Origin of the sequence: Mesorhizobium sp. B264B1B, from assembly GCF_020165765.1 — a bacterium.
In the GTDB taxonomy this organism is placed as follows: Bacteria; Pseudomonadota; Alphaproteobacteria; order Rhizobiales; family Rhizobiaceae; genus Mesorhizobium.
The window spans coordinates 57672-149031 of record NZ_JAIUIS010000017.1 but is presented as its reverse complement, the minus strand read 5'-3'; the positions used below and the strand labels follow the sequence as shown (position 1 = coordinate 149031).

General features: G+C 61.6%; 74 protein-coding genes, 1 tRNA gene and 2 pseudogenes (1 of these 77 running past the window's edge). 44 read left to right on the top strand and 33 right to left on the bottom strand.

Annotation, left to right across the window (positions count from 1 at the left end):
• Nucleotides 1-28: 28 nt before the first annotated feature.
• Nucleotides 29-397: a four helix bundle protein gene (locus LB547_RS27520; protein WP_140561378.1), complete on the bottom strand. Its 369-nt coding sequence runs from the start codon at nucleotides 395-397 to the stop codon at nucleotides 29-31.
• A 30-nt stretch (nucleotides 398-427) separates the two neighbouring features.
• Nucleotides 428-1864 carry a glutamine synthetase family protein gene (locus LB547_RS27515; protein WP_181168616.1) on the bottom strand — a complete coding sequence of 479 codons (1437 nt, stop codon included), beginning with the start codon at nucleotides 1862-1864 and terminating at the stop codon, nucleotides 428-430.
• A gap of 140 nt (nucleotides 1865-2004) precedes the next feature.
• Here LB547_RS27515 and LB547_RS27510 point away from each other — a divergent pair, with 140 nt between their 5' ends.
• The gene (locus LB547_RS27510; protein ID WP_140498531.1) at nucleotides 2005-2715 is read left to right on the top strand and encodes an HAD family hydrolase; all 711 of its coding nucleotides are present in this window, start codon (nucleotides 2005-2007) and stop codon (nucleotides 2713-2715) included.
• Between the two features lie 15 nt (nucleotides 2716-2730).
• On the opposite strand, the gene LB547_RS27505 is transcribed toward LB547_RS27510, so the two are convergent.
• The 3 genes from LB547_RS27505 to aceA all read right to left on the bottom strand — a co-directional run bounded on the left by LB547_RS27505 (nucleotide 2731) and on the right by aceA (nucleotide 4998).
• Complete coding sequence (locus LB547_RS27505; protein WP_140498530.1) at nucleotides 2731-3174, bottom strand: response regulator; 444 nt, start codon at nucleotides 3172-3174, stop codon at nucleotides 2731-2733.
• Nucleotides 3175-3413: 239 nt separating this feature from the next.
• A complete protein-coding gene (locus tag LB547_RS27500; protein WP_140498529.1) occupies nucleotides 3414-3656 on the bottom strand; it encodes a hypothetical protein in 243 nt (80 codons plus the stop codon).
• Nucleotides 3657-3708: 52 nt separating this feature from the next.
• Entirely contained in the window at nucleotides 3709-4998 is a 1290-nt protein-coding gene (gene aceA, locus LB547_RS27495) for an isocitrate lyase (protein ID WP_140498528.1), read from the bottom strand.
• A gap of 235 nt (nucleotides 4999-5233) precedes the next feature.
• Here aceA and LB547_RS27490 point away from each other — a divergent pair, with 235 nt between their 5' ends.
• The 6 genes from LB547_RS27490 to LB547_RS27465 all read left to right on the top strand — a co-directional run bounded on the left by LB547_RS27490 (nucleotide 5234) and on the right by LB547_RS27465 (nucleotide 12219).
• Entirely contained in the window at nucleotides 5234-6679 is a 1446-nt protein-coding gene (locus LB547_RS27490) for a helix-turn-helix domain-containing protein (RefSeq protein WP_140763163.1), read from the top strand.
• A gap of 139 nt (nucleotides 6680-6818) precedes the next feature.
• On the top strand, nucleotides 6819-7772 hold the full coding sequence (locus LB547_RS27485) for a DMT family transporter (protein WP_140498526.1): 954 nt from the start codon (nucleotides 6819-6821) through the stop codon (nucleotides 7770-7772).
• Nucleotides 7773-8111: 339 nt separating this feature from the next.
• The gene (locus LB547_RS27480) at nucleotides 8112-9209 is read left to right on the top strand and encodes a polyamine ABC transporter substrate-binding protein (RefSeq protein WP_140513398.1); all 1098 of its coding nucleotides are present in this window, start codon (nucleotides 8112-8114) and stop codon (nucleotides 9207-9209) included.
• Between the two features lie 77 nt (nucleotides 9210-9286).
• On the top strand, nucleotides 9287-10429 hold the full coding sequence (locus LB547_RS27475; RefSeq protein WP_140666582.1) for an ABC transporter ATP-binding protein: 1143 nt from the start codon (nucleotides 9287-9289) through the stop codon (nucleotides 10427-10429).
• Nucleotides 10430-10438: 9 nt separating this feature from the next.
• Nucleotides 10439-11404 (top strand): ABC transporter permease subunit, encoded by a 966-nt coding sequence (locus LB547_RS27470; protein ID WP_140763160.1) that lies wholly within the window; start codon nucleotides 10439-10441, stop codon nucleotides 11402-11404.
• Nucleotides 11401-12219: an ABC transporter permease gene (locus LB547_RS27465; protein WP_140763157.1), complete on the top strand. Its 819-nt coding sequence runs from the start codon at nucleotides 11401-11403 to the stop codon at nucleotides 12217-12219. Before LB547_RS27470 ends, LB547_RS27465 begins: the two co-directional genes overlap by 4 nt.
• A gap of 149 nt (nucleotides 12220-12368) precedes the next feature.
• Here the strand turns inward: LB547_RS27465 and LB547_RS27460 are convergent, their stop codons facing one another.
• The gene (locus tag LB547_RS27460) at nucleotides 12369-14222 is read right to left on the bottom strand and encodes an AsmA-like C-terminal region-containing protein (protein ID WP_140498521.1); all 1854 of its coding nucleotides are present in this window, start codon (nucleotides 14220-14222) and stop codon (nucleotides 12369-12371) included.
• 239 nt (nucleotides 14223-14461) lie between these two features.
• On the opposite strand from LB547_RS27460, the gene LB547_RS27455 reads away from it, so the two are divergent.
• The gene (locus LB547_RS27455; RefSeq protein ID WP_140625421.1) at nucleotides 14462-16432 is read left to right on the top strand and encodes an acetoacetate--CoA ligase; all 1971 of its coding nucleotides are present in this window, start codon (nucleotides 14462-14464) and stop codon (nucleotides 16430-16432) included.
• A gap of 271 nt (nucleotides 16433-16703) precedes the next feature.
• Here LB547_RS27455 and LB547_RS27450 read toward each other — a convergent pair whose 3' ends face one another.
• Nucleotides 16704-20492: a PAS domain S-box protein gene (locus LB547_RS27450; protein WP_140763154.1), complete on the bottom strand. Its 3789-nt coding sequence runs from the start codon at nucleotides 20490-20492 to the stop codon at nucleotides 16704-16706.
• 251 nt (nucleotides 20493-20743) lie between these two features.
• Here LB547_RS27450 and LB547_RS27445 point away from each other — a divergent pair, with 251 nt between their 5' ends.
• Nucleotides 20744-21202: a phasin gene (locus LB547_RS27445; RefSeq protein WP_140498518.1), complete on the top strand. Its 459-nt coding sequence runs from the start codon at nucleotides 20744-20746 to the stop codon at nucleotides 21200-21202.
• 338 nt (nucleotides 21203-21540) lie between these two features.
• Nucleotides 21541-21617, top strand: a tRNA-His gene (locus LB547_RS27440).
• Nucleotides 21618-21707: 90 nt separating this feature from the next.
• Here LB547_RS27440 and LB547_RS27435 read toward each other — a convergent pair.
• From LB547_RS27435 to LB547_RS32760, 3 genes and pseudogenes are all read right to left on the bottom strand, one after another.
• Nucleotides 21708-21878: pseudogene (locus LB547_RS27435) on the bottom strand (MBL fold metallo-hydrolase); the annotation flags it as partial.
• 63 nt (nucleotides 21879-21941) lie between these two features.
• Nucleotides 21942-22586: a redoxin domain-containing protein gene (locus LB547_RS27430; RefSeq protein ID WP_140498517.1), complete on the bottom strand. Its 645-nt coding sequence runs from the start codon at nucleotides 22584-22586 to the stop codon at nucleotides 21942-21944.
• 217 nt (nucleotides 22587-22803) lie between these two features.
• Nucleotides 22804-23181, bottom strand: a complete 378-nt coding sequence (locus LB547_RS32760) for a DUF3182 family protein (RefSeq protein ID WP_140763151.1) — start codon at nucleotides 23179-23181, stop codon at nucleotides 22804-22806.
• A 131-nt stretch (nucleotides 23182-23312) separates the two neighbouring features.
• Between LB547_RS32760 and LB547_RS27420 the strand changes: the two genes are divergently transcribed.
• Nucleotides 23313-25280 carry an AI-2E family transporter gene (locus tag LB547_RS27420; RefSeq protein ID WP_140513410.1) on the top strand — a complete coding sequence of 656 codons (1968 nt, stop codon included), beginning with the start codon at nucleotides 23313-23315 and terminating at the stop codon, nucleotides 25278-25280.
• A 301-nt stretch (nucleotides 25281-25581) separates the two neighbouring features.
• Here the strand turns inward: LB547_RS27420 and LB547_RS27415 are convergent, their stop codons facing one another.
• The 8 genes from LB547_RS27415 to LB547_RS27380 form a co-directional block, all read right to left on the bottom strand.
• On the bottom strand, nucleotides 25582-26262 hold the full coding sequence (locus LB547_RS27415) for an HAD family hydrolase (protein ID WP_140567202.1): 681 nt from the start codon (nucleotides 26260-26262) through the stop codon (nucleotides 25582-25584).
• A 26-nt stretch (nucleotides 26263-26288) separates the two neighbouring features.
• Nucleotides 26289-27074: an inositol monophosphatase family protein gene (locus LB547_RS27410; protein WP_140561359.1), complete on the bottom strand. Its 786-nt coding sequence runs from the start codon at nucleotides 27072-27074 to the stop codon at nucleotides 26289-26291.
• Nucleotides 27071-27904, bottom strand: a complete 834-nt coding sequence (locus LB547_RS27405) for a phosphodiesterase (RefSeq protein ID WP_140558059.1) — start codon at nucleotides 27902-27904, stop codon at nucleotides 27071-27073. The genes LB547_RS27410 and LB547_RS27405 overlap by 4 nt, the downstream gene beginning before the upstream one ends.
• Before the next feature lie 111 nt (nucleotides 27905-28015).
• Nucleotides 28016-29290: an ABC transporter substrate-binding protein gene (locus LB547_RS27400; RefSeq protein WP_140763148.1), complete on the bottom strand. Its 1275-nt coding sequence runs from the start codon at nucleotides 29288-29290 to the stop codon at nucleotides 28016-28018.
• A gap of 120 nt (nucleotides 29291-29410) precedes the next feature.
• Nucleotides 29411-30271, bottom strand: coding sequence for a carbohydrate ABC transporter permease (locus LB547_RS27395; protein ID WP_140525325.1), 861 nt, complete (start codon nucleotides 30269-30271; stop codon nucleotides 29411-29413).
• A 29-nt stretch (nucleotides 30272-30300) separates the two neighbouring features.
• A complete protein-coding gene (locus LB547_RS27390) occupies nucleotides 30301-31215 on the bottom strand; it encodes a carbohydrate ABC transporter permease (RefSeq protein ID WP_411908945.1) in 915 nt (304 codons plus the stop codon).
• A gap of 2 nt (nucleotides 31216-31217) precedes the next feature.
• Nucleotides 31218-32423, bottom strand: a complete 1206-nt coding sequence (locus LB547_RS27385) for an ABC transporter ATP-binding protein (protein WP_140558056.1) — start codon at nucleotides 32421-32423, stop codon at nucleotides 31218-31220.
• Nucleotides 32424-32461: 38 nt separating this feature from the next.
• Entirely contained in the window at nucleotides 32462-33268 is an 807-nt protein-coding gene (locus tag LB547_RS27380) for a metallophosphoesterase family protein (protein ID WP_181174439.1), read from the bottom strand.
• A gap of 358 nt (nucleotides 33269-33626) precedes the next feature.
• Between LB547_RS27380 and LB547_RS27375 the strand changes: the two are divergent.
• Nucleotides 33627-34171 (top strand): annotated as a pseudogene (locus tag LB547_RS27375) (glycerol-3-phosphate dehydrogenase); the annotation flags it as partial.
• Between the two features lie 92 nt (nucleotides 34172-34263).
• Here the strand turns inward: LB547_RS27375 and LB547_RS27370 are convergent.
• The 4 genes from LB547_RS27370 to LB547_RS27355 form a co-directional block, all read right to left on the bottom strand.
• Nucleotides 34264-35094 (bottom strand): alpha/beta fold hydrolase, encoded by an 831-nt coding sequence (locus LB547_RS27370; protein WP_181174440.1) that lies wholly within the window; start codon nucleotides 35092-35094, stop codon nucleotides 34264-34266.
• Between the two features lie 73 nt (nucleotides 35095-35167).
• The gene (locus tag LB547_RS27365) at nucleotides 35168-35848 is read right to left on the bottom strand and encodes a GntR family transcriptional regulator (protein WP_140686355.1); all 681 of its coding nucleotides are present in this window, start codon (nucleotides 35846-35848) and stop codon (nucleotides 35168-35170) included.
• A gap of 81 nt (nucleotides 35849-35929) precedes the next feature.
• Entirely contained in the window at nucleotides 35930-36910 is a 981-nt protein-coding gene (locus tag LB547_RS27360; RefSeq protein WP_140498503.1) for an aldo/keto reductase, read from the bottom strand.
• On the bottom strand, nucleotides 36907-37785 hold the full coding sequence (locus tag LB547_RS27355; protein WP_224647112.1) for a GntR family transcriptional regulator: 879 nt from the start codon (nucleotides 37783-37785) through the stop codon (nucleotides 36907-36909). Before LB547_RS27355 ends, LB547_RS27360 begins: the two co-directional genes overlap by 4 nt.
• On the opposite strand from LB547_RS27355, the gene LB547_RS27350 reads away from it, so the two are divergent.
• From LB547_RS27350 to LB547_RS27280, 15 genes are all read left to right on the top strand, one after another.
• Nucleotides 37778-38557 carry an alpha/beta fold hydrolase gene (locus LB547_RS27350; RefSeq protein WP_181178025.1) on the top strand — a complete coding sequence of 260 codons (780 nt, stop codon included), beginning with the start codon at nucleotides 37778-37780 and terminating at the stop codon, nucleotides 38555-38557. The two genes, LB547_RS27355 and LB547_RS27350, sit on opposite strands and share 8 nt — an antisense overlap.
• Before the next feature lie 17 nt (nucleotides 38558-38574).
• Nucleotides 38575-38967 carry a carboxymuconolactone decarboxylase family protein gene (locus tag LB547_RS27345; RefSeq protein ID WP_140498501.1) on the top strand — a complete coding sequence of 131 codons (393 nt, stop codon included), beginning with the start codon at nucleotides 38575-38577 and terminating at the stop codon, nucleotides 38965-38967.
• Complete coding sequence (locus LB547_RS27340; protein ID WP_140498500.1) at nucleotides 38964-39587, top strand: amino acid synthesis family protein; 624 nt, start codon at nucleotides 38964-38966, stop codon at nucleotides 39585-39587. Before LB547_RS27345 ends, LB547_RS27340 begins: the two co-directional genes overlap by 4 nt.
• 101 nt (nucleotides 39588-39688) lie before the next feature.
• Complete coding sequence (locus tag LB547_RS27335) at nucleotides 39689-41200, top strand: ABC transporter substrate-binding protein (RefSeq protein ID WP_181165368.1); 1512 nt, start codon at nucleotides 39689-39691, stop codon at nucleotides 41198-41200.
• Nucleotides 41201-41390: 190 nt separating this feature from the next.
• The gene (locus LB547_RS27330; protein ID WP_140498498.1) at nucleotides 41391-42332 is read left to right on the top strand and encodes an ABC transporter permease; all 942 of its coding nucleotides are present in this window, start codon (nucleotides 41391-41393) and stop codon (nucleotides 42330-42332) included.
• A 72-nt stretch (nucleotides 42333-42404) separates the two neighbouring features.
• A complete protein-coding gene (locus LB547_RS27325) occupies nucleotides 42405-43145 on the top strand; it encodes an ABC transporter permease (RefSeq protein ID WP_224619722.1) in 741 nt (246 codons plus the stop codon).
• Nucleotides 43146-43158: 13 nt separating this feature from the next.
• The gene (locus tag LB547_RS27320; RefSeq protein WP_140513437.1) at nucleotides 43159-44916 is read left to right on the top strand and encodes a hypothetical protein; all 1758 of its coding nucleotides are present in this window, start codon (nucleotides 43159-43161) and stop codon (nucleotides 44914-44916) included.
• 8 nt (nucleotides 44917-44924) lie between these two features.
• Nucleotides 44925-45683: a hypothetical protein gene (locus LB547_RS27315; protein WP_140513439.1), complete on the top strand. Its 759-nt coding sequence runs from the start codon at nucleotides 44925-44927 to the stop codon at nucleotides 45681-45683.
• A complete protein-coding gene (locus tag LB547_RS27310; RefSeq protein ID WP_140513441.1) occupies nucleotides 45680-47428 on the top strand; it encodes an ABC transporter ATP-binding protein in 1749 nt (582 codons plus the stop codon). Before LB547_RS27315 ends, LB547_RS27310 begins: the two co-directional genes overlap by 4 nt.
• Nucleotides 47429-47509: 81 nt before the next feature.
• Complete coding sequence (locus LB547_RS27305; RefSeq protein ID WP_140567315.1) at nucleotides 47510-49009, top strand: aldehyde dehydrogenase family protein; 1500 nt, start codon at nucleotides 47510-47512, stop codon at nucleotides 49007-49009.
• An 88-nt stretch (nucleotides 49010-49097) separates the two neighbouring features.
• The gene (locus LB547_RS27300; protein ID WP_140498493.1) at nucleotides 49098-50972 is read left to right on the top strand and encodes a helix-turn-helix domain-containing protein; all 1875 of its coding nucleotides are present in this window, start codon (nucleotides 49098-49100) and stop codon (nucleotides 50970-50972) included.
• Between the two features lie 112 nt (nucleotides 50973-51084).
• Nucleotides 51085-52098 (top strand): flavin reductase, encoded by a 1014-nt coding sequence (locus LB547_RS27295; RefSeq protein ID WP_140498492.1) that lies wholly within the window; start codon nucleotides 51085-51087, stop codon nucleotides 52096-52098.
• Between the two features lie 4 nt (nucleotides 52099-52102).
• Nucleotides 52103-53614, top strand: coding sequence for an aldehyde dehydrogenase (locus LB547_RS27290; RefSeq protein WP_140561386.1), 1512 nt, complete (start codon nucleotides 52103-52105; stop codon nucleotides 53612-53614).
• 42 nt (nucleotides 53615-53656) lie between these two features.
• A complete protein-coding gene (locus LB547_RS27285) occupies nucleotides 53657-54739 on the top strand; it encodes an LLM class flavin-dependent oxidoreductase (protein WP_140498491.1) in 1083 nt (360 codons plus the stop codon).
• A gap of 16 nt (nucleotides 54740-54755) precedes the next feature.
• A complete protein-coding gene (locus LB547_RS27280; protein WP_140498490.1) occupies nucleotides 54756-55070 on the top strand; it encodes an NIPSNAP family protein in 315 nt (104 codons plus the stop codon).
• Here the strand turns inward: LB547_RS27280 and LB547_RS27275 are convergent.
• Nucleotides 55056-55718, bottom strand: coding sequence for a cysteine hydrolase family protein (locus tag LB547_RS27275; protein ID WP_140561330.1), 663 nt, complete (start codon nucleotides 55716-55718; stop codon nucleotides 55056-55058). The two genes, LB547_RS27280 and LB547_RS27275, sit on opposite strands and share 15 nt — an antisense overlap.
• A 221-nt stretch (nucleotides 55719-55939) precedes the next feature.
• Here LB547_RS27275 and LB547_RS27270 point away from each other — a divergent pair, with 221 nt between their 5' ends.
• From LB547_RS27270 to proX, 3 genes are read left to right on the top strand one after another with little or no spacing between them, the layout of a single operon-like run.
• A complete protein-coding gene (locus LB547_RS27270; RefSeq protein WP_140561328.1) occupies nucleotides 55940-57133 on the top strand; it encodes a quaternary amine ABC transporter ATP-binding protein in 1194 nt (397 codons plus the stop codon).
• 2 nt (nucleotides 57134-57135) lie between these two features.
• Complete coding sequence (locus LB547_RS27265) at nucleotides 57136-58074, top strand: ABC transporter permease (protein WP_140498487.1); 939 nt, start codon at nucleotides 57136-57138, stop codon at nucleotides 58072-58074.
• Between the two features lie 56 nt (nucleotides 58075-58130).
• A complete protein-coding gene (gene proX / locus LB547_RS27260; protein WP_224519139.1) occupies nucleotides 58131-59183 on the top strand; it encodes a glycine betaine/L-proline ABC transporter substrate-binding protein ProX in 1053 nt (350 codons plus the stop codon).
• 285 nt (nucleotides 59184-59468) lie between these two features.
• Here proX and LB547_RS27255 read toward each other — a convergent pair whose 3' ends face one another.
• Both LB547_RS27255 and LB547_RS27250 read right to left on the bottom strand, forming a co-directional pair.
• Nucleotides 59469-61178, bottom strand: a complete 1710-nt coding sequence (locus LB547_RS27255; protein ID WP_140525292.1) for an alkaline phosphatase D family protein — start codon at nucleotides 61176-61178, stop codon at nucleotides 59469-59471.
• The gene (locus LB547_RS27250) at nucleotides 61175-65314 is read right to left on the bottom strand and encodes a GMC oxidoreductase (protein WP_140763136.1); all 4140 of its coding nucleotides are present in this window, start codon (nucleotides 65312-65314) and stop codon (nucleotides 61175-61177) included. The genes LB547_RS27255 and LB547_RS27250 overlap by 4 nt, the downstream gene beginning before the upstream one ends.
• Before the next feature lie 416 nt (nucleotides 65315-65730).
• Here LB547_RS27250 and LB547_RS27245 point away from each other — a divergent pair, with 416 nt between their 5' ends.
• Together LB547_RS27245 and LB547_RS27240 are read left to right on the top strand one after the other, a co-directional pair.
• On the top strand, nucleotides 65731-69483 hold the full coding sequence (locus LB547_RS27245) for an ATP-binding protein (protein ID WP_181178023.1): 3753 nt from the start codon (nucleotides 65731-65733) through the stop codon (nucleotides 69481-69483).
• Nucleotides 69484-69530: 47 nt separating this feature from the next.
• Entirely contained in the window at nucleotides 69531-70217 is a 687-nt protein-coding gene (locus tag LB547_RS27240) for a Crp/Fnr family transcriptional regulator (protein WP_140763130.1), read from the top strand.
• A gap of 264 nt (nucleotides 70218-70481) precedes the next feature.
• Here LB547_RS27240 and LB547_RS27235 read toward each other — a convergent pair whose 3' ends face one another.
• Both LB547_RS27235 and LB547_RS27230 read right to left on the bottom strand, forming a co-directional pair.
• Complete coding sequence (locus tag LB547_RS27235; protein ID WP_140498482.1) at nucleotides 70482-70754, bottom strand: hypothetical protein; 273 nt, start codon at nucleotides 70752-70754, stop codon at nucleotides 70482-70484.
• A gap of 224 nt (nucleotides 70755-70978) precedes the next feature.
• Nucleotides 70979-71716, bottom strand: coding sequence for a Crp/Fnr family transcriptional regulator (locus tag LB547_RS27230; protein WP_140498481.1), 738 nt, complete (start codon nucleotides 71714-71716; stop codon nucleotides 70979-70981).
• A gap of 223 nt (nucleotides 71717-71939) precedes the next feature.
• On the opposite strand from LB547_RS27230, the gene LB547_RS27225 reads away from it, so the two are divergent.
• The 6 genes from LB547_RS27225 to LB547_RS27200 all read left to right on the top strand — a co-directional run bounded on the left by LB547_RS27225 (nucleotide 71940) and on the right by LB547_RS27200 (nucleotide 77774).
• The gene (locus LB547_RS27225) at nucleotides 71940-73292 is read left to right on the top strand and encodes a substrate-binding protein (protein ID WP_140673400.1); all 1353 of its coding nucleotides are present in this window, start codon (nucleotides 71940-71942) and stop codon (nucleotides 73290-73292) included.
• Nucleotides 73293-73477: 185 nt separating this feature from the next.
• On the top strand, nucleotides 73478-74353 hold the full coding sequence (locus LB547_RS27220) for a branched-chain amino acid ABC transporter permease (protein WP_140561321.1): 876 nt from the start codon (nucleotides 73478-73480) through the stop codon (nucleotides 74351-74353).
• 11 nt (nucleotides 74354-74364) lie between these two features.
• On the top strand, nucleotides 74365-76200 hold the full coding sequence (locus LB547_RS27215) for an ABC transporter permease subunit (protein WP_140763127.1): 1836 nt from the start codon (nucleotides 74365-74367) through the stop codon (nucleotides 76198-76200).
• Complete coding sequence (locus LB547_RS27210; protein ID WP_140513459.1) at nucleotides 76197-76895, top strand: ABC transporter ATP-binding protein; 699 nt, start codon at nucleotides 76197-76199, stop codon at nucleotides 76893-76895. Before LB547_RS27215 ends, LB547_RS27210 begins: the two co-directional genes overlap by 4 nt.
• Before the next feature lie 83 nt (nucleotides 76896-76978).
• On the top strand, nucleotides 76979-77257 hold the full coding sequence (locus tag LB547_RS27205) for a hypothetical protein (RefSeq protein ID WP_140567254.1): 279 nt from the start codon (nucleotides 76979-76981) through the stop codon (nucleotides 77255-77257).
• A gap of 64 nt (nucleotides 77258-77321) precedes the next feature.
• Nucleotides 77322-77774 carry a VOC family protein gene (locus LB547_RS27200; RefSeq protein ID WP_140581319.1) on the top strand — a complete coding sequence of 151 codons (453 nt, stop codon included), beginning with the start codon at nucleotides 77322-77324 and terminating at the stop codon, nucleotides 77772-77774.
• Nucleotides 77775-77976: 202 nt separating this feature from the next.
• On the opposite strand, the gene LB547_RS27195 is transcribed toward LB547_RS27200, so the two are convergent.
• Nucleotides 77977-79218 carry an ROK family transcriptional regulator gene (locus LB547_RS27195; RefSeq protein WP_181165372.1) on the bottom strand — a complete coding sequence of 414 codons (1242 nt, stop codon included), beginning with the start codon at nucleotides 79216-79218 and terminating at the stop codon, nucleotides 77977-77979.
• 111 nt (nucleotides 79219-79329) lie between these two features.
• On the opposite strand from LB547_RS27195, the gene LB547_RS27190 reads away from it, so the two are divergent.
• The 5 genes from LB547_RS27190 to LB547_RS27170 all read left to right on the top strand — a co-directional run bounded on the left by LB547_RS27190 (nucleotide 79330) and on the right by LB547_RS27170 (nucleotide 85021).
• Nucleotides 79330-80382, top strand: coding sequence for an N-acetylglucosamine-6-phosphate deacetylase (locus LB547_RS27190; protein WP_140513463.1), 1053 nt, complete (start codon nucleotides 79330-79332; stop codon nucleotides 80380-80382).
• Nucleotides 80379-81572 (top strand): ABC transporter substrate-binding protein, encoded by a 1194-nt coding sequence (locus tag LB547_RS27185; protein WP_140763124.1) that lies wholly within the window; start codon nucleotides 80379-80381, stop codon nucleotides 81570-81572. Before LB547_RS27190 ends, LB547_RS27185 begins: the two co-directional genes overlap by 4 nt.
• A 221-nt stretch (nucleotides 81573-81793) precedes the next feature.
• The gene (locus tag LB547_RS27180) at nucleotides 81794-82978 is read left to right on the top strand and encodes an ABC transporter substrate-binding protein (RefSeq protein ID WP_140558028.1); all 1185 of its coding nucleotides are present in this window, start codon (nucleotides 81794-81796) and stop codon (nucleotides 82976-82978) included.
• Between the two features lie 7 nt (nucleotides 82979-82985).
• Entirely contained in the window at nucleotides 82986-84008 is a 1023-nt protein-coding gene (locus LB547_RS27175) for a Gfo/Idh/MocA family protein (protein WP_140763121.1), read from the top strand.
• Between the two features lie 17 nt (nucleotides 84009-84025).
• Nucleotides 84026-85021, top strand: coding sequence for a Gfo/Idh/MocA family protein (locus tag LB547_RS27170; protein ID WP_224655976.1), 996 nt, complete (start codon nucleotides 84026-84028; stop codon nucleotides 85019-85021).
• 81 nt (nucleotides 85022-85102) lie between these two features.
• Here LB547_RS27170 and LB547_RS27165 read toward each other — a convergent pair whose 3' ends face one another.
• The 5 genes from LB547_RS27165 to uxaC form a co-directional block, all read right to left on the bottom strand.
• The gene (locus LB547_RS27165; protein ID WP_140513473.1) at nucleotides 85103-85948 is read right to left on the bottom strand and encodes an ABC transporter permease; all 846 of its coding nucleotides are present in this window, start codon (nucleotides 85946-85948) and stop codon (nucleotides 85103-85105) included.
• A 1-nt stretch (nucleotide 85949) separates the two neighbouring features.
• On the bottom strand, nucleotides 85950-86846 hold the full coding sequence (locus LB547_RS27160) for an ABC transporter permease (protein WP_140525304.1): 897 nt from the start codon (nucleotides 86844-86846) through the stop codon (nucleotides 85950-85952).
• A gap of 8 nt (nucleotides 86847-86854) precedes the next feature.
• Nucleotides 86855-87922, bottom strand: a complete 1068-nt coding sequence (locus tag LB547_RS27155) for an ABC transporter ATP-binding protein (protein ID WP_140763115.1) — start codon at nucleotides 87920-87922, stop codon at nucleotides 86855-86857.
• A gap of 77 nt (nucleotides 87923-87999) precedes the next feature.
• On the bottom strand, nucleotides 88000-89175 hold the full coding sequence (locus LB547_RS27150) for an extracellular solute-binding protein (RefSeq protein WP_140658163.1): 1176 nt from the start codon (nucleotides 89173-89175) through the stop codon (nucleotides 88000-88002).
• A 336-nt stretch (nucleotides 89176-89511) separates the two neighbouring features.
• Entirely contained in the window at nucleotides 89512-90912 is a 1401-nt protein-coding gene (uxaC, locus tag LB547_RS27145; RefSeq protein WP_140763112.1) for a glucuronate isomerase, read from the bottom strand.
• Between the two features lie 228 nt (nucleotides 90913-91140).
• Here uxaC and LB547_RS27140 point away from each other — a divergent pair, with 228 nt between their 5' ends.
• A protein-coding gene (locus LB547_RS27140) for a GntR family transcriptional regulator (protein ID WP_140525328.1) crosses the window boundary here: on the top strand, nucleotides 91141-91360 show its 5' end (the start). Its footprint extends 455 nt past the window's final position; the window shows 220 of its 675 coding nt (coding positions 1-220); it begins with the start codon at nucleotides 91141-91143; its stop codon lies beyond the right edge, outside the window.

Below are 91360 nucleotides of genomic sequence, written 5' to 3'. Positions count from 1 at the left end.
GAGTAGGGGAGTAGGGGAGTAGGGGAGGCTATTCCGGGGACAATTTGCGGATCAAAAGCCGCAAGAGCTTCCCCACACTTTCGGTGCTGGCCAACAACGACGCTGTCGCCGCCTGCGAGGCGATGCCAGTCCGCTCAGCGATCAGAAGTTGAGTTTCCAGCTCCTTCAATGATCCCTGGGCGATGCGAAGAAACTGTTGGTAGGATCCTCGAATTTCTCTACCATACCCCTCAGCTATATTTGCCGGCACCGAGCTTGCGGAACGGCGGACTTGGCTGGTCAATCCATAAAGTTCCTCCTTGGGCCATGATTTTGTGGAGCTGTAAACTGCCACAGCAAGATCCATTGCCTGCTGCCAAACAAGCAAGTCCTTGTAAGAGCCTGTCTTTTCGGCCATTCATCCCTACTCCCCTACTCCCCTACTCCCCTATACATTCAGCAACAAATACTCCCTCTCCCAAGGACTGATCACTTCCATGAACGTCTCGAATTCCGCCCGCTTGATCGCCGCATAGGTCGCGGCGAAGGACTTGCCCAAAAGCGCGCAGAGTTCCTCGTCGCCCTCGAACAGGTCGACGGCTTCGAGCAGGCTGCGCGGCAGGTCGATCTCGTCGGCATTGGCGGTGGTCAGCACCGGAGGTTCGGCCTTGATCTTGTTGGTGATGCCGATCAGCCCGCAGGCGAGCGAAGCGGCCATTGCCAGATAGGGATTGGCGTCGGAGGAGGGGATGCGGTTTTCGACGCGGCGCGCCGCCGGATCCGAGCGCGGCACGCGGAATGCCGTTGTGCGATTATCGTAGCCCCATTTGTTGTTGACCGGAGCCGAGGCGGACTGCGTCAGCCGGCGGTAGGAATTGACGTAGGGCGCAAACATGACCAGCGCGTTCGGCACATGCTTCTGCATGCCCCCGATGAAATGGAAGAAGTCCTCGGTTTCCGAGCCGTCCTCGGCCGAGAAGATGTTCTTGCCCGTCTTCTTGTCGATGATCGACTGATGGATGTGCATGGCGGAGCCCGGCTGACCCTGGATCGGCTTGGCCATGAAGGTGGCGTAGATTTCGTGTTTCAGCGCCGCCTCGCGAATAGTGCGCTTGAACATGAACACCTGGTCGGCGAGTTCGACGGGATCGCCGTGGCGCAAATTGATCTCGAGCTGGCCGGCGCCCTCTTCATGGATGAGCGTGTCGATCTCCAGGCCCTGGCTTTCGGAAAAATGATAGATGTCGTCGATCAGCTCGTCGAACTCGTTGACGCCGGCGATCGAATAACCGGCGCCGCCGCCGATCGCCCGCCCCGAACGGCCGACGGGCGGCGTCAGCGGGTAATCCGGATCCGGGTTTTTGCGCACCAGATAGAATTCGATCTCGGGCGCCACCACCGGTTTCAGCCCGCGCCTGTCATAGGCGGCCAGAACACGCTTCAACACGTTGCGCGGCGTGAATTCCACCGAACGGCCGTCCTGGTGGACGAGGTCGCAGATGACGGCCGCCGTCGGGTCTTCCTCCCAAGGCACCACCGTCAGCGTCGACAGGTCCGGCATGAGCTTGAGGTCGCCGTCGTCCTCCGGATAATGGAAGCCGTTGCCGTCTTCGGGATAGCCGCCTGAGATGGTGGTCATGAATACGGCTGAAGGCAGCGCCAGCGAGGTGTTGGAGGTGAATTTCTTCGACGGCATCATCTTGCCGCGGGCAACGCCGGCCTGGTCAGGCGTAATGCATTCGATGTCTTCGATGCCGCGCCATTGCAGCCATTCGCTGACTTCCTTCCAGTTCTTCACACCACGCAGGTTTTTCACGAAGGCAGGCGTGCGGGCGCGCCCTCCGCGGCTCGACGGACGGACTTCCTTTTTTGCAGGCGGCATCATTCACCAGATTGGGTTGCGGATTTAGGAGTATAGCTGTGCCCGGCGACCGAAGGGAAGGGGAGCAGCCGGCATTGGCCGTTGCGGTTGAAAATCGCGGCTGCGAGACTAGGTTCAGCCTCGTTCACATATGAGATGCGTCCATGCAGAAGACCGGCGAACTGACCACCATAGGCTTCGATGCCGACGATACGCTGTGGCAGAACGAACAGTTCTTCCGCATGACCGAGAAGCGCTTTGCCGCCATGCTTGCCGATCACGGCGAAGAGGAACATATCTCGGCACGGCTGCTGGAGGCGGAGAGACGCAATCTTGCCGTCTACGGTTTCGGCATCAAGGGCTTCACGCTGTCGATGATCGAGACGGCGATCGAGGTCACGCAAGCCCGCGTCCCGGCTTCGGTCATATCGGAGATCCTCGGCGCCGGCCGCGAGATGCTGAGCCACCCGATCGAGGTCTTGCCGCATGCGCGCGAGACGGTGGAACGGCTCGCCGGCGCCTATCGCCTCGTGCTGATCACCAAGGGTGATTTGTTCGACCAGGAACGCAAGCTGGCCGGGTCCGGCCTCGGCGATCTGTTCGACGCGATCGAGATCGTCAGCGACAAGAACGCGGCTACTTATGCGCGCGTTTTCAGTCGCCATGGCGACGGCCCGGCCAGGAGCATGATGGTCGGCAATTCGCTGAAGTCCGATGTGGTGCCGGCCATCGAGGCCGGCGGCTGGGGCGTTCATGTGCCGCATGAATTGACCTGGGTGCTTGAACATGTCGAAGCGCCCATTGCCGAACCGCGCTTCCGGCAGATCTCCGATCTCGGACAACTGCCCGAACTGATCGAAAGCCTCGCCGGATAGGCTTGCTTGCCGCCTTCAGCGGTTGACCAGCCGATCAATCACCGGCTGCAAGCGCTCGGGCGTAATCGGTTTGGCCACCACCGCGTCGACGACGTTTGAAAGGCCAAGGCTCTCCGGCGTGCCGTTCTTGGTTGAAAGCAGTACCACGGGCGGGAGCGATTTACCCGAAGCCCGCCGCAACATCTCGATGCCGGGCATCAGAGTGTCGCAGTCCCTGTTATCGGCGCCGCCGTCCAGGACAATCACGGCCAGGACCAGCAAGCGCAAGGTCTTCGCCGCCATGTCGGGTGATTCCGAGATCGGCTTGAGCCCGGACCGCTCGACGATCTTGGAAATCACCACCCGATTGATCGGCGACTTGCCGACAACGAGCACCTGCGAGGTCTGACGGATCGTCTCCGTGGCTGAATCCCGGCTCACCAGATTCGGATGTCTCGCGCTTTCGTCGTCACGCTTCACTGGGCACCCAAGTCAGCCAAGAAACTCGTCCCATTTCAATGCAGAGTTGAAATCAGGCGACAATTGGCGTGAGATCGCGGTCCCTGTCAAGCCGAAATAAAAAGCTGGGGAAAGCATTCCCGCAGCAGTCAATTCAAGCAACAGTACTGTACTGCTCTGTCCATTCCTTGGTTGCATGAAAATAAAATTCACCTGCGCATACACTGCGCAGGTGAGAGGCGGGCCTGCGCGATCTTCGATCAGCCATGGCTTTGCTGCGTGACGATGACCGGGATCAACAGGTCCCCCCAATTGCCGTCGCCGCCATGGTGTCGTGCCGAGCGCACCAGCTCGACCGAGACGCCGGCTTCCACCGCCTTCATCACCGACTGGTTGAGCCGGTGCAGATCGTTGGCCAGCATGCGGATCGTCGCTTGCTGGTCGATGCTCATCGTGGTCGACTGCTCTTCGGCCCGTTCCTTGACGCGGCTTATCGATGCCATTGGTCTTCTCCTTGCTGTATGCCCTTGGGCGTTTGCCGAGATCCCTGGTTTGCTATTCCGCAGCCGGTTTGAACTGGGCGTGCTCGGTCGATTCATGCATGGCCGTGGTCGATGACCGTCCGCCGGTGATCGCCATCGACACGGCATCGAAATAGCCGGTGCCGACCTCGCGTTGGTGCTTGGTCGCGGTGTAGCCGTTGGCCTCCGCCGCGAACTCGGCTTCCTGCAACTCCGAATAGGCTGCCATCTGCCGCTCCTTGTAGCCGCGGGCGAGTTCGAACATGCCGTAATTGAGCTGGTGGAAACCGGCCAGCGTGATGAACTGGAACTTGTAGCCCATGGCGCCGAGCTCTTTCTGGAACCTGGCGATCGTGGCGTCGTCGAGGTTCTTCTTCCAGTTGAACGAAGGCGAGCAATTATAGGCCAGCAGCTTGCCGGGGTGATGCCTGTGCACGCCCTCGGCAAATCTCCTCGCCTGCGCCAGGTCGGGCTTCGAGGTTTCGCACCAGATCAGGTCGGCGTGGGGAGCGTAGGCGACGGCGCGCGCGATGCAGGGCTCGATACCGTTCCTCACCTGGTAGAAGCCTTCCACCGTGCGGCCGGCGTCGTAGTCGACGAAGGGCTGGTCGCGCTCGTCGATGTCGGAGGTGAGCAGCTTCGCCGCTTCCGCGTCCGTGCGCGCCACGACCAGGGTGGGCGTGCCCATCACGTCGGCTGCCAGGCGTGCGGCATTGAGGTTGCGGATGTGGGCCGCGGTAGGGATCAGCACCTTGCCGCCGAGATGGCCGCACTTCTTTTCCGATGCCAATTGATCCTCGTAATGGACGCCGGCGGCACCTGCCTCGATGAACGCCTTCATGATCTCGAAAGCGTTGAGCGGCCCACCGAAGCCGGCTTCGGCATCGGCGACAACAGGTGCGAACCAGGTATCGACCGAAAGCCCCTTGCCTTCGGAGGTCTCGATCTGGTCGGCGCGCTGCAAGGTGCGGTTGATGCGCTTGACGAGTTCGGGGGCAGCGTTGGCCGGGTAGAGCGACTGGTCCGGATACATGGCCGAGGCGGTGTTGGCGTCGGCGGCGACCTGCCAGCCAGACAGGTAGATCGCCTTCAGCCCGGCGCGCACCTGCTGCATGGCCTGGTTGCCGGACATGGCGCCGAGCGCGTTGACGAAGTCCTCCTCGTGAATGAGCTTCCACAGCCGGTTGGCGCCCATTTCCGCCAGGCTCTGGCGGATCTGCACCGAGCCGCGCAGTCGCGTCACATCCTCCGGCGAATAGGGGCGTTCGATGCCATCGAAGCGGCCCTCGGGGGCCGAGGGTACGAGGTTGTAAAAATCAGTCATGCTCTACTCCGGAGGATTGTTTCTTTGCGGCTCGGCGGCATTCCTCGCCGCGTTCGAATGTGACTGAATTTACAGTGCGAGGCGAAAAGAGCCATGCAAATCGAAGAATCAGGCCATCAATAAGGGAAAATCTGTATTGTGTTTGACAGATGGGCGAGGTAAATTTGTAATTATTGTAAAAAATCGCATGGAAGCGTAGCAGCGACGGCAATGTAAATTCCTGTTAAGGAGCCCTATGGCCGACCAGAAGATATTTGCCGGGCCGCGTATCCGCCGCATCCGCAACGCCAAGGGCCTGACCCAGACGGCAATGGCCGAAGGCCTCGGCATCTCGCCATCCTATCTCAACCTGATCGAGCGCAACCAGCGGCCGCTGACGGTGCAGTTGATCCTGAAGCTGGCGTCCGTCTACAAGGTCGATCCGCATGAGCTGCAGGGCGAAGCGGGCGGCTCTGTCGCGGCCTTGAGGGAAGTGTTTGCCGATCCGCTGCTGGCTGGCGAATTGCCGGGAGACCAGGAACTGATCGAGCTTGCCGAAGCCGCGCCCAATGCCTCCGCGGCCGTGATAAAACTGTTCCGTGCCTATCGCGAACAGGCCGAGCGCCTGTCCGATCTCAACGAGCTTCTTGCGCGCGAGGGGCGGGTGACGGCGCTTTCCAGCGCCCGCCTGCCGATCGACGAGGTGCATGAGATTTTCGAGCGTCGGCCGAACCATTTTGCGCATATCGAGGAAGAGGCGGAAGCGTTCACTTCGGTGCTCGATCCCGGCGATGATTTGTCTGCTGCGCTGAAGGGCTGGCTGAAGCGCGAATACGGCATCGTCGTCAAGGTGCTGCCGGTCGCCACCATGCCGAACTGGCGCCGCCGTTACGATCGCCATTCGCAGCGCCTGTTCCTGTCCGAGCGCCTGTCGCCGTTCGACCAGTTACGCGAAATGGCGATGGAGGCATGCCTGATCCGCATGACCGTCGCGATAGCCGGCGAGATCCAGGCGTTGAAACTGTCCACAGATGAGGCCCGCCGCCTCGCCCGGTTCGAACTCGGGCGCTACGCGGCGCATGCGCTGATGATGCCTTACCAGGCTTTCCACGCGGCGGCCGTTCGTGCCCGCTACGATATCGACGTGCTGCGCTCGCGCTTCGGCGCTTCCTTCGAGCAGGCGGCCAACCGGCTGACCACGCTGCAGCGGCAAGGCGCCTCGGCCGTGCCGTTCTTCATGCTGGAGATCGACAATGCCGGCAATCGCTTCCGCAAAGCCGGCAGCCTGGGCTTTCCGCAAAGCCGCTTCGGTGGCGCTTGTCCCAAGCTTCCCGTGCACGTCGCCTTCAGCCAGCCCGGCCAGATTTTTGTCGAAGCGGTGGAAATGCCCGACGGCGCCGAGTTCCTCTGCATCGCCCGCACGCTGGAGGGGCCGCAAGGCGCGTTCTCCGAGCGGCCGCGCCGCACCGCACTGCTGCTGGGGTGCGACATCGGCTTTCGCGACGACATCGTCTATGGTGCGGCACTTCCCGGCCCGACGGCCAGAAAAGGCGGAGCTGGCGCGGTAGCGGCGACGCCGGTCGGGCCCGCCTGCCGGCTTTGCGAGCGCGTCGGCTGCCTGACGCGCGCCGAGCCGCCGGTGACGCGCCCGCTTGGCCTCGACGAGATGGTGACAGGCCTGAGCGCCTTCGATTTCCAGTGACGCTTCGCAAGGCGGACTTGCCACAATCGCCGGCGGTCTCTGGATCACGCCGGGCCCGCGCCTTTGCGTTACGCGAATGAGGTACGTTTTTGTCGTCCCTTGCGCATTGTGCCGTTCTCAAACATCGACAGTCGTACCCATGACCGACACAGCATCATCGCCGATCGCTCGTTCATCGACCGTCCCGCAGCGGGAGGAGCGCATCGGCTTCCTGCTCGTGTTCCTGTCGGCATTGATGTGGAGTTTCGGCGGCACGATCGCCCGCTTCATCACCGCCGGCGACAGCTGGACGGTGGTGTTCTGGCGTTCCGTGTGGGCGGCCGCCTTCCTGCTCTGCTTCATGGTCTGGCGTGACGGCTGGCGCGGGATGCTGAGGTCGTTTCGCGGCATGGGCCTGCCTGGCCTTGCCGTGGGCTTCTGCTTCGCCACCGCGTCGACCTCTTTTGTCGTGGCGCTTGCCTACACCACCGTCGCCAACATCCTGTTGATGCAGGCCGGCGTGCCGCTGCTTGCGGCGCTGTTTGCCTGGGCGCTCTTTCGCGAAAGAGTGGCGGTCGCGACCTGGCTGGCGATTGCCGCCGTCATCGCCGGTGTCGCCATCATGGTGTCGGAATCGCTGGATGGCGCCGTTTCGCCCATGGGCGACGGGCTGGCGCTGCTGATCGCCGTCATGTTCTCGATCGCCACGGTCATCACCCGGCGCTTCTCCAGCGTGCGCATGACGCCGGCGACCTGCCTCGGCACGATCCTGGCGGCAGGCTTTGCCGCCTCGCAGGCTTCGGCCTTCGCCGTATCGGGCATCGACATGGGTTTTCTCTTCGTGTTCGGGGTGGTCAATCTGGGTCTTGGCCTCGCCTTCTTCGCCACCGGCGCGCGGCTGATCCCGGCCGCCGTTGCCGCGCTGCTAGGCACCTTTGAGCCGATCCTCGGGCCGATATGGGTGTGGCTGATCCACTCCGAGGTCCCGTCGGGCCGCACCATCGTCGGCGGCGCGGTGGTGGTCACGGCGCTGCTCGTCCATATCGGACTGGAGTTCAAGCGACAGACGCGGCCAGTCAGGGCAGGGGTCACCGGCGTGCCGTCGCCGAATTGATGCGGCGCCCTAGCTTTGCCATTGACAAGTTCGCTGCCGCGCGGGCAGGCTGGGACCACGGCAACAACAAGACAGGCTTATCTTGCCAAGTCTCCCCGGCGACCCGATCGAGACCGGATCACATCCCAGTATTTCTGCCTGCGCGGCGGCGAAAGCTTCTGACGATGCGGCGACTCCTTCCAGCCCAGGACAGTGGCGCGCGAGCATCGCTTGCGACAGCCGGCGGCGCGGCAATTGGCGCTTGTCGCCTCCTGGAAAGCTCAATAGTCTGAAGCAAATGCCCGGCCGCGCGGATACCGCGACGCGCCGGCGATGGAACACTCACCAAAGGAGAATAGCATGATCCGCAAAGCGCTCTGGCTTTCGGCGACTTCGGCATTTCTGGCGCTCTTTACGCTCGGCGGCCACGCCGAGGACCGCGTCGTCAATGTCTTCAACTGGTCGGACTATATAGACCCCACGGTCATCGACGATTTCACCAAGCAGACCGGCATCAAGGTGGTCTACGACACGTTCGATTCCAATGAGATCCTGGAAACCAAATTGCTTGCCGGCGGCAGCGGCTATGACGTCGTCGTGCCGAGCGGCAATTTTCTTGCCCGCCAGATCCAGGCCGGCGTGTTCCAGAAGCTCGACAAGTCGAAACTGCCGAACCTCTCCAACATGTGGGACACGGTTTCGGAACGGACCGCCAAATACGATCCCGGCAATGAATATTCGATCAATTACATGTGGGGCACGGTCGGCCTCGGCTACAACATCAAGAAGGTGCAGGCAGCGCTCGGCACCGACAAGATCGACAGCTGGGACGTGTTCTTCAATCCGGAAAAGCTGGCCAAGCTGAAGGATTGCGGCGTCTATGTCCTGGATTCGCCGACCGACATCTTCCCGACCGCCTTCAAATATCTCGGCATCAATCCTGAGACCACGTCGCCGGACGATTTTGCCAAGGCCGAGGAATTGATGATGAAGATCAGGCCCTACATCAGGAAGTTCCATTCCTCCGAATACATCAACGCTCTGGCCAATGGCGATATCTGCCTGGCGGTTGGCTGGTCGGGCGACGTGTTCCAGGCGCGCAACCGCGCCGAGGAGGCCAAGCAGGGCGTCGAGATCGGCTACGCCGTGCCGAAGGAAGGCGCCGAAATGTGGTTCGACCAGATGGCAATCCCTGCCGATGCGCCGCATGTCGCCGAGGCACATGAGTTCCTGAACTATATGATGAAGCCGGAGGTGATCGCCAAATCGTCGAACGCCGTGCTCTATGCCAACGGCAACAAGGCTTCCCAGCAATTCGTCGACAAGGCGCTTCTGGAGGATCCCGCTGTCTACCCGGACGCCGCGACCTTGCAGAAGCTCTTTACGATCTCGCCCTACGATCCCAAGACCCAGCGCGTCATCACGCGCACCTGGACCAAAATCGTCACCGGTCAGTAGTCAGTCCGAGGAGGCCCGGCAGTCACCCTGCCGGGTCTCCTTCTTTTCGATGGGGCAAAACAGCAGCGGAGTGGCACATGAAATCGCTTGGCAGCATCCGCAGGGATTTCGCGCCTTGGAACGATCCGAACGCCAAGCCATACATTCAGTTCGACAACGTCTCCAAGAAGTTCGGCGACTTCACCGCCGTCAACAATCTCTCGCTGACCATATTCGAGCGCGAGTTCTTCGCCCTGCTCGGCGCCTCCGGTTGCGGAAAATCGACGCTGCTCAGGATGCTCGCCGGCTTCGAGGAGCCGACGGCCGGCCGCATCCTGCTCGACGGCCAGGATCTGCGCGGCATCCCGCCTTATCGCCGGCCGGTCAACATGATGTTCCAGTCCTATGCCCTGTTTCCGCATATGACTGTGGAGAACAACATCGCCTTCGGCCTCAAGCAGGAAGGGATGGCCAAGCCAGACGTCGAAAAGCGCGTCGCCGAGATGCTCAAGCTGGTCAAGCTCGAGCAGTTCGCCAAGCGCAAGCCGCACCAGCTCTCCGGCGGCCAGCGCCAACGTGTCGCGCTCGCCCGTTCGGTCGCCAAGCGGCCGAAGGTGCTGCTGCTCGACGAGCCGCTCGGCGCGCTCGACAAGAAGCTGCGCGAGGAGACGCAGTTCGAACTGATGGACCTTCAGCAGGAACTCGGCCTCACCTTCGTCGTTGTCACCCACGACCAGGAAGAGGCCATGACCATGGCCGACCGTATCGCCATCATGGACAAGGGCGAGGTCATGCAGGTCGCGACGCCGGCGGAAGTCTACGAGGCCCCGGCGTCGCGCTTCGTCGCGCATTTCGTCGGCAACGTGAACATGTTCGAGGGCAAGGTTGCCGAACGGACGGACAAGACGGCGCGCATCACCGGAGCGACCGGCGCCCAGATCCTCGTCGAGAATGCCGGCAATGCCGCCGCCGCGGGCGCCGATATCGTCTTCGCGATTAGGCCGGAGAAGATCAAGGTGTCGTCCAAGAAGCCGGCCGATGGCGTCAATGCGCTGGAGGGCGAGGTTTACGACATCGCCTATCTCGGCGACATGACCGTCTATCACGTCCGGCTGGACGACGGGCAGCTCGTGCGGGCAAGCGCCTTGAACGCAGCGCGCATCACCGAGGACCAGCTGACCTGGAACGACCGCGCCTGGGTCTCTTTTCGGCCGGATGCCGGCGTCGTGCTGACGCGGTAGGGGGCTGACATGTCCGACATCGCCGCCACCGACGCCGCCCTACCGGCCGCGGCAAAACCATTGCTGGCGCGGCTGGGCGCCGGCTTCGTCAATCGTCTCGTCATCTTCATTCCCTATCTCTGGCTGCTGTTCTTCTTCCTTGTCCCCTTCATCATCGTCTTCAAGATCTCGTTGTCGCAGACGGCGATCGCCATGCCGCCCTATACGCCGGTGCTTGATTTCAGCGAGGGCGTCTCCGGCTTCTTCGCGGGCTTTCGCGACCTCAACTTCGACAACTATGCCTGGCTGACGCAGGACGCGCTTTATTTCAACGCCTATGTCACCAGCCTGATCATCGCGGCGATCTCGACCGTGTTGACGCTGATCGTCGGCTATCCCATAGCCTATGGCATGGCCCGCGCGCCGGCGACGATCCGCCCGACCTTGCTGATGCTGGTCATCCTGCCGTTCTGGACCTCGTTCCTGATCCGGGTCTATGCCTGGATCGGCATCCTGAAGCCCGAGGGGCTGCTCAATCAGTTGCTTCTGTCGCTGCATCTGATCAACCAGCCGCTGGTCATCCTCAACACCTATACGGCGATTTTCATCGGCATCGTCTACTCCTACCTGCCGTTCATGGTGCTGCCGCTCTATTCGTCGCTGGAAAAAATGGATTATTCGCTGATCGAGGCGGCCAAGGACCTTGGTTGTCCGCCGACCAGTGCATTCTGGAAGATCACGTTCCCGCTGTCATTGCCCGGCGTCATCGCCGGCTGCCTGCTGGTGTTCATTCCGGCGGTCGGCGAATTCGTCATTCCCGATCTGCTTGGTGGATCGCAGACGCTGATGATCGGCAAGACGTTGTGGAACGAGTTCTTCGCCAATCGCGACTGGCCGGTCTCTTCAGCTGTCGCCGTCATCCTGCTGCTGTTGCTCACGGTTCCGATCATGATCTTCCAGCAGGCCCAGGCGAAGGCGCAGGAGCAGGACAAATGAACACCACCTGGAGCCGCTTCAACATCACCTCGATCGTGCTCGGTTTCGCCTTCCTCTATCTACCGATCGTGCTGCTCATCGTGTTCTCCTTCAACGAATCCAAGCTGGTCACCGTCTGGGGCGGCTTTTCGACCAAATGGTACGTGTCGCTGTTCCACAATCAGGGCCTCATGGACGCCACCTGGGTGACGGCGCGCGTCGGCGTCATTTCGGCCACGGCGGCGACCGTGCTCGGCACGCTGGCGGCGCTGACGCTGACACGCTACACGCGTTTCCGGGGCAGGGTGCTGTTCTCCGGCATGGTGTTCGCGCCTTTGGTCATGCCCGAAGTCATCACCGGCCTGTCGCTGTTGCTGCTCTTCGTCGCTGTCGGCCTCGACCGGGGCTTCCTCACCGTCACACTCGCACACACCACCTTGACGATGTGCTTCGTCGCCGTCGTCGTGCAGTCGCGCCTCGTATCCTTCGACCGCTCGTTGGAGGAGGCGGCGATGGATCTCGGCGCGCCGCCGGTCAAGACATTCCTCCAGATCACGCTGCCCGTCATCCTGCCCGCGATCGTGTCGGGGTGGATGCTTGCCTTCACGCTCTCGCTCGACGACCTGGTCATCGCCAGCTTCACCTCGGGGCCGGGTGCGACCACGCTGCCGATGAAGATCTACAGCCAGGTTCGTCTCGGCGTGACGCCGGAGATCAACGCCGCCTGCACCATTCTGATCGCGGTCGTCGCGGTCGGCGTCATCGTCGCTTCGCTTGCCAACAAGCGTCGCGAGGTCCAGCGCCAGCGCGACGAACAGGCCGCGCAACGCGGCTGAGCATGATCCCGAAAAGTGGGCACCGGTTTTCGGGCGAGATCATGCCCGAATAGGCTGAGCATGATCCCGAAAAGTGGGCACCGGTTTTCGCGGACAAACGGTTCCGTTTGTCCGGAGATCATGCTTGAACAAAGAGACCAAAAGGCTGCTTATTCGCCCGACACGCCGCGGTTGATCGGCGAAATGAACGGCGTGCTCCATGTCCCGCCAACGAAGAAGGACGATTGCTTGGGGCCTTGCTGGCCGTTTGCCTGCGTGGCGACCTGGTCCGGCTGGATGACACCGCCTGACAGCGCCAGCCCCCGTCCGGCATAGGAGGCGATGCCGGAAAGCCAGATCTTGTATTTCGCCGAATTGGCCTCGGCCTTGTCCAGCCTCGCCACGCCTTTCGAGATGGTGGCCTTCAGTTCGGCGCCATCGATCGGCAGTGTCCCGTCCGAGACGTCGTCAAGTGCGAAGAAGCCGCCCTGTTCGGTATGCTTGAGAAAGGCCGGCAGGTTAAACTTGCTGAGCGCGCCTGGCCCGAAGGTCGCCGAAACCGAGCCGTCGGCGGTTTCGAAGATCGAGTCCCAGGTCCTGCCGGGCCCTTTGAGGATGACGGACACGGTCCCCGTGCCGACCGGCACCAGCCGCGTCATCCCGGCCGCCGTGCCGAAAGCGCCGCCATCGATATCGGAAGCCAGCAGCCGGATCTCGACCTGGCTGCCCTCGGGCTTGCGGTCGAAGCGAAGGCTGCTCTGGATGTTGCCGCCAAAGGCCGAGGCATCGGAAATGTCGAAAACGGACAGGCCATCCTTGACCTGCGCCGTGGCGGCGACGTCGGCAAGCTGGATGGAGCCGGCCGTGGCGTGCGCCGCCGACAGCCTGAGGTCGAGATTGACCCGGTCGGCGAAATTCGTGTCGACTTCGCTCGGACCTGCCCCGCTTGCCGGCCCGAGCGGCGTGAAGGCGGACAGGAACGACCTCAGATCGAGCGTGTCGAAGGCGAGCGTGCCGGAGATCACCGGCTGTGCGTCGCCAAGCGACAGGTCCAGCGCACCCATGCCTGGGTTATTGTCGAGGGAGAGTGCGGTGTTCTCGAATTTGACGCGCCCGGCCGTCGCGGTCACCTTGCTCGAGATGCTGACGGAGCCGATCGCGGCGCCCGGCGCGATATCGGCCTGCGACCATTCAAGCACACGCCGCAGCGAGGGCGCTGAAAACTTGGCCTGGCCGTCGAAATAGGCGTTTTCGGACATGCTGGCCGTGCCGTCGAAGGAGAAGGTGGCGGGCGCCGCCTTGAACGACAGGGTGAGCGGCGCCATGCCGCCGGCAAATAACACCAGCGGCTTCGGCGATGCGGCATCCACGGCGACGCTTTCGCCGCGCCAGATGCCGGTCGCCGAGAGCGTCGCATTGCTGTTCATCGCCGCCCATGTCGCCTGGCCGCTCAGGCTACTCAGCACCTCTTCGTCCTTGCCGTTGACGGACGCCACCATGCGGCCGTCCCTGAACTCCACCGTGCCGAAAGTGTCGGCCGGTAGCTTGTCAAGATCGGGTTTGGCGGGGTCCGCACCGACCACGCCGCGCGCCACGTCGATGGCGCGTGCGATGCGGCCGCCGGTCGGAGCGGTGGGCAGGAACAGGCCGCTCGCCGTGCGCTGGACCCTGATCGTCGGCCGCACCAGCCGCGCCGTGGAAAACACCACGTCGCCGCGCAGCGCCGCCATGGCCGAGAGGTCGACCTCGACCCGTTCGGCCTCGACGACCGGCGGTGCGTCGACGTCGGTCCACTTCGAAAGCGTCACATCCGTCAGGATCGCCCGGAAGTTCGGCCAGACCTCGATGCGCGGCGAGCCTTCGATGGCAACCCGGAAACCGCTCCAGGCACTCAATTCCCAGGCGATACGATCGCGCACGATACGCGTCGAAGCGATCAGCGGCAGGGCGGCGACCACCAGCGCGATGACGATCACGGCAGCGCCGATCGCCCATGTTCCGCGTCGGATCAAAGATGATGGCATATCGCCCCGTATGCTTTCGTTCCGACAAAAATCGTCCGGCGGGTGTAAACCCGGTCGTCACCACGACTTCCAGTCGTCACTACGACTTCTAGTCGTCACTACGACTTAGGGTCGAGGCATTTCAAGTCTTTATGGCCCGGCGATGGCATTTGCGCACATCTGGACGCCTCGGCCGAACAAAATCTTGCTCTGCTGCGGCGCAATATGCATAAGCGGTGGCGATCCTGGGAGGACCCATCATGGCTGCCGAAGTACCACTCTGGACCCCGACGCAGGACCAGATTGACGCTGCGCCGCTGACCGCCTTCATGAAGGCCGCCGCTGCAAAAAGCGGCATATCCGTGACTTCCTATGCCGACCTTCACCGTTGGTCGGTGGCGGACCGCGAAGCGTTCTGGAGCCTGGTCTGGGATTTTTGCGGCATCGTCGGCGACAAGGGCAGCGCCGAAAGCGAGCGTGTGCTCGTCGCTGGCGAGAAGATGCCGGGAGCGGCCTTCTTTCCCGACGCGATGGTGAATTTCGCCGAGAACCTCCTGAAGAAGACCGGAGCAGGAGAGGCGATCGTGTTTCGCGGCGAGGACAAGGTCGAGCGCCGGCTGTCCTGGAACGAACTGCATGCGCTCACCTCGCGCTTCCAGCAACTCTTCTTGTCGCTCAAGGTCAAGAAAGGCGACCGTATCGCTGCGATGATGCCCAACATGCCGGAAACAGTCGCCGCCATGCTCGCGACCGCCTCTATCGGCGCGGTGTGGTCGTCCTGCTCACCGGATTTCGGCGAGCAGGGCGTTCTCGACCGGTTCGGGCAGATCGAACCCGTCGTCTTCATCGTCCCCGATGGTTACTGGTACAACGGCAAGGCGATCGAGGTCGCCGACAAGATCGCCGCGGTGGCCGCAAAGCTGGGCACTGTCCGCAAGGTGGTGGTCGTTGACTATCTCGGCACCTCGGCCGATGTCGCTGATACGATCGAAAAGGCCGTGGCGATGGAAGAGGCGCTGTCGCCCTTCGCGGTCAGGCAGGTCACCTTCGAGCGGCTGCCGTTCGCGCATCCGCTCTACATCCTGTTCTCGTCCGGAACGACCGGTATTCCCAAATGCATTGTCCATTCGGCCGGCGGAACGCTGATCCAGCACCTCAAGGAACATCGCCTGCACGCAGGCCTGCTCGACGGCGACCGCTTCTTCTATTTCACCACCTGCGGCTGGATGATGTGGAACTGGCTGGTGTCGGGCCTCGCTTCGGGCGCGACGCTGCTGCTCTATGACGGCTCGCCCTTCTACCCCAACGGCAATGCGCTGTTCGACTTCGCCGACGCCGAGAAGATGACCTTCTTCGGCACCTCGGCGAAATTCATCGATTCGGTACGCAAGGCCGGCCTCAAGCCGATCCAAAGCCATGATCTGTCAACCGTGCGCGCCATCTCCTCGACGGGCTCGCCGCTGTCGCCCGAGGATTTCCGCTTCGTCTACGACGGGATCAAGAAGAATGTGCATCTGGCATCGGTCTCCGGCGGCACCGACATCGTTTCCTGCTTCGTCCTCGGCGTCCCGACTGAACCGGTATGGACCGGCGAGATCCAGGGACCAGGCCTCGGCCTTGCTGTCGACGTCTGGGACGACGACGGCAAGCCGGTCAGGCAGGAGAAAGGCGAACTGGTCTGCACCAAGGCGTTCCCGGCAATGCCGATCGGCTTCTGGAACGACCCCGAGGGCAAGAAATACCGGGCTGCCTATTTCGAGCGCTTCGACAATGTCTGGTGCCATGGCGACTTCGCCGAGTGGACCGCTCATGGCGGCATGATCATCCATGGCCGCTCCGACGCGACGCTCAATCCGGGTGGTGTGCGCATCGGCACGGCGGAGATCTACAATCAGGTCGAGCAGATGCCGGAAATCCTGGAGGCGCTCTGTATCGGTCAGGATTTCGACAATGACGTGCGCGTGGTGCTGTTCGTGCGGCTGGCCGCCGGCGTTCAGCTCGACGAGGATCTGGAGAAGCGCATCCGGGCGAAAATCCGCGCCGGCGCCAGCCCGCGCCACGTGCCGGCCAGGATCATCGCCGTGTCAGACATTCCTCGCACCAAATCGGGCAAGATCACCGAGCTTGCGGTGCGCGACGTCGTGCATGGCCGCGCCATCAAGAACAAGGAGGCGCTCGCCAATCCCGAGGCGCTCGAGCTGTTCAGAAACCTGCCGCAATTGGCCGAGTGACCGCCCGCCCGGCATGGTTAATCAAATCTGCCGCGCGAATTTACCTAGATTTCACGAGTGGTACACATTCGTAAATTTTTTCGGGACCTGGTAAGGACTTGTTAAGGCCCGGCGTCGATAGTCGCACGTAACTTGAGGGAGAAATCCCGTTCCTCAGCCCCCGGAGGATCTGAATTCGCTCAAGCCCCCGTTGTGACAGCAAATCCCATCTTTCAAGGCGTCCTGTTGGGCGCCTTTTCTTTTCCAGGCGGCTGGATGGACGGGAGCTTGCCTATTCCGCAAGCACGCGCGTCGACGGGAACGCGATCTCGACCAGGGTTCCTTCGCCGGGCGTCGAGGTGATGATAAAACGGGCGCGGTTCGCTTCAACCATCGCCTTGGTCAACGGCAGGCCGAGACCGGTGCCGTCGCCGCGCCCCCGTTTCAATGCATTGATCTGTTTGAACGGCTTCAACGCCTGCTCGATCTCGGCTTGGCTCATACCGATGCCGGTGTCGCGCACGCGCATGACGACATCGCCCGAGGTCTCATAGGCGGTCGAGACGATCACCTGGCCGCCGGCCTGGGTATAACGGATGGCGTTCGACAGGATGTTGAGGGCAATCTGGCGCACGCTGCGCAGGTCCGCCACCACTTCCGGCAGTCGCGACGCGAAGCTGGAGCGGATGATGACGCGCTCGCGGTTGGCCTGCGGCTGCATCATTGCCACAGTCTCGGCCAGCGTGTCGTTGAGCGACACCGCTTCATAAGTCATTTCCTGCTGGCCCGCCTCGATCTTTGAGATGTCGAGAAGGTCGTTGACGAGATCGAGCACATGATTGCCCGATCGGTTGATATCGCGCAGGTAATCGCGGTAGCGGTCATTGGCCACTGGCCCGAATTTCTCGTCCACCATCAGTTCGGAAAAGCCGATGATGGCATTGAGCGGCGTACGGATCTCGTGGCTGATGCGGGCGAGGAAATCCGTCTTCTGCGAGGAGGCGCGCTCGGCCACCGCACGCGCCTGGGTCAGGTCCTCTTCGGCCCTCTTCCACTGCGTGATGTCGCGCACCACCGCACAAAAGCCGCTGTCGTTGGGCAGCCGGCCGATGGTCATGAACAGGGGAATGAAGCGGCCCTGCGCCTCGCGGCCGATGACTTCGCGGCCGTCGTTCAGGACGCTCGCCACGCCGGGCTCGGACAGGCCGTCGAGATAATCGCGCGCCGCGCGCTGGCTTTCGATAGCAAACAGCGAGGCGAACGGCTTGCCGGTCACGTCGTCGCTGTCGAAGCCGAACAGCGCCTCGGCTGGACGGCTTATGGAACGAATCGCGCCGTCACGGCCGATCAGCACGACGCCGTCGGTGGCGGTATCGATGATGGTGCGCATCTCGGCGATGCGCGCCTTGAGCTCGGAAATATCGGGCTGCGTCTGCTCGTCGCCAGCCGCATGCAGTGCCGCCGGTGCCTCATCCTCGCCCGAACGGCGCACCACCAGCATCAGCGCCTTGCCGTCGCGCCACGGAACCGAGCGCAGGATAGCCTCGATTGGAAATTCCTGCCCGCCATGCGTCTTCAGCCGCAACGCCCGGTCGGCGCCCTCGGTGACGCCGTCATGGCCATAGGGATCGGCAAACAGCGTGCCCAGCCCGCCGGCGTCCGCCAGTTCATCGAGCGTTTCATAGCCTGTCAGGACGAGAAATTCCTCGTTGGCGTAATGAAGTTCATCCCCGGAATGGATGAGCAGCGGCACGGGCAGCTTGCTCAGGAGCGAGGTGTCGGGAGCCTTGCTCTCGTCCCCGACCGCAAAGGCCGACGGCACGAACCCTTCGAGCTTGAGCGGAGGCACTTTGAGGCGTGGCCGCTCGACCGGAGCCTCCACCGCGTCGCTGGTGCCGGCGGCCCCCTCGGCGGTTGCGGCCTGCTCATCGGATGCGGACGCTTCCTCGTCCTCGACCCAGTCCTCACTGTCCTCGGCATCGCGAAAATCGGCCGATGTCATGCTCTCGTCGTCGGCAATGTCATCGTTGGCGCCGGCGACGGTCGGTTCGCCTGCCGCCGCGACGGGCTCTTCGCTCTCCCGTTCCGTCTGCGCCGCCGCCGGTTCGGAAGCCGGGGTCTCGTCATTGTTGTCGGCGATCGGCGCTGGTTCCTCGCTCCGCTCGGCATAGTCGAGCAGCGAACCCGTCACTCCGGCCACCGTGTCGGCGGGCTCCTCATCAGCCGTTTTGTCCGGCCGTTCGCCATCAAGCCGGGCGAGATCCTCTGCATCCTCGGCATCGACATCGGTTTCGGACGGCTCAGCCGGTGCGGCTTCGCCCTTTGGCGCAAGGTTTTTGCGGGCGTCCGCTGGTTTCTCGGACGGCCCCGCCGGCGTTGCCGCCTCCGGTTGCCCGGCATCGTCCGGACCCGGTCTTTCGGCCTCCGGCTCGGCCGGGCTGCTTTCCTTCTTCAGCCGCTCGCCGATCTCGCGGAAGGCGCTGCGTTCCAGGGTCGACAGACCCTTGTCGTTAGCCGGCTGGCGATGTTCGGCCAGACGGATCACCTTGTCGGCAAAGCGGCGTTCAGGCTTCGGCACGATGGTCAGCGCCGGCACCTCGCCCCGGAACGGGTCCGATGGCTTCAACTCCTCGGTCTTCGGTTCCTCGGGTGCGGGTTCGACCGGTTCCGACGCCGGGGGTGCCTCGCTGTTGGGCACCAGCGCCATGCCGATCGCTTCAGGATCGACAACGGCGTCGCCGGCGCGGGCGACGCCGAAACCGCGGAAACCCTCGAAGGCACGGCTGCGGCCATAGACGGGCAGGGCCGCTAGGTCGACGGGGATCTTCAGGTCCGTGCCGACGACCGGCCACAACACGGAACGGCCGGACCAGGTGTCGCGCCGCTCCAGGAGACCGGCGATCTCGCCGGACGCATCCAGCCCGAAGGCCGCCGCGACCTCCCTGAAGCGCCTGCCGATGACGTCCGCGGCCGGTTTGCCGACGACGTCGGCGAATTCCGGCGACAGCGCGCTGAACCTGCCCTCGGCGTCGGTTCGCCAGACGAAACGCAGCGGCGCCGCCGTGCGGTCCACGGTCCTGGCGGCCGGGGCTGCCGGAACAACTGGAGCCTGGGCATCGTGCTTCGCGTCCTCGGCTGGACCTTCGGCGGCAGCCGGCGAAAGTGCAGCTTCGGCGTCCGGCGCGGCTGGGCCGCGCGCATGCCTCCCGTCCTCGCCGGCATTGAAATACCAATGGTCGTGCTGTGCCCGCGTACCGTTTGCCGCCGGTTGTCCGGGTTCTGCCGCCGCCGGTTCCTGCACGGCCGCTTCGGCAGCGGCTTGTGCCTTCGGTTCCGAGATATCCTTGGCGACGGCCTGTGAGCGGTTACGTCCTTCCGAACGCTCGGCCGCTGGAGTCCCCTCCGCCAGCGCACGGTCGTCGAGCCTGTTTTCGTCGATCACCACCAGCAAATGTCGCTCAGGCGTCAGTCGGGCGAGGCCCGCCGGATAGGATGTGCCGCCGCCCGGAACCAGGCGCTTGACGATGCGGTCGCTCTCATTCGCGACGTCGGCCACCAGCGCGGCCAGCGTCGCGGGCTCGATGCCGAGCTGCGAAAAGCTCTCCGATGCCGCTTCGACATTGCCGCTGGCGTCGATGAAGGCGATGAAATGACCATCTTCCGTGAAGCCGCTGATGGCCCTGCCGGCGATTTCGGCCGCACTGCGCGAGCCGGTCTGGGCCGCCGGCACCGCCAGCATGATGGCGTTCTCGCCGTCGGGCAGCGTCACAGCGCTTGCAAGGAAGCCGATGGCGCGGCTGGTCATGCCGGTCGCCAGCCTGACCGTGATGCTTCGGTCGCTGCCGATGTCGGGAAATCCACTAGTTGCCATGATCTGGCGGCGGGCGATCAGCGGCAGCCGTGCCTCGGCGCCGATGATGCTTTCGATGTCGGGATAGCCGAACACTGCGGCACCCGGTCCATTGGCCCAGATCACTTGCTCCAGATTCGCCGACAGGATCGCGATCGCGTCGCCGGCGGCGAAGCGCTGGCGGACCGCGTCGAGCACGGCGACGTCAAGAAAGGAATATTCGGACGGCATGCGCTGGCGAAATCCTCATGCAGCGGGCATTTTTGCAGTTAACGCTTTGTTAATAAAAGCCGGCGGCGCGAAGGTCCACAAGCCAGAACGTGCATAGGCCTGAATTTCGGCTCTTGGTTAACGGCCGAGACGGGAATCTATGGTGCAGTGCAACAAAGATATTGCAATGCACAAAAATTGCCTTTATATTGCCATCATACATGAACGAGACGGCTTTCCGTCAAAGCCGCTACCGCTGAAAAGGATGGAAAATGTCCAGGACCAAGACTGCCGAGACCATCGAAAACGTTGAATTCCCGAGCTTTGACGCTTCCAAAGCCACCGACCAGATCCGCGCTTTCGCCGAGAAGGGCGTTGAGCAGTCGAAGGAGGCTTACGCCAAGCTCAAGACTGGCGCCGAGGAGACCCAGAAGGCCCTGGAATCCACATACGAGTCCGCCAAGACCGTTTCCAGCGACCTGTCGCTCAAGACCGTTGCCGCACTGCGCGCCAATGCCGAAGCGGGCTTTTCGCATCTCGAGGCGCTGATCGGCGCCAAATCGCTGTCGGAAGTCGTGGAGCTGCAGACCGCGTTCCTGCGCAAGCGCGTCGAAATGACCGTCGAGCAAGCCAAGGAGTTCCAGACCGTCGCCTCCAAGGCGGCCGAGGATGTCTCCAAGCCGATCAAGACCGTTTTCGAGAAGGCGATGAAGGACATCAAGGCCGCCTAATATTTGCGCATGATCAGAAGATGTAACAAAAGGTCGCATTTTCTTCGAAATGATCGTGTGTATGATGGCAGCCATCAACGAATACCCGGTCGGCGGAACCTCCTCCCTCCGCCTCCGGGGTGACCAGCCAGCACCTCCTCCCGCTGGCTCGTAACAGGAAAAGGCCGGCACCTCCTCCCGCCGGCCTTTTTCTTGTCGGCAGATCCGCTTCCATGTGGGCAAGTGACCTTTGCTTTGCAAAAGCCTTGAATTAAAATCCATAAGCCCGTAAGGACGCATCGCCGAACGACAGAGCACTCGAGGGGACTACGTTCCGCCGATCCCGCTCAGGCAAACGTGCCGTTGTAGCTCAGCTGGTTAGAGCGCCGGATTGTGGATCCGGAGGTCGCTGGTTCGATCCCAGCCAACGGTACCATCGGCTTTCCTCTAAACAACTGGTTTGCTCAATAAAATTTTGACCGTGGACTTCCGGGCTTGCTCTGTAAAGCGACAGCCTGCTCAGGCTGTCGAAACCGCCGAAGTGATCCATGTGCATATGCGTCACGAAGACGTGCGAGATTCGCAGGATTTCGCGCAGCGAAAGCGTCGAAAGCTCTCCGAGATAGAAAAGGATGGCCCTGTTGCGGAAGCGGAAATCCAGTAGCAGGCCCGGATCGGAAAAAGGTTCGTTTACCAAGCGCGGCTGGACAAAAAGCGTGACTGGGAGAAGACCGCCGCGAGCGATGCTGGCTTCCTCCGTTCAGCTTCTCTTTGCCCGACCGGCATATTGGTCGACCGCGCCGGCCATCTGGAGCATGAGTGTGTCCATGGAGATGGAATTCCCGCCATAGGGGTAGAAGTCGGATTTATCGCCTTTCTTCCATTTCTCCCGCAGCTCGGGTTCGGTGATGTCCCAGTCGCGATAGGTCCTTTGCGCCAGTTCGCGCAGTTCTGCGTGCAATTCGGCGGTGGAGGGGCGGCCCCAGTAATAGTAACCGTTGTAGACCTTGAAGACTTCGAGGTCCCGCCCGAGCACGATCGTGTGCGGGATCATCACGTCGTGCGTGGTGTCGGTGTATTCCTTGATGTCCAGGTCCTTCTGCACGAGCCGTTCCTCGTCATAAAGAAAGGGCCAGGGCGCGGAGGTCTGCTGGCGGTAATTGTTGGTCGTATGCCAATCATCCGTGGTGATCGTGACGAGCTGTGTGTAGCCGACGACCAATTGCGAGTGAAACCGCACCAGTTCGAGCATTTGCTGCCGGTCTTTCGGACAGAAGAACCCACGCGTCAGCATCACGATCATCAGCTGGTCGCCCTGCAGGTCCGACAGCCGCCGTGGTGTCTTGGTGTGGTCGGGAAGAACGTAGTCGGGGAACTTCGCGCCAGCCACAATGTCTTGTCTCATTTTCAGTCGCTCCCATCGATCCGGTTCTGTAACTCCCGAACAAAAGACTCCCCCCCATGTTCCTTTATTCCAGGCAAGCCGATATGACGGCCGTCTGCCGTCGAACCGGCGACCCCATCGAGAGCGCATCCAAGTCGAGTTCGCCATCGACGATCGGCTTGCCGCCCTTTTCCAAACTCGAGCTTCGACCGGTTTTCGGTGCCTGCTTTTGAGTTCGTCAATCACTCCCTTGATCATCGCTAAACGGATTTCCGCGTAACCGCCGTGTAGTGCGTGATGGCACCCTCGTCGGGATCCTGAAAATGCACGGTAGCGTCGGCTGCGCCCGAGAATCCGCCGCTTTCAAAGTGTCGGCTCGGGAGAACGTGTTGTAGCCCGGCAAAACCGCAGCGCTGATCCGTTCAGCGAATTCCGCTGGCCAGTCACCTGGCCGAAATACGGACGCGCCGGTCACGCCATGCGTGATGACCTTGGTCATTGCCAGCCGGGTAGGAAGCACGCCGCCAAAGAAATCTTTTGGGCCTGCGAGGGACGCTGCGGATGTTCCGATGATCCACACCTTTGGGCTACATGCCCTGCAAAAGTTCGAGATCATCACACATGCGGTGTAACGAACCAGGTCATTGGCCAGAAGCTGAGGAGGTGCCAGTATATGGACCAGCGCACGCTTTGCGCGGTTAGGCCATGGCCGTCCTCTAAATCGCGAGATTGCAGATAGGTCCCATCATGCCCCCTGCTTTTATGACATCGAAGTTGGCAACCGTCGTGGCGATGATTGCTACCGTCGCCATTCTTTACGTCGCCAAGGAGGTCCTGCTGCCATTGGCAATAGCGGTCCTTCTCACATTTGCGTTGGCGCCGATTGTTTCTTTGCTCCGAAAGTTGAAGCTGCCGCGAATGATCGCTGTGCTTGGCGCGGTTGCATCGGCCTTCGTCCTCGTGTCGCTGTTCAGCCTGATCGTTGCCACGCAGGTGAGCCAGGTCGCGCAGGACATTCCGACATACCAATCCAACATCCTCGAGAAGATTCGGACTTTGAAAGAAACAGGATCCGAAGACGGCCTTATCAGCCGGCTCGGCAAGGTGTTCGAGCGCGTCAACACTGAGATAAACAAATCCCAATCCAGCGGGCAGGCAGATGTGGAGCAAACCACGAAGCAGCAGGATCCGCTTCTGGTTCAGATATTCTCGCCCCAGCGTCCGATAGAGACGCTGAGGAACATCATCGAGCCGCTGATCGGACCACTCGCCACGACCGGCCTTGTCATCATCGTGGTGATTTTCATGCTGCTCGAGCGTGAAGAATTGCGGGATCGATTCATCCGCCTTGTGGGCTACAGCGATCTCCATCGCACGACCCAGGCATTGCAGGATGCAGGCAGTCGCGTCGGACAATATCTGCTCATGCAATTGGTCGTGAACATCGTCTACGGCGTGCCCCTTGCGATAGGTCTTTGGTTTCTTGGCATTCCCAATGCCCTGCTATGGGGCATGTTGGCCGTTGTCTTGCGTTTCGTGCCCTTTATCGGTCCGGTTATCGCGGCGGTGATACCTTTGTTTCTTGCCTTCGCAGTGGCTCCCGGCTGGAGCTTACTGGTATGGACTGGCGCTCTCTTCATCTTGGCAGAGCTCGTAATCAGCAACATCGTCGAGCCCTGGCTTTACGGCTCGCACACGGGCCTCTCGCCGCTGGCGATCATCGTAGCCGCCGTTTTCTGGGCTTGGCTATGGGGCCCGGTCGGCTTGGTGCTGTCGACGCCGTTGACCGTCTGCCTTGTCGTGCTTGGACGGCACGTGCCCCAGTTCGAATTCCTGCAGATCCTGTTTGGCGATGAGCCGGTGCTTGACCCGAAGGAGCGTCTGTACCAGCGGCTTCTTGCCGACGATATCGACGAAGCCACCGACAACGCGGAAGAAATGCTCGAGGAGAAATACCTGATCGAGTTCCACAGCACGGTTGCGATTCCGGCGTTGCTGCTTGGTGAACAGGACCGGGCTCGGGGCGCACTGACGGCAAGTCAGTTGGCGAACCTTGCCGAAAACGCCCGCACCCTGGTGGCCAACCTCAACGAGATCGCCGCGGAGGAAGAAGAAGAGGAAGAAGACGAGCACGCGGAAAAAGAAGGCGCGAGCGCGGATCCGGGCGAAGAGGATGAGGATCAAGCCGAGTTTGCGCCTGATCTCCCGGATGGTGCTGGGAAGTCAGTGCTGTGTATCGGCGGGCGCGGAGACCTCGACGATGTGGCCGCTGCGATGCTCGCGCAGGTCATTTCGATCGAGGGTGCGGATTGCGTGGCCGCGAGCCACCGTGACCTCCTCCCCGCGCGGATCCGGAAACTTCCGCTTGAAGCTCGCGACGCAGTCGTCGTGGGCTTCCTCAACCGCGATTCGTTCAAACACGCGGTGTTCGTCGTGAGGCGCTTGAGGCGACTCGCACCGCGTGCACGCATCGGAATCGCGCTCTGGCACGACACCCATGACAAGCCCAGGGAGGATGCGGCGGGCCTCGCCGAGCAATTGGAAGCGGACTTTGTTGCGTTCAACGTGGTCGACTGCGTGACGGGTGCGCTTTCAAACGAAGAACCGCGTCAAGTGAAAAAGAGAAAGCAAAGAAATCTAAGGCGGCCTCGCGCTCGTCAGGGCGTGGCGGCGACGGTGCAATTGGACGATTCGTTGGCTCAGCCGGTGCGGTGATCGTCAACGGCACGGCCCCTTTTGGACCAACTTCGGCTACCTGATAATGATCATGTGAGCGGTACCTCTGGCACCGGCAGGTAGTTTCGAAAGTTCGCTGGCAATCGCGCATCCACAGCGAACATCCGGGTGTTCGCTCTCCGTTCGACCTTAAGCAGATTCTGAAACAGCTCTTGTTCCGGCCCCAATTACGGAATCCTACCTATCTGTTACATTCGGCGACGCGGCGCTTTCGACGGTGTTTGAGCAGGAAAGGGCGGTGCCGGATTATCTGCTGCCCGGCTTTCGCTGGGCCTGAAATCTACACGGAGACGGGTGCGATCAACTCCAGAGAAACGAGTTCGCGCGCGACTTCGTCCCAGTCGGCGCAGATGGTTCGGGCGCCGGCCACGCGTAGTTTCTCGGCATGCCCCGGATAGGTGTGGCCGCCGCCGATGAAGCCGATCGCCGTCATGCCGGCGGCGACTGCGCCCTGCACGCCGAAAGGCGAGTCCTCGACAACCGCGCAGTGCTTCGGTTCGATGCTCATCTGATCCGCGGCGAACAGGAAGATGTCGGGGGCGGGCTTCCCGCGCGCGACCATTGACGATGAGAATATGTTCTCGCCGAAGAATCTCGCGAGCCCTGTGACCGAAAGGCTGTGATGTATCCGTTCCAGCGAGGAGGATGAGGCGACGCAGCGGGGATTGGACAGCTGTTCAAGGAAGGGCTTCAGGCCCGCCATCGGCTGCAGACTTTCGGTGAAGAGCGCTTTCACCTCGTCCCATAAATCCGTGGTCTGATGCTCCTCAAGACGATGGCCGGTCGTGAGCCTGATGCGCTCCAGGATGTCGGTCTGCTTCATGCCGACGCATTGCAGGACCGCCTGCGGGTCGAGTTCCATGCCGTGTTTCGAATAGACCCGCCCGTAGGCAAGCGCCGCCAGCGGTTCGCTGTCGACCAGCACGCCGTCGCAGTCGAATATGATCAATGTGTCTTGCATGCTCGCTCCGGTTTGCGCGCCAGGTGTCACAGGCCGCGTAGCGCTTCAAGAAGTTCGTCGTGAATGAGCCCGTTCGAGCCGACCTTCTGCGTGTCCTCGTCTGTGGAGTCGACACCTGAAAGCGTGGTGACCTTGCCTCCTGCTGCGCGTAGCAGCGGCATGGCAGCCGCGTAGGACACGACGTCGGCCTTGATCGAAACCGCCGCATCGAGCTGGCCGGCGGCGACCATCGAATATTCAAAGGCCCCTGAGACGATAACGCGCACGCCGCGCGCGCCGACGCCGAGCCGCCGCACGATCTCTGCGGTGCGCGCCACCTCCTCGGCCGAAAAGTGCGACGTCAGCACGACGGCAATGACCGCATCGGCCAGTCTTGCAGTTGTCGACACATTGGCCGTCTTGCCGTTGACGGTCGCGATCCCCTCGCAGGTGTAGTGCGCCTCGAAGCCGGCGGCGGGCGCGACGGTCAGGCCGACCTTCGTCGCACCCTGCTCCTGATAGGCCATGGTGACGGAGAACCACGGCAGGCCGGACGCGTAGTTTATCGTGCCGTCGAGCGGGTCGACGATCCAGCGGCTTTCGCCCAAGATTCCCGTCGTGCCGGCTTCTTCCGACAGGATGGAAGCTTGCGGCGTAAGCGCGCGCAGCCCGTCGATGACAATGCGCTCCGAAGCGAGATCGGCGGCGGTGACAATGTCCAGCCCTTCCTTGCGCGTGACGTCGAGGCGCTCCTCGCGCATCGACATCAACGTCGCGGCTGCCTTGCGTGCGACGGCATCGGCGTCTTTCAGGATTTGACGGTAGTCGCTCATGTTTCGTTTTTCCCGGGGTAGTCGACATCGGTGATGAAATCGTGGGCGGGGCCGAAATCGCCGATCGGAACGACGTGCGAAACGACACCGGTCTGCGGCGACCAGGCGTGCAGGGCGAAGGCCGGCGGTTCGAAGATGAAGCGATTGGGCTCGCCCGGACGAAGATCGAGCGCGACCTGGTGCGCGACGCCCGGCGCGACGAAGCCGACCGTGCCGGCAAAGCGCGTGGTGATGGGCCGGTGATAGTGCCCGCAGGCCACCCGCTCGATTTCGGCGTGGGACCTGATCATGTCGCGGAAGCCGTCGCCGACGACGCACATCATGATGTCCATGCCGTGCACGCCGACGGGAAAGGGCGGATGGTGCATGAAGACGAAGGTCGGGCGGCCGTCGCCCTCGGCGAGACGCTCACCGAGCCAGGCTTCGCGCCGCTCGCAGATCGCACCACCGTCCTCGCCCGGCTGCACCGTGTCCAGCCCGATAAGGCGGACCGGAAGGTCCTCGATCGTATAATGCAGGAAATCCGGCGACTGGCTCAGATAGGGGAATTTCGGCGCCATCACCTCGCGCATTGTCTCACGCCGGTCGTGGTTGCCAGGAATGACGAAGACGGGCATGGGCAGGGCCGACAGCATGTCGGCGACCAGCGCATACTCTTCCGGGCGACCGCAATCGGCGAGATCGCCGGTGACGAGGACGCAATCGGGCGCCGGATCGAGCGCGGCGACGGTCGCGATGGCGCGACGAGTCATGGTGTTGGTCTGGAGACCCTCATAGGCCATCTGGCCGTCGGGTCGGATATGAAAATCGCTGATCTGTGCAATGAGCATCGGGAGGTCCGGCAGTGTGAAGGGAGGGCTGACACAAGAAGGGCGCCACATCGGCGCCACCTTAAAAAGGGCGCGCCAGCCGAAGCCGGCCGGCGCGCGTGGCATGGCGACTTATTTCATGAGTGCCTGTGTTTCGGAGACGAGGCTGTCGAGCCCGTCCTTGATGGATACGTCGCCGCTCATGACCTTGCTGATGATCTCGCGCTGGGTGCGCCAGATGCGGACCGTGTTGCCCGCCGAATAGCCGGGCCACGGGCGCGACAGTGCCATCTGCTTGGCAACGGTGGCGTAATTCGGGTTCGCTTCGTAGAACGGGCCGAGATAGTCGGTCCCGGTGGCGGCCTTGTTGGTCGGGAGGTAGCCGCTCATCTTCACGACCTGCTCCTGCGCCTTGGGGCCGGTGACGAATTTAAGGAATTCCCAGGCCGCCTTCTGCTTTGCCGGGTCGGAGGCAGTGATCACCGCCGCGTTGCCGCCTGTGGGCAGGCCACCCTTTTCCTTGTCGTCGACCGGGAAGACCGCGGTACGCAGCTTGAATCGGTCGCCGATCAGTTCGGTATCCTGGCTGAGACGGGCAGGCGTATCGAAGAAGATGCCAATCTGGCCGGCGATAAAGGCCTGGCGCGACTGATCCCAGTCGATCAACGGCATGCCGGCATCGGTGACGAAGCTGCGGAAATATTCCAGCGCCTTCAGGCCGTGCTCGTCGCCGAAGGCCACTTTGCCGTCCTTGGTCAGCTCGCCCCCACCTTGCATCAACATGGCGTCCCAGAGCCATTCGTCGGGCCAGTCATGAATATTGTAGGCGAGGCCGGCGATGCCGGAACCGGTGGCCTTGATCTTCTTGGCGAGTTCCATAATGCCCGGCCAGTCGGTAGGCATGTTGTCGGGATCGCCGCCGGCCTTTTTAACCAGGTCGGCATTGTAGAACATGATCGGCATGGAAGCGTTGAAGGCCAGTCCGTAGAGCTTGCCGTTCACCCGGCCGAGGTCGAGAATGTTGTCGGCGTAGTTGGCGTCGCGCCATTCCTTCGACTCGGCGTCCATCATCGTGCCGAGGTCCAATATCTGGTTGCGCGCCTTCAGCTTGCCGACCAATTCATGCAGGACGTGATAGCCCGAATAATAGACGTCGGGCAGGTTGTTGGTGATGGAGGCCCGCAGCATGGCTTGGTGGCCTTCGTCGTAGCTGGCCGCCGGCGCGCGGAACTGGATCTTGATGTCGGGATGTTCCTTCATGAATTCCGCGGCCAGCGGCTCATGGAACTTCGCGAAGGCCGGGAATGCGTAGTAGACGTCGAGCGTCACGGGAGACTGGGCCAGCGCTGTCGACGCCGCTCCCAGCAATACGGCCGAGGCCGCGATGATCTTTGACAGGAATTTCATTAAGGCTTTCCTCCGGTTATGCGATTTGCCCGATGCTCTTGAGGCGATGATGCCGCCTTGCCCCGCGAAAGGTGTGGGGGAACGGCGCGACCGGGCTTCTAGCCGCGCCAGTTGTCAGTTTTATTTCACGCCGGTCATCGTGACGCCCTCGATGAAGCGGCGGCGTGCGAACAGGAACGCGAGCAGCAGAGGCGCGGTCAGGATGGTCGCGGCGGCCGTCAGTGCGCCGTAATTGGTGCCGGCTTCGGCGTCCGAGAAGAACATCATGCCGAGCGGCGGCGGCGCCAGGTTGACGTCGGATATGACGATTAGCGGCCAGTAGAGGTCGTTCCAGTGCGCGACGAAGGAGAACACCGCGAAGGCGGCGATCGCCGGCATGGCGCTGGGCGTGACGATGCGCCACACGATCTCGAACTCGCTCATCCCGTCGAGCCGCGCGGCATGAATGATGTCGTCGGGGAAGGAACGGAAAAACTGCCTGAACAGGAAGATCGCGAAGACTGAGAGGAAGAAGGGCACCATCATGGCGAAATAGGTATTCAGCAGGTCCATCTTCGCCAGCGCGATGTAGATCGGCAGCGCCGGCACCTGTTCGGGCACGCATAGGCCGAGCAGGACGAGGACGAAAAGCAGGTTGCGGCCCGGGAACTTCAGCTTGGCCAACGCGTAGGCGCATGGGATGGCGACCAGAAGCTGGATGATGAGGATGCCGCCGCACACTATGACGCCGTTGAGAGCGAAGCGCAGCAGCGGCGCGCTGGTCAGCGCCATCGCATAATTCTCGAAGCCGTAGAAATGCTTCGGCCAGATCCTGAGCTGGGCGTTGAACACCTCTTCCGGCGGCTTGATCGAGGTCACCAGCATCCACAGGAAAGGCAGGAGAATGAAGGCCGCGCCGGTGATCAGGATGCCGTGAGTGATGAACAGAGAGGCGAAGCGCCGGCCGGCGGAGCCAGCTGGTGTGGTTGTTGTGCCCGTCATCGCGGGAGCAGTGATGGTTGTGTCGGTCATCAGTAATGCACCCTGCGGTCCATGACGACGGTCTGGAGGATCGAGAAGACCAGAATGAAAATGAGGAAGATGAAGGTGAGGACCGACGCATACGCCATGCGGAAGTACTGGAAGCCTTCGAGGTAGACTTTGTAGAGCAGGACCTCGGTCGATCCCACCGGACCGCCATGGGTCAGCACCGCCACCGTGTCGAACACCTTGAAGGCGGTGATCGAACTGGTGACGATGACGAACATGGTCGTCGGTCCCAGCAGCGGCCACGTGATCGTCAGGAAGCGGTCGATTTCGCCGCCGCAGCCGTCGATCTCGGCGGCTTCGTAGAGGTCCTTTGGAATGGTCGAGAGGCCGGCCAGGAACAGGATCATATTGAAGCCGACCAGTTGCCAGATGCCGATCACGGCAAGCGTCGGCAGCGCCAGCGAGGGATTGCTCAGGAAGGCGACCTCGCCGATGCCGAGCCAGCGCAGCACCGCGCTCACCGGGCCGAGGCTGGGGTGCAGCAGGAACTGCCACACCGTCGCCATGGCGATGAAGGTCGAGGTCACAGGCAGGAAGTAGATGATTTCGTAGAGCGAGCGGGTGCGCTTGCGGCGGTGAACGAGGACGGCGACGAGCAGCGACAGGATCACCGAGCCGGGCAGGACGATCGCGACGTAGACGAGCGTGTTCTTGAGTGCGCGGCGGAATTCCGGATCGGTCAGCGCGTCGGTGATGTTTTGCAGGCCGACATAATGGACATCGACCTCGCCGAGCTCGTAGTCGGTGAAACTGAGATAACCGAGCACGCCGAGCGGCACGAGAATCGTCAGCACCAGCAAAAGCAGGGCAGGCAGCGCGAAGCCGCCGGCGACCAGCCTCTCGATGAAGGCCTGCCGGGCACCGGGCCGGGCGGGCGGAGCGGGGACCGCGGTCAGGCTCATGATGCGCGCGCTCCCTCTGCGAGGCGCAGCTTTCCCTTGGCGGCGGTGGCCGCGTCTTGGGAAACTTGGGGTTCCACGCGGTTTCCGGCGGCATCGAAGACATGGCAGGCCGAGGGATGGAACAAGAGTTCGGTGTTCTCGACCTCACCGTCCGGCACGCCCGCGCCTATGCGCGAGGTCACCAAGATCCCAGGGAGCGAGGGAACATCGAAATGCAGGATCTTCTCGGAGCCGAGATGCTCGCTGCGCCGCAGCTTCGCCGGAAGCGGGACCTGGTCCGCCGACTGGCCCGAGACCGCGCCGGGCAGGATCATTTCCGGGCGGACGCCGATCGTCGCTTTCTCTCCGGCGGGGAGGGCGGTGCCGATCGGCAGAGGCTTTCCGAGCAATTCCAGCCGCCCACCGACCCCCACCGTCACGGGAATCAGGTTGATCGTCGGGCTGCCGATGAACTGGGCGACCTGGACGTTGGCCGGCCTGTCGTAGAGTTCGTCGGGCGTGCCGAGTTGAAGGATGTCTCCGCCTTCCATCATGGCGACCCGGCTTGACATGGTCATCGCCTCGACCTGGTCGTGCGTGACGTAGACGAATGTCGCGCCGAGTCTCTGGTGAAGCTCGGCCAGCTCGCTACGCATGTGGACGCGCAGCTTGGCGTCGAGGTTAGAAAGTGGCTCGTCCATCAGGAAAGCGGCGGGCTGGCGCACCATGGCGCGACCGAGCGCGACGCGCTGACGCTGGCCGCCGGAGAGCTGGGCGGGCTTGCGCTCTAAAAGAGGTTCAATCTGAAGTTGCGCCGCGATGCCCCTGACCTGCTTGCCGATCTCCTGCATCACCTTGCGGCGCCGGGACGAGAATAGGCGGACGAGCGGCAGGCGCTCGTAGAGGCTAAGCCCGGTCATCGTCAGGGGCAGGGCCATGTTGTTGAAGACGGACATGTGCGGGTAGAGCGCGTAGCTCTGGAACACCATGGCGATGCGCCGCTCATGCGGCCTCAGATGATCGATCGGCGCGCCATCGACGAGGATCGAGCCCGAGGTTTGCGGCTCGAGGCCGGCGATGATGCGGATGAGCGTCGATTTTCCGCAGCCGGAGGGGCCGACAAGCGTCAGGAACTCGCCATCGTTGATGGACAGGTTGATGTCTTTGAGAACCCGGTGGGGCCCGAAGGACTTCGAAAGGTTCTTTATTTCCACTGCAGCCACTGGGGTTGCTCCGTTTCGCGAAAAATTGGGTGGAGGCGCTATCTCGGTGGATAGACCTCATGCACGACATCACCGATGAAAAAGGGTGTGAGGCCCGGAATTTCATGAGGCCGCACGGTGAAATCGGACCCGGAAAAATCGTAGACGAGCACGCCCAAGGTGGCTTCTCCGGCCATCCCGTCCGGTTGCAAGTGCGCCTCGACGAGGAAGCCGGACGACGGCCCCCACAGGTACCGGACGCCGCCGAGTTGACGATCGTAGAGTTTGTGCAGGTGGCCGCTGGCCACGAAGGCCACGTCGTAGCGGCGCACCATGTCGAGCAGTTGCGCGCGAGGCTCGGGAGTGGGCGCCCAGTATCCAACGTCGCCTTCGGTCGGCTCGCCGATAAAGAGCGGGCGATGGGTGAACCAGCCGATCCGGCGCCCGGACGCTTCGCGCATGGCGTTTTCCAGCCACGCGATCTGCTCCGTTTCGGCCGGCTCGTCGCTGCCGAACAGCATCGAATCGAGTCCGATCAGGCGCCAGCCCTCAATGTCGCGATGCCACCAGTCCGGCCCGAAATGACGTCGCCAGCGGGCCAGGCGTTCTGCGTTGACTGGCTGATAGAGATGCTTGGGCTCGCCCACGTCGTGATTGCCCGGCACGGCGAGATAGGGCAGTCCGATGGAGTCCATCATCTCGGCGCAATAGCGCATGTCCTCCTCGACATCGGCGCCATCCACGGTGACGTCGCCTGTATGGATAACGAGGTCGGCATCGCTTTCCTTCAGCCAGTCGAGGAGCGGCTGGCTGTTGGCATGGAAGTGTCGCTTGCCAGGGCTGAGATGGGTATCGGAAATCTGCACTATTCGCGTCATCGGACGTTCTGGAACCTTTGCCGCGTCTCGCGGCGTTGATCTCGTCGTTTTGAAAAAAGCGCCTGAAGCCGGATGCACTCTTTCCCCTGCCTGTGAAGGTGTGACGACGACGCCGGTTTTTTAGGTCCAGGACGCGGCGTCTCCCGCAGGAAAGGCTCACTCGGTTGAAACGGCTTGGACCGGCATATTGAACCTCCCATCGTGTTCTCCGTCCGATGCCCATTGTCAGGGCATTCTGAGGTGCGGAAAACTTCCTCCAGCATTTAATTGAAAAAAATTTCACAGCTTGATAAAAATATCAAGACAAAAATCGCGACCGTAGCCGCACCTCGAACTGCGGCGCCTAGAGGGTGCTGCCGAAGCGGTGCAGATCGACCAGACCGAGATCGAATGTTTGAGCGCGGCCGTGAACCGCTACTTCAAAGAGAAGCTGCGCCCCCAGGACTTGCTGTATGCGTTCTGGGGCGTGCGGCTGTTGTTCGACGACGGCAATGGGAACCCTTCGGCGGTTACGCGCGACTACGTCTTCGACCTTGACGAGACCGGGGACACGCCACTGTTCAATGTCTTCGGCGGCAAGATCACGACCTTCCGGAAATTGGCCTAGCGCGGCCCATCGCCTCGAACATATCTTTCCGCAGATGGGGGGCGACTGGACCGCGAGTGTGCCGCTGCCGGGCGGCAACATGCCGAACGCGGACTTTGAGCCTTCCGTCAACGGATTATGCGAAACATGGCCGTGGATGCCGCGCGCCCTCGTTCATCATTACCGGCGGCTCTACGGCACGCGGTCAGGAGGTGGTGGGCGCCACGGCTGGCATGTCCGACCTCGGGCAGCACTATGGCGGGCTGCTCTACGACTCGGAAGCGCGTTACCTGGTGGCGAGGGAGTGAGGGCGCACGCCCGAGGACATCCTCCCGCGGCATGGCGGGCCTCTTGGGACGACTTGCTGTGGGTCATAAGCTGGACGGTTTGACCGGCGCTAGCTGCCAAGCCAGTCCCGGACAACTCCATTGAATTCGCGTGGGCGATCGATCATGACCATGTGAGCGGCATTGGCGAAAATGTGCATGTCGGCTTGCGGCGCGCGTTCCAGCAGCTTGATGCCGCGCGCCACCGGCACGGTTTCGTCGCAGCCTGACCAGGCTATGAACAGCTTGGCCTGCATGGTGGGCAAATGCGGAAGGAGATGGTCCTCCTGGATCTGGGTATATTCGGTGTCGTCCTTTTTCCGGGCAGCCTGCTTGAAGCGCTCCAACTGACCGGACTCGCAGGCCAGGCGATAGTTCTTTTTTAGCAGCTCCACGAACTCCGGCGGATTCTTCGTGCTTAGCCTCGCATTGGTTCGCAGAAAGTCTTCCTCGGTGTCGCATCCCTCGAGCACATTATACGCTGCTGCCGCTGCTGCCTGCCAAGCGTGGTCCTCATTTCCGCCGAGGCGCGGGGAGGTCGCACCGCTGCTCACGACGACCACCTTATCGACCAGACCTGGCTTTTCAACGGCGAGCATTGCCGCGATGAAACCGCCTTCGGAATGGCCGACGAGCGCGCATCGGGTGACGCCGAGCGCTTCGATGAAGGCTGAAACGTGATGCCGCCTTTCGAGGCGGGGAACGTGTTTCCCGTCCACCGGCGCATCCGAGAGACCGAAGCCGACCAGATCGGGCGCCAGCACCCGGAAGTCATGCGCGAGTGCCGGGATGGTGTTGTGCCAGGTGGACCAGGCATCGATCGCCAGTGACGAGCCGTGCAGCAGGATCACGGCCGGTCCGCTGCCAGCTTCGAAATAGCGCGTACGGATGCCGCCCGCCACGACATAATTCTCCTTCACCGTCGCCGCGGCTAGCGGCGGACGGGCGGCGTCTCGCGCTTTCAAGCGCCGCCGATCAGCTGACGGATTGGTTTTCAAGCTGTTCGATCATCCCGAGCGCGAACTGGGCGGCTTTGCGTACATGCTTTTTTGCAAGCCGCTCGGCATCCGATGCCCTGCGATTCACAAGGGCGTCGAGCAGGGCTGTCAGCTCTTCCTGAGATGCCTTTCGCCGCTCTGCATCGGAAAGAGAAATCATGCGCAACTGTGAGGCCCGCATATGGATGCTGCGAAGCATCCGTTCCGCCTCGGAATTGTTCGCGCCCGCTACCAAGACGTCGTAGAATCTAGTCTTTGCAGCTATCATTTCGCGCGCCACACCGACGCGATAGGTTTCCATCAACTCGTCATACACGCCCCGACAACGCGTGATATGATCGTCAGTCGCATTCTCGCAAAACAACCTGCATACAAGCGCCTCCAGCGCCTCGCGAAGATCAAAAATGTCCTTCGCGATCTTGGGATCGACGACAGAGACGATAAGCCCCCGGTTGGGCAGGTTCGTGACAAGGCCCTCGTTCTCGAGCTCGCGCATCGCTTCCCTGAGCGACGTCCGCGAAACGCCCATGCGCTCGCAAAGCGTGCGCTCCACCAGCCGCTCTCCCGGCGCCAGTTCTCCGACGACGATGGCGTTGCGGATGGTATCGGCCACCTGCGTGTACAGGCGCGGCGGAGCATGGACTCGCAGATCATACACGGCGGATTTGCTCCTTTGAAACCTGCGCGAACGAGTGCAATTTCACAAGCATATCAGCTTACCGCAAGCATTGTGCTTCATTCAGTGGCCTGAGGCGTTCAGCGGCCGTGGCTCGTAGGCCCCGTCGATGCGGTCGATATGTTCGGGCGTAAGCACTATGTCCAATGCCGCGACTGCCTCGTCGACATGGTCTGTCGAGGTCGCTCCGAAGATGGGCGCGGTAATGCCGGGGCGCGCCAATGTCCAGGCGAGAGCCACCTGCGCCGGTGTCTTTCCGATGTCGGCGGCAACGGCAGCGACGGCTTCGCGCACGGCGTGGTCGCCGTCGCGGTGGTAATATCTCTGCGTATAGTCGTCGCTTTTCGTGCGCGCCGTCTGCTGGCCGGGATTGCGGCGGTCCGCGGCAAGGAAGCCGCGCGCGATCGGGCTGAACGGTATCAGGGCAACATCATCGTGGCGGCAGTAGGCAAGCAGTTCCCGCTCGCACTCCCGGTGAGCGGGATTGTATTCGCATTGCATCGAGATGAATGCCGGAAGGTCGCGTGCGCTGGCAGCCGCACGGCATTTTGCGAGTGTCCAGCCGGGCATCGTCGTGACGCCTACATAGAGCGCCTTTCCGGCGCGCACGATATCCGCCATGGCATCGACCAGTTCGTCGAGGTCGGTGTCCTTGTCCCAGATATGCGTCTGGAAGAGGTCCACGTGATCGGTTCCAAGGCGGACCAACGAATCGTCGATTGCCTTGAACAGGTGCTTTCTGGAGTAGCCGCGGCCGTTGCAATGCGCGGCCATCGGGTTTCCCGCCTTGGTGGCGATGACGAAGCTGTCGCGCGGCTGCTTGAGAACGAGTATCTGGCCGAGAATACGTTCACTCTCGCCAGCCGAATAGAAGTCGCAGGTGTCGAAGAAGTTGATGCCGTGGTCGAGGGCGCGCGCAACGATCGGCGCCGACGCCTTCTCATCGAGCACCCAGGCCCGCCATCCCGCGGATCCGAATCCCATCGCGCCGAGGCATAGCCGGGATACCTTCAGATTGCTCTTGCCGAGCCTGACATAGTTCATGTGTCGATCCGTTGCTTGCGTGATGAGGATTTGGCGTTCTGCCCAGAGTCCCGCAGCAGCGACAGCGCGAAAGCCGCGGATCTTTCGACATACCCGCGCGTGAGCTTTTCGGCGAGGTCGGCATCGCGCGCGCGCAGCGCGTCGAAAATGCCGTGGAGCAAGGCCATCGTATTCCTGCGCCGTTCAGCCGAGGCGACGCGGGTGGTGACGGTGCGCAGATAGGTGACGCGGCCATGCAGGAGAAAGGTCATTTGCCTGGTGATGTCGTTGCCTGCGCCTTGCATGATGATGTCCCACACCGCGTCGAGCTTCTCGGCATGCTGCCTGGCAAGCTCGGAGGTGTCGGTTTCGCCTGCTTCCGAAATACGCCGCGCCAATTCGTCCATTTGTTCCTGGCTGGCCCGTTCGACAAACAGGCGCGCCATGGCCGATTCCAGGATTGCGCGGGCCTCGTAGATCTGCCGGACTTCCCGTTCCGACAAGCGGGTCACGAACATGCCCTTGCCGGCTACCCGAGTCACAAGCCCTTCGGACTCAAGCTGGCTCAGCGCTTCCCGAATGCTTGTGCGGCTTACGCCGGTCTGCTCGGCAAGCTTCCGTTCCACCAGCTTGTCACCCGGCTTGAACACTTCGTTGAACAACGCCTCGCGCAGCGTGACAACGGTCTGCTCGCGCAATGTCGGCGAATCCGCAATCGACCAGTCCGTCCATTCATGCATCGCGGCGTCCTCTCCCGTCGTTCCTTCCATGACAGCTACGCGTTCGACTCTTTCATCACAAGTAGCCGATTCAAATACGGTTGACCATATGCCTGTCTGTCGGTATACCAAAAAATCGAGTTCGAACGAGGGACCTGGGATGGCGCCGATGCGCACCAAAGACGATCTCATCGCCTATGAGAGAAGCGGTAAGGGCCATCCTCTCGTGCTGGTGCACGGTGTCGGCGCCAACCTGCAAAGCTGGGAGGACGTCAGCCCCCAATTGGAGGGCAGCTTCGACATTATTCGCTCCGACCTGCGCGGTCATGGTCAGTCCGCGCACATCGATTCGGAATATTCCGTCGAGAAGTTTGCCGCCGATATCGTTCGGGTGATGGACGACGCCGGCGTGCGCAAAGCCCATCTGGTCGGCTTTTCATTGGGGGGCTTGATCGCGCAAGAACTGGCCTGTTCCTATTCGGACCGGTTTGAGCGCGTCGTGCTTCTTTCCGCAGTTGCGGGGCGCACCCCCGCCGAACGTGAGAAGGTTGTGGCGCGCCTGCAGATGATCCGCGACGGCGGTATGGACGCAGTCGTTGGTGCTGCGCACGACCGCTGGTTCACCAAGGAATTCGCCGAGCGCCATCCCGATGTGATCGAGCGGCGAATTGCCGAGCTCAAGGCTGTCCACGTGCCGTCTTACCTGGAGGCGTATCGGGTGTTCGGCCTTACCGAATTGGTGGATCGGCTTCCCGAGATCAGACAGCCAACGCTGGTGATGACGGGCGAATTCGATCAGGGGTCGAATGTCCGGATGGCCGAGACGATGCACCGGCTGATCCCCGATTCGGAATTACGCATTCTGGCCGGCCTGAAGCACAGCGTCCTGGTCGAGGCATCCAAGCTGGTGTCCGACCATGTCCGCGAGTTCCTTTTGCGTCCACGCTGAAAATGAAGGGAAGACGAATGAACGAGACGCTATTTGAGCGTGGGCTGGAGCGGCGCAAGGCGACGCTCGGCAGCGAATATGTTGAAAATTCGCTGAGCAAGGCAACCGAGTTTTCCAAGGGTTTTCAGTCATTTATCACAGAATATTGCTGGGGAACGGCCTGGGGTGACGACAGGCTGGATGCCAGGACCCGCAGCATGCTGAACATCGTCATGATTGCCGCGCTCAACCGCATGCATGAGTGGGAACTGCATTTTCGCGGCGCCCTTCGCAACGGGGTCACCCGTGACGAGCTGGACGCGTTGATAACCCATCTCACGATTTATTGCGGCGTTCCTGTCGGCGTCGAATGCCATCGCATTGCCAACCGCGTGCTTGCCGAACTCGCAGCCGGCGGAGTGGAAAAATGACTGGGGTCCTGATCCGCAAGATCGTCGATTTCGTCGAGGACACGCTTATCGAAGGGGGGCGCGTCGCGCCGGTTCCGCTTCGCATGGCCGCCTGCGCGGCGGTAATCCGCAATCCCTGGGCAGGATCGGCATTCGTCGAGGACCTGCAGCCGCACATCATGGAGCACGCCAAGGCTCTCACGGATGCCCTCGTGCCTCGCCTGGTGGCGATCATGGGCGGTCCGGACAGGATAGAAGCGTTTGGAAAGTGCGCGGTGACCGGGACGGACGGCGAAGTCGAACACGCGGCCGGCCTGATCCACACGCTGCATTTCGGCAATGTCTTCCGCATCGCCGCTGGTGGCGATTCCTTTCTCCCGTTCACGAACAAGCGTGCCGGCGCCGGCACCGCGCTCACCGTTCCCTTGACCCACAAGGACGCTGAGAAGAAGGGAAGCCGCGCTCATTTTCTGACCGTGGAATTCACCATTCCCGACGCGCCTGCGCATGACGAGATCGTCATCGCCTTGGGCGCCGCGAGCGGCGGGCGTCCGCACCATCGCATCGGCGATCGGTTCAACGACATGCGGATCATGGGAGTCGATCAGGCCGGCCGGCCGCTGCCAGCCGAGAGCAAATAACGCGCAAGCCTCCGGGTCCTTGCCCGGAGGCCAATAACGGCAATGCCGATAATATCGGGAACTGAACCAACGGAGGATTTGTCATGGATAGAAGGCAATTTATGGCCGCCGTCAGCGGCTTCGCAATCGTGGCCTCTTTGCCGGCGGTAGCGCTGGCTCAAGATACCCAGCCGGTCACCGGCGGCATGCTCAACGTCGGCTTCATCAGCGACGTCCGCACGCTCGACCCGCTTCAGTCGTCGCAATGGACCGAGCGGCAGATCCTTTTCCTGATATTCGATACGCTTCTCGAGACCGAGGCGGACTTCTCCCTGAAGCCTGCCCTGGCGAAAAGCTGGGAGTTTTCGGACGACGGCAAGCGCGTGGTCCTGAAGCTGCAGGAAGGCGTGAAGTTCCATGACGGCACACCGTTCAACGCCGAGGCCGTGAAATGGAACCTTGATGCACGTCTCGATCCGAAAGGCAACTCATCGCAGCTCAAGTTGCTGGAAGGCGTCAAGAATGTCGAAGTGCTGGATGAATTCACCGTCGCCATCGACATGAAGGAACCTTATCCGCCGCTGCTGGCGCTGTTTGCCGACCGCGCAGGGCTGATGGCTTCGCCAACTGCGGCCAAGAAATACGGCAGCGACGTCGGTTCCAATCCTGTCGGGACCGGTCCGTTCGTTTTCGGCGAATGGGTCCGCGGGTCGCGCATCGCGCTCACCAAGAACGACAGCTATTGGCAGAAGGGAATGCCATATCTCGACGGCATTACCTTCCATGACATTCCGACGAACGTCGTCGGCATTCAGCGCATGGCCATCGGTGAACTGGATTTCATAAGCCAGCTTGATCCGTTGGATACGCGCCTTTCCAAGGCCAGCCCGGACATCGAGCTTGTGCCGTCGAAGGGTGGCGTCTGGTATTCCTACCAGTGGCGGTGGGACGCCGAGCCATATAACAAGCCGGAACTACGCCAGGCCATCGCGCATGGCCTCAACCGCGACCGCATCAACCAGATCATATGGGCGGGGCAAGGCAAGATTTCCGACAGCTTCACGCCAGACGGCCTGTGGTGGACCCCAACCGATCTGGTGCACTACGAATACGATCCGGAAAAGGCGCGCAAGATCGTGGCTGATTCCGGCCTGAAGGGCACCACCATCAAGCTTGCGGCGCCAAGCGGCGATACGCTGCGACGCTTTGCCGAACTTGCCAAGGAAGACCTCGACGCGATCGGCCTCAACATTGAGCTCGAGCCGGTCCCCCAAAGCGACTACTACGCAAAGGCGGTCTCAGGCGAGATACGCTTCACGCCGATGCGCTGGACGCAACGGGCGGATCCCGACGGCCTGATCCACTATCTCTTCTCCAGCAAAGGCACCGCGAACTCCACGGGCTACAAGAATGACCAAGTGGACAAATGGATCGATGAAGCGCGGGTAATTTCCGATCAGGCGCGCCGCAAGGAATTGTACGAAAAGATCCAGCGTCAGATTTCTGCCGATCTGCCTTACATGCCCGTCGGGTTCAGCATCGAATTCAACGCCATGCGCAACACCGTCAAAGGGTTCGCTCCGATGCCGGACGAGATCCCGCGGTTCCGTTACGTCTGGAAAACGCAGGCCTGATCTTCATGCGTTGCCGCGGCGCGCCGCGCCGCGGCGTCTGGCGCGGGTAGACCCGGTCCCGCCTGCAACCGGTAGAGGAACTTGATCGCCATTATGACCGCCGCCCATCGGATGTGCCCCAACCGCCCGCTTTGCGAGACGGGCTCCCCGGAGACGTTTCTTCAATCCTTCGCGATGAACTGAGGCCGGCATGCTTGCGCTTGTACTTTCCCGCATAGCGATCATGGTTCCGAACGTTATCGTTCTGACGTTTCTGCTGTTCACGTCGGTGACGTCCTTTCTGGGGACGCCGGCGGCGATCATGCTGGGGGAGAACGCATCCCCTCAATCGATCGCCGAACTCAACGCGAAGCTAGGCTTCGACCAGCCCATCCTGTCGCGTTACTGGAACTGGATCAGCGCCGCATTGTCGGGCGACCTGGGCCGGTCTTATTCCACCCAACAGCCTGTCGCGCAAATGATCGCGGATGCCCTTCCTCTAACGCTTGAGCTGGCATCCTGGGCGATCCTCATCGCATTCCTGGGGGCCACGCTGATCAATTCGGCGACGTTCATGAAAAAGCTGGTGGAGCGGCTCACCGCCGCCGTCAGCATCGTCGGCATCACCGTGCCCAATTTCTTTCTCGGACTGCTGCTGATCTACCTTTTTTCGGTTCAGCTCCGCTGGCTGCCGACGACCGGATGGTCGCCGTGGTCACGGGGCGCCGGGCAGCATCTCATCCACATGATCCTGCCCGTCATCACGCTTACGACCTTTTATTTCAGCTCCTTCACGCTCGTCTATAAAGCCGAATACCAATCGGTGAAAGGCAGCCTCTACATCCAGGCCGCGCGTTCGAAGGGGCTGTCCGAGGCGCGCATTTCCTACCGGCACATTCTGCCCAACAGCATATTGCCCTTGATCACCTATGCCGGTCTTTCGCTTGGACAACTGGTTGGCGGCGCGGTCGTCACCGAAACCGTCTTTTCGATGCCGGGCATGGGCCGGCTTCTGGTGGAAGCGATCTCGTCCCGGGATTTTCCTGTCATGCTGTCGGTTGGAATGGTGATCATCGTCGGCGTGATGATCCTCAACCTTGTGGCGGACGTGACCTACAGCCTCGTCAATCCGCTCGTGCGAACATCGGCTTAGCATCCAATGAGAAAACTTCCATTCCGATTGGTCCTTGGCCTGACGCTTCTGGTGATCATCACTTTGATCGCGGTGTTCGCGCCCTTGATCGCGCCCCTGCACCCGACCGCCACGACGGTAAACGTCCTCGGCCCGCCTTCGGCTGAAAACATCCTTGGCACGGATCAACTTGGCCGGGACGTGCTGTCGCGCGTCATCTACGGAACAAGGGTTTCACTGCAGGTGGGCGCTTCGGCGGCCATAGTGGCTGTGCTGATCGGCGCCCCCATTGGCCTGATCGCCGGATTTTTCCGTGGCTGGATCGATTTTGTCCTCGTCCAGATCATCGACATTTTCATCGCCTTGCCGGGGCTCGTTCTCGCATTGATCATCACCGCGATGCTCGGGCCATCGGTGGTCAACCTGGCGGTCACGCTGGGTGTCGTCACCGCGCCGACGGTCGCCCGGCTGGTTCGTGGTCAGGTCTTCGTCGTCCGGGAAATGGTCTTCGTGGAAGCTGCGCGCGCCACGGGCGCAAGCTCTTTCTGGATCATCCGCCATCATATCATGCCAAACACGATGCGCGTGGTGTGGGCGCAGTTCGCAATCAATGTGGCCTTCGCGATCTTCACCTCCGCAAGCCTCAGCTTCCTGGGGCTGGGCGTTCCTCCGCCGGCTCCGGACTGGGGCGGCATGGTACGCGACGGTTCGATGTTCCTGCCGATCCTGCCGCTGCTCAGCCTCGGGCCGGGCGCTGCCGTCGCCCTTACAGTTTTCACATTTTATCTTGTCGGGTCGAGCATGAACGAGGCCGCGTCCCGCAATGATCGCTGATTGGAACAGGGAAATGACGTCTAACCAGATCGAGCCGCCGCTGCCGGCATTCATAGAACAACGCCTGCAGGAGTTTGCCGGCCGGGAAGGTGCCCTGAAAGCGCGGCGATGGATGCGGCCGGCGGATGTTCTGATGCGTGTGGAGAACCTTCGCTGCTTCAAGGCTTCGCGCGTCAGTTTTGCCGACATGTTGTTGCGCAGGATCGTTCGCGAACGCTGGCAGATAAGGATGATCTCGGCGGAATGCGGCGATGACGGCGCGGCGAGATTCGTCTACCGGATCGACGCGGAAGGCCATTCCTTCTCCTATATTGCCCGAGCATATCCATGGGACGGAATCGAAAAAGTCGGACGCCGCTCCGATGGCGCGGACCGTGACATGTTCGGCGCGCTCTTCGTCAATCTTGCCAGCCAACAGCGTATCGAGCGGGAATTTGAAACATTCGACATCAAGGCTGAAGGCCAGATGCGTACGGATTCGGATGTGGTCGGCTGGACCCCGGCCAATCGCAGCAGCCGGCATTTCGACGCCGTAGTCGAAGCACTGTCCCGCGGCGAACAGCCCGCCCCCGAGCTCGGCATCGCCTATCTCATGCGGAACGGTGGCTTTCAAAGCAGCGGCCGGAATGGCACGGTTTCCTATCCGGGCATTCCCGAGGGGCATCCGCTGGCGCACCCGTTCTTTGCGGATATCTTCGCCATCTACCTGGTGCGGCTCGTCTCCATCGATCTCGTCAATGCCGTGGCGCGGCGGCGCAATCCGGACGCAGCGCAGCTCGACATTTCGATCGCGCGCGGGCTTGGAATAGGCAACTCCTCAGGCCAGGGCATGTGCGTTGCCCTCCAGCGCTGGCCGCATTGGGTCGCCACATGGGTGACCGTACGCGAGGCGGCTCTTGGCTACGCAAAAAGCCTGCCGGTCGATGCGGGAAGCATTTCAGTTGTCCGCGGCTCGATAGAGAGCACCATCCGCATCTATGCGCAGACCGACCCACAGACGCAGGACTACGTGGTGGCCAACGAAACCATCATCGAGAACCTGACACGCATATCGGCAAGCCTGCGCGAAGGACAGTTTCGGTGCTGGGGCGACGTTGCTGCGCACGTCGCAGAAGTCATGGATGGCGAGACCAGTGAGCAGTTCCACAGCGTACTTCTCGACGTGGTACCGGACTTTTGTGACGCCATCGCGCCCTATTTCCAGATCGGCGCAGCCCGCAAGCGGCAATTGCAGCCAGCAATGACGGTCGCTGAATTGCGCGAGATCCTGCGCAGGAACTACGTCTGGGCTCTCACCGCCGACCGCACGCTTGCCGAAACCCATCAGCACTTCTGGTACCATTCGATCGACAATGGCGAACAAAGGCGCGGCGAGCGGGTCATCGACCCGCACGAGCGTTTCGAATCCTTCATCGATCATATCGGATTGATCCAGAGGCTGGCGGCGGTGCTGGTCAGCCGTGGTGACAAGGAGCGCGCCGGCGACGTCGTCCTCGACCATCCGGACTTGCATTACGCCATTTCGCGGGTGCAATATCTGGATGGCCTGCTCTATGCGGAAATACGCGATCCGCTCGCGCATCGCGATTTCGTCCCCGCCGATCTCATACGGTTTTTCCTTGCGTCGCTGGGCATTCGCGGCTCGACGCCGCTCAGCATCCGCTATGTGCGGGGGACTTTCTTCCAAGACCAGCCGCTGCCTTCGGAATTCCTCGAGCCTGGCAGGCCGGGTTCCCGGGTTCGCAAGCATGAGAATGAGGTCGCCCTGTGAGCACGAGCATGTTTGTTGCCTATTCCGAACTGACTCGCGTCCTGCCGTGGTCGCTCAGGGCGCTGGGCTACGCGTTCGGAACCGCTGACCGGGGCGCTCATCTCGTTGCAACAGGTGCGGCGCTCGATCCGGCTATTCTGGATGAAATTCGCCAGGCGGGACCGCGGCCCTCCCATGGCTTCCGCTACCGGAAATCGAACGGGCTCACGATGCTGGACGCCGCCGGCGTTTCATTTCTGGAAACGGGACCTGCCGCGATCGATGCTCTCGCCGCGCATGCAGGCGGCGCCAAATGGGAAATGTGCCGGATATTGGCGGCGACCGAGCTGTCGCTTGTTCCGGCCACGCTGGTCGGTGCGATGGACTACAATCTCTCCTCTATCGGCATCATCGCCAGGGATGGAACCTTCGACTGGCTGTTGGCTGACCCCGACGCACGGGGTGTGCTTTATTCGGGCCGGGGCCGGGATGCCCTGGCGGCGCTCCTCGGTGAGGACACGGCGGTTCTGGAATCGATCGACGCCGCCGGGCTGACGCCGGGCTGCGCGCTTCTCATGGTCAGCGCCCGCAGGCCTGAACTGAAGGCGTCCGGGCACGTTGCCGTTCGGCCTCGGGAAAAGATCGCCATGGCGCACCAGAAGGGCATTCCCCTGTCGCGCGAGACGCTGGATGCGCTGTACGCGCTCGAAATGCTCACCTGGGCTCCAACTTCGGAGCGCTCTCGCTCGCAGGCGGGCTTCACTGTTGCACCGGCGCCAAACTCATGAGTGAACGGAAATCCGATCCAGTGGTCGAGGTAAAAGGCCTCAACGTCGCTTTCGGCAAGCATCAGGTGGTGCATGATGTCGATCTGGCCATCCATGCTGGCGAGACGCTGGCGCTTGTCGGCGAGTCGGGGTCCGGCAAGAGCGTCACCTCCATGACGATCATGGGACTGCTTTCCGGCAATACCCAAGTGACCGGTTCGGTCATCGTGGATGGCCAGCAAGTGGTGGGGGCGTCGACATCGACATTGCGGCGGGTGCGTGGCGGCATTGCCAGCATGATCTTCCAAGAACCGATGATGAGCCTGAACCCGGTTCTGCAGGTCAGCACCCAAATCAAGGAAATGCTGCGCCAGCATCGACCCTTAAGCGATGCCGAGGCGCGGGAGGAGGGCATCCGGCTTTTCGACCGCGTTCGCATTCCTGACGCGCGGCGGCGGTTCAATGACTATCCTCACATGTTCTCCGGGGGGATGCGGCAGCGGATCATGATCGCCATCGCATTGGCGTGCTCGCCGAAGCTGCTTATCGCCGACGAGCCGACAACAGCGCTCGACGTGACGATACAGGCGCAAATCCTCGATCTCCTGAACGAGGTCCAGCGCGATACCGGCACTGCGATCCTGTTCATCACGCATGACATGGGCGTAGTGGCCAACATCGCCGACCGCGTCATGGTCATGCACAAGGGACGCGTGGTGGAGACGGGAGCAGTAAAGGACGTTTTCGAGCGTCCGCGCGAGGACTATACGAGGATGCTGATCGACGCGGTCCCCCGCCTGGGGCAAGGCGTCGCCCGCTCCTACCGCGCGCCCGCCAAGGATGCTGTGCCGAAGCCGGTTTTGAGCGTGCGCAAGCTGGTGACCCGGTTCGACGTGCGTGGCGGGGCGATGCGTCGCAAGGTGGGGCGTCTCCATGCCGTCGAGGGTCTGAGCTTCGACATCATGCCTGGAGAAACGCTGTCGCTGGTTGGCGAATCCGGCTGCGGCAAGTCGACGACCGGACGCAGCATCCTGTTTCTCAATCCTCCGGATTCCGGCGAGGTGGTCTTCGACGGACGCACGGTGCGGCGCGACAACAGGTCCGATCTTTCGGATCTCCGGCGCAATGTGCAGATGATCTTCCAGGATCCTTTCAGTTCCCTGGACCCGAAGCAAAACGTCGGTGCGATCCTGGCGGAGCCCCTGCTATGCCATGGGTTGGCGACCAGGGCCAAGGCCCTGGACAAGGCGAAACATCTTCTGGAGCGTGTCGGCCTCGAACCGTCGATGATCACCCGTCTTCCGCACGAGTTTTCCGGCGGACAGCGTCAGCGAATCTGCATTGCGCGGACCCTGATGCTCGACCCGAAGGTCATTATAGCCGACGAGGCCGTCTCGGCGCTCGACGTTTCGGTAAAGGCGCAGGTGATCGACCTGCTGCTTGAGTTGCAGGAGGACCTGCGGTTGTCCTACCTCTTCATCAGTCACGACATGGCCATTGTCGAACGTGTCAGCCACCGCGTGGCGGTCATGTATCTTGGCGAGATCGTGGAGATCGGGCCCAGCCGCGAGGTGATAGGGAATCCGAAACATCCCTATACCCAGAAGCTGATGGCAGCGGTGCCGAACCCGGAGCCGGCCGCGGACAGGCACCGCTTGATCGGCAAGCCAGTGACGGAATTGCCGTCTCCCGTGCGGCCGCTCGATTTCATTCCGCCGAACCGGCAGCCTCGCGCGGTCGGACCCGACCACTTCGTGATCGAGTGACAAGCTTTAACGAGGGCGCTTCAGATGGACGCCCTTGAACGAATCCGGGCAAGGCGCTTCCCGATACCTATGGAGAATTCGATGAACACACATGCTGATCAGTTCCGAATTGGAGAGAAGGCGGCGTCCTTTTTACGCCAGGAGAAAAAACTCCTTATCGATGGAAAATGGGTGCCGGCTCAGTCCGGGAAGATTTTCGACACATATGATCCGGGCACGGGACGCATAATTGCACAGGTTCCGGAGGGCGGCGCCGCCGATATCGACAATGCCGTCAAAGCTGCGCGGCGGGCCTTTGAAGAAGGCCCATGGAGCCGCATCACGCCCAGCGAACGTGGACGTCTCATCTGGAAACTGGCGGATCTGCTGGAACAGAACGCCGATGAACTGGCCGAACTGGAGGTTCTCAACAATGGCAAGCCGCTTGCCAATGCCCGGAATTCCGACGTCGCGCTCAGCGTGGATATGTTCCGCTACATGGCGGGCTGGGCGACCAAGATCACAGGCGAAACCATTTCGATCTCTGCGCCGGACAAGTACCATGCCTTCACGGTGCGCGAGCCGGTCGGCGTCGTCGGGCAGATCATTCCGTGGAATGCGCCACTGCTCATGCTGGCCTGGAAGGTAGCTCCGGCGCTGGCCACCGGCTGCACGATCGTGCTCAAGCCGGCGGAGCAGACGCCGCTGACGGCGCTGCGCTTCGGTGAACTGGTCCAGGAGGCCGGCATTCCCGCCGGCGTGATCAATATCGTGACCGGTTTTGGACCTACGGCGGGCGCAGCGATAGCCTCGCACCCCCAGATCGACAAGGTTGCCTTTACGGGTTCCAGCGAGGTCGGCCGCATCATCGTCAAGGCTGCCGCGGGCAATTTGAAGAAAGTGTCGCTCGAATTGGGAGGGAAGTCGCCCGTCATCGTCTTTCCCGATGCTGACATGTCGGTTGCCATTCCCGGTGTCACGCAGGGCATTTTTGCCAATAGCGGCCAGGTCTGCACCGCAGGATCGCGGCTGTTCGCCCACAAGAAGGTGTTCGACCAGATCGTGGATGGGATCGGCCAGCGGGCGGGGAACATCCGCGTTGGTCATGGCCTCAGCGAAGGCGTCCAGATGGGGCCGGTCATTTCCCCGGTCCAGTGCGACCGCGTCATGAGCTATATCGAGCAGGGCAGGAGCGCCGGTGCAACGGTGGCGTTTGGCGGCACGCGGATAGGCAATGAAGGCAACTTCATTGCGCCGACGGTGCTGACCGATACCCGACCCGACATGGCGGTGGTGCAGGAAGAGATTTTCGGTCCTGTCCTGTGCGCCATGAGCTTCGATGACGACGACCTGGAACAGATCGCGCGGCAGGCGAATGACAGCATCTTCGGACTAGCTGGCAGCGTCTGGACGCGGGACCTGAGCGTCGCCCACAAGATGGTACGGCGAATTCGCGCGGGCCGGATCGGGGTCAACGTACACGGCTCGGTGGACGCGGCGATACCCACCGGCGGCTTCAAGCAATCCGGCTGGGGCAGGGAACGGGGACAGGAAGGGCTGAACCTTTATACGGAGACCAAGTCGGTCATCATGTCGCTTTGAAGGCCTGCCAAACCTTTCGCGAACAGCCGGCAAGGTCGATCCTATCCATGCCGGCCATATGGCGGCGGCATGACCCCCGGTAACGAATATGACTGTGGCGCGCCATCGACCAGGAAGGCTATGTAACGATCGAGTACCGGCAAGCAGCGAGGTTCTGTTGAGCGCTTTGGATCGCCCGCTGTCACGCGTCCTGCGCGACGTGACCAGCCTCATCAATTCCAGCGTCGACCTCGAGACAACGCTGCAGCACCTTGTCGATGCGGCATGCCAACACGATGCTTGGTCGATGGCGGCGGTGATGAGCATCGATCAGGCGGATGGCAATGCTGTGGTCGTGACCCGGCATGATCCTAGCCAGTTGACGAAGTCCTATCGCAACCGCTGGACGCTGGCGACAAGTCCATCCCTCATCGCGTTGACCCGCAATGATCCGGTGATCATTCGCGATGCCCAGGAGAGCATCGAATTTCCGGGCTATCGGGAAGAGGCAATCCAGCGCGGTTATCGCACTGTCGTGGTTTTGCCTCTGGGCTGCCGGGACATGGAAGACCGCGCGATGGTCTTGTCGGTGCAGTCGCGCGACGTTGTCGATCTGTCAGCGGCCGATCTCGCATTCCTGCAGACGATCGTCCATCTGGGCGCCATAGCCGTGGACAAGGCCCACAGGCTAAGGGCGGAACATGCTGCCGCCGCGCAACTCCAAAACGCACTTGCCGCGCATTCCTCCCTGATGCACCAGGTCCTGTCGGACGGTTCCGTCGCATCCGCGGCTTCCATGGTCGAAACCTTCCTGCCGAACGCAATCGTCGTGGTGGATCTGACTGCCAACCTGGTCGTTGCCGGACGTTCGCCCAAGCCGGACCTCATCGACACCGACCGCTGGCGCGAGGAGATGGACGATTGCATGAGCCGCCAGTTTCTCCGTCTTGCTCGCGATATCTCGGACCAGGCCGGGCTTGAAATGCGCAAGCTGTACCTGAACTGCGGCGGCCATCACCTCAACCTGCCGGCGGCGGTGGAGCCGTTGGTCGTGGATGGCAAGACGGTAGGGGCGCTGATCGTGTTTTCGCTCGACGCCAATTTCGGCGACCTCGATCATCTTCTTCTTCAGAGCGCTCGGTTCGCGCTCAGCGTTCAGTTGATGCGGAGCCATTTACGATTCCAGACGGAATCGCAGACTTCCAGCGAATTGTTCATGGAAATCGTTTCCGGCAACTGGCGCAACGTGGACGATTTGACGGCGCGGGCGCGCCGGCTCGGCATTGACGTAAACGCCACCGCCAGGCTGGTCGCGATCGGCCTCCCGGAAACTGTGCCGGAAAAGGGCAAGACTATACCCGAACTGCACCGCTCCATCATGCGGCTCGCCGGCCAATTGGCGCCGCAGGCGACCGCCGCCGCATTGGGCGAGATCATTCTGTGCCGCATTCCCGACGCGCCCCGCGACGCGGACACGGTGGTCAAGACGTTTGTGCGCAAGCTGATCGAGGAAACGCAGTGGCTGATCGGCACCAAGCCGATCATCGTGGCGGGTAAGACCTGTTCGAGCATTCACGACTATCCCCAGGCATGGCTTGAATGCGAGCGCATGATCCGTCTTGCCGTCCGCTTCAACCGTACCGGGTTGCTTGCGCCCCAGGACTTCGGTCCTTTTCCGCTGCTGCTTTCGGCGGCCGACAGCAAGGAAGTGAGGTCGTTCGTGGATATCGCCATTGGCGCGGTCGTGCGTCACGACGAGGCGCATGCAACGGACTATATCAGGACCCTGACCGTCTTTCTGGAACACGGTTGCCGCAGCCAGGCCTGCGCGGACGCGATGGAATTGCATGTTACTACGCTTCGTTATCGCCTGAACCGTATCCAGGAACTGTTTGGCATCGAGATCGATTCACCCGAACGTCGGTTCGCGCTTGAACTGGCAATACGCCTCAACGAGACCATTGCCCGGGAGCAACCTGTCTGATGCGGTCTCTGCTTCGTGTCCTAGGAGTCTAACTGCCGCCTCTCCTACGTAGAGCAGGAAGACCCTCTCTCACGTCCCTTTATCCTTCCACCCTCCTGGAGAGGCAGGACGCATGACGGACAAGAGGGAAAAAGAGCTGAGCACGATCGATCCAGTGGAACTGCGGCGAACGTTCGGCACCTTCGTCACGGGCATCACGGTGGTGACGACGCGGGACGAAGATGGTTCGCCGCGCGGCATGACTGCGAATTCCTTCACCTCAGTCTCCCTTGAGCCGCCGCTGCTGCTCGTCTGCATAGGAAAGAGCGCCAGCAGCTTTCCGGCATTCAACACGGCCGAAGGCTTCGCCGTCAACGTACTGCACGAGCGCCAGAAGGAGGTGGCGAGCCTCTTCGCCTCGAAGTCACTCTCCAAGTTCGAGACGATAGCCCATACTACCGTGCATACGGGCTCGCCGGTGCTCACCGACAGCCTTACCTGGTTCGACTGCACGGTGCATGACCGTATCGAGGCGGGAGACCATGTGATCCTGATCGGCCGGGTGCGTGCTTTCGGCACCAGCCCTGCCGCTCCGCTAGGGTTTTGCCGGGGGCGCTATGTCTGCGTGGAAGATCCGATGCCGCCTGGCTGGACGCCTTCCCATCGCATGATCATCGGCTACCTGGTCGAGCATGACGGCCGCATCCTGCTGCGCGACGATGGCGCCGGAGGCTGGGAACTGCCGACGGCAACGCACCGTAAGCCGGGCGACATGCTCAGCTTCGAAGGCGGCGGCGTGGTTGCGCCGCTCACCAGCGATGCGTTTCTCTATTCGGTCTTCGATGTGGCCGACCAGCAGCCCGGTTATGTCGTTTACCGTGGCGCGCTCGCGGGCCCGCCTGGCGAAATTCCGGATTTGTCGCCGTCGCTGAGGTTCTTTGCCCATGAAGAGCTGCCTTGGGACAGCATTCCGATCAGGCAGATACGCGCAACGCTGCGCCGTTACCTGCATGAGCGCGCGGACTCTCGCTTCGGGATCTACGTCGATTCCAGCGATGGCGGCCGGGTGGCGATGATAGACGGCGCCCCGCGTCCGTGGCGGTCGCTTAACGGCTTGGCCGGCGACCGAGAAACCGCGAAGGGATGAGATGATGGACCTGACGCTGAAGGTGATCGAAGGATCGCGCCAGGATCTTTTCATTGCCGGGGAGCGCGTCGCGCCGCGGTCCGGCCGCTACATGCCGAGCTACGATCCGACGAACGCGGCGCCTTGGTATGAGGTTGCCGACGCCGGGGCGGATGATGTCGACGCCGCCGTGCAGGCAGCCAAAAGAGCGTTTCACGATCCGGCCTGGCGCAGGCTGACGCAGACGGATCGCGGCAAGCTGCTGCGCCGGTTGGCCGATCTCATCGCGGAACACGCCGATGAACTCGCGGCCATCGAGACGCGTGACAACGGCAAGCTTCTGAAAGAGATGCGTGTGCAACTGCGCGCGGCGCCGGACAGCTATCTCTATTTCGCCGGAATGGCCGACAAGCTGCATGGCGAGACCATACCGGTCAATAAGCTCGATATGCTGAACTTCACGCTGCGCGAGCCGATCGGCGTGGTGGGCATGATCTCGCCGTGGAATTCACCGCTGATGCTGCTGACCGGCACGCTCGCACCCTGCCTGGCAATTGGCAATACGGTCGTGGTCAAGCCATCAGAGCATACGTCCGCGTCCACCCTTGCCCTCGCCGAACTGATTGCAAAAGCGGGCTTCCCGGCTGGCGTTTTCAATGTCGTTACCGGCAAGGGCGCCACGGCGGGCGAAGCGCTGACCTTGCATCCCGATGTCGCCAAGATCGCCTTCACGGGCAGTACGGCAACCGGCCGCCGCATCGCCGCCAACGCTGCCAGCCGACTTGTTTCGTGTCAGATGGAACTGGGCGGCAAGTCGCCTCATGTCGTATTCGCCGATACCGACATCGAGCGCGCGGTGAACGGCGTGGTTGCCGGCGTGTTCGCCGCTGCCGGGCAGACCTGTATCGCAGGCTCGCGCTGTTTCGTCGAAAAATCCATCTATGCCGCATTCGTAGAAAAGCTGGCGGATCGTACCAGGCGCGTGCGTATCGGCCATCCGACCGATGAGGACACGGAAATCGGTCCGCTGGCGCTGGCTGCCCAACTCGACAAGGTCGAGCAGTATGTGGACTACGGCGTCGCCGACGGTGCGCGGCTGGTTGCCGGAGGCCACCGGCCGCGGCGGGACGACCTCTCCGGCGGCTGGTATTACGAGCCCACGGTTCTGGCGGATGCGCGCAACGACATGCGCTTCATGCGCGACGAAATTTTCGGGCCCGTCGTGGGCGTCGTGCCGTTCGACAATGAAAGCGAGCTGATTGGGCTTGCCAACGACACCCATTATGGGCTGGCGGCGGGTGTCTGGACCCGCGACATCGACCGGGCGCTACGCTTTGCGCGCAACGTCGATGCCGGCACGGTCTGGGTCAATACGTATCGCTCTGCTGCTTACATGTCGCCCTCCGGCGGGTTCAAGGAGAGCGGTTACGGCAAGCGCGGGGGTTTCGAAGTCATGCGCGAGTTCTCCCGTGTGAAGAATGTCGTCATCGACTACTCCGGCGCCACGCAGGACCCGTTCGTAATCCGTTTGCGCTGACGCTCATCCGACGATTCCCTAATATTCGAAAAGGTCATTGTCATGAAATTTTCCGTTTCCCTGAACATGGAGAGGTTCAGTCCCGACAAGGATATGCGCCAGGTGGCGGCTGAGACGCTGGAACTGGTGCGTATGGCCGATGCCGGCGGCTTCGAGACCGCCTGGTCGCCCGAGCATCACACGATTGAATTCACGATCGCGCCCGGCCCGTTCCAGTTGCTGGTCTGGTGGGGAGCTCATACCGAACAGATCCGGCTTGGCACCGCCACCATCGTCGCGCCGTACTGGACCCCGATCCGTCTCGCGGGAGAGGCCGCGCTTTGCGATCACCTGACGGGAGGGCGGCTGGAATTCGGCATCGCCCGCGGCGCCTATCAGTATGAATTTGACCGTATGGCGGGAGGCATCCCGCAACAGGAAGGCGGCGCCTACATGCAGGAACTGCTGCCGGCAGTCCAGAAATTATGGGCAGGCGACTACGCCCACGAGGGTAAGTATTACCACTTCCCGCTGGCAACCTCGGTGCCGAAGCCCTTGCAGCAACCCAACCCGCCCATCTGGGTGGCGGCGCGTGACCCCGGCACATTCGATTGGGCGGTGCGCAATGGCCACAACATCCTCTCCACGCCGTTGTCGCGGCCGGTCGCGGAAATCGGCATTCTCGGCGACAAGTTCAAGAAGGCGGTCCAGGATCATCCCGAAGTGCCGAGACCGCGGTTCATGATGCTGCGCCGCACTTGCGTGTATGAACGTCCCGAGGACTGGGAACTGCCGGTTCGCTACAGCTATCAATATGGGCGCAGCTTCGAGAACCTGTTCCAGAACATCGGCACGGTGAAGAACGGCTTTCCTGAAGCGGTTTCTTACGACACCGTTGGCAACAGCGGCGACTACGATCCGCGGTCGATCCGCGACAATCTCCTTTTCGGCACCCCGGACGAGGTGGTCGAAAAGCTGATGGTCTATGAAGCGGCGGGCGTAGACCAGTTCTGCCTCGGCCTCGCCTTCGACCTGCCGTTTGAGGTGCAGAAGAAATCGCTGGCGCTGTTCATCAAGGAAGTGATGCCCGTATTTGCGATGCGCGAGAAGGAAGCGGGCAGGGAAAAGTCGCGGGTGATCGCCTGATGGGAGCTGTCACGCCATGATTGTCGAGGAACGCATCTACAAGATAAGGGCCGGCCGTCTCGCCAGGTACATGCAGCTTATCAGCGAGGAAGGCCTTGCCATCCAGCAGCCGATCCTGGGCAACCTGATCGGCTATTTCCGCACCGAGATCGGACCTCTCAACCATGTCGTGCATCTATGGGGCTATAGCGACCTGAACGACCGCGCCGAGCGGCGTCAGCGGCTGGCCGAAGATCCCGCGTGGCGGGCGTTTACCGTCAAGCTCACCGAGAATATCGAAACGATGGAAAACCGAATCCTGATCCCGACCGATTTTTCACCGCTGCGGTAGGTTCAAGACCTGGCTTCCCGCTTGCCCGACCGCGAAAGAATCCAGGAGCCGGTCCGTGGTCATGACCCAGCCGTAGTTGCGTGCGAAAGCATCGAGCATGGCCTGCCGGCTGGGCGGATGGTTGGAAGAAACAGCATCCTCTACCACAATCGTGGGATAACCGAAATGCACGGCGTGACGGCAGCTATCTTCGACGCACATCTCCGCTACCGTGCCGACGAATACCAGACCGTCCACCGCAAGCAGCTTGAGCGTCTTGGCAAGATCCGTGGCATGAAAGGCGCTGAAATAGACCTTGTCCAGCACGATATCGCCATCCTGTGGCGCAAGCTCGTCAATCACCTCCGCGGCATCCCGCATGCCCTCGACATCGCCGTAGGAGCGCATGAAGCCTGGTACGCACGCATGGGTCGGCGCATCGGTCAGCTTGATCCAGGTCAGCTTGCCGGCGAGGGCCTGATACAGGGAGTCGGCAACGTATCGCGTGAATACCACCGGCTTGCCGTTGCCGCGAAACGCCGCAATGAGTCTGCCGATCGAAGGTATGGTTTCGCGCGCGGATGCAACCTCCATCGGCGCATGCCTGCGCACGAAATCGTTCTGCATGTCCACGACCATGAGGGCAGGGTTTTTAAGCGAAGCCAGCACGCCGTTTCTCCATACAGGCGTCCCGGATTATACCTATCCGGGTAGCGGAGAGCCTATATCATCGAACCCGCGAGCCGTATGCTTTCCTTCGTAGCACTGGGCTACGCGGGTATCCTGCCGAACGGGGGAAGACGGCGGGTGCACTTCTATCTTCATTAATCGGGATCGTGGCTCTGGAATGTGCTGACTATCGTCCGCCAGGCCAGGAGTGGAGGACAGGTGTGACGGATCGCATAACGGTCGAGGGCGTGTACAAGATTTTCGGCAGATCGCCGGAATCGGCTTTGGCCATGCTGAAGTCTGGCGAGACAAAGGAAGCTGTGCTCCAGAAGACCGGGCAGGTCGTCGGCTTGAGCGACGTGTCGCTGTCCGTTCCCGTCGGTTCGATTTACATGATCATGGGCTTGTCCGGCTCCGGTAAGTCGACGCTTGCGCGATGCATCAATCGCCTCATCGAGCCGAATGCAGGGCGCATCCTTATCGATGGCGAGGAGATCACCGGCGCCAGCGAAGCGCGGCTGCGCGAAATCCGCCGGACGCGTATCTCCATGGTGTTCCAGCACTTCGGCCTGTTGCCGAACAGAACGGTGTTGGAGAATGCCGAGTTCGGCCTGAAACTGCGAGGTGTGCCAGCCGCCGCGCGCAGGAAGAAGGTGATGGAGGTGCTGGAGGTCGTCGGGCTGGCTTCGTGGGCAAATCATCTTCCCGGTACGCTGAGTGGCGGCATGCGTCAGCGCGTCGGATTGGCCCGCGCACTCGCCACGGATGCCGATGTCCTGATCATGGACGAGGCTTTCAGCGCGCTGGACCCACTCATCCGCAGCGAAATGCAGGACGAACTGCTGCGCCTGCACAGGACTTTCCACAAGACCATCCTGTTCATCACGCATGATTTCCAGGAGGCGCTGAAGCTCGGAAGCCGGGTCGCCATCATGGCGGATGGAATGGTGATGCGCGAAGGCGTTCCGCAGGACATCGTGACCAAGCCCGGGAATGACTACGTCGCCGCCTTCACCCGCGACGTCAACCGGGCCCATCTGTTCGATGCGAGTTCCGTGATGGTGGAAAGCAGTCCGCTCCGGCTAGACGGACGTGCGTTTGGCGGCCGCGATGCCGAGGGCGAACCGGTGTTCATCGTCGACGATTCGATGCAGGTCGTGGGTGTCGTCGGACCACGCCAGTTGCCACGCCTCGCCGATGGTTCGGCGATCCAATCATTGATGAGCAAGGACTATGAGACGGTATGCGGCACGGAAAAGCTGTCGGTGGTGGCCAGCCTGTGCCATCGAGACCGGCCGATAGCCGTTGTTGACGAGGGCGGCCGATATTTGGGGCGTGTCGATCCACTCCAGATCCTGTCCCGCATTGGCGCTCCGGCGGCGGCTTCCTCGCAATCCCGGGGAGCGGAGGCCTGACCATGCTGGATGTCGATAATCTCTATGTCATCCCGCTGGACCAATGGATCCAGGTCGGCGTCCGCTGGCTGGCAATGCATTTCCGGCCACTTTTCCAGACCATCAAGTGGCCCGTCGAGACCCTTCTGACCGCGATCGACCATGGACTCCATGCCATTCCGTTTCCGATCCTGATCGGGATCTTTGCCCTCATCGCATGGCGCTCCGCATCGCGTGGCGTGGCTATATTCACGCTGCTTTCGCTGACCCTGATTGCCTTCATGGGCCTGTGGGCGGAAGCGATCACCACCCTGTCGCTCATCGCCACGGCAATCGTGGTGTGCGTCATCCTTGGCATTCCAATCGGAATCCTGTGCGCGCGCCACGATCGCGCCTGGACCATCGTGCGGCCGGTGCTCGATGTCATGCAGACGACGCCCAGCTTCGTCTACCTGGTCCCGGTGGTCATGCTGTTCGGCGTCGGAACGGTGCCTGGGGCAGTCGCGGTCATCGTGGCGGCGATATCACCGCTGATCCGCTTCACCAATCTCGGGATTCGTCTTGTCGACAAGGAGATGGTCGAGGCGGGGCGGGCCTTCGGTGCCACCGATCGCCAACTTCTCTGGGAAGTCCAACTTCCATTGGCCTTGCCAACCATTCTGGGCGGCCTCAACCAGACAGTACTGATGGCCATGGTCATGTCGGTGATCGTATCCATGATCGGGGCCGAAGGGCTCGGACTTGTGGTCCTGCAGGGGCTGGGACGTCTCGATGTCGGCATGGCTGCCGTCGGCGGCATCGCCATCGTCCTGCTAGCCATGATCCTCGATCGCATCACGCAGGGCCTGGCCAACCAGGACAAGGCCGGACCAACCCGGGGCATCCGGGCCGCCCTGGCTCAGTTGCTGCGTCCCAGAAATGAGGAAGCGGGGAGTTTCGAAACGAACCACCAGCAGGTTTGAACACCGTCTCGATCAGGCGGAACGACGCAACAAATATCACAACAAGGGGAGAATACATGTCGGCGAATTATCGATACCGCAAAGGGCTGAGACTGGCCTGCGCCATGGCTGTTGCAGCAACCATGATGGGTGGGCAGAGTTTTGCGCAGGATAAGCCTGGCGAAGGCAAGACCATTCGTTTCACGTCCTCCGACAGCCTGGGCGCCAACTATATTCAGGACCAGGTCCTGATAGCGGGCCTCGAGAAACTCGGTTACGACGTAAAGTTGTCGACCATGAACATGTCGGCGATCCTGCAGGCCATTTCGCAGGACGACCTCGACATGACCGGCGACATCAACTGGCCGCAGGCCGAGCCCGCCATCGCACAGATCTCGGATACGGTCGAACTGATCAATGAAGGCACGATCGCGGGCGGCGGCATCAACGGCTACATGATCGACAAGAAGACAGCCGAAGCCAACAACATCACCAATGTCTCGCAACTGAAGGACCCGAAGATCGCCGCCTTGTTCGACACCGACGGCGACGGAAAAGCCAATCTGGTGAATTGCGATCCCGCTTGGAAGTGCGGTGACGTCGTCGATTTCCAGGTCAAGGAGTTCGGCTTGAGCGATACGGTGCGCTCCATCCGCGCCAAATACGAGCCGCTGATCGGCGAGGTCTTTGCACGGGCCGACCGAGGAGAGCCGATCCTTCTTTACACCTGGAGCCCATCCTGGATCGTCTATCGGCTGAAGCCCGGCAAGGACGTGGTGTGGCTGCCGATCCCGTATGACGCTCTTCCCGAGGGCGTATCGAAACCGAAGACGCACGAGGTCAAGGACGTGGTTGGCTGTGCGGGGGGGCAGAACCCATGCCGCATGGCGGTTGGCCCATGGAACTGGCGCACGCTCGCCAACAAGAAGTTCCTGGCTGACAATCCGGCGGCCAAGAAATTCATCGAACAAGCGAAATGGTCGCTGGACATCTGGAGCCAGTGGGAAGGCGATCTGGGGGCCGGCAACAAGACCGACGCCGAGATCAAGAAGATCGCCAACGACTGGATTGCCGCAAATCAGTCGGAGTTCGATGGCTGGGTAAAGAATGCGGCTGCCGCCGGGAAATAATCCGGGCAGGCCTCTATCGTGGCCTGTTATCACAATGGTGGCGGACCCTGTCCGCCACCATTGTCGATTGAGGAGACCGATTGCCGGCCAAGCGTTTTCGCTTCATGGCGACGTTTCCTTATGGGGAGCGGCTACACAGGCTCATGCAAAGGGCAGGCGATCGTTTGGACATGCGGCCTCAGAGACGATTATCTCGGGATAAATAGCTGCCGCCGCGCCTGATCGAGCGCGGGCCGCTTGGTATAGTGAGAAAAACTGAGTGAAGCCTTATTTCACGCGCAGCTATTACTCTAGGTCGCGCGTGAAGGTTCCGTTCTCCTTGAGCCCCCCGCTGTCGTGGAACTTGACATCCAGACGCCAATGCGAACGGCGGCGGCATGTCGTTACAAGCGCGAAACCGTCGCCAGGGGCGAAACTTGTCTGCACCTCGCAACAATACGGCCCCTGCTCAGGATCGGGATCGGGAAAGCAAAAAGTCTCATTGGCCTGGAAATTGTCGGCAGTTCCGTTCGCAAACGGATATGGCGCGTACAGCGCCGAACTGTGGATACAATGCAGGATGCTCTGCTTGCCGGTTTTGCTGTTTGTTACACGAGCGGTGACCAGGCTGCTCACGTGCTCGTCACCCGACAGGAATACCAGTCCCTTTATTTCCTTGTTGCACACGAACCTGAGCAGTTTATGTAAGGAAAACGGGTATCCATCCCACGCGTCCGAACGCAAGGCACAAGTGGGGGCCTCGGCCACCTCCCGCCGCCGCGGCAGCACTGCCGAGGATGTGAGAACAAATTTGGGCATTTCGGTGTGTTCAGGCTTGGTAAGCCATTCACAAAGTTTGGCGAATTGCGTTGAACCCATGATCCGCGCTTCGCACCAGTTCGAAACCGTCCGTCCTTGACGTTCGGTGCGCGTGTCGCAAAGGAAGAATGGCATACCGTTGTGGGTTAAATCGTCTCGCCAGATGTGTGCCGGCAGGCGCTTTTCCAGCACCTCGGTCTTGCCACGTTCGTACCTGAAGTAAGCCAGCTTCCCAGGCTTTATGACGATATCATTCTTGCGCATCGCCGGGTCGGGGTCTTTTGCCCAATTGTCGCGAATCTCATGATCGTCCAGCATCATTTCAACCGCCATGTCCAAGCGCTGCATCACCGCCTTCACACCGCGGCTCTGGCCCCGGCGTTCGTAGGGTATTCGGAATCGGTCGTTGACTACCTTAGGGTCGAAAAGCCCTGCCGTAGCGTCGATATATACCTGATCGCCGGCCAGCAGCAGCAACGTTGGGGCGCCGGGTTTGCCCAGTAGATCGCCGAGCGCGAGCAGAGACGCATCCGCGGGCCCTCGTGTCGCATGCTGACCGTCGGGCATGTGGTCGAGGAAATCACTGGGGTATTGGCAACTTGCGAGAGCGAATGAAAGGTTCGATACCGCGCGGGCATCGCTCTTGTGCCGATGGCTTCTGTGCGACCTTCCAGGCCTGCCGACGATCAGGCCACCTCGCAAATCATCCAATGTGTCAGTCTCGAGCGCATACCGAATAGCCTCGGCGGCCCTCTTCACCGCGTTCTTGGCATGCGAACCTGTGTCGAGGATTTCAGGTGGTGATCCCGCCGCGTCGGGCAGTTTCGGTAACCGAGCCAAGCCGCCAATACCCTGCGCCTGAACGTACAGCAGCAAGACCAGTACCTGCTGCGCTTCAGGCCACTCATGGAGCGGAACTTCAAATACGTAAGGAGATGCGGGTTGCTTAATATAGTAATGCGGAAGACTATTATAGAGGCTATCGTCGCTCTGTCCTTTCTCGTCGCCGCGGCTCGTAACCGGCGGACCGATCATGTGCAGGCGGTCGCCCTTTGCGTAGACGGGAACAATGAAAGCTGCATGAGGCAAGCCCCGCCCTCCGCTATCGGCCGCTTGCACCAGGATCTTGCCCGCCTCGACCTCTACGCGCACCCCGAAGGCGGGCGCCCTGGCTTCAGAGGGGAGAGAATGCGTCATGGCTTTTCCTCCAAGGGCCCCGGCATATCGGAGATATCCGGCATTCCTAGGTATTTCGCTATAACGCCGCAGATCGACGAGGCGTCTTTGCCGATCAGGCAATCCTGATGACCGTGGCCGGCAATGCACCAGGTCAGGTAGGACGGTTGGCCGAGCGCCAGGAACTGGCCGCTTTTGTCAATAAGATCCCTGATTTCTTCCTCCGATTGCACCGCCTCGACCGCATGCAGAGATGAGTTCAAATGCGGCACGCCGGCCCCTTTGAGCATATTTCGCATCAGTCTTAGCGTTGAGGGGGCGACCAAACCGTTTTCCGCTCCATGGATCGACATCATCGGGAATCTCAGTCGATCCCTCACCCGGTCCGGCAGCACATAGCGATTTATGCCGGCGCGATCGGTCACGGTGTTGAAGCCAGCAAAATGTATGACCTGCGAGACTGTCTCGACGCTGAGCGGGCCGAAGAAATCGTCGATGTGGTCGAGTACGAGGTCAGAGAGATTGTTGAGCGAGAAGGTGCGTGCATAGAGCGCGTCCATCCGATGTCTTGTGCCGACCCAAGGCGTCGCTTTGCCTGGGGGCCAGAGGGGATTCTCGCGCCGATACTCGTCGGACGGCAGCCACATTGCCGAGAGCGCTCTGTCGAGCAATTGACCGGCGAGCGAGATATCGCCATGCGGACTAAACACATAGTCTTCAAGTTGAAGAAAATAACGTACATATCGCATCACATATGCGGCGAGCACATTTGCCGAACTCAACAGCATTGCCGGGCCGACTTGCGAAAACACCACGCGCCCGATCTTATTGTGCAAATTCCTTCGATCATGCTCGCCAAGCACTGCCATGCTGAACATTGCCGCGCCCATGCAATGGCAGACGACATCGAGCCTTTCCTGCCCTGTCGCAGCCAGCACGTGTTGGACGGCGATCGGAATGTCATTCTCCGCCATCTCCTCAAAAGACCAACCGCCTGTGGCGGTAGTCAGGCCTGAACTCGATCGCATATCGAGCACCCAGACATCGCGCCCAGCATCACACAGCGATTGAGCGAGGTTGCCGGGTACGGCAGCATGAGCAAATGTGGTGCCGCTCGCACTGTAACCATGGATGAGCAAGACGGGGCGTTTCGGGACGCCCTTCTCGATCACCTTTGCGGAACTGCCGTCATAGCGGGCCAGGCGAATGCGGATCGGCGGGCTGAGCTGACCTTTCAAGGTCAACCAGTCGATTTGGGGCGCAGGTAAGCCCGGCACCGCCCCGGGCAACCGTTGTGGTTCACGCGCAGATGGCGGGTCGGGGCGGCGAAAACTCAGTGCATGTATCTGAAGCACGACGCGAAAACCGTAGAGTATGAAAGAGGCCAGATCTGCCAGTGCCGCGACACGGTCTTGCTGCCCCACTATCCGCAGCAGAGGCACCGATTGCCGCGCCAGGTATCGTTTGTTTAGCTCTAGCGACGGTAGCTTCTTGCCAATGACGGTCTTGCTCATCTGCGGGAAAACTTCGACCGACATCTCCATCAATTGCTGCCAAGGGCTGGCGCCGCGCGCATAGGTGAGCCGCTTCACCGCTCTGATTTTCTTCTGCGTGAACAGAGAGCTGTCGAACCTCGCGCCCGTGCCGAGATCTTCCGGCTCGACAACCTTGTCGATGTGCAAATCGTATTCGATCAGGCGGACCCCGCCCGCACGCGAGCACAGGTGCAGAATGTCGAGCAGTCTGAGATGGGATGCCCCTCCGCTAGGCGGCGTGAAACGCAACCATTCCTGGCCCTGGCGGACCAAGCGGTAAGCGAAGTCGCGCATCCCGCGGTTGAGCGCCCACGCAAGGATAGCGCGCAGCATTCGGGGCACGGGGCGCGATTTTTCCAGATCGAACAGGTGGAGCGATCCCGAGATCTCCGCCTCGAGCGCAACATGGCTTTCATAGGCCTGATCTGCAATGGGGTCGAACTCCTTTCCTGCACGCAGAATGCGCAGCCGACCATGGGCAATCGGCAAACACCGTCCACGGGGCGTTTGCAGCGCGTAGAGATCGGTGAGCACCACCGGCTTGGTGGTTAGCGTCAGTTCGACCATGTGTGGTTTCACACCGTTGCCGCGCATAGCCAGAGGGACCTTGCCGCGCACCTGTTCGGTCAGTTCGATGCTGGTAGGCGTAGGCGCAGGGTTCGTCCGCGGCGTGGAATATATCGGCCGCGTTTCGCCACGAGAGTTCCCAGGCAAGGGTGCATTGGTCAAACGGCCGCCACTGAGTTGCCATTCCTCCTTGAGCTCGGTGATCGCTCGCAATGCCAGAACGGCTATGGTCAAGGCGGGATTGATACCCAGCGACGTGGGCACGACCGAGCCATCGAGCACGATCAACCCTTCGTGAGTGCGTCTGAGGCCGACCGCGGCGGCATCGAACACGCGGCCGCAATGATCGGTCACGCCTTGGCGAACGTCGTCACCCATGGCGCAGCCCCCGAGAGGATGCACCGTCAGCAGCGGGCCGCGCTGGCGACCGAACACGGCTTCGAGCCTGTCGGACAAAGGTCGCCACAACAGGTTGTTCACCAGCCGTCCGCCCAATCCAGACTCTCGAAGCAAGGCGCCAAGGCGCGCATGATGGTTCTCGAGTCGGGGGTCCAGTCGCAACTCCGGCCAGCGCACTGTGAGCATCCCGTCGGCGAGCATTTTTTCAGGATCGTCTTGCTTCTCATCGGCGCTGTTTTGCATCGAGGGCTCTAGCGCCAGTGCTCCCTCCGCGTCGTCGCGGCCGATCATGGCCAGCACCAGGGAGTTGGTGATGGCGGCTGGATTGACGGCTGCATCGTCTGCCCGTGAAGGATTCGGCTCATGCTTCGCCCAGTCGCCATCGGCGACGCGATTGAGCACATCGAATGTGGTGGCGCTTTCCTCAAACAGGCGGCGCAGCGGTCCCGGTACGGCAAGATCCTGGATCACCAGGTCAGTAGCCGCGTTGCCGTCGCGCAGATCGATCATTGCGGTTATCGTCGGGCCGACCGCGCGACCGCAATCCTCGCTCTTGATGTTTGGGGCCGGATTCTCGGTTTCGTCAGCGACGCCATTCACCCGTGCCGCCAAATCATGGGCAACGACGAGCATGTCACCATTGGCGGAGAACTTGCTTCCCAGCTGATCGGAGAACTTTATCCCGCGGATTTGCGAGCGCATCAAAATTTCCGTCGAGCCGAATGTGCCTGCTGCAAGGATCACGCGCCTCGCCAGCAGCGCGAACGGCTTCCGCTGGTTATCGCGTAGATGGCCGTCGGTGTGATTGACGTCCAACTGCCATCCTTCGCCCGCGCGCAAAACGCGCAAGACGGTGGCGCCAGTGACGATCTGTACCAGGCTTTGTCGAGCTAGCCGCAACAAGTTCAGGTCGAGGGATTCTTTGGCATTGTAGTTGCAACCAGTGGCGCAGTCGCCGCAACGGCGACATTCGCTCATCGCGACCCCGGCGTGGTTGGTGTGGCAATCGGAAGCGACGGTTATGTGAGCGGGTCGTGCTTTGCCACCAGCCAAATTTCTAATTGCTTCGGACTTGGCCAGGAAAGGCTTGGTGACACGTATCGGCTTGGCTCCCAACCAATCACGCAGCCGTTCAGCTGTCTCTGCGAGCGTCGTATCTCTGCGGATTTTGGTGGGCCAGCGTGCTTCCCGGAAAATCTCCAGCAGCGGCATCTCCATCACGCCGGCGTTGATTAATGAGCCTCCACCCAAGCCACACGCGACGAGAGCTACCGCGTCGTCGCTGCAGCGCAAGTCGTAAAGACCATCGAACACGCCGCGTTGGCGTTTCGCAAAGGGGGTGGCAAAGCGGACGTGGCCGCCCAGATCGGCCAATCGCGAAGGGAACATTCCGGCCAGGTACTCCTTGCCGCGTTCCAGTACGCAGATTTTTAAAGATTGGCCTTGCACATCCTTGCAGGCGCTCAATTCGGCGGCAGCCACCGAGCCGCCATAGCCGCTGCCAACGATGGCAACATCAAAGTCATATCCGCCCTTGACGGTTGTCCTTTCCCTATCGGCGATCTGCGGAAAATCGTGGACCAATGTCTCGAGTCGGTGCGAGAGCCAAGCCGTCGCACGTGGCGGCTCCGGCGCTGCCTTGATGTGTACAGGCAATGCGTCCTCCCTAATTTAGATATCAATCATATACGAAATTTGGTGTAACGTCAGGAAGTCACGCAATCTATCGGGGCGATATTCATTCCCTTTAGGAAGTGCGCGGTCGGCGGTGCCTTTCTCTGCCCTGAAACCATGGGCACGGCTGCGGGAAGGAACCCATGGAGGGTACTTGCGAGCTACTTGAGAGTTTTCTGCCGCTGGAATTACTCGGTAGAATTCACGCACTTCGAGCGGATGGCCCAGTATCCGTCGAATTCCAGGCTGCAGTGGTGTTTGTCGATGTGTCCAGATACACGGCCTTGGTCGAGCAACTAGCACGACGGGGGCAAGAAGGACTTGAAAGAATCCCGAGCCTGCTTAGTCATTCCTACGCACGATGCGTGGAGCAAGTATACAATCGTGGAGGCGAGATTTTGTACCTCGCCGGCGACGAACTGCTGGCCTACTGGTCGGCGGATGTCCGCGGACTTGAAAGCGCGGTGCGAGCGGCGACAGCCTGTGCCAAGGCAATCTGCGGCGGCCAGAACGAGCGTTTGGAGGACGGAACAGCTGAAATCGCACCCGCGCTGCATGTTGGAGTAGGGGCGGGGGCCCTCTGGGCGGCGGCTTTGGGCGGTCAGCCGGTCTGGACTCTCTTTGCAGGCGGAGATGCCATCATGCAGGCCGCTCAGTCCCAAGCGGCTGCGCGCCGATGGGAATATGTACTTTCCGACAAAGCCAACTTGGCCCTTGCGCAGCCGTCTCAATCGCGGCGCAGTCGGCCTACGCTGGCTTCTCCGCCTCCGGGCTGGCTGGCAAGGTTTTTGCCTTTGCAGCTCAGGGACCTGCTGTCCGAAGCCGACTTGCGCTCAGTTGCCGCGGACGGCGCCGTTGCCATCCGTTCCGAAGAAGATCGTCCAACGACCGCCCGCTTAGACGCCCTGGCGGAGATTAGGCCGATCACCGCCCTTTTCGCGCGAATTGCCGGACTTGACCATCGTCAACCTCAGGCGCTTGCGCGCTATCAATTGCTATGCGCGACCCTCCAGGAGGATCTGCGTTCGCGCGGTGGGCCGGCCGGCGAGTTGCTCTTTGACGACAAAGGTCTGATTTTCTTTGCGACGTTCGGAGCGCGAGGCAGTTTCCACCGCGACGATCCTTGCCGTGCCGTCGATGCTGCTCGCGCGATCCGTCTGACGGCCCAACGCTTGGGCCTCTCCGCGTCGATGGGCGTGGCTACCGGCGATGCGCTTTTTAGTGTTGTCGGAAGCGCACGCCGGCGCCAGCTGATGGTGATCGGCGCGCCCGTGAATCGGGCGGCGCGGCTTATGACGGCGGCATCGGCAAACGTTCTCTGCGATGCACCAACAGAGCGAGCCAGCCGGACGGCGTTTTGGTTCGAAGAACACGGCACGTTGCAACTGGACGGACTTGGGGACATGGCAACGGTATTTTGTCCCATGGATCCGCGCGCCCCGGTCCAACCTCTTAGTCCGCTGATTGGTCGGCAGAGCGAGCTGGAGTTCCTGAAACGTACGTTCGAGGAGACCCGCCGTGGAGGCAGGCGTTTGCTCGTTGTCTTGGGTGAGTCGGGCATTGGAAAAACCGCTTTGATCAGAGCTTTCACGGACGAACTGCGCTCAACCGCAATCGAGGTTTTGACCGCGCGCGCCGAACGTGACGATCGCCGGACATCGCTCCTGCCATGGCGGCGGGTGCTTGTGTCCCTTCTCGGCCTCCCGTCCGACAGCGATGGATTTGCGGTGCTTGATGTCGTCACACAACGGGTTCAAGGCAACTCGTCGCTCGTTGGGCGACTGCCCTTGCTAGGTGATGTTCTGAGCATCGAAATTCCCCAAAACGACGGGACGCGACATCTGGAGGGACCTCATCGCGCTGATGCCACCATGCGTCTTTTGGGTGATCTCATGGATAACTTGGCACCGCGCCCGTTGGCATTGGTCCTGGAGGACAGTCAGTGGCTGGATTCGGCATCGTGGCGCCTCGTCGAGTGGGTTCTCTCATCTCTGTCCTCGTTGCTTCTGGTCCTGTGCGTACGCTCGGACGAAGTTCCGGAGGAGTTAAAAAACCTACGAAGGCGAGCCGAGGCCACAAGAAGGAATACATCCGGAACGGAACCTGACGATCCCGCGCGCCTGTGTCGTATCCTGGATCTTGAGGAACTCAGCGAGGCGTCGATTTGCGAACTGGTCGCCCGCACGCTCGGGGATGTGCCCCCACATGGCGAACTGGCGCGCCGGGTCTCGGCCTTAGCCGGTGGCAATCCGTTTTTCGCCGAGGAGATAGCGCTGACATTAAAGAGCCAGGGGCTCATCGCCATACGCGATGGTTTGTGGTGTCCGATCCGCCCGCTCGAGAGCCTTCGATATTTCGAAGGTGTCGATCGGGTCATTCGGGAGCGCGTTGATCGATTGGAGACCTCAGTCCAGCACGTTCTCAGGGCTGCGGCCGTGATCGGGCGTTCATTTACCGGCGAGGCCCTGGCGACGTTGCTCGAGGGCGAGTTGGATCACGACGGTGTGGGTGCAGCTGTCGAGTCGCTCGTGGCGGCGCATCTCGTGCGTCAGGGCACTGGATCAGGGAACTACGAGTTCCGTCATGATCAAATCCGAGACGTCGTTTATGGCTCAATTCCCAGTGAAGTGCGACAGCGACTTCATGCAGCTCTGGCCGCTTGGATCGAGTCGAGCCAGTCGGCCGCCATGGGCGCGGATGTCGCGGCCCTCGTTCAGCATTTTGAGGCCGCCGGAAACAATTTCAAGGCAGTTGGATATGCCAATTTGGCAGCAATCAAGGCGCTGCAGGTCGGTGCGTTTCGAGAGGTCGAGGCGTTTCTGGAAATCTGCTTGAGATACGAGTCGAAGCAGCCTTGGAGTGCTGAGCAAAGACTTCAGTCGGTGCGTTGGCGCAGGCAGCTCGGCGAGGCCCATTACAGTCGTGGCGACCTCCATGCTCAGGGCATTTCGGTGAGGCGCGCCCTCACCCTGGCGGGCACGCCGGTTCCACGTTCCTCGGCAGCCCTTTTGATGCGGCTGCTTGGGGGTGGAATGCGGCTCGCGTTCCAACAGGTGTTCCCTCCTTCGCTATGGTCAACTCAAGGTGGTGTGCTGGACTCCTGGGAGCGAGAACTAGCTCGCTGCCTTAACCAGGCGGCGGTCGTGGACTATTTCGAGCTTCGCTTTTCGCGAGCGTTTTCCCACACCGTCGCGGCTGTCGCCCATGCGGAGCGCACGGGGCTCACCATGGAGATGGTGATCGCGTCCGCCCAACTGGCATGCGGGCTGGGAATTCTGGGGCGCCGGCGCGCTTGCAACTACTTCATGGCAAGGGCAGAACGGGTGGTGACTGCGCTCGCCGATCCAGCGGTCCATGCCCACCTGTGTAATCTCGATGCGCTCTGGCGCATCGGCCGCTGCGACTGGCTGATGGTAGATCGTCGTCTGGATCAGTCTCAAGAGCTGTGTCTAAAGGCGGGCGATCAACTAAGTTGGTGCAACGCCCAGGCCATGCGCTTCTGGTCAATGTACTACCGCGGTGAATCGGGTGCGCTGGAGTACACCGCCCAGGCGCTGCTCTCCCGCGCGCAGAACAGCGGAAACCTCCAGCAAGAGATTTGGGCGCTCCGATGCAAGTCGTTGTGTGTGCTCCACACGGATAGCCCCCGTGAAGCGGTCGACATCCTTCGGCTGACCACGTCCGCTATGGTCGGATCCGCCGATCTCGCCGACTTGGTCTCCGCCAAAGGGTCGCTTGCGCTCGCGCTTGCACGGGTCGGGCTCCATGCTGAGAGCCTTCGGGCTGTGGTCGAGACGCTACGCCTGCTGCGCGAGATGCGTCGGCCGACTGTGCACAGCACACTGCCCGGCATTGCCGGCGTGTGCGAAGTGCTTCTGCGCGGCAGGGAGGCAGGCCTCTCGCGCGAGTACGACCAGTGGCGCCACTGGGAGCGCCAAGCGCTGCATGAGCTCAAGCGTTACCGCCGCGCGTTTCCTGTCGGCACCGCCCAGTATGGGCTGTGGGTCGGCGTGGCCCATTGGCTGGATGGGCGCGGTGACCGCGCCGTCTCTACTTGGCGGCAAGCACTCGCGGCTGCGCGGCGCCTCTCGTTACGCAGGGATCAGTCGATCATTGCGGCCGAGCTGAGGCGCCGGCAAGACAAGATCTAAGATACTCTCCTGCGTTGGAGTTATCCGATCGGCAACTTGGGGGCGACATGGCTTTTGGCGGCGCGAACGAAAGAAATGATCTCCCGCGCCTTGCACGGATCGATCCGCGCCTGTTCGATCTTCTTTTCGGCGGCTGCAAGGTTGAACGCCACGCGGCGGGCCAGATTCTCTTCGTCCAGGAAGATCCATCCGATCGTATTTACGGGGTGATGAGCGGGACGGTGGAGATCTCGATGTATTCGCCGGGAGGCCGGAAGCTGGTGGCCAATATCGAGCTTTCGCACAGCTTGGTCGGAGAGATCGGCGCGCTCGACGGGCGCCCGCGCACCGCAACCGCCACTTGCCTGACCGTTTGCGATCTGGCCTCGCTCGGTCGGAAGCAGCTCTTCGATCGCATCGAAAAAACTCCACCTCTGGCACGCGCCATGATTGAGCTTTTGTGCGCACGGCTGCGTTGGGTCAGCGGCGAACTTGGCGATCAGGCTTTCTTCGGCATTGAGGCCAGGCTGGCAAAACGACTGGTCTTTTTGGCCGGCGTTATGGCGGATGGCTCAGGTTGGATACCGATCTCCCAGTCCGAACTGGGGGAGTTCCTGGGCGCCACGCGCGAGTCCGTCAACAAGACACTTAACGATTGGCGCAACCGTTCGATCATCGCAATCAAGCGTGGTGGCCTGCGCATAACGAATGCCGGTGCGCTTCGTCACATTGCCGAGTCACAGGACGATGACTGATGTCGCCATTCGCAATCGGCGCGCGCATCAGAGCCGCGAATCAGATTGCGCAACGAAGACCGGATCGGCATGAAGGGATAGTCCTCCACCTGTCGTGGTGACGAACTGGGAACCTCCGTTCAGCATCCTGACGCCGTCCCAGGCGATTGGACCTGCCACGGCTGTCGCGCGATCTATGGTCGGGCTTTTCTTAATAGTCCGTCGGTCAGTCGGTACCCGCTCAAGGAGGCAGAGCGGTGGCGCTAGCCACCGCTCTTATCTGGATCAATTCCGGCAGTCCGGGCTGACAGGATCGTACTGGTGTGGGCTGACCCCCATGCACTTGGAGTTCGAAGCGCCACCAGGCAATCCGATCGACCCGGTCGGGAAGCCATACACCGCTTCTTCTGAAGCCAATGAATGTTGACCCTTCAAGTCACCTGGGGCTTCGAAGTCACCATTGTCGGCTCGCAGACTGTGGACGAAGGTCGAGTCGATCGCGAACGAAGGCACCGTGAGGATGAAGAATGCAGACGCAGCTGTAATGATCTTATACATGTTTCTCTCCCTTTGGTTGATGGCATCACAAAATTCGTGATGAGAACGAAATTGGCTTAGTTTAAAAACCAACTTCCTCTTCGGGCTTGATCTTTGCTATTTTCTTTATGATCTGTCCGAAAGAGAGACTAAATTGCCTGCTCTGTCATCTCTTGTACGCCGCGGGTGAGATTTGTATGTGAAGGAATTCACGCAGGGTGCTAATATGATCGACGGGACGCTTTTCATTCCCGCTGCTTCAGCACCGGGATCGGAACGAGGGACATCGGCTGGTACTGAGCCAGTCTTCGAAGGCCCGCAAGATCAGTCAAGTCGATGAAGCGCGCGTTGCTGGTGATAAGCTGTTCGGCGCGCAATTGCTGAATGATGCGATTGAGATGGGGCACGCTCAACCCGAGCGCGTCCGCCATGATTTCCTGTGAAAACGGCAGATCGAAACTTGCTTCGTCGGCGCGTTCGACTTCCAGGAGACGCGCGTGAATCTCCAGCAAAAGGTGCGCCAACCTTTCAATCGGAGTGCGCCGACCTAGATTGACGATGTGTTCCGCATAAGTCGCTGCCTCTTGGGCGGCGAGCCAACTTAACACCAGACCGAATTGGGGCTGCTCGTAGCAGAGACGAATGTACGCGTCGAACGAGCAGACGGCGTAGGTCAGTTCGCTCACGGCAACGACCGAACAAGTGGATCGATCGAAAAAGCTGACCGGGAATCCAATGACATCACCGGGCAGGATGAGCTTCAGGATTTGCCGCCTGCCGCTGCGCAGCAACCTGTAGCGGATCGCGTAGCCGTCTTTAACAAAGCACAGGTTTCGGAACTCGGAGCCGTGAACGACGAGTTCCTCCCGTTTCCGAATGGTAAGATCGCGCTCGAAGATTGCCTCAAGACGTTTGATGTCTAGCGAATCCAGCTTCATTGCACGTGTCAGTCGGGTCACAATCGGGTGGCCGGTCAGCGGCATGCCATGCTCCAAATGTTCATGACCTTCAACGAAACTTTCCTATGCTTATTAATCCAGATCAATGAACAGAATCATCAAACGAAAGTTGTATTGACTGGCAGGCCTACGCCACTGCGAATGCCCATGCAAATAGGCAATTTTCAGCGTTTCGCTGGAAAAAACCGGTTTCCGGGAACAACAAATGAGAGCCGTCCGACGGCTCCACGCTAAGGAGGAACAGCTGATGCCGCTCGACGATCAAAATACTTCCAATATATCCCGCCGTACCATGCTGCACGCGGGCGCAGGTCTTCTCGGTAGTGCCGTTCTGCCCTTATCCAGCTTTGCGGCTTTTGCAGCCGACGACAAGCCCGCGATAGGCACCTGGCCGGCCGGGTCGGCGGGCGACACCGTCTACATCGGAGCCGCGGTGCCCCTTACCGGTGCCTATGCCGTGCAGGGTGCTGATGAACTTAAGGGCTGGCAGCTGGCGGTCGACCACATCAACAACGGCCATGAGTTGATGAAGGCGTTGGCGCCGAAAGTCGACAAGGGGTTGCTCGGCAAGAAGGTCGAGCTGTTGTCCGCCGACAGCGCGGCCAAGCCGAACCAGGCCGTCGAGCTCGAGCAGAATTTCATCCACCAAAACAACATCATCCTGATGACTGGCTCGACTTCATCGGCGGTCGCGGTTGCGCTCAACAAATTCGCGCAGCGCGAGAAGATCCTCTACGTCGCGGGCATCTCCGGCTCAAACGACACAACAGGCAAGGACTGTGTCCGCTACGGCTTCCGCCAGAACTTCTACGGCCAGACCGCAGCCAACGCGATCGGCCCGATCCTTCTGAAGACCTACGGAAAGGGAAAGAAGGCGGCATTCATGACGCCGGACTACACTTACGGTCACACCGTCACCAAGTCGGTGAACGACTACCTGACCTCTCAGGGTGGATGGGAGATGGTGACGGACCAGGTCTCGCCGCTAGGCACCCAGGATTTCAGCCAGTATCTGACCAACATCGCCAATTCGGGCGCCGAATTCATTGTCAACGTCAACTGGGGCCGCGACGCGGTGCTGTCGATCCAGCAGGCCAAGCAGTTCGGCCTGACTCCGAGCATGAAGATGGTCATCCCCTACCAGATCCCCTTCCTTGCCAAGGAAGTAGGCCCCGAACTGACAGCCGGCGTTTTTGCCGCTACCGATTTCTGGTGGACCCTGCAGGACAAGTATCCGCTCGCCAAGCAGTTCGTGGACGCGTTCCAGAAAAAGTTCGGTTATCGGCCGGAATGGGGCGCCGAAAATGCCTATGTCAGCTTCGCTCATTGGGCGCGCATGGTGTCGCAGGCCGGTAGCTTCTATCCGCCGGACGTCATCAAGCAATACGAGAAGGGTGAGACCATCCCTTCACTCGTCGGCGACGTTCACTATCGGCCGGAAGACCATCAGTGCGTGCGACCGGTCGTACTCGTCCAGGGTAAGGACCCCAAGGACATGAAGAGCGACGACGACTACTGGAACGTGGTCGAGGTGGTCGATGGCGCGCCGCTGATGCAGAAGCCTGACGAGTTCGGCTGCAACCTGGGCAGCTACACCTGATATCCCGCAGCGCCTTCTCCGCCCGTCACGGGTGGAGAAGGCGCTCGCACCGGGACTGGCTCTGGCTGGACGCAGACGGTTCGTCTCCCGGCGGTCGGTGGAATGTCGATTGTTCGCGACTTGTCAACCAAACCCTTGCTGGCGCGAGGGCAGGGCATATTTTTCATGATTAAGGTGGGCGCAGAGTGATCAACTGGGCAAATTTCATCTCGCAGTGCTTCAATGGGCTCGTGCTCGGCGCGCTTCTGGCGCTGATCTCCTCCGGGCTGACCATCATCTACGGGACGCTCGGCGTCCTGAACCTTGCCCATGGCGCGATGTTCATGCTCGGAGGCTATGCCGGCTGGCTCGCCTACACCTACACAGGTTCATTCCTGGCCGCGGTGGCGGCCGGATCGCTGTTCGTGATGATCGTCGGCGTGTTGATCGAGCGGCTGATCATTCGCCATTTCTACATGCGGCCGCTTGAGGACCAGCTTCTCGTTACGTTCGGGCTCGGCATCGTTTTCGTCGAGACGATCCGCTTCTTCTTCGGCAGCCTCTCGCGCACGGTGCCGCCGCCCGCCTCGCTGGTCGGCATCACCCATCTGGGCTTCATGGTCTATCCCACCTACCGATTGGCGCTCCTCGGCATCGTCGCCCTGGCGCTGCTGATGCTCTATGTCGTGCTCTATCGCACCCGCATCGGGATGATCGTGCGAGCAGGCATCGAGGATTCGGTAATGGTCGATTCGCTTGGAATCGACGTCTACAAGATCTTCATGCTCGTCTTCGGCATCGGAGCCATGGCGGCCGGCTTCGCCGGCATTGTCAATGCACCCGTGGTGTCGATCGCGCCCGATGTCGGGGAAGCCATACTGGTCCAGACCTTCGTGGTCGTGGTGATCGGCGGCGTCGGTTCCTTTCCGGGCGCGATCCTCGGCGGCCTCATCGCCGGCGAAATCATCAGCATCACCTCGATGTTCAATCCCGGTTATTCGTATGTCATGCTGTTCGTGGCGATGACTCTGGTGCTGGTGCTTCGCCCGCACGGGCTGCTCGGCACGGCAGGGCGCGAGTAGACGCGGTCGCCATGAACATCAAACATCCCTTCCTTGTCGAGCTTCTGACGGCGCTGGCGCTCGTCCTGGCGCCGTTCGTGCTGCCCCATCTCGGCTTTTCGCCCAGCACGATCAATCGTATCCTTATATGGGGCCTGTTCGGGATCGGCTTCGACATCCTGTTCGGCTACACGGGATTGCTGTCGTTCGGCCAGTCGGCCTTCTACGGTACTGGCGGGATGTTCGCCGCCTATCTCCTGACTGAAACCGGCTTCTCCTATGTCATGGCTGCCATCGTCATGGGCGCCGTCGTGTCGGGTGTCGTCGGCTATGTGATCGGCCTGATCGCCCTGAGACGCACCGGCATCTATTTCGCCATGATCACGGTGGCCATCGCCGAAGTCTTCTTCTTTGTCGAGTTCAATCCGCTCTCGGCATTCACAGGCGGCGAGAACGGCTTGCCTGGCGTGCCAACCCCGGTCGTCAACCTCGGCTTCACAGTACTCGAATTCAACACCGACTGGACGATGTATACCTTCCTGGCGTTCTGGTATTTCGTCGGCATTGTCGTCGCACTTCGCATCGTACGCTCGCCGGTTGGCGCGATCCTTTCGGCGATCCGCGACAATCCGCTCCGCGCCGCGGCGCTCGGCCACGACATACACGGCTACAAGCTCACGGCCTTCGTGGTTGCGGCGATCTATGCCGGCTTTGCCGGCGGCCTGTTGGGCGTCATGCAGGGCTTCATGCCGCCGGACGCTTTCATGTTCGACACGTCCGGCCAGGTCGTGATGCAGACGGCGATCGGCGGTGCCGGCACACTGTTCGGGCCACTGGTGGGCGCGACGGTGTGGCTGTATCTGAGCGACTTTTTCCAGAACACATTGCATCTCGGCGCCACATGGAAGTTGGTGCTCGGCATCGTTTTCGTGCTGCTGGTCTGCTTCCTGCGGCGCGGCATCGTCGGTGCGATCGTCGATCTCTATGGGTTGACCGGCGGCCGCAAGCGCATCGAACGGGCCAATACCGCGGTCGAGAGTGCGCCGCACGTCGTGACGGTCGTCGAACCGATGCCGGCGCGCCGGCATGGCACTGCGCCAGCATCCGGACCGATCCTGCAGGTGCAGGGCCTAACCAAACGCTATGGCGGCATCACAGCCAACAGCGACATCGACTTCAGTGTCGATCATGGGGAGATACGGGGCATCATTGGACCCAACGGCGCGGGCAAGACCACGTTCTTCAAGATGCTCACCTGCGAGATCGCGCCGACCTCCGGCCGCATCATGCTGGCCGGCCGCGACATTACGGGCATGGGCGTGTCCGAGGTGTGCCAGCTCGGGCTCACCAAGAGCTACCAGATCAACCAGCTGTTCGACCGCCTGACGGTGCGGCGGAACCTGATGATTGCCGCGCTGGGCGAGGCGCGTGGAAAGTTCCGGCTTGACCTGTTCAAGAGTATCCACAGCGTTCCCGGTCTCAATGAGCAGGTCGAGCGAACGGCGGCGCTGGTGAACCTTACGGCGCGGCTCGATCGGCCCGTTTCGGAACTGGCTTATGGCGAGAAGCGGCGGCTGGAAATCGGTCTTGCGCTGGCGACGTCGCCGAGCCTGCTCCTGCTTGACGAGCCGCTTGCCGGCATGAGCCCGCGCGAGCGCGTCGAGACCGTGGCGCTGCTCAAGTCAATCGCACGTGGACGCACGATGATCATCATCGACCACGACATGGATTCGCTCTTCGAGCTGGTCGAGAAAGTGACCGTCCTGCAGGAGGGCAGGGTACTGGTCGAAGGCATGCCCGCTGAGATCAAGACCAACGCAAAGGTGCAGGAAGCCTACCTCGGCGGGGTACATGGAGAGGTGGCATGAGCCTGCTCGAAGTCAGGGCGTTGAACAGCTATTATGGCGACAGTCACATTCTGTTCGACGTCTCATTGAGGGTCGAGAAAAACGAGGTCGTGGCGCTGCTCGGGCGCAACGGCGCGGGCAAGTCGACGACGCTGAAGAGCCTGATGGGCGTGGTGACGCCACGAGCCGGCTCGGTTGAGCTCGACGGGGTTGAGCTGGTTGGCAGGAAGGCGCACAGCATCGCTCGGGAAGGCATGCAGCTCGTGCACGAGAATCGGCGCATCTTCGGCAGCCTGAGCGTCGAGGAAAACATCATTCTGGCCGGATTGACCGCCGACGACCGGTGGCCGCTGGAACGCATCTACACGATGTTCCCACGGCTGAAGGAACGGCGCACCAGCCGTGGCACGGATCTCTCGGGTGGCGAACAGCAGATGTTGGCCATAGCCCGTGCATTGGTGCGCAACCCGAAGATCCTTCTGCTTGATGAACCCTTCGAAGGACTTGCTCCAGTCATTGTGCACGATCTGGTGCGCGCCTGCCGCGAACTGGCCCAGGCAGGGCAGACAATCGTGCTGGTGGAACAGAACATCGCCGCGACGCTGGCGCTCGCGAGCCGCGTTTATATCATCAATAACGGCCATATCGCCCACGAGGGCCCGGCCGCCGAGCTCAAGACACAGCCGGGGCTGCTGCAGCATCATCTCGGCGTCTAGGGGCGAGCAGCCGCGGATGGCGTTCGACTTCCGACCGCCTTCGGCCATCCGTGCTTCATGCCGGCGACTATCCAGGCCATCGCTTGCAGGACCGTATCGCCTTCTGGCGCCAGCCGCTGATCGCCGGAAATATCAGGACAGTCTCCAGGTTGGAGTCGGCCTGGATGATTGCCGACCTGCCATGTTGGAAAAGAGAGGTACCGTTCGATTTTCGAGGAATTTCAAGTCGAGCCGGCGGCGGCTTCGGCGGCAGTCGAGCAGATGATCGCGTGGAACCCGGAACGGATCGTGTCGACGCACGGTTGATGGTCTCCGGCGGTGCGGTGGCCGAACTGAGGCGGGCTTTCCGCCGGGTCCTGTAAAGAGCGTTTCGCCGGCTTGTGCACCGCAAGCGAGCGCTCTGATATTTGGCGCGAGGACACCGAGATGACTGAACGACCAGAGAGATATCGAAACGCGATTGTCCCTCACATCTATGTCAACGGGGCGTCGGATGGGATCGCGTTCTATGAGCGGGCATTCGGAGCGATGGAACTGTTCCGAATTGCCCACCCAGACGGCAAAATCATGCACGCCGAGATTTTGATCTGCGGAGCCGTGATCATGATCGGGGATCCGGACGAGAGACTATACGGCGAGCCGCGGACACTTGGTCGCTGCACAGCTGGCCTTCACATCTTCACTGATGATAACGCGACCTTGCTGCGGCGCGCGGTCAAGGCTGGCGCGGAAGAGATTCAGCCACCCACGAATATGTTCTATGGCGCCAGTTCCGCCACCGTGCGCGATCCCTTCGGCCACGTCTGGGTGCTCCTGTCGTGGAGGGAGGACCTCGATCCGGCAGAGATGGAACGGCGCGGGAATGCGCTCCTGGCCTAAAGAAGAAAACGCTGGCGACATGCTAAATGCGGCTGTTTCGCTGTGCGGCTCGTTAGTGAGAACCGGCTCGAAAACCTCCGCGAGGCAGTGAGCTTCGCCCGAGCGGCGTCGCAGCATTCTCCACAGGACGTGAGAGGTGTGGGGCATCGAGATTGCTCCCGGATCTCTGAACCCGCAGCGTCAATCATTCAGATGCTTCGCGTCAGGGCATCGGCCTTTGCCGCTTTCCATTCCGCCGGCTCCGCCCTGCGCCATTCGGTTTCCCCTGCGGCGTGCCGAGCAGCACGCAAACGGCGATTTCATGAAGCGGTTGCGCGGCGCCTTGGACGACGTAGTCCAGGCTGGAGCGATCGGAGATCAGGGTCGGCAGGCGCAAGGTGCCGATCAATCCTTCCGCCTCGAAGCGGGAGCGTAGAAGTTCGTAGAGTCCGGCATTGCAGGTAAACGGGCCGGTGATGAACACCTTCTCGGGGAAAAGCAGCCTGCAGGCGTTACCCAGCGCGCGCGCCATAAGATCGACGGCGACCCGGATTTCGGGAATATCCGTCAGCTCCATCGTCTCGATTTGGCTGGAGAGGAGTTCCTCCTCCCCTGAAGCCCACGGATATATCTCCCGTATGACCGGCAACAGGGCTGACAGCGAAGCTGCTGTTTCGAGACAGCCCCGGTTGCCGCATCCGCAGGGGCGATCCTTGAGCACGTTGAAACGCCAATGGCCGATTTCGCCGAAGGGGCCGCCCTGGCGCATCGGCGCATCGTCGCTGCCGCGATAGGCCAGGCCGATGCCCCAACCCCAATGAAGAATGAAGGCGCCTTCCAGTCGTTCCATGCCCGGCACGGCGTATCGGGCGCTCAATTCGACATCCAGTTGGCGAAACAGGAACACGCGCGGCGTGATGCCATCGAGCGCCTTGCCGACGTCGAAATCGCGAACGTTCGGCCATCGCGAGGTCAATATCCACGTCCGGGTCTTCACGTCCACGATGCCGGAAACGGCAACGGACGTTCCGACATGACGCATGCCAGACGGGCAGCTGCCGAGCAGACCGGCGACAAGGTCACGCATCGTCGCGGTCATGCGGGCCGAATCGGCGTCGGACGGAACATGGGCGGTTTGCCGGGCGAGGACACTTCCGCGGAAATCGACAAGGACGCCAACCAGTTCCTGGCTGGAAACAAGAAGGACGGTCGCGCCCGCGCAACCGGGGTTCAAAACGATTTGCGCCGGTGGGCGGCCACGGCCGCTCACCTGGCCGACGCTTTGCTCGATGATGCCCCTGCCGACGAGGTCGGCGATGGCGCGCGAGATCGCCATCGAGGTCATGTCCAACTCGGCGGCAAGTGCGGCGCGGGATTTGCCGCCGCCTTCGTGCAGGCTGGCGATGACGCGTGCGCAGTCGCGTTGGCGGGCGTCCTCGAAATCCGCGGTGTAGAGCGTCAACATGCCCGGATTCTTTTCCTTTCGCATTTTTGGATAACATTATTCAAAAATGGCTTGCAAGCGGTATCAAGCCGTGTACTCTCCGCGTAAGGAATCTTGGCGATCGGCCGCAACATGATTACTCCCGGTCTGGTCGACATGCAGGTCAATGGCTTCGCCGGCGTCGATTTCAACTCGGGGACCCTGACGGCGGCGGAACTCGACGAAGCGCTGGAGGCCCTCCTGGCGTGCGGCGTGACAGCGTGCCTGCCGACGATCATCACGGCAAGGCCGGACGAATTGTCGGCGCGGTTCAGCGCTCTCGACAAGGCTGTCTCCGAAAGCCGCCTCGGTCCCCTCATGTGCCCCGGCTATCATCTGGAAGGTCCGTTCCTCAATCCCGCCCCGGGTTATTCCGGATGCCATCCCGCCTCGGCGATGACCGCTGCGGATCCTGCGCTCATTGAGCGTCTGCAGTCGCTGCTCAAGCGCCCGATCCTTTTGACGACGCTGGCTCCCGAAGTGGAAGGTGGCATTGCTTTCATACGGGCCATGAACCGGCACAACATTCTTGTTTCGATCGGCCACTCGGCTTGCGGTTTTGAGCTCGTGGCGCAGGCCGCGGCGGCTGGCGCTGTCCTTTCCACCCATCTCGGCAACGGGCTGCCGCAAACCTTGCCGAAACTGGACAATACCCTGTTTGCCCAACTGGCCGAAGACCGTCTCGCCGCGACATTCATCGCCGACGGGATTCACGTTCCGCCAGGCGCGTTGAAATCGCTGGTCCGGGCAAAAGGGCTGGACCGGTCGGTCCTGGTTACCGATGCCGTTTCGGCGGCCGGTGCGCCGCACGGGTCTTACGAATTTGCCGGAATGCGGGTCGAGAGCCGCGCCGATGGCTCGGTCCGCGTTCCTGGCGGCATCGGGCTCGCCGGGTCGGCGCTGCGACTGGACGACGCCGTGCGCAACCTGGTGCGCTGGGGCATCGCCGGTTTCGCACAGGCTGTCGATATGGCCTCGGCAAATGTGATGGCGCTGCTGCAGCCGGTGCTGGACGCGCATGGCCTTCGCGTGCCCGCCAGCGAGATCGAGTGGGCGCCCGACATGACCATCACCCATGCGCGCGTCGGAGAAGAAGAACGCGAATACGACCGGCAAACGACAAAATGGGAAGGAAGACAACCATGACTGCTCGTGAACTCAAGGTGAATCGCCGCACCATCCTTGGCGGCATTGGCGGTACATTCCTCGCCGGCACGACGCGGGCCTGGGCGCAGTCACCCAAATTGCCGGCATCGCCGGTCGTCATTTCGGTGATGGACGTGGGCGGCGCGCTGGCGCTTTCGCAGCCGGCCTTCGAAAACTACGCCAAGAAATATCCCGAGCGCACCGAACGGATCGTCTTCACCAAGGCGCCGGTGACCGAGCTTGCCGGAAAGCTGCGCGCGCAGCAAGAAGCCAACCGCGTCGATATCGACATGGTGCTGACCGGCTCCGACGGTCTGGCGGCAGGCCTAGCCAACGGCACATGGATCAAGATTCTGCCTGATTTCAACGACAAGTTTCTCAAAATCGAGGACAATTACGAACCGGCCGCACTGGCCCTGCACAAGAAGCAGGGCGCGGGATATGGCGTTGTCGTCAACTACTATCCTTCCGGCCCGCTGATCGAATACGCCCCTGAGCGGGTGAAGGAGGTTCCCGGCTCGGTCGAGGAGCTGCTAGCCTGGGCCAAGGCCAATCCGGGCCGCTTCATGTATGCGCGGCCCACCAATTCCGGCCCTGGCCGCACATTCATGATGGGTCTCCCCTACCTGCTCGGCGACAAGGATCCGCAGGATCCCGTCGACGGCTGGGAGAAGACGTGGGGTTATCTGGCAGAGATCGGCCAGTATATCGACTATTATCCCGCGGGCACCGGCGTCACCATGAAGGAATTCGGGGAAGGCAGCCGCGACATCATCATTTCGACCACGGGATGGGATATCAATCCACGTGCCCTCGGCATCGTGCCGGAATCGGCAAGGATCGGCACGCTCAAGGGCTTCCATTGGGTTTCGGACGCCTTTTTCATGTGCGTTCCGAAAGGCATTTCCGACGACAAGCTCGCCGTGGTGCTTGATCTGATGGCATTTTTGCTTACGCCCGAAGCGCAGGCTTATTCCTACGATGAGGGCTATCTCTACCCCGGCCCGGCGGTGAAGAACGTGCCTGTCTCCATGGCGCCGCAGCACAGCCAGGACATCGTCAAACGTTTCGGCAGGGACGAGTATGCCAGCCTCATCGCCGACAACCCGATCGAACTGCCGCTGCCGCCGGAAAAGATGATCGCCGCCTTCCGAAAGTGGGACGAATTGGTCGGCGCAAAGAAATCCTGATGCTTCGCCAAAGGCCGGCCGCGTCGAGGGGCTGGCGCTAGGATAGTGCAGCATGCTAGGCGCGGCCTGACGCGGCCTGTCCGCGACGGGACCTTCAGCGCAGCGGGGCGTCATTTGTGTTGCATTCGATACTAATAGACTAATATATCATTCATCTGGGAGAGCCGGGATGAAAGTGCGGAGATATCGCTCTTTCAAGAAAATAAATGAGGAGGACGACGATGTTCACGATTTCACGCCGCCAGGCGCTCGGCGCATTGGCGGGGTTTGCAGCGCTGCCCTTTGGCAGGTCATTCGCCGACGAGCTTGCCCTGCCCACTTCGCCGGTGGCGCTCAACATCATTGACGTCGCGGGCAATCTGCAGCTTACCCAGGCGGCAATCGAGAAATTCGGCAAGGAAAATCCGGGGCTCGTCTCCAAGATCACGTTCTCGCGCGCGCCGTCCCCCGAACTGCCGGCCAAGCTCGCCGCGCAGCAGGCGGCCAACCGGGTCGACATCGACCTGGTGCTGACGGGTCCGGGTGCCATGTCGGACGGCATCACCCAGGGCCTGTGGATCGACGTGTGGACGAAATATCCCACTGTGCTGCCCAAGGCTGAGGACGTCTATCTCGACAGCGCCTTGATGATGCAGAAGAACTTCGGCCAGAACGAAGGTGTCGCCGTCGTCTATTCGCCGTCGGGCCCACTCTTCGAATATGCGCCGGACAGGGTCAAGACCATTCCCAGGAACACCGACGAACTGCTGGCGTGGGTGAAGGCCAATCCCGGCAAATTCTGTTATGCGCGGCCGGTCAATTCGGGACCGGGCTGGACCTTCCTGATGGCCATGCCCTACATCCTCGGCGACAAAAATCCTTCCGATCCCATCAATGGCTGGGAGAAGACCTGGGCCTATCTGAAGGCGCTGGATGAAGGCATCGATTACTATCCCTCCGGCACCACCGTGACGATGAAGGAGCTGGCCGAGGGCACCCGCGACATGATCGTTTCCACCTTCGGCTGGGACATCAACCCGCGCGTGTTGGGCATAGTGCCGAAGGAGATCGAGACGTTTGCGCTCGAAGGCACGCATTGGGTGCCCGATACGCAGTTCATGTGCATTCCCAAGGGCGTCGCCGAGGAAAAGGTCGCGGTTCTGGTCAAGCTCATGGCCTTCATGCTCGAACCCGCGCAGCAGGCCTACACCTACGACAAGGGCTATTTCTATCCCGGCCCGGCGGTCAAGGGCGTACCGCTCAGCGCCGCGCCGCAGGAAAGCCAGGACGCCATCGCAGAGTTCGGCCGCCCACAATATGAAGAGCTGATCAGGAAGTTCCCGGTCGAAGCGCCGTTAAAGCCGGAAGCACTGGTCGCCGCCTTCGAGAAATGGGACCGCGAGGTCGGTGCCAACAAGATGAAATAGCGGACCAATGCGATTTGCCGTGATCGGCATCGATCATCGTCACGTCTATGACCTGATCGGTGGGCTTCTGGATGCCGGCGCCGAGTGCGCCGGCTACGATCCCGCGACGACCGATCCCAAGGTTGCCGCCGGCATCGCCGAGCGTTTTCCACGGATCGCGCCGGTCGAACGACGGCGCCTGATCGAGGATCCCGCCATCGACCTCGTCGTTACCGCGGCTGTCCCCTCCGACCGGGCCGCCATTGCCGTCGAGGCCATGCGGCATGGCAAGGACGTGCTTGCTGACAAGCCCGGCCTGACCACGTTCGAGCAGCTTGCCGCCGTGCGGCAGACCGTGCGTGAGACGGGACGCATCTTTTCGATCTGCTTTTCGGAGCGCCTCCTGACCCGAGCCTCGACGCTGGCGACGCAGCTGGCGATGGAGGGCGCCATCGGCGAAGTCATCCATGTGACGGGCCTGGGGCCGCACCGGCTCAACCGTGCGCTACGCCCGGCGTGGTTTTTCGATCCCGTGAATTACGGCGGCATCCTGGTCGATATCGCCTCGCACCAAATTGATCAGTTCCTGTTCTATACTGGCTGCGCCGACGCGAATGTCGTTTCAAGTGCGGTCGGCCATTTTGGCGCTTCTGACATTCCGGCATTTCAGGATTTCGGCGACATCCTCCTGCGGGGAGACAAAGCGAGCGGTTATATCCGCGTCGACTGGTTCACCGCCGACGGGCTGCCGACCTGGGGGGATGGACGGCTGATCCTGCTCGGCACCAAGGGCACGATCGAGCTTAGGAAATATGTCGACATAGCCGGCAAACCTGGCGCGGACCACGTATTCCTCGTCGATGGCCAGGGCACGCGCCATTTCGATGCGTCGGGCGAAAAGATATCCTATTTCGAGCGCCTGCTTGCCGACGTGCGCGAGCGTACCGAAACGGCGATGACGCAGGAGCATGTCTTCACGGTCTGCCGGCTGGCGCTCGAGGCGCAGGCGGCGGCGGTCGTCGTGACGGGGCAGGAAAGGAACGCGCGATGAGCAGGCTACGTATCGCCATGATCGGCTTGGGTCCGGCGGCGTTGCCGCATGCGAAGAGCCTCGTCGATCTTGCGGGCAGGATCGAGGTGAAATGGGCGGCCAGCCGCAGCCAGGCGACGGCAGAAGCCTTTGCCGACCAGTTTTCCTTTCCCGTGACGACCGATATTGCGGCCGCGATTACCGATCCCGAGGTTCAGGCGGTGCTGGTGCTGACGCCGGCCAACGCACATCTGGCGGTGGCCGAACTGGCCCTTGCCGCCGGCAAGCACGTGCTCGTCGAAAAGCCGCTCGAAACAACACTGGCCCGCGCCGAGAAGCTGGTCACGCTGGCCCGCGGGGCCGGCCTGCGCCTCGGCGTCGTCCTGCAGCACCGTTTCCGGCCGGCCAGCCTGCGGCTGCGCCAACTGCTGGCTTCCGGCGCCATCGGCACGGTGGAGGCGGCCAGTCTTCGGGTTCCGTGGTGGCGGCCGCAGGCCTACTACGACACCGGCGGCCGCGGCAGCTTCGCGCGGGACGGGGGCGGCGTGCTGTTGTCGCAGGCCATCCACGCCATCGACTTTTTCCGCTCTCTGCTGGGAGAGGTAGAGGTGCTGGCTTCGCAGGTGCGGACGACTGGCCTGCACCGGATGGAGGCTGAGGATTACGTCACCGCCCTAATGCGGCTCGGCAACGGCTCACCGGCCTCGCTGCTCGCCACGACGGCGGCCTATCCGGGCTCGCCTGAAACCATGGAGATTGTCGGCTCGCTCGGCACGGCCACGCTGACCGGCGGGGCGCTGAGCGTCGACTGGCTCGACGGGCGCGAAGAGCGCGTCGAGGCGGAGGGGAAGACAGGCAGCGGCGCAGCCATCATGGACTTCCCCCATGACGCGCATCGTGCGCTGATTGACGATTTCGCCGATGCGATTTCGCAAGATCGCGATCCGGTCGTGACGGGTGAGGAGGCGCTCCAGACACAGCGCCTGATCGCAGCCCTCATCCGTGCGGATCCGGCCAGCAACCAACCCGTATAAGAGCTTCCTTCTCGAACGCTCCAGGATTCCTGGAGAGAGTGGCTTTCCGCCGCCATCATGCGGCGGAAAGAAAAGCCTGCTTCAGGCGGAGGCGGGCTGCTGCTTTGCCCGCGCGACAATCTGCGTCGGATTGACGAAGCGCAGTGCGATCAGCAGCCAGACCAGCGTCGTTATCATATACACCACCGCCATCGCGTCGATCGACTGCACCGCGCGCACGCCCGAGGCGAAGACAGAATAGTACAGCGCCACGACGAGCGTCTGGCTGGTCGGCCCGGCCGTCAGGAAGGTCAGTTCGAACATGCCGATGGTACGCACCAGCACCAGCAGCAGCGCCGCCAAGATGCCCGGCATCAGCATCGGCAGCAGAACATGGAGGAAGAGCTGGAACGTGTTGGCGCCGAAGACACGCGCGGCCGCCTCGATCTTGGGATCGATCTGCTCGATGAAGGGGATCATCACCAGGATGACGAAAGGAACCGTCGGCACAAGATTGGCCAGCACCACGCCCCAGAATGTGCCGCCGACCCCCGATTGGTAGAGCACGGTAGCCAGCGGAATGCCGAAGGTGATCGGCGGCACCAGAAGCGGCAGCAGGAACAGAAGCATGATCAGCTTCTTGCCGGGAAAATCGCGCCGCGCCAGCGCATAGGCTGCCGTCACGCCGAGCAGGCCTGAAAGCGCGACCACGGTGAAGGCGATCTGGAAGGTTACGATCAGGATATCGTGGAGCTGGAATTCCGCCCAGGCGGCGAAATACCAGCGGGTGGTGAAGCCGGCAGGAATCCATGTGCCCAGCCAGCGCGTGCCGAAGGACGACAGGATGACCGTGGCAATCATCGCCGCGAGGTTGAGTACGAAGAAACCCACCACCACCCAGATGGCGGTGATCCAGAGCTTGGCGGCGATGGTTGTGTCGCGGATCATGTCAGCCCTTTCCGCCTGCGGTGCTGCCGCGATAGAACAGGTTGCGCAGCATCAGGATGGCGACGACGATGACCAACTGCACACCGGCCATGATCATCGCGATTGCCGAGGCCATCGAGTAGTCATATTGCTCGAAGGCGGCCTGGTAGGCCGCAATCGAGATCACGCGGGTCGGCCCGGCCGGCGCACCGAGCAGAACCGCCGACGGAAAGACGGCGAAGGCCTGTACGAACGAAAGCAGGAAGGCGATGGCCAGGCCGGGGATCAGCAGCGGCAGGAACACATAGCGGAACCGCTGCCAGGAGCGCGCGCCGTGGGTCGCCGCTGCCTGTTCCAGTGCCGGATCGATGCCTGTCACATAGGAAAGCGTCAACAGGAACGTGAACGGGAAACCGGTGATGATCAGCGACGCGAAAACACCCCAGTAATTGTTGGTGAGTTTCACGGGACTGCTGATGACGCCGAACAACATCAGCGTGCGGCTGAACCAGCCCTGCGGTCCCAGATAGTTGAGCAGGCCTTCCGCCACCAGCACCGTGCCGAGCGTTACCGGCAGCACGAGGATGGTGGTCAGCATACGCTGGTGCGTCATCAGGCGAACGCGAAAGGCGATGGGCAGCGCCAGCGCCAGGCTGATAACGGTGACCGGCACCGCCAGCCACAGCGTTGTGGCAATGGTGTTGTAAAGGAACGGGTCGGAGAAGAAACGCTGGTAGTTGGCGAGGAGCCCCCCTTCCTTCGGCTGGAAGGACAGGAGCAGGCCGTAGACAAAGGGATAGACGAAGATCGCCAGCGTAAACAAGGCGGCCGGAAGCACCAGAAGGGTGACGCCGTCGATCCCGTGCAAGGCCAGCCGCTGGCGCAGGGAAGGAGAGGGCGTATGATCGAGCGTCGACATCGCCGTCCTCAGGCCGCGTAGATCAGGGCGTGGGCAGAATCGATCGAGAGCGAAACCGTGTTCCCGACCGACGCGGCCTGGCTGGCATGGAAGATCAGCTCGAGGCCGCCCTCGGTGCGTGCCGTGCCGACGAATTCCCGGCCGCGATACTCGATGGTTTCGACCTTCGCATCAAGCGTCCCGATGCCCTTGTCGCTCACGGTGACATCGTCCGGCCTGGCGGCGATCACGGCTTGCGCGCCAACCGCGAGATCGTCGCGCACTCTGCCCGAAAGGCTGACGCCGCCGACTTCGACCATGGCAATGTCGCCGTCGCGCCGGGTGACCTTGCCGGTTAGCCGGTTGCGGTAACCCATGAATTCGGCGACGTCGAGATGGTCCGGGCTCTCATAGAGGTCCCGCGGAGCGCCGACCTGCCGGATTCGGCCATCGCGCAGCACGACTATGCGGTCGGCAAGCGACAAGGCCTCGTCCTGGTCATGCGTCACATAAAGGGTGGTGGCCCCGAGCTGGTTGTGGATGCGCCGGATTTCCGCACGCATCTCGATGCGCAATTTCGCGTCGAGGTTGGAGAGCGGCTCGTCCATCAGCACCAGCGGCGGCTCGATGACGATGGCGCGGGCGATGGCCACCCGCTGCTGCTGACCGCCTGACAGTTGACCCGGCAGCTTGTGGCCCTGCGTTTCCAGCCGCACCAGCCCCAGCGCCTCGTCGACGCGTTGCGTGATCTCGGCCTTGGGCGTGCCGCGCATCTTCAGGCCGAAGCCGATATTGGCTTTGACGGTCATATGCGGGAACAGCGCATAGTTCTGGAAGACCATGCCGAAGCCGCGGTCTTCCGGCTTAAGCTGGTCGATGCGCTTGTCGTCGAGATAGATGCTGCCGCCCGTGGTGGAAAGCAGTCCGGCGATGCAGTTCAGTGCGGTCGACTTGCCGCAGCCCGAAGGTCCGAGCAGGGCGATGAATTCCCCCTTGCGCACGGTCAGCGAAACGTCACTCAGCGCGCTCATACTGCCGAATTTTCGACTCATATGATCGAGGCGGAGTTCGTCGAATTTCGACGAGGCGAGCAGCATCCGTTCGTAGCCCCATTGTTGTAGGCGAACCGGGCGGCATGCCCGGTTCCTATTATGCGCTGACAATCAAAGGTTTGTCATTTCGCGGTGGCGGCGACCTGTTCGTCCCAGATTCGGAATGCCGTGACCATCGAAGCTGGCTCCAGCGGCAGTTCGATCGGGTTGTTGGCGATCAGGTCGGCATATTCGGTGCGGCCGAATTCGGCGATCGCATCCTGGCTTTCCTGCGGCGCCATGTCGAGGGTGACATCCTTGACCGCCGGGCCCGGATAGAAATAGCCCTCGTCATAGGTATAGGCCTGCTGCTTAGGCGTCAGCAGGAATGCCATCAGGTCCTTGAGCACGGCCAGTTTTTCGTCGCTGACCCCTTTCGGCACGCACATGTAATGGGCGTCGGCGACCCAATGGAAGCCTTTCAGCGCCCCAACCTTGGCTTCCTTCGGCACGACGCCGAGAACGCGCGGGTTGATGTCCCAGCCAGTCGTCGACACCGTCATGTCGCGCGTGCCTTCGCCGAGTTCCTTCATCAGCGCACCGGTGCCGGTCGGATAATATTCGATGTATTTGTGCAGTTCCTTAAGATAGGCCCAGGTCTTGTCCCAGCCCTTGACCGGATCCTTCGGATCGCTGTCGCCGAGCAGATAGGGAAGACCCATCAAGAAGGTGCGGCCGGGGCCGGAATTGGCCGGGCGCGCATAGAGGAACCGGTTCGGGTTCTCCTTGGCCCACGCCAGAAGCTCCTCCGCCGTGGTCGGCACCGTCTTGACCTTGTCGGGCATGTATTCGAGCAGCGGCCCGGACGGGTAGTAGGTGACGACGACGCCGTGGTCCTTGGCCAGCGTCTGCATCCGCGCTGCCGGCTCCTGATAGATATCGGCCAGCTTCGGCAAGGCGCCCGAATCGTCAGGAAGCAGCTTGACCCACAGGTCCATCTCGAGGCCTGCCGACAGCGCATCCGTTCCGGTAAGCACGAGGTCGATATCGACGCGGTTCGCCGCCTGCTGTGCCTTGATCTTGCCGGGAAGCTCGGGGGCGGGCGCCTTGGTGAAGACGATGTTCGAGATCAGTTCCGGCTTGGCCGTTTTGTAATTCTCGATCGCCTTCTGGGTTAGCGCCAGATTGCCGGCGACATCGACGATATTGATGGTGACGGGCGCGGTCGGCAGCTTGGCGGTCTGGGCAAACGCGCGCGCAACCGGAAGCGCCGCCATGCCGGCTAATCCGCCGACCGCCTGTCGCCGAGTGATCTTGATCATCTTCATCTCCTCCGCTGGTCCTGTCTTGTCCGGCAGGATTTCAATTTTGATATATTAATCTACCAGTCATCAAAAACAACCGCTTTCTGCTCCGTGCAGGAACCGCTGCGCCCATCGCGGCAGGGTGGCTGCGGCGCCGTCGTTCAAAAGATCGGTCAATACGGTTCCTAGCCTCGCGAAATGTGGGCTCGGCCGGGAGATCGGTGTCGAGGACCTGCTTCAGCCGCTGGAAGACGGCGGCCAGTTCGGTAGCCGAGCCGACCTCTGCGGTCCGCGCGCCCGATCCCGGCCGGCAGGTCACCCAGGTTCGATTGGAAAGCCGCTGCGCCATGGTCAGAACCTATAGGCTTTCTTGGCCAGGCGGTAGGCGAGATCGTGCGCCACTTCCTGCGCCTCGTCCTCGTCGAGCCGGTGGTCAGCCACCAATTCCGCGAGAAAATTGCAGTCGACGCGGCGCGCCATGTCGTGCCGCGCGGGGATCGAACAGAAGGCACGGGTGTCGTCGTTGAAGCCCACAGTGTTATAGAAGCCGGCTGTCTCCGTGGTAAGCTTGCGAAACCGGTACATGCCTTCGGGGCTGTCGAAAAACCACCAGGGCGGGCCGAGGCGCAGCGCCGGATAATGCCCGGCAAGCGGCGCAAGCTCGCGCCCATAGGCCGTCTCGTCCAGTGTGAACAGGATCAATGTCAGGCGCGTGTCGTTGCCGAACGCGTCGAGGAGCGGCTTGAGGTCGTGGACATAATCGGTGCCGGTGGGAATGTCTGCGCCCTTGTCGAAGCCGAACTCGGCGAAAATCTGCGGGTTGTGGTTGCGGAAAGAGCCGGGATGGATTTGCATGACCAGGCCGTCCTCGACGCTCATGCGCGCCATTTCGGTCAGCATTTGCGCGCGGAACAGGTCGGCATCCTCGGGCGAAACATCGGCCTTCAGCACCCGGTCGAACAGAGCCGTTGCTTCCGCCTTCGACAGGTCGGCGGTGCGGGCATTCGGATGGCCGTGGTCGGTGGACGTCGCGCCGCGCTGCTTGAAATATGCACGGCGGATTCGGTGCGCCTCAAGATAGCCGGGATAGCTGGCCGGCGTTCCGGCCAACGCCAGGAACCGCTCCACCTCGGCATGGAAACCCTTGCGCGAAGGGTCGACGACGGCGTCTGGCCGGTAGGCTGGCACAACCCGGGCGTCCCATCCGGAAGCCTTGATCGCATCATGCGCGGCAAGCGCATCGGTGGCGGCGTCCGTCGTTGAGATGGCTTCGATGTTGAAACGCTTGTAGAGCGCGCGCGGGCGCATCTCCGGCCGCTCGAGCTGTTCGGCGATGCGGTCATAAAGAAGGTCGGCATTCTTCGCGCCGAGCCGCTCTTCGATTCCGAAGACCGTTGCCAGCGAATGCTCGAGCCACAGCCGTGTCGGCGTGCCGCGGAAAAGGGCGTAGTTCTCGGCGAAGCGGCGCCAGATCTTGCGGGGATCGGTTTCGATCGGGCCCCCATCCAGTCGTGGGACGCCGAAATCTTCCATGCGCATTCCCTGGGAATAGAACATGCGCAAAATGTAGTGGTCGGGCTTGACGAACAGCGTGGCCGGATCCGGGAATGGCAGGTCATACGCATACCAATCCGGCTCGGTATGGCCATGCGGGGAGATGATCGGCAAGGCACGCACGCCTTCATAGAGGCGCCTGGCGATGGAACGGACGGTAGGGTCAGGCGAAAAAAGCCTGTCGGGATGGAGCGGCATTGCAAAATCCTTGCGGTCGAGCCGCGAAAGCGGCGTTCGGAAAGGAGGGGCGATTGAATGCGCGCGATCATAATTTGGGATGAAGCGGCGTTCCGATATTGGCGAACAGTAAGGAATAATATATTAATATGCAACTGATTGAAGATCGGGGATCGAGAAATGACATCAGCAAAGGCGCATGCGGGCATTGCGGGCTCCGACCGCGACGCCGCCCCCGTTCGAACGAAGATGCGTCGGCCGGGCATCGTGCGTACGACGGCTGCGTCCGCAGTATACCGCGAACTGCACGAGGCGATCGTATCCATGCAGCTTAAGCCCGGCAACGCCTTGAATGAAAAGGTGCTGACCGAGCGTTTCGGTGTCAGCCGCACGCCGGTGCGCGAGGCGTTGATTCGTCTGGTCGAAGACGGGCTGGTCAATATCTATCCTCAGTCGGGAACCTTCGTCG

What these genes read in the sequence shown, in the direction of transcription:
- LB547_RS27520 (WP_140561378.1), bottom strand. Translation starts at nt 397, where the DNA reads ATGGCCGAAAAGACAGGCTCTTACAAGGACTTGCTTGTTTGGCAGCAG.
- LB547_RS27515 (WP_181168616.1), bottom strand. Translation starts at nt 1,864, where the DNA reads ATGATGCCGCCTGCAAAAAAGGAAGTCCGTCCGTCGAGCCGCGGAGGG.
- LB547_RS27510 (WP_140498531.1), top strand. Translation starts at nt 2,005, where the DNA reads ATGCAGAAGACCGGCGAACTGACCACCATAGGCTTCGATGCCGACGAT.
- LB547_RS27500 (WP_140498529.1), bottom strand. Translation starts at nt 3,656, where the DNA reads ATGGCATCGATAAGCCGCGTCAAGGAACGGGCCGAAGAGCAGTCGACC.
- aceA (WP_140498528.1), bottom strand. Translation starts at nt 4,998, where the DNA reads ATGACTGATTTTTACAACCTCGTACCCTCGGCCCCCGAGGGCCGCTTC.
- LB547_RS27490 (WP_140763163.1), top strand. Translation starts at nt 5,234, where the DNA reads ATGGCCGACCAGAAGATATTTGCCGGGCCGCGTATCCGCCGCATCCGC.
- LB547_RS27485 (WP_140498526.1), top strand. Translation starts at nt 6,819, where the DNA reads ATGACCGACACAGCATCATCGCCGATCGCTCGTTCATCGACCGTCCCG.
- LB547_RS27480 (WP_140513398.1), top strand. Translation starts at nt 8,112, where the DNA reads ATGATCCGCAAAGCGCTCTGGCTTTCGGCGACTTCGGCATTTCTGGCG.
- LB547_RS27475 (WP_140666582.1), top strand. Translation starts at nt 9,287, where the DNA reads ATGAAATCGCTTGGCAGCATCCGCAGGGATTTCGCGCCTTGGAACGAT.
- LB547_RS27470 (WP_140763160.1), top strand. Translation starts at nt 10,439, where the DNA reads ATGTCCGACATCGCCGCCACCGACGCCGCCCTACCGGCCGCGGCAAAA.
- LB547_RS27465 (WP_140763157.1), top strand. Translation starts at nt 11,401, where the DNA reads ATGAACACCACCTGGAGCCGCTTCAACATCACCTCGATCGTGCTCGGT.
- LB547_RS27460 (WP_140498521.1), bottom strand. Translation starts at nt 14,222, where the DNA reads ATGCCATCATCTTTGATCCGACGCGGAACATGGGCGATCGGCGCTGCC.
- LB547_RS27455 (WP_140625421.1), top strand. Translation starts at nt 14,462, where the DNA reads ATGGCTGCCGAAGTACCACTCTGGACCCCGACGCAGGACCAGATTGAC.
- LB547_RS27450 (WP_140763154.1), bottom strand. Translation starts at nt 20,492, where the DNA reads ATGCCGTCCGAATATTCCTTTCTTGACGTCGCCGTGCTCGACGCGGTC.
- LB547_RS27445 (WP_140498518.1), top strand. Translation starts at nt 20,744, where the DNA reads ATGTCCAGGACCAAGACTGCCGAGACCATCGAAAACGTTGAATTCCCG.
- LB547_RS27430 (WP_140498517.1), bottom strand. Translation starts at nt 22,586, where the DNA reads ATGAGACAAGACATTGTGGCTGGCGCGAAGTTCCCCGACTACGTTCTT.
- LB547_RS32760 (WP_140763151.1), bottom strand. Translation starts at nt 23,181, where the DNA reads ATGATCTCGAACTTTTGCAGGGCATGTAGCCCAAAGGTGTGGATCATC.
- LB547_RS27420 (WP_140513410.1), top strand. Translation starts at nt 23,313, where the DNA reads ATGCCCCCTGCTTTTATGACATCGAAGTTGGCAACCGTCGTGGCGATG.
- LB547_RS27415 (WP_140567202.1), bottom strand. Translation starts at nt 26,262, where the DNA reads ATGCAAGACACATTGATCATATTCGACTGCGACGGCGTGCTGGTCGAC.
- LB547_RS27410 (WP_140561359.1), bottom strand. Translation starts at nt 27,074, where the DNA reads ATGAGCGACTACCGTCAAATCCTGAAAGACGCCGATGCCGTCGCACGC.
- LB547_RS27405 (WP_140558059.1), bottom strand. Translation starts at nt 27,904, where the DNA reads ATGCTCATTGCACAGATCAGCGATTTTCATATCCGACCCGACGGCCAG.
- LB547_RS27400 (WP_140763148.1), bottom strand. Translation starts at nt 29,290, where the DNA reads ATGAAATTCCTGTCAAAGATCATCGCGGCCTCGGCCGTATTGCTGGGA.
- LB547_RS27395 (WP_140525325.1), bottom strand. Translation starts at nt 30,271, where the DNA reads ATGACGGGCACAACAACCACACCAGCTGGCTCCGCCGGCCGGCGCTTC.
- LB547_RS27360 (WP_140498503.1), bottom strand. Translation starts at nt 36,910, where the DNA reads ATGAACTATGTCAGGCTCGGCAAGAGCAATCTGAAGGTATCCCGGCTA.
- LB547_RS27350 (WP_181178025.1), top strand. Translation starts at nt 37,778, where the DNA reads ATGCGCACCAAAGACGATCTCATCGCCTATGAGAGAAGCGGTAAGGGC.
- LB547_RS27345 (WP_140498501.1), top strand. Translation starts at nt 38,575, where the DNA reads ATGAACGAGACGCTATTTGAGCGTGGGCTGGAGCGGCGCAAGGCGACG.
- LB547_RS27340 (WP_140498500.1), top strand. Translation starts at nt 38,964, where the DNA reads ATGACTGGGGTCCTGATCCGCAAGATCGTCGATTTCGTCGAGGACACG.
- LB547_RS27335 (WP_181165368.1), top strand. Translation starts at nt 39,689, where the DNA reads ATGGCCGCCGTCAGCGGCTTCGCAATCGTGGCCTCTTTGCCGGCGGTA.
- LB547_RS27330 (WP_140498498.1), top strand. Translation starts at nt 41,391, where the DNA reads ATGCTTGCGCTTGTACTTTCCCGCATAGCGATCATGGTTCCGAACGTT.
- LB547_RS27320 (WP_140513437.1), top strand. Translation starts at nt 43,159, where the DNA reads ATGACGTCTAACCAGATCGAGCCGCCGCTGCCGGCATTCATAGAACAA.
- LB547_RS27315 (WP_140513439.1), top strand. Translation starts at nt 44,925, where the DNA reads ATGTTTGTTGCCTATTCCGAACTGACTCGCGTCCTGCCGTGGTCGCTC.
- LB547_RS27310 (WP_140513441.1), top strand. Translation starts at nt 45,680, where the DNA reads ATGAGTGAACGGAAATCCGATCCAGTGGTCGAGGTAAAAGGCCTCAAC.
- LB547_RS27305 (WP_140567315.1), top strand. Translation starts at nt 47,510, where the DNA reads ATGAACACACATGCTGATCAGTTCCGAATTGGAGAGAAGGCGGCGTCC.
- LB547_RS27300 (WP_140498493.1), top strand. Translation starts at nt 49,098, where the DNA reads ATGACTGTGGCGCGCCATCGACCAGGAAGGCTATGTAACGATCGAGTA.
- LB547_RS27295 (WP_140498492.1), top strand. Translation starts at nt 51,085, where the DNA reads ATGACGGACAAGAGGGAAAAAGAGCTGAGCACGATCGATCCAGTGGAA.
- LB547_RS27290 (WP_140561386.1), top strand. Translation starts at nt 52,103, where the DNA reads ATGGACCTGACGCTGAAGGTGATCGAAGGATCGCGCCAGGATCTTTTC.
- LB547_RS27285 (WP_140498491.1), top strand. Translation starts at nt 53,657, where the DNA reads ATGAAATTTTCCGTTTCCCTGAACATGGAGAGGTTCAGTCCCGACAAG.
- LB547_RS27280 (WP_140498490.1), top strand. Translation starts at nt 54,756, where the DNA reads ATGATTGTCGAGGAACGCATCTACAAGATAAGGGCCGGCCGTCTCGCC.
- LB547_RS27265 (WP_140498487.1), top strand. Translation starts at nt 57,136, where the DNA reads ATGCTGGATGTCGATAATCTCTATGTCATCCCGCTGGACCAATGGATC.
- proX (WP_224519139.1), top strand. Translation starts at nt 58,131, where the DNA reads ATGTCGGCGAATTATCGATACCGCAAAGGGCTGAGACTGGCCTGCGCC.
- LB547_RS27255 (WP_140525292.1), bottom strand. Translation starts at nt 61,178, where the DNA reads ATGACGCATTCTCTCCCCTCTGAAGCCAGGGCGCCCGCCTTCGGGGTG.
- LB547_RS27240 (WP_140763130.1), top strand. Translation starts at nt 69,531, where the DNA reads ATGGCTTTTGGCGGCGCGAACGAAAGAAATGATCTCCCGCGCCTTGCA.
- LB547_RS27235 (WP_140498482.1), bottom strand. Translation starts at nt 70,754, where the DNA reads ATGTATAAGATCATTACAGCTGCGTCTGCATTCTTCATCCTCACGGTG.
- LB547_RS27230 (WP_140498481.1), bottom strand. Translation starts at nt 71,716, where the DNA reads ATGCCGCTGACCGGCCACCCGATTGTGACCCGACTGACACGTGCAATG.
- LB547_RS27225 (WP_140673400.1), top strand. Translation starts at nt 71,940, where the DNA reads ATGCCGCTCGACGATCAAAATACTTCCAATATATCCCGCCGTACCATG.
- LB547_RS27215 (WP_140763127.1), top strand. Translation starts at nt 74,365, where the DNA reads ATGAACATCAAACATCCCTTCCTTGTCGAGCTTCTGACGGCGCTGGCG.
- LB547_RS27210 (WP_140513459.1), top strand. Translation starts at nt 76,197, where the DNA reads ATGAGCCTGCTCGAAGTCAGGGCGTTGAACAGCTATTATGGCGACAGT.
- LB547_RS27200 (WP_140581319.1), top strand. Translation starts at nt 77,322, where the DNA reads ATGACTGAACGACCAGAGAGATATCGAAACGCGATTGTCCCTCACATC.
- LB547_RS27195 (WP_181165372.1), bottom strand. Translation starts at nt 79,218, where the DNA reads ATGTTGACGCTCTACACCGCGGATTTCGAGGACGCCCGCCAACGCGAC.
- LB547_RS27190 (WP_140513463.1), top strand. Translation starts at nt 79,330, where the DNA reads ATGATTACTCCCGGTCTGGTCGACATGCAGGTCAATGGCTTCGCCGGC.
- LB547_RS27185 (WP_140763124.1), top strand. Translation starts at nt 80,379, where the DNA reads ATGACTGCTCGTGAACTCAAGGTGAATCGCCGCACCATCCTTGGCGGC.
- LB547_RS27180 (WP_140558028.1), top strand. Translation starts at nt 81,794, where the DNA reads ATGTTCACGATTTCACGCCGCCAGGCGCTCGGCGCATTGGCGGGGTTT.
- LB547_RS27175 (WP_140763121.1), top strand. Translation starts at nt 82,986, where the DNA reads ATGCGATTTGCCGTGATCGGCATCGATCATCGTCACGTCTATGACCTG.
- LB547_RS27170 (WP_224655976.1), top strand. Translation starts at nt 84,026, where the DNA reads ATGATCGGCTTGGGTCCGGCGGCGTTGCCGCATGCGAAGAGCCTCGTC.
- LB547_RS27165 (WP_140513473.1), bottom strand. Translation starts at nt 85,948, where the DNA reads ATGATCCGCGACACAACCATCGCCGCCAAGCTCTGGATCACCGCCATC.
- LB547_RS27160 (WP_140525304.1), bottom strand. Translation starts at nt 86,846, where the DNA reads ATGTCGACGCTCGATCATACGCCCTCTCCTTCCCTGCGCCAGCGGCTG.
- LB547_RS27155 (WP_140763115.1), bottom strand. Translation starts at nt 87,922, where the DNA reads ATGCTGCTCGCCTCGTCGAAATTCGACGAACTCCGCCTCGATCATATG.
- uxaC (WP_140763112.1), bottom strand. Translation starts at nt 90,912, where the DNA reads ATGCCGCTCCATCCCGACAGGCTTTTTTCGCCTGACCCTACCGTCCGT.